Raw genomic sequence first — 115,343 nt, 5'->3', positions numbered from 1 at the left:
TTAAAAAAGAAGATGACTATACACCGGCAATCGAAATACTTAGGTTTTTTACGCCATTTGGAGTTAATTATTTTAATGATAAACGAAAAATAAATAATTATAACTGGGCAAAAGAAGTTGTTTATAAAGAAGATGTCACTTCTCTTATTCCTACTGATGAAGATGAAATCTGGATTGGTGTTTTTATTGGCAATTATGATGCAGGAGGCCACACAATAAGTCTGGAACTTGATGTTTATCCATTGATGAACGATAACGAAGACAGACTAAATAAGAAAAAGTACATAGTGCCTTTATTTTCAACAGTTAATACTATGGAAATGTCAGGTCAAAATTATGGAGGCCTTTTTGCTAATGATACTTTGAAAGTAAATTTTGAAATTAAGGAAGAGATACAAAATTTACAGCTTTTATACACGACAACAGGTCATGGAGGCTGGGAAAACGGAGATGAGTTTGTACCTAGGATGAATAAATTGTTTATTGATGGTCAAGAGATTTTTAAAATCATTCCCTGGCGAACTGATTGTGCAGCGTATCGATTATCTAATCCGGCTTCAGGGAATTTCTCTGATGGTTTATCTTCTAGTGATTTAAGTCGTTCTAATTGGTGTCCGGGAACATTAACCTTTCCCTATATTATTCCGTTGAAAAAGCTGCTAAAGGGCAGTCATGTGATAGAGGTAGTTATAGAACAAGGTCCAAATGAAGGTCCCAGTACAAACCATTGGAATGTTTCAGGAGTTCTGGTTGGTCAATTGAAAAATTAATTGTTTTAAAAAAATGCTTTTGTTGTTATTTTTATTGATTCAGCAATTTAATTACTGTAAATGAGAGGTAGAATAAAAACATTAAAAATCTTTAAATTTACAATAAATAATGATTTTAAAATTTAATTCTTTAATGCTGTTATTAGTTTTAGCTAGTGTTTCCTGCACTTCAACAAAGAAATTAAAAGTAAGCAGCATAACTAATGGCTTTATAACAAATCAGCCAATAACCAATAACAGCCATGCTGCAACATTAGTAGAACTTAACCCAAATCAACTGATGGCTGCTTGGTTTGGAGGAAAACATGAAGGAGCCAAAGATGTAGGGATTTATTTTTCAATTTATAAAGAAAAAAAATGGTCAGCACCGCAAAATCTAATCAAACCTGTAATAATAAGAGGAGATACTTTGCCTTGCTGGAATCCGGTACTTTTTAAGAGTAAAAGTGGAAATTTATATTTATTCTATAAAGTCGGAAGAAATCCACGAGAATGGTTTGGCGCCATGATCATTTCAAATGATAACGGAAACACCTGGAGCGCTCCCGAATATCTTCCCGATAGTATTCTTGGTCCCATCAAAAACAAGCCAATAGAAAAAACTCCGGGAGTTATTTTATGCGGAAGCAGTATAGAAAGTATTGGAGACAATAAATGGAGAGTCCACGTAGAAAAGTACACCGAAGCAGCTAAGTCTTGGGAGAAAATAGCCATTGAAAACAATAAGGAATTTGAAATTATTCAGCCAACATTTCTTGTTCATTCTCCAAATGAGATTCAGATGCTGTCCCGAAGCAGACACAATAAAATAATTTCAAGCTGGTCTGAGGATAATGGAAATACCTGGGAAAGAACAGATAGTATACATGTTGTAAATTCTAATTCAGGAATTGATGCTGTTACTTTAGCTAAAAAATCATTTTTATTAGTAAATAATCCATTGCCACAAGGGAAAGATTGGTTCAATGGGCGAAATGTATTGGATGTAGAATATTCAAAAGATGGGGTAAAATGGCAAAAGTTATTTGATCTAGAAAACCAGACTGAAGGAGAATTCAGTTATCCGGCCATTATTCAAACCAGTGAGGGTAAAATTCATATTTTGTATACTTTTAACAGAAGATATATTAAGCATGTAACATTTGAGCTGGAAAAATAAGTTTGCTATTAAAATAATTGAGTCATATAGTTAAGCAACATGAATTTAAAATTCAAGTGTCTAAAAACAAGATTTTTAATTTTTTGATACATAAGAACAAGGTTGAATAAGATGACAGTTTCAGTAATATTTAAATAATTTTGATAACTAAATCAATAAAATCAGCACTTCCGAAATGGAGGCTAACAATATAACTCAATAAAATAATTCTAAGCTTGTACAACTTATCAAAGTAAAAATTGAAAAATAAACAGAAAATAAAATTATGCAAAAATACTGTCTTACTGTAGATTTAAAAGATGATCCCAATTTAATTAACCAATATATAGCACTGCATCAGGAAATTTGGCCGGAAATTACTCAAAGCATTAAAGATGCTGGAATTATTAATCTTGAAATCTATAATGTTGGAAATCGCTTATTTATGATTATAGAAACAGATTCCGATTTTTCTTTTGAAAAAAAATCAAAATTGGACACTGCAAATTTAAAAGTTCAGGAATGGGAAACGTTGATGTGGAAATTTCAAAAAGCCTTACCAGATTCAAAACCAGGAGAAAAATGGATATTGATGGCTAAAATTTTTGAACTTAATTAATTTTGAAATTTATAAAAAAGAAATGATGTTATTTTTAAGAAACTTAAAATTTAAAGTCTTTTTCATTGGAGTACTATTTTTTAATATTACTAGCAGTGCGCAGGAGGGAATTAATGCCGAAATTTTTTACAAACACGATAAATATCTTTCTTCTGATAAAATGGAAGGTCGTTTTCCAGGTACAAAAGGGAATAATGATGCAGCTTCTTACATTAAAAAATATTTTAAAAAGTTTGGGTTAAAAAAATTTAACCAAAATTACTATCAACCTTTTAACCTATTTGTAAAAGAAGGAATTAATAAAGTGAACTCAGATAGTGTTACAACTCAAAATGTTGTCGGATATATCGAAGGATCAGATGAGAAACTTAAAAATGAATTTATAGTAATAGGAGCTCATTATGATCACTGGGGATGGGGAGGGCAAAACTCAGGCAGTAAAAAGAAAGAAGCTTTCGCTATTCATAACGGAGCAGATGATAATGCTTCCGGAGTTTCGGCATTGCTGTGTATACTGCAGGAATTATCAAGAGCTACTGTGAAACCCAAAAGGAGTATCATTTTTATTTCTTTTAGTGGTGAAGAGGAAGGATTGCTTGGTTCTAAATATTTTGTTTCGCATTTGCCGGTTAAAAAGGACGTTGTAAAAGTAATGCTCAACATGGATATGGTTGGAAGACTAAATGAGGAGAAGCAAATTTATATGGGAGGAGCTGGAACTTTTCCAAATGGAGTAGAATTGATGATGAAATTAGGCGAAGGCAGTACTCTTAATCCAGTTATACACGCTGGTGATGTTGGAGGATCTGATCATGTTTCATTTTATAAATCTTCGATAGCTGCAGTGGGATTTCATACAGGAGGCCATCCGCAATATCATACACCTGAAGATGATATTGATTTAATAAATATAAAGGGAGGTGCTTTGGTATCTCAATATATTTACAATGCTTTAGTGACAATTGCAAATGATCCGCAGCAACTATATTTTATTAATCAGGATAAAATAAATTAAGTTAATATTCACTATCAATATATATATATATATATATATTGATTTTGTGAAATAGAAATAAAAAGAATTTATCTTAATTTTTTCTTCATCATATATGCGACAGAATTTTTTTGTGGCTTTGTCGCATCTGTGCAAGTTATTATCTTAGATTCAAAAAATATTAAATGAATACCAAAGGTCATTGTTATCCGAAAGCTATTCTTCAGGCGGTCTATTTCAAATTAAGGTTTACATTGAGTTATAGGGATGTTGTGGAAATACTGAAAATGCGTGGAATATATTTCTAACATAATTCAATTTTTTAAGTTAATAAATATAGAATTATGTCGCTCTTTAGTCAAGTCGTTAACCTGTTTTACATGTTGTAAATCAGTTGTTTAATTGCTTTTATATGGCAAAATTGGGGCACTTTTTACTCCAGTTGCAAAATGCCACGAAACTGCCATATAAATTTGGAGTACTTTTGAAAATTTTGATAGTTGCAGGAAAAATAAAAAAGCCTGCAAATTCAAAAATTTGCAGGCTTTTAAAGGATTTCGAGACATTTTGTATGTTTTGTCAACTTTGTAAAGTTGGCTTTAAACCGTCCCAGTGGAATCGCCGGGAATCGAACATAAGCTCAAAACCCGCTTTATTACTGGTGTTTTACTTTGAAAAAGATCTGGTGTGCCACGATTTTGCCAGAAATTCTAAGGGTCTCGGAATCTTTATAATTTTATATTTTCCTGCACTAACAGATGACTTTATAAGAACGGCATAATTCATAATGATTGCTACAAAAGTAAACATTATTTTGGAATTATAAACTTACCGATAAGTGGTTTGTGTATTAAAATCAAATTTGAGATTTGTAGTATTCAATGTGTTGTGCCTACTTCAGAATAAATCCTAGAATAGGTTCTCCGACATATAGATATAACTTGTGCTATATAATTTTGATTGCAGGTTTATGCGATAAAAACCTTATTACTCTTTATAAGGCTTTATTGTTATTTCTACTTCACTTCGATATCCAGGATGGTAGGATGGGATGTAATTTATGTACCCCATTTTCTGTAACTCTTTAAAGTATTTATGGTAGGTTGGTAGGGTACGGATATGTGAAAGCGACATTATTTTACTGCGACTTACTTTGATTGTCTTTGTGTGACCCTGTCTATATCCGAGACAAAGAATTGCACTCAAAAGTGCAAAGTGCCAAACATTAAGGCTTTGATCCTCTTCCAAAATTGAGAGGTAATTATAAAGCTTTTTCAGTTTCATATTATTTTATATCGTTGAACAGATTCATTAAATCTGATTTGTTATAATAATATGATCCTAAAACTTTTTTGAAGCGCACTTTTTTCGTTATCCTGAGATTCTGTAACGATGCAGCAGACATATCCATCAATTTTCTGACAACGTGACTTTTAAGCCATTCTGGATTTAAGTTGTTGTTTTCTTTATTTTGGTTGGTCTCTATAATTTGTTTGAACTGCTCCACTAGCAATAGACCAAATTGTTTTAAATCATCTTTAGTTATATTGTCGTTCATTTTTGTGCCTACTATCTTTTAATATTAAGTAATGATCTAAGATATAATGCAATCTTTTTCGTTGCTTTGAAGTGGTACTTTGAGGTACTGGTAGGCATTCAAAGGCTTGTGGAGAATATTAAAATGCTTAAAAAGAATCTGTCTTTGCTTTATAAATTAAGTTTTTTGAATCGCCCTCACTCTGTTTCCTCACTCTTTTTTGTCACCTTAAAATTTAGAAATTAATTTATTCTGAAAAAAGAACAATACATTACTGCGTCACAAAATGGCAGACAAATAAATTATCTTTGACAAAAAAAATTGAAGTCATTATGTCAAAGCTAATCTATTTTAAGAGGTATTTATACATCATAGACCGTCTAAGAAGCCGTCCTAGCAATTTTACAGAATTGCAGGAATATGTAATTCGTAAACTTGAAAATGAGGATATCGACACCAATTTTGAATATGCCATTCGTACTTTTGAGCGTGACAAAAAAGATATTTTGACCCTTTTTGGAATTTCCATAGAATACAACCGAAAAGACAAAACTTATAACATTGACGAGGAAGAAATTGAAGACCAGTCGGTAACCCGAATGATAGATGCTTTTTCTATCCATCACGCACTGCAGGAGGGAAATAAATTATCGCCAAGCGTTTTTTTGGAGAAACGGAAATCATTGGGAACAGAACACATACACGGAATTATTCACGCCATTCAGAATGCTTATATCCTAAAATTTACCCACAAAAAACATTGGGAAGACTCCATTACCCAACGAGAGGTAAAACCCATAGCCATCAAGGAATCACAGCAAAGATGGTACTTGATTGCCTTGGACAAAAAAGACGAAAAAATCAAAACATTTGGATTAGACAGAATATCCAGTTTGATCATAACCGATACAAAATTCAAACCTATTCCATACAATGTAGAAAAAGCCTTCCAACACGCTTTCGGAGTGGAAACCTACGAAGCTGAAGTGAAAATTGTTTTGGAATTTTCGTGGCAACAAGGCAATTATATAAAAAGTTTTCCATTGCACGAATCCCAACGTATTTTAGAAGATAATGCGGACAGGGTTTTGATTGAGATCTACATTCATCCTACCAACGACATTATTATGGAACTCTTGAAGCACGGATCCAATGTAAAAGTAGTTTCTCCAATTTCGCTTCAAAACGAGATGAAGAGCAGGATTTTAGGAATGGCAAAATTATATCAATAATGGAGTCCTTTACTGCAATAGATTTTGAAACCGCACAAGGTTATCGCTGGAGTATCTGTCAGGTTGGTTTGGTTCGGGTAGAGAATGGAATCATTACTAAAGAAATTAATTTATTGGTTAAACCTCCCGATAATTATTATTGGAGCCGTTTTACAGACATTCACGGCATTTCCGCCAAAGACACGATAGACATACCTACATTCGACAAAATTTGGCATCAAATTGCACCTTACATCGAAAATCAGAGCGTAGTGGCACACAACGGCTTTGGTTTTGATTTTCCGGTTTTAAACAAAACTTTGAAATATTATGGGATTGAAGTACCGGAATACAATAAATTTTGCACGTATAAAATTTATAAGTCCAATTTGGCTAACTTGTGCGAAAAATACGCAATAGAACTAAATCATCACGATGCGTTGAGCGATGCTAGGGCTTGTGGGGAGTTGTATTTAATGAAATTAAAAAAGGAGAGATAATGGATAATAAATTAACAATTAAAAAATATTTGAAAAAAGGTAAATTCGTGATTCCTAATTATCAAAGAGGGTTTAAATGGGGAGAACCAAACAATGATCATTTAAAGGAGTGTTCAGTAGGCTTTTTTTGTGACAGTTTAATAAAAGCGTTTAAAAGGAATGATGAAGAGTATTTTATTGAAGCAATCACAGCTGTTGAAGATGACAATAGAATTATTTTAGTTGATGGGCAACAAAGAACAACTACTCTGTTTTTAATTTTCATTGCATTAGAACAAATTGAATATTTGAAATCAATCCAATTTAAATTAGTTTATGATGTGCGAAAAGATTCAGATAATTTCTTGAATAACCTGCTTTTGGGAGATTCTGAAAAAACTATCATTGAAGATGAAAATACTCAGGATATTCACTATTTTACGACAGCTTTAAAAAAAATTAGAGAAAAATTCAAAAAATTAGAGGAAGAAAGAAAGATTGGAGATTTTGTAAAATTCTTAAATGATAAAGTTTGGTTGTTATACAATGTGATTGAAGAAACAAAGGCGATTACAACTTTTATTTCTTTAAACGGATTAAAAGCTGTAATGAAGGATGAAGAATTAATCAAATCAGACTTGTTAATTAAATCCTCCCGCTATAATAAACCAGAGAGTAACTCTAAAGAAGAATTAATTGGTTTTGAATGGAAAATCAATGAAGACAGAAGTAGATTGGCACATAACTGGGATAAATGGTTATATTGGTGGAATCGGGAAGATGTGAAAAAATATTTTGGCACAGAAAATAGACATCCATTGTATTTTTTATTGGTTACATATTGGAATAGTGAAAATTCAGATGAAAATAAGAAATTTGATTTTGATAATTTTAAATCAAAATTTATAAAGGATAACGTTAGCGCAAAAAACACTTTCGAAAAATTGCGAAAACTACAGAAGTCTTTTGAAGATACATACAACAATCCAATCTCTTTTAATTACTTAGGGATTGCTTTAAAAACAACAACTGAAAAAGAAAAGACAATTGCTTATTTTTTAAATGAAAAAGATGAAAAAAAGCGAGAAGAGTATACCTTATTTGTTTTGGTTAATTCAACACATCTTGAAAGTATTAATAAGACAAAAGAAAAAGACCAAGATGTCGAAATAAGGATTCTAAAGGCTAAAGGAGCTATTAATTTAGTTAATGAGAAGTTTGTATATAATAGTGCCGGAAATGAATTTGCTTTTAGGTTTTTATTACTACTAAATGTTATTGAAGATAATAAATTAAATAGAAAATTTAATTTTAATATATGGAATGAACGATCATTAGAACATATTCATCCTAAATCTAAAGCATATTATAAAGATGGAGGGAATTTCAAAGATGGAAATAATAACGATTTAGGTTCGTCTAAACCTAATGGTAAAGAGTGGCTAAATCGTGACGAAATCAATGAAAATGGTTCTGAACACTGCATAGGTAATTTGGTTCTTCTTTACGGAAAAAACAACTCTTCTTTTGGAGCTAAAACATTTGAGGAAAAAAAACAAACTTACTTTGAAACAAGTAGCGATTTGAAATTTGAAAGTAGAGGTTTATTACATACTTTTTCAATATTTGCATCAAGCGAATGGAATGCAGAAAGAATTGCAGGAAATAAAATAAAAATTATTAAAAATCTTGAAAATATTTACAATGGGTTCTATTAAAAATGGCGAGTATTCTATAAAGGAATTGTTTTGTACAGATTATAGAAAAATTATAATTCCTGATTTTCAAAGAGATTATTGTTGGGGAAATAAACATTATGGGGAGAAAAAAGACATTAACATAGTTGCGGGTTTTATAGACACTTTATTGGAAGAAAAAAATAAAGGAAAAACAATATTAGGAAAAATTGACGTTTACGAGAATCCAAAAAACCATATTTATCTTACGGATGGTCAACAACGGCTTACGACAATTTATCTATTAATTGGAATGTTATACAGAAAAGCCAGTGCAGAACAAAAAATAGAATTGAAAAAATGTTTACTTTCTGAATTTGAAGAAAAAGATGATAAAGAGCCTTATTTACAATATTCGATAAGGGAAAGCAGTGTTTTTTTCTTGAGAGATTTGGTAAATGAGTTCTTTATTGGAAATACAGATTTGCAAGTAAAAGATATTGAAAAACAACCGTGGCATTTTGATGAATATTCTTTAGATCCAACTATTCAAAGTTTCAAAGAAGCATTAAATACAATTGAAGATAAATTAAAAAACAGGAAAGAAAATGAGATTGATATTTTTTCCAAATTTATATTGGAAGACATAAAGATTCAATATCACGATGTAAGTGACAGAAAACACGGAGAAGAAAGATTTGTAATTATCAATACAACCGGTAAAGGATTGACTACAACGGAAAATATTAAACCAATTTTTTTAGGAACGGTTGAAAATGTTTGTTTTGCAGAACAATGGGAAGAGCGTGAAACCTTTTTTTGGAAAAACAGAATAAAAGAGAAAGAATCTACTGCGGATAATGGCGTGAACGATTTTATGACTTGGTGTTTTCAGATTATCGAAATACAAGAAGAAATAGATTTAGTCAAAATAACTAAAAGGATTTTGAAAGACAATGAAAATGAAAAGATATTGTTTAAAATTAATGATTTATTTGAAGCATATAAAAAACTTTTAGGATTAATTGAATCTTCAAAAATTCAAAAGCAATTGAATTTTATTAATGGAGGAGCTGTGTATAATATTCGTTTGTTGACTAAGGATAGAATAAATGAAATTATCTTGCCCTTGCTTTTATTTATAACAGAAATTAGCGATGAAAAAACTGATGTTTACCAGTTTTTGCGTAGGCTTCGCAAAAATTATTTTGATAAAAAATGGGAAGAAAGAAAACAAAATTATACTGACTGGAGATACATAATACAACTAATAGATAAATCAAAAAACATTGAAGATTTATTGAGCTTTAAGGACGTTTTTAACTTTAAAGATATTCCGAATGTTCCTAACAATATAAAAAATTGGTTTAACATAGAAGAGCAATTAAAAGCGAATCTGAAGATTCTAAATGAAGAATTGATTGAAAAAATAGAAGATCACCAAGATTTTATGGGAGATTTGAGTTTTTTCTTGTTTAAAGTTCATAAAATAGAAACAGAAATCAGTTGTGCCGATATAAGAAAGTACTTCGATAATTATAAAGACACAATCGATCGAATTAGAAAAAAGTATATTGAAGAAAAACCAATTTTAACAAATTACCTCAGATTACTTTTAATAATGAATAATTGTAATGAAGTCGGGCATATTCGGAGGGCTTCATGGGAATTTGAAGGGGTTTTATTTTCACTAATCAATAACAGAAACCATTTAAATACAGAGGATTTTAAAGAATTATGTTCTTTAGATAATAATGAGAGAATATTAATTGATTTTTGTAAGAATAAAATTTTTGGTAAAGCTGAAAATGATGAAATTTTTAAATTAGACGAATTCTCTACTGAAAAATTTATTAAAGGTTGGTTAATCCTAAAAGTTGTTAATGCAGAAAATGAAAATGTTTGCCTTGCTTTTTATGATGGTAATGAAACGGGGGTCTCTGCTTACGTAGATAAAAATTCAAATCGTTTGATTACAACTGAGGATTTTTCATGGGGCAATTCAATTTGCGGATTTGGAGTAAGAAGTGGCTTTGGCTCTGGAAATTATGTTCATTATACCAATAATGACTTTTGGCTTAATCCAAAAATAATTGATACTCCGTTTTCGGAAATTGCTTTTGATAAAAAAAACAGAACAAAAGAGCAGATTAAAAAAAACAATGAAAAAATTTCTGAGCTAATTGAAATTATATATAATCGGCATGAATTATCAAAAAATGACACTGAAAAAAAAGTTTATAACGATATTGGTTCACTTAATTTGCGTTAAATCCGATATTGTTGAATTATTAAAAAAATAGAAATATTACTACTTTTAAAATTAAGGAGATTTAAATTAAATCCTAAAACGACACACTCCGGCAGTGTGTCGTTTTATTTTTGGGCATAAACTAATATTATGATCCATACTATTGAAGAATTAATTATCGTGATTAACAATTTTGAAATAAAAATCAGGCAATATGAAATCAATCTTGCCTGTTTTTATCAAAGTTATGATGAGAGGGAGAGATTAGAACAAAGGAAAAAAGTTCTTAAAAAACAAATTGAACATTACATTCAAGAGTTTAAAGAAAAAACAAAAAACAATCATTTGGAAACCCGATTATATGCCAATCGGTTGGCTGTTTTAGAAAAAAAGTTTCAAATACAGCCAAGAATTATGAGCGCAAATTTGTTTTGTTTGAATGTTCTGAAAGAAAGACATTCTATTATAGAAAAGGATAAAAGTTTTTTCTCAAAAATAAACCAAAATCAAGAGGTCAAAATATGTGAAGATGAATTGCAAATGATCGAAATTCAATCGCAAAATTTACTAAAAGAGTTTTTTGAAAGTATGAATACATTTCCAGAGTACATCGACAAAGAAATGAAACTTCAATTCAGCACATTGCTATGCTATTATGGCTGGGGTTTTGCTGAAAAGAAAATAGCTTTGGATAAAAGACAAATTGAATTAGAAAATCGCCTTAAACTGCTTGAAAAAAAATCAAACGGCATTTGGGCATTGTTTAATTATAAGCTAGTTAAAAATAGTAAGACTGAAATAAAGAAAATAAAAAAAGAGCTACTGGAAATCAAATTAGAGAACTCAAAAAACATCGATTATTATTTAAATAAAAATATAAGTTATAAATCCTCCAAGGACATATGACTGTAGTGTTTCGTTTTAGATTACAAACTAATACCATTACCACTAAAATTGGATTTTAGCACTGTCCTGTTTTGGCAGAGCCAACACTTTTCTTTGTCAAACAAAGGGGAAGCCGAAAACCAAAATAGAGTAAGCACAATATAAATCAAACTTATGGCATTATTTTTAATCACGGTAAAACAAAATCATTATACAAACGGAATCCGTCTGGAAAAAGGAATGACTGTTGAGGTTGCATCCAAATATTCCAATCCGATAACGATCAATGGAGGTCACGAAGTTGTTGATGCTTTTATGCGAAAATATGGAATCGACATCAAAAAAAATTGTGGCTTATCATCCTCTTATCTGGATTTGAAAAAAATAAGTTAGGAAATTATGGGCTGTCTAAATAGACAGCTTTTTTGCATATGGAAGAAGAGGCATTGTGTTATAAATAATGTAAATTCCAATCTTCCAGAATTAGACCCAGCTAGGATTTATTCGATTCAGGTCAGGCTTTACGGATTTCCGTAATGAAGTTTAGGCTTTAATTAGGTTATTTGATGTAATCTTTTGTCTGAGAAGCCTAAAAATTTCGAATAAGAAAATGAAAATTAACAGCTGTTAATACAAATAAAAATCATTTTTTACGGGAGAGAAACATTCTGGGAAGTTTTATAATAATCCTAATATTTATGTTGAAAACTTAGAAGAATTTGTGTTAAAAAAAGAGGTAAATTGCAAAACCAGCTTAAAAAAATATACAAATGGCAGATTCAGTTTTAGCTATCCAGAAAGGATTCGAATTTCAGGCAAAGTTCTTTTGGTATAAGGCCTGTTCTTTATATCGTCCAGGTTCAACAGCTGTAGAAATAACTTATGAAGCTGAGAGCGTTCCCGGATTTGATGATGTAACCATTTCATTTGATCCACCGCGATTAAGCACGTATGGCTACAGCGTCAGCAGAGAATGTTACCAGGTAAAGTTTCATGTAGACCATTCTAGGGCATTCGACGTAGATGCTCTTACTGATCCCACCTTTATTGGAGCTGTTTCTGAATCACTGCTTCAGAAACTGTATAAAAACTTTCAGGCTTCTGAGGAAGATTATGCTACAACTAATTATTATATCATAAATACGTGGGGAGTGGATCGAAATGATGATTTAAATTACCTGCTAAACAATGAAGGAGCGATAATCTTTAAAAGGCTGTTTGACGGTACCACAGACCGATCAAAAATGGGTAAAATCAGAAAAAAATGGAAGGAACATCTTGGCCTGTCAGATGATGAATTAAAGAAGGTGCTCAGGCAGCTGAGAATTTGCGCCAATTCACCTTCTGGAGAATTTTTTGATGAAACTTTAAGTTATGGACTGTCAGCGGTAAATCTTAAACCTCTTTATGATGATAAGCGTACTAATCCGTATTCGTCATTAATTGTCCGGTTGCATGAAGAAAAATCAAACAGGCTCCATAAAGACAATTTATATGCGATATTGGAACAGGAAGATTTGTGGGTTACCACTACTACCAATAAAAAGGCCGAAGCATCTGCAGGAATACGAACTTTTAGAAAAGGTGCGGAAAATCTGGGTTTGGAAACAGATAAATTTTTATGTTTATTGAAACATTTTGAATCACGATATATTCTGGATGAGTCATTGTGGCAGGGAGAAGTGCTGCCTGCTGTGCAGGCATTTTCGCAGGAACTAATTAATTTAGAAAAACCGATTATTTTGCATTTGGATACTCATATATCAACCGCATTTGCAATTGGTTATTACATAGGAAACAAGTCAGGCACTGAGATAACAATTGTGCAAAAATCTCCGAAAGGACGTGCTTTGTGGAAACCTAAACTAACAGCTTCGGGAGAAGAGACAGAGCAGTGGGACTTTTCAGAGATTTCTGTTAATTCTGACGGAGATGATTTAGCCCTCTCGATCAGCATTACCAATGACATATCGGTTGAAGTGGATCTGTTTATCCGTTCGCAATTAACTACTGTTGTTTCCGTATTGCATGCCAAAGCAATTTCTGGCTGCGGTTTTAGTGCCATTAAGGATGCTGATCATATACTGCAGTATATCGTATATTTAAATAGAAAAATTCGTGCATGGAGGATTGCCAATGGAACCCAGAAAAAAATCCACATCTTTATCTCAGCGCCTAATTCATTTAATTTCTTTCTTGGCCAGCATGGTTCGGGTTATGGCAGGATTTCTCTTTATGAATATGATTTTGAAGGTATTCGTACTGGAACTTATGTGCAATCTCTTAATTTACCTTAAATAATACATGGGAAATATAAACAGTTACTTTACAGATTTTTTGAGCGGTATCAGGTTAACGCAGACTCAGAAAGATGATGCCAAACGAGGACATACCACTTTGCGAAACAGGCTGCTGGCAGACGATGATTTAAAAGATATCATCGTTACAACATTTCTTCAGGGAAGCTACAGAAGATCAACAGCTGTACGTCCAAACGGAGAAAAGAGAGCAGATGTTGATGTGATTGTTGTTACTACCCTTGACCAGAGTAATACATCACCAGAAGAAGCATTAGAGAAATTCGAACCGTTTGCAGAGAAGCATTACAAAGGAAAATGGGTTAAGCAGGGCAGGTCTATAGGGATTTCGCTGTCATATGTCGACTTAGATATTGTGGTTACTTCTGCACCCTCTGAGGTTGACAAGAGCGGTCTTCGCTCAAAGAGCGTGACTACAGATTTAACCTTAGAAGATTTAATGACAACTTCTTATGACTGGAGACTTTCGAAGGGATGGAATGAGCCTGACATGATGAAGGCGGTCAATTACTTGTCTGAGTCTGTACGTGCGGAAGCCGAATGGAAACTGCAGCCACTTTGGATACCGGATCGTGATGCTGATATTTGGGAGGAAACACATCCACTGGAGCAGATCAGATGGACACGTGATAAAAACAAATCAACAAACGGTTATTACGTTAACATAGTTAAGGCATTTAAGTGGTGGAGAACACTAAGGATTACGGATTTGAAATATCCTAAAGGCTATCCAATTGAGCATATGCTGGGTGACTGCTGTCCTGACGGTGTCACAAGTATGGCAGAGGGAGTTATGCTTACGTTTGAAAATTTTGTTGATACGTTCTCTACAAACAGGTCATTGGGAATTGTACCGGAGTTTCCTGACAGAGGCGTTCCTTCGCATAACGTCTGGCATAGAATCACTTCTGACGATTTCAAAACGTTTTACGACCATATGAAAAATTATGCGGAGAAAGCGAGGGAGGCATACGATGAAAAGTCCTTGAGGAAAGCCACAGAGAAATGGCAGGAAATATTTGGTCCAAAATTTCCATTAGCACCCGATGACGATGATGATGGGGGTACTAAAAATTCAGGTCCAACCAGCTTTACCCCGAGATCTGGAATAACGGAACCGGAATCATCAAGATTTGCTTAAATGGAAGAACCATCTGAAATTATTGTGCAGGGCAGGCGATTTTGTGACAGCATTGATTCTTACACTTTACTTGAGGACCTGACATGGTCAGCCTCTGAAAAAAAATGGGTGCTTAAGTTCGCGCTTTCCGGAAATTTTCCACCGACCGATAAAGTGCCGGCTGAAACAGTTTGGTATGCGCTGATATCAAAAAACTATCCTTACGGATCATTGAATATTTATCCCGCAGCTAAAGGAGGCATAGAATCCACTTTTCCTCACATGAATCTTAATCGAGATACGGGGAAATCATGGCGGTCAGGAGATATCTGTATTAAAACACAATACGGAGCATGGAAGAGTTCGTATTTTAACAAGGAGCCTTTTGATGCGTACCGTCTGCAATGGTGCATCAAAAGGAGCTTATTGTGGATCAAGGCAGCAGCTGAAGGCACCCTCCAGGCTGAGGGTGATCCTTTTGAATTTCCGCATATCCCACTGGAGAGTAAAATTATTACACGCTGGATTTTTGCTGAAAGTCCTGAGATGTTTCAAAATTGGCAGACTTCGGGACATACGGGGATTCTTGAATTTTATAAACCTGCGATTAATACTAATTTAGCAGTAGTTTTGAATTATAGTGATGATAATGGATCTAATCTTAGATATGAATGGGGAAGCCTGCTTGCTAATGCAAAAGATAACAGAGAGCCCGCATTTTGGTTCAGGGTTCCTGAAATACCGGTTATTGAACCCTGGCAGATTCCATTGACGTGGGGTGAGCTTTTTACATTATTTGAAAGGAAGGGCTGGCCATTAAGATCATTTCTGGTAGATAAGTTGGTTAGCGGCAAACTTCTTGACAAAACAAAATATCTTTCTATCGGATTTCCAGTAGCACCATTTTTCGGACAGCAGCCTGAAAGGATGCATTGGTATGCATTGCGGCTTCCTGGTTCACAAAAATCGCTCACTGGGTACAGAGTAAATACCGGAGAGTGGAGAAAAGCACAGTTTTCAAGAATTTATGCAGGCCATCAGTCTATTAAATGGCTGAATTCAGAAAACTGGATAAAGGATCAGATAACTGCTCGCGGATCGGCTGATGAACAGTTAGCGGATTTTAAAATATGTGTTATAGGTGCAGGTGCAGTCGGCTCGTATCTGACTGAATTGTTGGTAAGAATGGGCTGCAGCAGGTTGATAATAGTGGATGATGACGGTGCTTCGGCGGGTAATTTTTCAAGACATACCCTTGATATGAAGTCCGTGGCAAGGTATAAATCAGATGAAGTTGCCATGAAAGCAAACCAGATTTTTCCATTTATAAAAGCGCAGTCAAGTATATATACAATTGAAAAAGTTCTTGACAAAGAACCTGAATTTCTGAACCAGTTTGATCTCGTCTTGGACTGTACAGCGGAAGATGGTGTGTTAAGACTCTTATCGGAACACTGCACAGGGGAGAAGCAAATTGTATTTTCTGTTTCACTTGGAATTGAAGCGCAGAGTCTGCTGGCATTTATGAAGCGCAGTCCGCTACAGAATCTGTTTTCAGAGTTTAAGGATAAAACCAAAAACTGGTCATTAGACCAAAAACAGAAATTTCCAAATCCGCAGTTTCCCCTGGAGGGCATAGGCTGCTGGCATCCAGTTTTTCCAGCAAGAATTGATGACATTCAAAGCCTTGCTGCCTGCACTATTCGCCAGCTGGAAATGTTTTTAAAATCAAATGACCAGTCAAAATTAGTCATAATGGAGCGTGATGATAATTATAACATATCAATTGAAAGTGTAATATGATTTTTATATTAAAAAGCACTGGGATAAAAGTTGTAATAGAAAGTCATCACATTAAAAAAATGGAAAGGCTTATCAAGACGGCGGGACTAAATGAAACTGGAGGTATAATCCTTGGCAGTTATCCGGATTTTACGACGGCAGAAGTAAGTGAAATTCTAGGACCGCCTTCAGACAGCAGAGCTGGCAGATATTGGTTTGAAAGAGGGATAAAAGGTTTAAAATCAATTTTGAATGCAGCATGGAACCAGAACCAGTACTACCTCGGGGAATGGCATTTTCATCCAAATGGAACCGTGGAGCCAAGTCCGCAGGATTTTCAGCAGATGAAGAAAATATCAAAAAGTGAGAAATACTACTGCCCCGAGCCGTTAATGATTATTATTGCCGGAAATTTTCAAAATTACATACTTGGTGTGTATATCACAGACAGAAAATTAAACAAGACTTTTCAGCTTGCAGAATATACAGAGGAAGTTAAATGATTGAACTATGAACACGGAATTGATTATAGATAATAATGAAGATAAGGACAAAGATGGTTTTCCAATAAACAGTAAAGGTGCTCATATAGCTTTGCGTGATGGAGCAGGAAATGTTTTCATTCCACTTTACTGCAATTTTTTCATTAAAGTTCCGGAAAATGCTGGAATAAAATTTGATCCAAATAATAAGCTCGAGGTTAACTCAGCAGTTGATGCGCTTATTAATATTCTGGCAAAGAATGGCACTTAAAAGAGCGAAATGCCAAACATTAAGTCTAGGATCCTGCTCTATAATGCAAATGTGTTTTAAAAGTTTTTGCAGTCTCATATTAGTGTTCGTCATTTAAAAGATTCATTAAATCTGATTTATTGTAATAATATGACCCTAAAATTTTTTTGAAGCGAACTTTACCCGTTATTCGGAGGTTCAGTAACGATGCAGCAGACATATCCATTATTTTCCTCACAATACGGCTTTTAAGCCATTCTCGATTTAAGCCACCTTTTTCTCTATAATTTGTTTGAACTGCTCCACTAGCAATAGACTAAATTGCTTTAAATCATCTTTAGTTATATTATCGTTCATTTTTGTGCCTCCTATTCTTTGATGTTAAGTAATAATAAGTTATGTTCCTATCTTTCTCGTTGCTTAAAAGTGGTGTTTTAGGACGTTGTTAGTCACTCAAAGTCCGTGCATAGTACATTAAAATGCTAAAGAATTGTGATGGCCGAAATTCTAATCAGACGCTATGGACAGTTTGTCAAAAAGAGGTCTGTTACTCACATCACAATCAAATTATCAGCTTTCGAATTGTAAAATAGTTATGGGAACCGATAGCGTTCTTAGTTAAAAAAAAAGTCAATTTAGTTGCATTTGATAGAGATACCAAAGTGAAGAGATAAGGAATATTTTGAAACTTCTAAAAAACAATTTAAAACAATAAATAAAAGTTTAATTTGATTGTTTTGCAAATGTAGTAATACAGACATAACTTATATTAGAAGTCAAGAATTATTGGGTTTGAAAGAGATGTAAATGATAAAAGGAAATAGTTATTTTTGTAATCTAAACAATTACAATGATAACAAGTATAGAACAAGCATTACTAAGTTGCAATCCAGATAAGTTTGCTAATATTTGTAGATTATACCTAGGTTATAGATATCCAATTGTAAATCCGACTGGTTTAGTTGTAGGAAAAGAAAAATCAAAGAAAGGAACTCCAGATAATTTTATTTCGGATAATGATTCTTATATATTTAGTGAAATCACAACCATTGATAAAAATCAATTAGTTCCAAAACTAAAAAAGGATATTGAACATTGCTTTAATCAAAATGATGTTTCTTCAGACAAAATAATTAGAATTATTTTAATCTGTAATCAAGAAATTACAACTAAAATTCAGGAAGAACTGAATGAACACAAAAACTCAATAAATAAATTCACTAAGCTAGAAGTGATTGGTTTAGATGCTTTTGCAACTATTATTTTTAGAGACTTTCCTTCTTTGTCTAGAGAATTAGGATTGAATATAGATACAGGTCAAATTTTAGAAATGAGTGAATTTATAATTCAGTATGAAAAATCAAAATTTGCTACACCATTATCAAATGCCTTTTTTAATAGAGAATCAGAATTGGATAAAAGCATAGAACTTCTAAAGCAACATGATTTTTTACTAATTACTGGACAAGCAGGAGTTGGAAAAACCAAATTTTCAATTCAGTTAGTTTCAAATTATTTGAAAAGTAATCCAGGATATATTGTAAAATATATTAGAAACAATAATCAACTAATTTGGGATGATTTAAAAATACAAATCACAAAAGACAACAAATATATAATTGTTGTTGATGATGCTAATAAACTCAAAAGTAATTTAACATCAATTATAAATTTTAAAAATGAATTCAATTCTGGTGACATTAAAATTATAATGACTGTTAGAAATTATTTGAAACAAGAAATTGAATATCAGCTCAAAGAAAATGGTTTAATTGAATTAGCAAATTTTGAGAAATCTGAATTAGCAAAAATCTTGCAATCCCCTGAATTTAATATTAATGATTATTATACTGATAGAATACATTCAATTTCAAAAGGAAATCCAAGAATTGCCCTAATGGGAGCCATCGCTGGATTAAATAAAGAAATCGAAAAACTTACTAAAGCATCATTAATATTAGAAGAATATTTTTCTTCTGCTAATAATAGTATAAAAGACGATTTAGTTTTATTAAAGACTGCTGGAATACTAACACTATTTAGATCTATTGATATTTCTAATTCAGGTGTTATCAATGAAATTTCAAATCATTTTGACATTAACAAAAATGAATTAGTAGAAAAATTAAGCTTACTAGTAAAAAATGAAATTGCTGACGAATACAAAAAAACGTATAAAATTGCTGACCAAATTCTTGGAGAATATATTTTCTATTTGATTTTCATTAAAGAGCAACATATTTCATTTAAACAACTATTGAATTTACACTTTGATGACCGCAAAATTTCATTGATGTCTCTTTTAAATCCAATAATTAGCAATTATGGTTTTCATGAAATAAAAGATTTGATATTGTATGATGTTAACCAAAAATGGAATTCTATTCAAGAAGACCGAGATAGATCAATAAAATTTTTAGAAAGCTTTTGGTTTTATTTAGAAACTGAAACAATAGTATTTATAAACAAAATTATAAGTTCAGAAACGGATTTTGAAATAGATACTCTCAAGTTTGAAATTTACAAAGACAATTCTATTGAATCGTATGATGATAAAATAATCAATCTTTTAGTAAATTTCCAAAACCTACCGGATAAGTTTGAAGTGGCTTTGACTTTATTATTAAAGTACGGACTATCAAGTCAACTGCTCTTTACAAAAGTACTAAAAGTTTTTACACAATCATTTACCTATAAAAGGTTTAGCTATGAATATGGTTATAAAATTCAAATAAAACTTTTTGAGTTTTTATATTCAAAGGTTAATGAAAATAGTGTTTTTTATTCTAAAATTATTCTCTTTATAGCGAATAAATATTTAATTGAGAGTTACGAGTGTAATTATAGTGGAAACGGAAGACAATTCTACTTTAATCAAGAATACATTGTACTAACTGTAGAACAAAAGAATTTTAGAACTAAACTTTTTAAGTTCATTTTTGAGTGTTATAAAAATACCGAATTAAAAAATAGTGTATATGACTTCTTTGATAAACATAGGTATTCACATCGCCATCAAAATGAAAAAAGAATAATCAATTTTGAGAAAAAACTAATACTTCCGTTTTTTGAAGAAAATTTCAATAGTGGAGAATTTAGAGAATCTTCAATTGTACATAATTATATAAGGAAACTTGGTTATTTAAAAATTAAGGTGAAAAAAGAAGTGAAAAATCTTATTAGTTCGAAAGAATTCAAATTATGGTTATTATTAGATGAAAAATTTGAAAGAAATGAAAAGATAATTAATAATTTTTCAGATTATACTTTTGATGATTATATAGATTTACTGCAGTCAGTGAATATAATTTTCGAGAATAAGAGTGGGGATCATTCTTGTTTTGAGACAATAAGTTATCCCGTTTCAGAAATATTAGGAAATCTTGCCAAAAAAGATTTTAAACTATTTATTAAAATACTAGAAAATGTATTTCAGTATGAATATTCAAAAAAATTATACTTTGCAAAAATAATATCAAATATAGATTTTGATAAAGATAAAGTCGAAATACTAACATTAGTATTCAAAAACAATATAAATAGTGAGATTAATTTATTAGAGCTTTTTACGATAATCCCAAGTGAGTATGTAAAAATAGATGACTACAATTATCTTATAGAAATACTACAAAAAGATGATTTCAAAAATATTTGGTTCATTGATGATATAATAAAAAGGCTTTCAGATTTACAATTGAATGCTGAAATTGAAATTGAAAAGTTACTCGATATAATAATTCGAAAAACTGAATTAAATGATAACCTCTATATGTATGGTCACTTTTTTGAAATCATTAATGACCAATACCAATCCTCTTTCATAAAATACTTAAAAAAAATTGAAAGAATTTATTTGTATTTAGATAACTCCAGAAGACATTTCGATTATAGCTTGGAAGTATTAAAGATGATTTTATCACAAAACCCTAATTTTATAATTGATTTATTGAAATATAATTTTGACGATAAAGACTATTTATCTCGAAGAGATTTTGATCAAAATGATTTCAAGAAACTTTGGGATTTGGACAATTATGGAATTGTTTTTGAAAATATGATTAATTATTTAGTGAATTTCAAAAGTATTTTTCTTCATCGTGCTTCAGAATTTTCAACTGCATTTAGAGGAGATAGCCAGAAAGAAATTGATTTTTTACGTAATCAATTATTGAAAACTGAAAATAAAAAAATGATTGAATTAATTTTCAATATTGTTACCAGTATCTATAGAGATAAAATGTTAGATTTTCTCAAAATAATTTTAGATAAAGATTGTGATGCAGAACTTTTCAAAAGACTCGATTTTTATACTTCTGCTGGAATTACAATGGGTAGTAGGTTACCAAATATGCAATTTGAATTATCTCAATTAGAAAAAGTAAGAGATTTTCTTGTAGAACAAAATAAAATAAACTACTACGAATTTATAGAAATCATTAATCGAAATATTATGTATTCTAAAATGAGTATTGAAAGCGAAAGAAAAAGTGAATTTGTTAGTGAATGGGATTAATTGTAGGTTTGTTAAATAGATTAAACCCATAAAGTAAAAACATAAGACATTCTCAATTATGAAAATCCAATATTGTTCCGACCTACATCTCGAATTCCCTGACAACAAACAATACATTCTGGATAATCCAATTGAGTCAATTGCTGACATACTTATTTTAGCTGGAGACATTGTACCTTTTAAAATAATGGAAGACCATCAAGATTTCTTCAACTACATTTCAAGAAATTTCGAAACGACTTTTTGGATACCAGGAAATCACGAGTATTACTATGACAGGATTGATAATGATGTAGTTTTAGATACAAAAATTAGGGAGAATATCTTTTTAGTAAACAATTGCATTAAAGAAGTTACCGGAGTTAATTTGATTTTTTCAACATTATGGTCAAATATTTCTCAAGCCAAGTATTGGACAATTCAACAAGCAATATCCGATTTTAAAGTAATCAAGTATAATGATCGATTATTCAATGTTGATGATTACAACCTGCTACACCAAGAGAGTCTCGAATTTCTACAAAAAGCATTTGCAATAAAATCAGATAATAAAACAATTGTTGTAACACACCACGCGCCAACTTTCGTAAATTATCCAGAAAAATATGCTAATAGTAAAATCAATGAGGCTTTTGCAACCAACCTAACAGACTTAATTGAAGAGAACGATATTGATTATTGGATTTATGGCCATCATCATTCTAACGTTGGTAATTTCCAAATCGGAAATACTAAATTAGTAACTAACCAATTGGGATATATAAAGTACAATGAGAATATTGGTTTCAATTCCAAAACTTATCTTAAAGTATAAATAAGTTTATTTTTATACATAGTTCAATGTATTATATACATTAATAAATTGATATTTAATATAATAAACCTATATTTGCACAATAAACCTATCTAGTTTATTATAACAATTATTAGTTTATTATGGAAAAATTAAAAGAATATATCCATCAAATACTAGGGAAAGACCTTGAAATAAAAGAGTTGTCAAAAGAGTACACTAATAAATTACCGTTCCTTTTCAGGAACAATTTTAATTTTTATGTAACTCATTTACATAATCACGAATTAATTTTAGTAAAGGTAAATAAAGAAGATGCTTTTAATGCTGCACAATTAAGACAACAAGTGATAGCAATCCAAAAGGTATTAGACAAAAGAATTATTATTGTTACCGAAGACATCACGGCTATAAATCGAAAAAGACTTATTGACCAAAAAATTAGTTTCATCGTTCCCGGAAAACAAATGTTTCTCGCAGAATTACTTATAGATATTCAAGATTTCAATAAGGAGAAAGCATATCAAAAAGAATTTCTGTTGCTACCTTCCGCTCAATTAATTTTGCTATATCAAATACTGCACAGAGAAGATAATTTAAGTCAATATACCTTCAAAGAATTAGCAGAAAAATTCCAGTACACTCAAATGGGGATAACAAAAGCGATAGAAAATTTAAAACGATTAGCTATTGCTGAGGTTGTTGGAACCAAAGAAAAAAATATTGTATTCGAAACTGATATCCCAAAACTTTGGAAAAGCATTGAAAAACATATTATAAATCCAGTGCTAAAAACAGTTTATGTAGATGAAAAACCATCAATAAAAATGCATTGTTCTAACGCTACAGCATTAGAAGAATATAGCGATATGAATCCTAGTAAATTGGAATATTTTGCTATAGAAAAAAACAAATTCTATGAGTTAGAAAAAACAAACCAATTAATAAATCTAAACAAAGAAAGCGGAAACTACGCTTTAGAAGTTTGGAAATACAATCCAGAATTAATCACAAAAGGAATAACAAAGAAAAATAATGTAGATCCATTATCTCTATACATAAGTTTGAAAGATGGATTTATTGACGAAAGAACGGATATGGCATTAGACCAAATAATAGAAAAATGCATATGGTAAGAGGTTTAGAAATATTTAGACAACATTTTAAAGATTTCACAGATAATTATATCATCATAGGAGGAACTGCTTGTGACATCATCATTGACAGTGTTGGTTTAACGCCGAGAGCAACAAAAGACATTGATATTATTTTAGTAATCGAAGCATTAAGTCCGAAATTTGTAGCACATTTTTGGGAATTTATAGGACAAGGAAATTATGAAGTCAAGGAAAAAAGTGAGGAAGATCGAAAATACTATCGTTTCATAAAACCACAAGTAGAAGAATTTCCTTTTCAAATTGAATTGTTTTCACGAATACCCGATTTATTAGATTTGGAGGAGGGAACACATTTAACTCCAATTCCAGTTGATACAGAAATTCCGAGTTTATCAGCTATACTAATGGATGATGATTATTACAATTTTACTATTCAACACAGCCAATTTGATAACGGAATACATTTGGCAAATACAGAAGCTTTGATAGGCTTAAAAGCTAAAGCATTTCTAGACTATAAAGCCCGAAAAGAAAACGGAGAAAAAATTGATGAAAAGCAATTGCGTAAGCATAAAATGGATGTTTTCAGATTGTTATTATTACTAACTCCCGAAGATAGTTTTATCATTGCAGATAGTATTAAATCGGACATAATAATTTTTACAGAAACCGTAAAGGATGACTTACCTGATAAACAAATTTTTAAAGAAATGGGGGCAGGAAATATTGATGTAAAAGAGTTGTTTGGTGTGTTAGTTAGGGCTTTTGATATTTAATAATTGAGTTATACGCTTAAGTAATTTTATAAAGAACTCATTATTAGTTTATTATTTTTATAGTGCTGTTTTAATGTCAATCTTTATAGTTGTTTATAATATTAGATGAAAAAACCAGCTTCAATTAACTGATTATCAAGCAATAACTAAGTGTATAACTCAATTTAATAAAATAAACCAAGTAAAATAAAAGCATTTATCAAAAATACATATAAAGAATTTCAGACGCATTGAAAACTTAACAGTCAATTTTAATGGCAAAATAAATATTAACATAGTAGAAAATGGAAGTTGCAAGTCAGCACAAAAGATTTGTTAAGTTCAAAAAATAACATTTTAGACATATCAATAATGCGAATCGTTTTAAATAATAGCACTAGAAATAATTGTGAAAATATTATTGAAGGTTGTATTGCGTTCTGTATAATTACTGTTTGTTCATATTGTTCACGTTATATTTATGTTCACGAAAACGTGAACGCTTGATATTCGTGAACAGGTACATAATTATTTAGCTGTATGAACAACATTTGTACAACTATTTATTTTATACTGATTATGAAATTCCTCTATTGTTAAATTTCCAAGAGCGGAATGTCTTCTACAGCTATTATAGAAATTTTTGATATAGTCAATGATTGATTTTTTTGCTTTTTTTATCGTGGTGTATTTGTTTTGATAAATTAATTCTGTTTTTAATGTCTTGAAAAAACTCTCAGCAACTGCATTGTCATAGCAGTTGCCTTTTCTGCTCATGCTTTGGGCTATCTGCTCTCTTTTTGTCAATAGGTAAACAAAGTCTTTGCAGGCATATTGGATTCCTCGGTCTGAATGAAATATCAATTTCTGGTTACGATCTAAAGGGCGATTCAGCATGGCTTGTTTGAACGCGACAATTGTGGTGTCCCTTGCTTTCATGGTTTCACTTAACGACCAGCCTATTACTTTGCGGTCAAATAGATCCATAACCGCAGTAAGGTAAGTCCAGCCTTCTTTAGTCCCGATATATGTGATGTCAGATACCCATACCTGATTTTGGTTACTCACTTTAAACTTCTGGTTTAACAGATTCTCCGCTACAGGATATTTAGGAGAAGAGATTGTAGTTCTTTTGAATTTTAGTTTTGGGATCTTTTGTAAATGATTCTCCAGCATTATCTTTCCAACAAAAGACCGGCATGTTTTTATGCCTATTGTTGACAATTCTTTAGTGATTCTTACGCTTCCATACCTGCCCATACTCCAATGATAAATTCTTGAAATCTCGGATGTTACAAAAACTTTGCGTTCCGCTCTGCTCGTAGGGAGGCCTTTTAGCCATTTATAGTAACAGCTAGGGTCCACCTTGAAAATTTTGCACATCTTTATAATTGGGAACACATCAGTGTTTTCTTTAATAAATTGATATTGTACCCGTCTTTTCTGCAGAAGATGCCCAGCACTTTTTTCCAGAATATCGCGCTCCAGCTTGATATTCTTAATTTCCTTTTTTAACCTTAATAATTCTTTTCGGTTTGTATGTGAATCAGATGTTTTTTGTAGGGTGAGTTTTCCATCCGTGTAAAGTTTCTTCCAATGCTGGAGGCTGTGTTTACTGATACCGAGCTCTTGTGCTACGCGAAGTACGCTCTTGTACTCCCTGCTGATGGTGACGGCACAGATTTTAAATTCCAAGGGCCATCTTTTTCTTGTTTGTTCCATTATTAAAAAGATTTTTAATGTCAAAGATAGAACGCCTTAAGTTTTTGTGGCAAAAAAGGTATCAACTCCAATGGCAAAGTGCCACAATTTTGCCATAAAAATTTGGAGCACTTTTGAAAATTTTGATAATTGAAGGGGAAATAAAAAATCCTGCAAATTCAAAAAATTGCAGGATTTTAAAGGATTTCGGGACATTTTGTGTGTTTTTGACAACTTTGAAAAGCTGGCTATAAACCGTCCCAGTGGAATCGCCGGGAATCGAACCCGGGTCCAAACAAGCAACTAAAGAGCTTTCTACACGCTTATTTCCTGAATAGATTTTCGACGCTGAGTTAGGTCAGGAACAACCGCTCTTTGCTTAGCTTCTTTAATTTCGAAATCCGCCCAAAGCTTGCAGAAATCTAGGTTTATCTTTACGATTTACCTTAATCGACCGCTATAAACCAAAGCTTTCGAGGTAAATCCTGCTTTCCTACCTTGTAGGACGAGGCTAATCTTACTATAATTCAGATTATGCAGCAAGAGCGTAGTTTCCTTCGCCGTGTAAAAAGTTTGAGACCTTTTATTTACGAGAATTGTCCCAGTTCTCGACGTGCTTACTTTTCAATTCGACTTGCTGTCAAAACCAGTCGACCCCATTTTTTAGATTCTTGGCTGAAAAGAATTTCTTTTGCAAAGATAGTTTAATTTATTGGCAATGTCAATGATAATATAAAACCAAAAATTAATTTCACTTTGTAAGGTCAGACAGTTGTAACCTGTTTTCTGTCGACTAATAGCTGCTGTTTACTCAACATCCTTAACCTTAAACGGATAATCACCAAATATCACAGAAAGTTTACGAACCGCATATGTACTTCGGTTGAATTTATTGGATAATGCTATTATGGTTACGTTCTCATCTTTTAAAGTAATATAGGATGAGGTAAAACCATGCCACCAGCCATTATGGAAATAGAAGTTTTTACCGGTTTCCCAGTTAATCATCCTAATACCCAATCCGTAATTTTTAGTTCCTTTATGCTCGTTACTGTATCCAGTGTATACTTGTGCAAGCAGTTCGGGTTCTAAGAAAGACGGGGAATTCCTCGCTCTGTCAAATTTTAATAAATCTCTCGGAGTAGAATAGATGTTTTTATCACCGTATATTTTGTCTAGATAATCAATACCGATTTCGACTCTATTGGCTTTGTAGGATGGCGCTACATTATGTTTGTCTTTATCAAAATCCAATACAAATGTATGAGTCATTCCTAATGGTTTAAAAATAATCTGTGCCATAGCATCTCTGTACGAAAGCTTGGTTACTTTTTCAATAATCAAAGCCAGCATTGCATAATTAGTATTGCAATAGGCAAATCGGGTACCGGTTTTTTGCTCCAATTTAATGTTTTTGGTACCCATAATAGTCAAAATGTCCTGATTGGTTAAGGTATTATGTCTATCCCAGACATTTTTATCACGATCTGTAAAATAAGCATAACTGCGCATACCGCTTCTATGACAGAGCAGCATTCTTACAGTAACTTCAGGATATGGAAATTCCGGTAAAAAGTCGGTCACCTTTTGATCTAGGTCAATTCTTTTGGCATTGACTAATTTTAATACAGCCGTAGCGGTAAGCACTTTACTAACGGATGCAATATGGATCGAAGTGGTGTCAGTTATTGGTGTTTTGTCTCTTAAATTAGAATAACCTTCATATTTTTCATAAATAATCTGGCCGTTTTTGGCCACAAGAAAACTGCCGTTCATGCTGTTGTTTGGCCAGTTTTTTCTATAAAAAGATTCTATATAGCGTTTTTTTTCAGCAATATAATCTGCAGTAAGAGGTGTTTCCTTACCCATTGGTTTCATTTTGGGTAAAACGTTTTTGGGAAGGTCAGCATCTTTTATTTCTATTGTATCTTTCTTTTTAGATACGGAATCATTTTTACAGGAAGCCAGTACCGCTATTGGCAGCAGTAAATAGAGTATATTTGCCTTTTTTGTTAAATTCATTTTCGAAGTACTAGAAAAGCAAATATATATAATCCTGTGGTTTGTTATTGTTTTTTTTTATTTAAGAGTTATGTTAATTAATAATTCTTTAAGAAATGTATTTATATATTTAATTAATCGTCATAGGATTAAGTTTCTCTACATGAGAAAATGTTTTATAAAAAAATTGTAAATTAAAAAACATTGTTATATTTGTAACAAATAATACGTATAAAGTTATATTTTTTCAATCTAAAAAAATCAAAGCATGAAATTCGGAATTATCAAAGAAAGAAAAAATCCGCCAGACCGCAGAGTTGTCTTTTCTCCAAATGAACTAACTAAAATTAAGCAATTGTATCCGAGCTGTACAGTTAAAGTAGAAAGTTCAGACATTCGAATTTTTACTGATTTAGATTATCAAAGCATGGGAATTGAAGTAGTTAATGATATAAGTGACTGTGATGTTCTTTTTGGTGTAAAAGAAGTTCCAGTGAACGATTTGATTCCTAACAAATCGTATTTCTTTTTTTCGCATACCATTAAGAAACAGCCTCATAATAGAATGTTATTGCAGACTGTTTTAGAAAAAAATATTGATTTGTATGATCATGAAACTATTATTGATGCGCATAACAGGAGATTAATTGGCTTTGGCCGATATGCGGGAATAGTGGGAACTTACAATGCTTTTCGTGCTTTTGGGTTAAAATTTGAACTGTTCAAAATGCCAAAAGCAGAAACGCTTTCAGGAAAAGATGCTTTAGTTGCACATTTAAAAAGACAGGTTCTGCCGCCTTTAAAAATTGTTGTAACAGGAACTGGAAAAGTAGGAAATGGAGCCAAAGAAATTTTAGATGCAATGAAGGTTAAAGAAGTTTCGGCGGAGAATTATTTGACTAAGAATTATACGCAGGCTGTTTATACACAGATTGACGTTTTGGATTATAATAAAAGAAAAGACGGTCAGGTTCTTGATTTTACTGATTTTCATAATAATCCGACTGAGTATGTTTCCGATTTTGAGAAATTTACAAAGGTGTCAGATATTTATATTTCAGGTCATTTTTATGCCAATGAAGCACCTGTAATATTGACCCGCGAAATGCTGCAGGCTAGCGATTGTAAAATAAAAATAGTAGCAGACATTTCCTGTGATGTCAATGGTCCTATTGCTTGTACACTGCGGTCTTCGACTATTGCAGAGCCTTTGTACGGTTATCTGCCAAGCGAAAATAAAGAAGTAGATGTTTTTCATCCAGCTGCAATTGTTGTAATGGCTGTGGACAATCTTCCTTGCGAATTGCCAAAAGATGCCAGTATTGGTTTTGGCGAAATGTTTTCGGAACATGTTGTTCCCGCTTTTTTCAACGGAGACAAAGACGGTATTCTTAAAAGAGCCAAAATGACCGAAAACGGTAAGCTTACCGAGCGTTTCAGCTATCTGCAGGATTATGTTGATGGGAAATAATTTTTCTAAGTTTTGAGTTATAAATTATGAGTTATAAATTTTAAAATAACTCATAATTTATAATTAAATTCAAACCATATCTTCAGGTTTCACCCATTGGTCAAATTCTTCAGGAGTTACATAGCCTAAACGAACCGCTTCTTGTTTGAGTGTAGTTCCATTTTTATGAGCAGTCTGTGCAATTTCTGCCGATTTATAGTAGCCGATTTTAGTATTCAAAGCCGTAACAAGCATCAGTGAATTATTAACCAATTCTTCAATTCGTTTGTAATTGGGTTCAATTCCCTGTGCGCAATGAATGTCAAAGGAGTGGCAGGCATCACCAAGTAATTCTGCCGATTGCAGAAAGTTGGCAGCCATCATTGGTTTAAAAACATTCAGTTCATAGTGTCCCTGCATCCCGCCAACAGTAATTGCCGTGTCATTTCCAATCACCTGTGCACACACCATAGTCAGAGCTTCGCATTGAGTTGGATTAACTTTTCCGGGCATTATAGAGGAACCGGGTTCATTTTCGGGAATATGTATTTCGCTAATGCCAGAACGCGGTCCAGACGCCAGCATCCGAATATCATTAGCAATTTTATTCAAAGAAACGGCCAATTGCTTTAGAGCACCGTGAGTTTCTACAATAGCATCATGAGCGGCCAAAGCTTCAAATTTATTAGATGCGGTCACAAATGGATGTCCGGTAAAATGTGAAATATATTCTGCTGCTTTTACGTCATAGCCTTTCGGTGTGTTCAAGCCAGTTCCTACAGCAGTACCGCCTAGAGCAATTTCAGATAAATGCTGTAATGTATTTTTGACAGCCTTTAATCCAAAATCCAGCTGCGCAGCATAACCCGAAATTTCCTGACCCAAAGTTAAGGGAGTAGCATCCATCAAATGGGTTCGTCCAATTTTTACAACCGATTTAAATTCGATTGCCTTTTTTTGAAGAGTATCTCTTAGTTTTTCAACATTTGGAATCGTGTTTTCTACTACCATTTTATAGGCAGCAATATGCATTGCAGTTGGAAAAGTGTCATTAGATGATTGTGATTTATTGACATCATCATTAGCTTTGATAAAAGGCTCGTCTTCTGTAATACTGCGCTTTTTTAAAACTTGGGCACGATTAGCAATAACTTCATTCACATTCATATTGCTTTGTGTTCCTGAACCAGTCTGCCAGATCACCAAAGGAAATTCATCAAAGAGTTTCCCTTCTAAAATTTCATCACATACTAAAGCTATGTAATCTCTTTTTTCTTCAGATAAAACCCCCAGTTCACAATTCGCATAAGCGGCAGCTTTTTTTAGATAAGCAAAACCTTCAATAATCGGTTTTGGCATCGAAGCAGATGGACCAATTTTAAAATTGTTTAAAGAGCGCTCGGTTTGTGCTCCCCAATATCTGTCAAAAGGAACTTCAACTTCTCCCATAGTGTCTTTCTCAATTCGATATTTCATTTTTGCTTTTTTTTATGGTAAAATATATCTAATAAAATTACGTCTTTTTTTAATTTTTTCTTCCCATGATTAATATAAAAAGGTAATGACAGTAGGAAGCTTTATTAATAAGCCTCTAACTGTAATTACTTTTAATAAGAGATTCAATCTTTTTTTTTACTTTTTTTAAATATATGTAAGATTATTTATGAGAAAGAATCTCTATTTTTTGAAAGAATAATCGTTTATTTATAAAAAATTAAGGATGGTTTTAACATTATTATACTGTTTATTTTATAATTTTTTTAAATTTATTGAATGTTTCTTATTGTACAAATTTTTGTTGTATTAAATTGATTATCAGAATCATTGTAGCTATGGAAGATAAAAAAAGGGTAATTGCATGGGCAAAAAACTATTTAAGAGGTGAAGATATTTCTAATACTGTCCCTTTTGAGGATTTGTACCAAAGTTTAATACAGTATGAGCAATATGGATATGCTACTGAAATATTACTAAAAAAGATAGCTGATAATGAGGATCAAGGTGCTGAAATAAAGCTGTCAAAATATCAGGATTTAGCTGATAATATTTATAAAGACAGTACGCTGTCTTCTTATTTTAAATTTGATAAGGCAATAAATGTGCTCAAATCTTTTTGTGATTTAGAACATACAAAAAATTCGAAAACGCTTGGCATTGCTGGTGCAATATACAGAAGCAAGTGGAAGTTTGATCACCAGTTTCATAACTTACTGCAATCGAGAGCTTATTATAAAAAGGGATATCTGATATGGAAAAACAAAATGCACAAATCCATTCAAATCGAAACAGATTGTATAAATACGGCGGTAAATTATGCTAATCTTAATGAGCTAATTGTAATTGAAAATTTAGAACAGCTTTCTGAAACCTGCGAAATTACAAGTGAAACCATTACAAGATTTGAAACGGCTCAAAATACTAGAAATGAAATAATACAGGCTTATTTGGAAGATGCTGATGAAGTAATTTTTAAAGAAGGAATTGAAGCTAAAGAAAAATTATATACCGCCTTGGCTGAAGCTTTTTTTGGTCTGCGAATGTACAATAAAGCACTCTATTTTATTAAACTGCATATTCAAGACAAGAAAGAAAGCTGGCAGATTAAATCTTTTAGCAAGCAGATTTATAACTTGGCTAATTATCAAAGAACAGAGAAATGTCAAAAATCTACGAATAAAGATCCCTTTCAGGAAAAGGAAATTATAGAGGAAGGGCAAAACAGCTGTTTGATTGCTTTAAATCTTCAGGCAGATGATAATAATGATGAAAAGAGCATAAAACAAAAACCGCAGAATAAAGTAGGAATAGGGCTTTCGGGAGGCGGATTTAGAGCTTCATTATTTCATATTGGTGTCTTGGCAGCTTTGGCCGAAAAGGATAAACTGAAAGACATTGAAGTGATTTCCTGTGTTTCTGGTGGATCTATTATTGGTGCTTTTTATTATTTAAAAGTTAAGCAATTATTTGAAAGCAAAACAGATGAAGACATTCTTCAGGCCGATTATATCCAAATTGTAAAGGAAATTGAAACAGAATTTCTGGATGCCGTTCAAAAGAATATTCGGATGCGTCTGCTGACTAACTTTTCTAAAAATTTAAAGATGTGGAAGGGAAGTTCGTATTCACGGTCTAATAGATTGGGGGAGCTTTATGAAGAGTATTTTTATAATCCCTTGTTATCCAAGAAAGATTCCTCACCAATTTTTATGAATGATTTATTCATTCTTCCATTTGGAAAGGAATCATTCAAATTAAATGATGATAATTGGAAAAGAATAAATAAAGTGCCTCAGTTAATTCTAAATGCTACCGCTGTGAATACAGGACACAACTGGCAGTTTACAGCTTCCTGGATGGGAGAACCGCCAACCTATATTTCAGATGAGTTTGATGTAAAACCGCGTTTAAGAAGAATGTATTATGAAAATGCGCCTGAGCAGTATCAAAATTTTAGATTGGGTTATGCAGTAGCAGCTTCATCCTGTGTTCCGGTTTTGTTTCAGCCTTTAGTTTTGAAAGGATTGTATAAGAATTTTGATCTCGAATTAATTGACGGCGGGGTACATGATAATCAAGGTATAGCATCTATCCTGGAACAGGAATGCAATGAAATTATTGTAAGCGACGCCAGTGCTCAAATGCCTGATAATGCAATTCATACCGGAAATGCAATGTCACTCTTTTTTAGGGTAGATACTATTTTGCAGGAACGTCTGCGCGAGATTCAGCTGCTGGATTTAAAATCACGAAAATATACCTCAATTGTAAACAAGCTTTCGATTGTTCATTTAAAAAATGGACTGGAGCAGCTTCCTGTGAGCTGGATTGACTGCACCGATGTAAATCGAGGCATTTTGTATGATAAGGAAATTGAGGATGAAAATGCACTGCTAAAATATGGCATGATGAAGAAAATTCAGAAAGGACTCAGTGAAGTGAGAACTGATTTGGATTCTTTCAATGATCTTGAGGCCTATGCTTTGATGTACAGCGGCTACAAACAGATGATGCACGAAAAAGGTGCAGCGATTATGAAAAATGAAAATTGGAATTTTCTGAAAGTAGCAGACAGCTGTACTTTTCCAGCTAAAGAAATGCCGCTTGTAAGACAATTGAAGGTAAGTAGTTATGTGCCTTTCAAGATTGTCAGGATGTCAAAAATCCTAACTTTTGCAGTGTTAGGAATCGGCAGTATCGTATTAATTTTTATCTTATTTGGTTTAATTTGTAATTGGAGCAATCCTAAACCTTTTTATCAAATTGATATCTCCTATAATTTTATCGGAGTAACGCTAATTGTTTTTTTAACAGGTTTCTTATCTAAATTTTTATCCAAAGCAATCAATATCGAAAGTATAGCTAAAAAGAAAGCGGTCCTGCTATTATTAATTACAGCAGGCTGGTTATTTTTTAATATCTATATCAGTATTTTTAACCCTTGGTATAACAAGTTAGGAAAATTAAAGTAAATGTTTTTTTACTTTAATTAAGTCTTAGTTCAGCAATTTTTCAAACCTTCAATCAATAAATCAATGTCTTCGATAGTATTAAAATGGCTGAAAGAAATTCGGATATTTGGTTTTTTTAAATCATTTGGCGACAGCATTTCAGCCAATACGTGCGAAGGTCTGATACTTCCGGACTGGCATGCACTTCCTCTTGAAACGGCAATGCCTTTCATATCCAAATGGAATAAAATCATAGATGTTTTGCTTTCATCCAAAGGTAAAGTTACATTAAGCAGATTGTAAAAAGTATTTTCTCCGTTGATTTTAAAATCAGGAAAATTTACTTTTAGTTTTTCAATGGTATATGCTTTTAGTGAGGCAATATAAACGCTGTCGGTTTCTAGGTTTTGATTGGAAAGTTCTAAGGCTTTTGCCATTCCTGCAATCTGATGTATGGCTTCGGTTCCCGGTCTGACGCCTTTTTCCTGTTCGCCTCCAAAAAACAAAGGCTGTAACCCCGCATTTTTGCGTATAAAAGCGAATCCGGTTCCTTTTGGGCCATGAAATTTATGAGCGCTGGCCACTATAAAATCAATAGGTGTCTTTTGCAGATCAATTTTGGATTTTCCAATAGATTGCACGGTATCTGAATGAAACAATGCATTATGCTCCTGACAAATCTGGCTTACTCTGTCAAGATCCAAAATAGTTCCAGTTTCATTGTTTACATGCATTAATGAAACCAAAGTCTTTTTTTCTTCAGATAATAATTCAGCTAAATGTGTCAAATCCAGTTCGCCATTGGGCTTTACTTTTACATAATCCACCTGAATTGCGTATTCGTTTTGAAGTGCCATCGCTGTATGAAGCACCGCGTGATGTTCTATTTTGCTGGTTATGATTCGCTTGGTTTTTAAATCTTTTACAGCCGAACGCATTATCCAATTGTTAGCTTCGGTACCGCAGGAAGTGAAAATGATTTCAGATGCTGTAGCGTTTATGTGCTTGGCTATTGATTTTCTAGAGAGTTCAAGTATACTTTTGGCATTGCGTCCCAAACTGTGAGTAGAGGAGGGATTGCCATAATCTTCGGTTAGTATTTTTGTCATTTCCGCAATCACTTCGGGATAAAGTGCCGTGGTAGATGCATTATCGAGATATACTTTTTTCATGCTATTTAGATTTTGAATCCTCAAAAATTGCTTTGGATTTATTTTTTTTGCCAAATAATAGTTTCTTATTAAAAATAACAATGGAGATTAGAATAAGAGAATAGGAAATCATCTGGAGTACACTTACTTCTTCCTTAAAGTAAAAGACAGCCAATGTAAAATTGATTATAGGATTCGTATACATCAGAATTCCTACTGTAGAAGAGTCGAGTCCTTTTAAAGCATAAAGATTTAAGAAAAGCGGAATAATCGTAAAAAGCACAACAATGCAAAATAAGCACACATAAAACACAGGTTCAGTGGGAACTGCTCCGCTGTATGCTGGATAAAACGGCAAAATAAGTAATGCAATAAAAAGCAGCTGTATGTTTAGAATTAAAAACTTATCGATTTCACTATTCTTGCGCTGACTAACCAAATAGAGCGCATAAGTAGATGCCACAAGTAAACTGTAAAGAATATCCTGGAAATGATTTAGCGACAACAAAATACAGCTTATAGTACTGATGCACACCGCTATCCATTTCCATTTGTTTAATTTTTCTTTTAGCAGAAAAAATGCAAAAACGGTAGTCAAAATGGGACAGATCAAGTAGGCCAATGAACCTGCTTTGACATTTACGTGATTAATCACATATATAAAAATCAGCCAATTTGAAGCTAAAATTATACCGCCTACTAAAGTTAGCAGGGTTATCTTCTGCTTTTTTTCTTTTGGCATTGCACTAAAATCAGCCCAATTTTTTTTGATATTTTTTCTTCTGAAAATAAGATTGATGGCTGTCAATGTAACTACACTGAAAAATACACGATAGAATAGTATGTCGAGCGATGGATAGCTGGCGATTGGTTTTAAAGCCAAACTGAAAAATCCCCAGATAAAAAATGCAGTGAAAGCGGCTAAATAATAATTGTATTTTTTCATGAAAAGTAAAATTCGGTACAAAGATAGGAATTCTGCAATCAAAGAAATGAGTGTGACTGCAAATTGACAGTAAACGCCAATAAGAATACTGATAAAAAGTGACGCTTAATCGGATGTTTTTTGGCTTGTAAAGTTTATGAAATAAATTAAATAGTATATTTTTGTTGAAAATAAGAAAATGATGAAACGATTTCTAGGAATTTTATGCTGTGTAATTGCTTTTAGCTCTTGTGATGACGGCGATTTAATAGTTGAGACAATTAATTTTGATCAAGTGACTACCAGTAGCTGCTCTGCGAATAATCTGCTTTTTAAAATGAAAGAAAGCGAAATTTTAATCTTAAATATTCCTAAAAATTCCTTTGATGAAAATGCAACACCTCCAGACAATCCCAAGGAATTAGTAATTAATACAACAAATCAAGTAGTTTATAACTTTTATGATGGTAAAGTGGCTACTAATAATGTTTGTGATTTAATCCCGCCATCGAGTCCTAATGTAGAAACACAATGGAAAGCTTCTGATGGTATTATTGAAATTACAACGGTAGCCGTTAAAACAACTGTGGATGAAAATAATAATAGTACAAAAATAACAGGTTATAAAAACACTATAGTTTTTAAGAACATTACTTTTACTAAAGAAAATGGTACAGAACAGTTTTACAAGACTTTCAGTTTTGGTGATTATCTCCAGTCAATTACTCCACTGAAATTAGACTTTAAACAAGTATTGTCTGCTTGTCCTGAAACCGATGATGTTACACGTTATGTCTATAAAACTAGTGACAGCGACGAATCGATTAGTCTTAATATAGATAAAAAATTGCTAAAAAACGAAGATACTCCTGAAGGAAAACCGAGAATAGGAAATATAGGAATAGATATAAATAAACTGGTTTATCGGTTTTATGGTGGTTTTGTGGATAATACTTATTTTTGTAAAGATGAGGATCCCGCTGAACCAGAAATTAAAGAGGAATGGCTAGGAGCGGGCGGTACTGTTGAAGTTACTACAGTTACGGTAGGTAATGATTTTAAGCATACTATTGTTCTTAAAAACGTGAATCTCGAAAAAGGGAATAATAGCTTTAGTTTGGGTAAGATTTATCAATTAGGATCACTAACTGTTGTGCCGTAAAAGAACAAAGAAAAAAATCCATAAAAAAAAAACGTCAATAATTCTTGACGTTTTTTTATGTTTAAAATTGATGCTACTTACTTGTTTTGTTTAAAATAAACTTCGGTAGCGCCTTGACCGTATTTTTGATAGTTTGCTTCCTGAAAGACAATATTATCATAGCGTCCAAGAAGAAAATCCAGTTCGGCTTTGAGAATGCCTTCGCCTACACCATGAATAAACACAATTTTTGGAATGCGGTTTCGAATGGCGAATTCAATGTGTCGCTGGGCGGTTTCTGCCTGCAGTGTCAGAATATCATAATTAGACATGCCCCTTTTATTGGGAACCAGTTTCTCTATATGCAGATCAAATTCCGGGACTGGCAGTTCATTTCTGTCTTTTTTCTCTTTTACAAAACTGCGGGGTTTTGGGATTTCCTTTTCTTTCTTGATCTCATTGATATTAATCCCTTTGATGCCCTGCATTAAATTGTCTGATTCGCCTATTTTAATCAGCTCATTGGAACCATAATTCATCACAAAACCATCTGTCGTTTCTATCGTTACTACTTTGTCTTTGACAGATAAAACTATACCGTCGACAGCATCATCCAGCACCGATACTTTATCTCCTTTATTGAACATCGTCTTCGTTATTATCTTGATTTTTACTTGGAGTTTTACTGCTTAATCGCATCATTCCCATCATGAAAATGACTATCGCTACGACCATTACATACATATTTTTGTCGGCACTTGTCTGTTCGTAGAAAGCAATGCCAATGGCTAAAACCATTATCAGAATTACAAATTTTTTCATCATTTCATTTTCAGGCTTCAAAAATACTAAACTTTAGCAGAGTATTAGTGAAAGCTGCTGGGATTTTCAAAATTCGTTTTTTATTCTCGTTAGAATGTCTTTGCGAGGAACGAAGCAATCCCATTTTGTATAGTTTTTAGTTATTAATTAACTTTTCTATTTTGTTGTGTAAATTTTCTTTAATCCATTTATTCATTTCTTCTTTGTTCTTTGCTTGGCATTTTGTCCAAGGACTTTCTTCGTTGAGAATTAATTTTTCGCTTTTTAAATCATATAAAGTGTGATATAGATTTCCTCTTTCCATAATTAAAAAATCATTTTTTATAAAAATTTTCACATTGTTTAAATTTTTTGGACCTTCATCGTAATTGAAAGCAATAGGTTTAAAATTACATTCGGTAGTTTTTTTGTCACTTTCAAATTTAAATTTACAATCTTCAACTAATCTTAAATCTATTTTGTCGCTTTTATCCCAATCTTGTTTTCGCCACTTAAGAATCTGCCATTCTGTATCGTCAAAGCCTGCCATTGAAAAATATAAGACATAAACATCATCTTTATATTCAATACATTGCTGAAATAAATAATCTTTAAAAATTGATCGTAATATTTTTACTTTTATATCAGCATATTTATCAAACCCACTTTTATTTAAAGCCTCTTTTCCAGCTTCCTTATATTTGTCGGCAATTTTTAAATTATCATCTAGTATTCCTTCTTTTTTTAATTCATCAAGTTCCAATTTTTCAACTATATCAAAATAATAATCGACACTTCGATATTCTAAATTTTGTGAAAATGAATTAGATGATAAAAATGCTAAAAAGAATATTGTGATAGTCTGTTTCATTTGTTTTGAGTTTTTTTAATTGAAAAGTATAATGTAATTACGCAATCTGGTTTAATTTGATTAAAAATTGTTTTGATAGTGAGATTCGCTATCGCCTATTTTCGTTTCACGCGGGTGCTTCATTTCTCGAAATGACTCTGCAAATGTTTTTACTACCGAAAAACCCTGGCCCTGATAGTAGTGAAAATCCTTGCTGGCTATGGTTCAGCCAGCAAGATTGTAAAGGATAGCAAGAAATAGCTTCTAATTTTACTTATTCCAGTCAATTTTTCGGGAAAAGTACATTACCGCTGCCAATATGCTGAATAAACCTATGCTTCCTACTAATAAAGCGTAGTTTTCTAATTGGATAATGACGTAGATAAATGTGTAGAGCCCTGTGAGCGAACCGGCAATAAACAGCGGAAATCTGCTGCCTTTTAGAATCGAAATTGAATACAGCGATATCAGCGTAATAACGGCAGTGGCTGCTATTAAATAGGCTTTCATGAAACTGCTGTGCTCGGTGATGGAGATAAGCAGGGTGTAAAATAAAATAAGCGCCAGACCAATCATAGAATATTGGAAAATATGAATTCGGATTTTACTGATTGACTGAATCAGGAAGAAAATAAGAAATGTTAATCCAATTACAAGAAAGCCATATTTTGAAGCTCTTTCGTTCTGCTGGTATTGGTTTACCGGTATTACAAAATCTACTCCAAATGCATAGGTTCCTAAATCCGGCAGATTTTCGAAGAACTGCTGTGAAAAAGCTCTGTTAATGTGCAGTACTTTCCAGTTGGCGGTGAATCCATTGGCATCGATTTTTTTGGTTTTATCATCTGGAAGAAAATTGCCTGTGAAGCTTGGCGAGCTCCAGTTGGACTGCATGCTTAACTGTGTGGTTTTGCCAATAGGCATCATTTTTATCTGCTTGCTGCCATTGTAAGTGATGTCGAAACCAAAGTTTGTTTTGTCTGTTTTTAAAATAGCTTTCAGGTCAATAAAACCGGTTTCTAAGGCTTGTGTAGAATCGTTTAGATTACTGCTGTAAACGGGTTCGAAAGTGAATTTGGTGCCGCCAAGATTGATTTTTACTTCGTCCTTGATACTTTTCAGATTAGTTGTTTTGATTAAAATGGTGGCTTTGTTCCACTGAATGGCTTCGGCAGGAATGTTTTTGCTGCTAAAATCAGGCTGAATATACTGTCCTTCAAAATTCATTTTAGAGCTATAAACCGCCGATTCATAATTGTTCCTGTTCAGAACTTTGGTAGTTACATTGGATTTGGCTTTTAAATCCTCTGGAAAGAAATAGGCGTATTTGGTAATTGCTTTCTGCTGTTTTACCGTCTCATTTGTTTTTTGGTTGATAGACAATGTTTCTTCAAAAACAGTATAAGGAATTTTTAGTATCGGACCATAAAAATAGACGCTTTCGCCCCATTTATCATTGATTTCTGCGATGACTTCTTCCTGACGTAAAGAGCGTTCGGTTATTAGGCTTTTTACAAATTCCAGCGGAATAAGCAATACAAAAGTAAGTATGCCAACCATAATCATCTTGGCTGTGTTAGATTGGAAAAAGGGAGTTGGGGCTGGGTTTTGATTTTCTGGTGTTTCCATGTTTTTTGTTGTTAAAGTTTTTTGATTAAAAAGGTGAATTAGCGCAAGCCAAATAAATTATTATTCCGAAGTACAAGAATGCTATTGGTATATTGCTCAGCAGCATTAAGATTTTTGTTCCAATATATTTCCGCTGCTGTGGTTGTATGTAAAAATGATAGAGCAGGTTGGTGAGCATAATAATGTTAAGAATTGATGCCAGTACAATGAAGATAAAACCAATTATCAGAATAAAAGAAGTGTCCTGCAGTGTTAGAAAAAGAATAAAAAACAAAGTGCCAATTGTAAAACAGCCAATTGCGAGTTCGGTAGCAGCACGGCCATCAAATGGCTCTTCTTGTGTTAAGGTAGTTTCCATAATTATTTATTGATTTATAGTTGAATAGATTTTTTTTAAGAAATAAAGCAGATAAATATAACCTCCATAATAAAGGGAGAACAGCAGTGAATGCGGAGATAATGACGAGGTTAAAATATCGTTAAATAATTCAATCGGGTTACTCAAAATATCCCAGCTATTGTATCGTAGAATTCTGCCCAGATAAATTCCGAGACCTGATAAAAAACAAATTATTGGCATTATTAAATTTGTGATAAGGGCAGAAACATAGGTTTTTAAAATGAATTCAAATTTTATCAGTGAAATAATGCCTACTGTAAACCCGATTACAGCATAGGAGCTTATGACAATCAAATCAAACCAAAATAAACGAGTACCTGATTGGGTTAGGTGAATTAAATCGGTTAGTATGTAAAAAGAATTTGGCAGAAATAGAAGCCAGATAAATAGGATTGAAAATGATTTTATTCTGCTTTTTTGATTTAAAATTTGAATATTTAAATAGCTTATTAAAAAGTAAGGGACGAAGGCAAGAAACAGGTTCCATACTAAATAATACAAAAAGGCAGTATTGGTTAGTTTGACTCTAATTACAAGCAAAAACAAATTGTAAATTGTAAATAACGCCAAAATACTATTGATTTTGCGGTTGCTGTTGAAAAGTTTAATTATGAGCTGCATACTTTCTAATTTTAATTGTTTTGTTTTAATAACTAAATATAAAGTACTTTGAATTTCAAAGTAAGTAAATAAAAAAATAGGTTATCGTTTCTGAATCAGTTTTTCAAGGGCACTGATGTGATCTTGAAAAGCCATGCGTCCGTCTTTTGTGGCCTTATAACTGGTGTTCGGTTTTTTGCCAATGAATTGTTTTTCAATAGCAATGTAATTTTCTTGTTCTAAAGCTTTGGTGTGGCTGGCAAGATTTCCGTCAGTCACTCCTAATAATTCTTTCAAAGTACTAAAATCGGCAGATTCATTGACCATCAAAACAGACATGATTCCCAGCCGGATGCGATGATCAAACGCTTTATTGATATTTTGAATAATATTTTTCAAATCTTAGTATGTATCTAGTATTGTTGTAACTATTTTGGAACTTTCAAGGTCAGAAGGAGCGACTACATTTTCATCCAGCGGAATTTTCGTTCCATATCTTTCTGCCAATATCGCTTGAACCCGAAGATCTTTTAAATTAAAATCTTTCATTTTTTTAAGCGGACACAATTCGATTCCAGCTCCGTTTTTATATATTTTCCAGATTAATTCAGAGCAATATTGTTTATCATCAGACCATTCAAAATATAAATCGTAGTCTTTGTTGTTTAGCGTTTTTCCGTACGCTCTCATTTTTTGCAGTGTCTGCTCATTAAGTAATGCTGAAGCATTTTTTAATCGGGTAACTACAAAACGGTTTTCCTTTCCGTGGGTAATCCATTCTTCGAGAGGAGTATATTTTACAGGCTGTACAGCTTCAAAAACATATTTTTTTCCTTTCTCAATAAAAACAATGCCGCAATGAGAGAATTTTGAATTGGTTGCTATCCGGACTGCTTCGCATTGCTTGGATTGTGAAGTTTGAAAAATCATGTCACCTTCTTGAATTTTATTCAATATATTCTCGGGCCTTTTGCCAAAGAGAATATTCCCAAACATAGAATTGGCAATAAACAAAGCGCAGCCAAAACTCATTAGGAAGGTAATAATGGCGAATAGATACTTTGTTTTTTTCATTTCTGTGTTTTTTACTGCTTTACTATTTTTTATCTGTATAAAAATTCTGAATACTGCCTTCTAATTCCGGTCGTACTTAAAATACATCATGCTTCCGTAAATGATATGGCAGACTCCAAAACCCAAGGCCCAAAATTCCAGTGCATATCCTGAAAATTCAGTTGATAAGAGTCCTAAAATGATGATTGTAATGCCCAGATAACGAACATCTCTTAAGGTATATTTACTTGCATTTACACAGGCTAATCCATAAAAAATAAGTGTTACAGGACCAATCAGCCCATAAACCTGATGACGAAGCAATAACAAACAGAAAACTCCTCCAGTTACCAGCGGAATCAGGAAGTTGATTAATAATCTTTTGGATGTACTGTTCCAGATGGTTTCCTGTTCTTTTTTAGCTTTTCTAATAGTTAACAAGAAAGCAGTTCCTATCGATAAAACTAATATAAGTAGGGCCGTTAACAAAATCCATTTGAATGTTGTACTTTCTAAAGTAATGATTCGGTTATCGTTATTTTGGATTAATTCATAGCCAATATACGCACCTATCAAAGCATACACGCCAGCCAGTATACCACCCAAACCGCTCAAAGAGATAAACTGTGAGGATTTATTCATCATGTTTTTGATGTCGCTGATATCTTGTAAATATTTATCTTCCATATGTAAAGTACTTTGAATTACAAAGTAAATAATAAAATTCATGAAATGCAATACTAATTTTAATTATTTTTATGAAATGAAAATGACAGACGAATACATATACCGCCAGCCCGAAAAGTATCAAGCGATATTACTGCATTTAATCAGTGTTTTTAAACGGGAGATTCCAGATTTAGAAATGCATTTTAAATGGGGGATGCCTTATCTATATTATAAAAAAAGAATGTTCTGCTACCTTATTGCCAACTCCAAAAAAGGTTTTGTTGATGCGGGTTTTGCCAGAGGTTTTGAATTAAAAAGAAATCAGGAGATTCTTATCGGCGAAAAAAGAAATACCGTTAAGTCGCTTCGTTATTATGATTTGGAAGAAATTGACAATGACGTTTTGATAGATGTTATACAGGAAGTAGTTGCTCTGTATACATAAAAAAAATCCCCCGAAGGAGATTTTTATTATTTGTTGATAAGAGTATTTTACAATCTAAAGATACCACCAAAAGAAACAATAGTTTCCCCATACCAAAAATGGTGCTGCGCATGATCGTCAGTATAAGTAGTTCTTACGTCGGTCATATTGATATAGCCACCTTTTATCTCGGTTTGCATGTAAAAATGCTTAAAGAAAGTGAAGTTTAAACCTGCATCTGCCGAGAATCCGTAACCCGAAATATGGAATTCATCATGTCTTTCTTTGCCTAAAACCGTAGCATCAGTTCTAGGAACTAATAGTCCTATACCAACTCCCTGCGTGAAGTTTAATTGAAAAACATCTGTGTTTTTAATGCCAAAAATTGAAGAGATATCTGTGTAATAAGCGGTTTCTGCAAAGACATAGTTTAGTCCGTTGGTATGTTCAAACTTTAAAAATTTACCGTCAGTTAAATCTATTGGCTCATTAGTATAAGATCCGTTAAATACAGAACCGGCTTCGCTCGAAGGCAGATTAATATTTCCATTAATCATTGCGGTTTGGTTTTGTGTCATCACATATTTCATATGATCGATTCCAAGAGAAACATTGAACTTATCATGAAAAAAATAGCCGGCTTTCCAGTTGGTCTGCGATGTTGTTAGTTTTCCCGGCGTGATGTAATCAATATTCCATCCTTTCGGTAAATCATGTGCTTGGGCATTTTCTACTGTGAAATCGTATCCTGCTCCTTCAAAATGGATATCCGAAGTAGTATAATAACTTCTATTTCCTCCCATGTGGAAAAAGAATTTTCCTTTATTGTGTGCGGTATATCTTTCTGTCATTGGAGTATTATCTTGTGCAAAAGCACTAACAGTAAAGAAAAGAACTAAAATAGCAGCATGTAAATTTTTTGTTTTCAATGTATTTAAATTTGATTTACAATTTATATTAAAATAATTAAAATCTATCTTATACTAAAAATCTCCCGAAGGAGATTTTGATTTTATATTAAAGTATTTTATAATCTAAAAATACCTCCAACAGCAATAATTCTTTGGAAAAAGAAGAAATCCTGCGAAGCTTTATCATCGTTACTTTTAGTAGTTCTAATATCCTGCATATTGATGTATCCGCCTTTTAGCTCACCTTGAATATAGAAATATTTGAAGAAAGTAAAGTTAATTCCCGCTTTTGCAGATAAGCCATAACCAGAAATATGAAAATCATCATGACGTTCTTTTCCTAAAACGGTAGCATTTGTTTTAGGGTATAAAACTCCTGCACCCAAACCTTCAGTTAAATTAATCTGAACTTTATCTGTATTAGGCAAACCAAACCATTTTGAAATATCGTCATGTCTTGAAAATTCTGTATTAACGTAGTTCAAACCATCTGTGTGTTCGTACATTAAAAAAGCAGGATTGCCTTCCTGAGTAGTACCTTCCGCAAAACCGCCTTCTTCAGCACCATTTTGAGACATATCTACAGGTGTATTATTATAATCTCCGTTGTAGTAAGATCCAGACTGATCAGCAGGTAAATTAATATAACCAGTTACGTTAGCCGTTTGAGTCTGTGTCATTACATACTTCATGTGATCCCAGCCAATAGCAATACTGTAGTGGTCATTAATAAAATATCCCATTCTGAAATTAGTCTGTGGAATTGTCATTCTGGCTGGATTAACATAATCGATGTGCCAGCCTTTTGGTTTGTCGTGAGCATCCATATTATCAACTGTAAAGTTGTAATCTTTTCCTCTGAAGTTCACATCAGAGTCAGTATAGCTCTCTCTGTTACCTCCCCATGAAATGAAGAATTTCCCTTTATTATGTGCAGTATATCGTTCTTTTTTTACAGAGTCATTCTGTGCGAATGTATTCAATGAAATAAATAAAATTAAGAACGCAGTTTTTAAAAATGTTTTCAATGTATTGGTATTCTGTGTTAATTAAAATTGATTAATGGTTTTTCTAATGGCAACCAATTTATTCATCAATGGCTCAAAGTAATCTAAATGCAGCATATTAGCTCCGTCACTTTTGGCGTTAGCAGGATCAAAATGCGTTTCGATGAAAATACCATCAACACCAACAGCAATACCAGCTTTGGCAACGGTTTCAATCATATCAGGTCTTCCGCCGGTAACTCCTGCAGTTTGATTAGGCTGTTGTAAAGAATGTGTAACATCAAGAACTGTAGTAGCATATTGCTGCATAGTTGGAATACCACGGTAATCTACAATCATGTCTTGGTAACCAAACATTGTGCCGCGATCAGTAACCATTACGCTTTGATTATTACAGTCCAATACTTTTTGTACAGCATGTTTCATGCTTTCAGGGCTCATGAACTGTCCTTTTTTCAAGTTTACTACTTTTCCAGTTTTTGCAGCTGCCACAACTAAATCAGTCTGACGAACTAAGAATGCTGGAATCTGCAAAACATCTACATATTGGGCAGCCATTGCAGCATCTTCATTAGTATGAATGTCCGTAACAGTTGGCACTCCAAAAGTTTTAGATACTTTTTCTAAAATTTTAAGCGCTTTCTCGTCACCAATACCAGAGAAACTGTCAATTCTGGAACGGTTTGCTTTTTTGAAAGATCCCTTAAAAACATAAGGAATTTGTAATTTATCAGTAATGCCAACCAATCGCTCAGCAATTCTCAAAGCCATTTCTTCTCCTTCAATAGCACATGGTCCAGCCAATAAAAAGAAGTTACCGCTCTCAGTATGTTTAATTTGAGGTATATTTTGTATATTCATAGTATGTTTTTTTGAAAGTGCAAAGATAGCCTGAATTTGCGGTTTCCGAATTAGATTTTTCAATTATTTTTAAAAGTACTAAAGCTATAATCGGGAGCTGATTCCAGCCATTCGTTACAAGTCCTCCTTCAAAAAACTTTTTTTCCAAAGTAATAAAAGGAGCTTCCTGCCGGTCGCTCTTTTATTCCTAGAAAAAATAGTTTTTTTCAGTCTGGGCTTTCCACTGCTGTCTGGGCTAGGAGAGTAGTGATATAATTATAATTTTTTTAAACTAAGACCTACAGGAATCATCAATTGTCCTCTTTCGTAAATATTTAAATACAAAATGACTGGTTTTTTTAATCCGTCCCATTTCAATTCATATACATCAAGAAATCCGGCTCCCATATCACTATTTTTTGTTGGAAAAGGACAGCAGTTTTCTAATTTAGTGAAAGTTATTTTTTCGCCTTTTGGTCCAGCCAAAGCATTCAAGAAGTATTTTTGGTTAATGCTGTCGTTTTTTGTTCCTCTGTAAAAGATGTTTATTGGGTAATCTTTGTTGTAACCATATTTTTTGTCTTTGCTGTAAGCTGTAATTACAAAGGCATTGTTTTTTACAACAGGTACCGGCGCAGAATTGTCTACATTTTTTAATGAAGATTTAATGCTTCCGCATGAAGTTATTATAAGCAGCAGAGCAATAAAAAGAACTGTTTTTTTCATATTTTTAGAGTTAATTATTTTTTTAATTTTAATGGTTTGAATTATAATTTCAAAATTAATCAAATTGTAATTATCATTTCATTCAATGCAGTACTTTATATTCGATATTATTTTCAGAAATGTAACAATTCTCACATTAGGATAGCTTTATCCTATTTATCTTTGTTTAAAAATAAACTCTATGAATATTATTTATCAAACGTGGCCATGGTATGTTTCGGGCTTTTTAATAGGAATGGTGATGCTTGCACTAATCTATTTTGGAAAGAATTTTGGTATGTCTACCAATCTGCAGTCTTTGTGTTCTATGACTGGCTTAGGAAAGCGTATTTCTTATTTTGATTTTGACTGGAAAGCAAATCGCTGGAATTTTGTAGTGGTGCTTGGCGCAATGGCAGGAGGTTTTGTGGCAGTTCATTTTATGAGTGATTCTTCAAATGCAGCAATCAATCCAGAAACAATTGCACAGCTTTCTCAACTTGGAATTGATGCTCCGAATGGCAAGTTAATGCCAGAAGCTTTATTTGGTGATCAAATCTGGCAGTCGCCTAAAAGCATTCTGATACTTCTTGGCGGAGGAATTTTAATTGGATTCGGAACTCGTTATGCCGGTGGATGCACGTCTGGACATGCGATTTCGGGCTTGAGTAACCTTCAGTTGCCTTCGTTGAAAGCAGTGATAGGATTCTTTATTGGCGGATTAATTATGGCACATTTTTTATTACCCTTATTATTTTAGATTATGAATGTATTAAAATATTTTCTAGTAGGATTTCTTTTTGGGATTGTGCTGACCAAGTCAGAAGCGGTTTCCTGGTACCGTATTTACGAAATGTTTCATTTTCAGTCTTTCCATATGTATGGAATCATTGGAGTGGCTGTTGCAACAGGAATACTAGGTGTTCAGATTATAAAAAGAAGAAATATCAAGGATATCAAAGGTTTGCCGATTGAAATTCACGAAAAAGACAGAGGAACTGCCCGATATTTAATTGGCGGCATTTCCTTTGGTCTCGGCTGGGCGCTTGTAGGTTCGTGTCCAGGACCAATTTTTATATTGATTGGAGCAGGTTTTTTGCCTGTAATCTTTGTACTTATTGGAGCTTTGATAGGAACAATTATTTATGGTGCTTTAAAAAGTAAACTGCCACATTAGATACAGAACATTATTGGGATGAAATTATAAGCTGCATCAATAATAAAGCCTATTTAAGATTGTACTTCTCAAATAGGCTTAACGAAAAAAACATTTTTTGGAAATGGTTTTTGTTTAAATTATTTCTGCACTTAGACCAGCTTCTAATAGTCCTGTGCATTGTATTTTTAGTTTTTCATATTCACCGGTCTTTACAGTACATTTTCCGTTAAAATGAACGATTAATGAACATTGTTCTGCTTGAATTAGTGTGTGGTCACAAACACGGACTAAAGTATCAATAACATGATCAAAAGTATTTACATCATCATTGTACACTATGATTTCGTTGTTCATAGAAGTAACTTCCTTTTCTCTTGTTTTTTCTTTTACTTTTTCTATTGTACTCATGTTTTTAGATTTTGTACATTATTAATTTATAAAGAATTGTATTAATTGATGTATTTTAACGATACCCAATTATTTCTCTGAAACTTTTTTACATAAGTTAATCCTTTTTCTACGCAGGAAGCATCAATATAAGGAATATCTTCTTCATAGAATCCGCTGAATAATATAGTTCCTTTCGGATTTAAACAGTCTACGTAGCTCTGCATATCGTTAAGCAGAATATTTCTATTGATGTTAGCTATGATTAAATCGTATTTTTTGTCTTTTAACAATGCTGCATCTCCTTCGTAAACGGTAATATGTTTGCAATTATTGCGTTCGGCATTTTCAATTGAGTTTAAATAGCACCAATTGTCAATATCGATCGCATCGATAGGCTGAGCTCCTTTCATTTCGGCAAGTATAGCCAAAATAGCTGTTCCACAGCCCATATCTAGTGTTTTCATTCCAGTAACATCTGTTTCCAGTAAATGCTGGATCATCATGTGAGTTGTTTCATGATGACCAGTTCCAAAACTCATTTTCGGTTCAATAACAATGTCATATTCGGCATTTGTTTTTGGGTGAAATGGAGCGCGGACATGACAATTTCCATCTACATCTATTGGGTCAAAGTTTTTTTCCCATTCTTCGTTCCAGTTTATCTGTTCGATTTCTTCGTAGCTATAATCGATTTTAAATTCTTCTGAATGTAATATATTAATGTCTTCAAGAATCATTTCGTCCCAGAGATCTTTTTGTACAAAAGCAGAAATTCCAGTTTCCGTTTCGGTAAAACTTTCAAAAGCTTTTTCTCCTAATTCGGCAATTAATATTTCCGATCCTGGTTCTTTTGGTTCGATTGTAAAATGATATCCTATGTATATGTTTGACATGCTTAATTTTTTTGCAAAGGTAACAATATAGTGTGCATTCCTTTTTTGAATTTTAAAATATTTTAACGTATTTGTTTATTGACTTGATTTTCTTCGTGCAAATGAAGTTTCTCTGCCTGCAAGAGGGATAGAAGCAAACTACCAAAGTAGTGCGGATAGCCCGACCGCAGCCCGATAAAAGGGCGAATAGGCGTAATATAAATTCGGCCCTTTTGTCGGGTTGGGGTCTTGCCCAAATGGTTAATAAAAAAAGGCTGTTCCAAAATAGTTTTGAAATAGCCTTTAGTATTTAATAATTCAATTTTGGAAAATTGAAAATAGTATTAGATTGACGTTACAATTGTAATGAAATCTTTTGCGTTAAGAGCAGCTCCGCCAATAAGACCACCGTCTACGTCTGGTTTAGAGAAAATTTCTTTTGCATTATCTGGTTTTACGCTTCCTCCGTAAAGGATTGTAACATCTTCAGCGATGTCGCTGTCAAATGCTTTGCGAACTGTTTCTCTGATGAATTGGTGCATTTCCTGCGCTTGTTCCGGTGAAGCAGTTTCTCCGGTTCCAATAGCCCAAACTGGCTCATAAGCCAAGACAACTTTTGCCCAGTCTTTAGCTTCGATATGAAATAAACCATCTTTCAATTGGTTCTCAACGATGTTGAAATGGTTTCCAGATTGACGGTCTTTTAGCTCTTCACCAAAACAGAAAATTACAGTTAAATCATGTTTCAAAGCTGTATTTACTTTGCTAGCTATAATTGCATCAGTTTCATTAAAAATGGCTCTGCGTTCAGAGTGACCTAAAATTACGTTTTTAACGCCAACGCTTGTAATCATTTCAGCAGAAATTTCGCCTGTAAAAGCACCGCTTTCTGCTTGGTGTAAATTTTGTGCAGCAACAGCTATATTAGAGTGTTTTAAGTTGTCTACTGCTGAAGCTAAGTTTATAAAGGTAGGTGCAACAATTACTTGTGCAACAGTTTCAGCAGGAATTTGAGTTAATAATTCGTTTAATAACTCTTTTGTTTGTGCAGCATTTTTATGCATTTTCCAGTTTCCTGCAACAATCTTCTTTCTCATTTTTGTAGTATTTATGGTTTTTGTGTAAATAATTTATTTATATTTTTTTTAGCGTTTCGTCAATTTGTGCAAAGTCGGTTTCTATGGCACGGTACACAACGATTTTTCCTTTTTTGTCAATGATAATGTATCTCGGAATCCAATCTAAGTCAATTGCAGATCCAAAAGAACCTTTCATACCGTCATTTGCCATAAAATGAGATCCTTTTATCTGATGTTTTTCGATACCTTCTTTCCATTTGTCAGCAGTTTTATCCATAGAGATAAATACATACGAAACATTTGTATTATTGGCTTGAAGTTCTTTTAATTTTGGCATTGCTTTTACACAATCCCCGCACCAGGAGGCCCAGATTTCTATTACAGTAGTTTTTCCTTTTTGTTTTTTTAGTATATCTTGAAATTTTATTTGACTTCCGTCAGAAGCCAGTAAAGTTTCAGAAAGTGCTTTTTCAGAGAATTCTGTTTTTTGAGCTTTTTGGGCTTGAGAGCACGAAAATGTTACAAAAGCAATAATTAAAAGAGTGATTTTTTTCATTTAAATTAAGTTTTCACAAAGTTAACCAAACAATTGTAAATTAGATAAGCGTATTTTATAATTTTATGATAAAAAACATCACAGACTGCTACAATATCGTTATAGTTAATATTTTCTTTTTGTTGAATTAGTCTATTATGAAAAGTCGAAAAAAAAACCTTGCAGAAAATGAGATTTCCGCAAGGTTATGGGTCGTTTTAAAATAATAATTAGAAAACTAAATCTTCGGTATCATTATAGTGCACTTTTTGTTTTACCGTTCCTTTTTCAAGAATGACAAAACTTGGATTAGCTCTTTCAATTGTCTTCAGCGGAATGGCATCACAGAAATAAAAATCGAAAGTAATTCCGTATTGTTTTTTGATAGCTGTTATTTCATCAGGTGACGAAGCTGTCATGCCAATTACTTTGTATCCTTTTGCAGCAGCTTTTTTGTTTATTAGTTCTATTTTGGCCAGACCATCAGTATTGGCTTTCGTCAAATCATAAGCAACTACCATTAGTAATTTTGGCTCTTGAAGCAGTTCCTCTTTGTAGTCAGAGCCATCTTTTTCCATAATAAAATCATGAATTGGAGGAACGTACCCTTCAGTAATTACTTTGTCTTTTCGGTCTACAAAAACAGCACCAGCTGGAATATTAGCTAAATCTTTTTCACCAAATTCTTTATCGACTCCGTTTACTTTATAGATGAAAATCATTTCGACTACCGATTTTGGAGCACCTTCGGGAATTTCCATTCCTTTTTGAATGTTATTTCCAACTTTGTAAGCACGAAAATCTTTCAACGGTAAGTGATTAATAACCCAATAACCCATAAAACCACATAGTAAAACAGTCAGTATTGCTAAACTATTTTGAATTTTATCAGAGAAAAGAGGTTTTACCAATTTCATATTAATAAAGAGAATCAATATGAAGAACAGTAAAATAACGTCTTTTGTAAAGGACTGCCAAGGAGTTAGGTGTAAGGCATCTCCAAAACAGCCACAGTCTTTAACCACATCGAAATAGGCAGAATAAAAAGTAAGGAAAGTAAATTTAACAATAAGAAGCAGTAAAAGCCAGATCGTTAGTTTTGATTTGTAACCAATAAGAAGCATTACTCCCAAAACTACTTCTAAGATTACTATAAATAAAGCTATAGCCAAAGAAAACGGAACAAAGAAAGGCATGTTGAAAACAGGCTCGCTAAAGTATTCTGCTAGTTTATAAGAGAAACCAACTGGATCATTTAGTTTGATTAAACCTGAGATTATAAACAATACTCCGACAAAAATTCGGGAGAATTGGGTGATGATGTTTTTCATTTTGGGGCTTATTTTTAGTTGTATATAATGTTTCGTTAGATTTCCTTGTTGCTTAAAATTAAGGCAAAAACCGAATAATTAATCATGTCCTGATAATTGGCATCAATTCCTTCGGACACTATTGTTTTTCCTTTATTGTCTTCAATTTGCTTTACACGGAGCAGTTTTTGCAAAATCAAATCCGTTAATGAACTTATCCGCATTTCGCGCCATGCTTCTCCATAATCATGGTTTTTGTTTTCCATTAATTCTTTGGTCAGCGCAACTTTTGCATCATATAATTGGATTGCTTTTTGAGTGTCCAGATCGGGCTGATCGACCACGCCTAATTCCAATTGAATTAACGCCATAATCGAATAATTTATAATACCAATAAATTCGCCGGTTTCACCTTCGTCTACTTTTCGGATTTCATTTTCCTGTAGACTTCTTATTCTTTGCGCTTTTATGAAGATCTGATCGGTTAGGGAAGGGAGCCTTAAAATACGCCAGGCACTTCCGTAATCTTTCATTTTATTGATAAATAGTGTGCGGCAAACGTTGATCACGCCGTCATATTCTTGCGAAGTTTTCTTCATTATTGGTGTATATTTGTATAAAATTGTGTCAAAAATAAGCATAAAGTTTTAAGCTGCAAAGTTACTGAGTTTCTAAGTTCTTAAGTAATTAGAATAGTTAGACTTGGATTTTTCAACAATAAACAATAAACTTAGCCACTAAGTAACTCTGAAATTTAAAAGAAATGAACTGTAAAGGCCAGCTTATCGATCTGTCGACTCCAAAAGTAATGGGGATTTTGAATATAACTCCAAATTCTTTTTTTGATGGAGGAAAATATAAAAACGAAGAAGAACTGCTGGAAAGGGTAAGTAAAATGCTCGATGAAGGTGCTTCTTTTATTGATGTAGGTGCTTATTCAAGCAAACCGAATGCAGAGTTTGTCTCGGAAGAAGAGGAGATTTCGAGAATAATTCCTGTGGTGAATCTGCTGCAGAAACATTTTCCAGATATAATATTGTCCATAGATACTTTTCGTGCTGGAGTGGCTAAGGCCTGTATCGAAAACGGAGCGGCCATCATCAATGATATTTCAGCTGGAAAACTAGATGATAAAATGCTGGAAACCATTGCGAAATTTCAGGTTCCGTATATCATGATGCATATGAAAGGAACACCTCAGACGATGCAGACATTTACCCAATATGATGATATTATCAAGGAAATGCTGTTTTATTTTTCGGAGCGTATTGCTGCTGCGAGAGCTTTGGGAATTAATGATTTAGTTGTAGATCCCGGCTTTGGCTTTGCCAAAACATTGGAACAAAATTATGATGTGATGAAAAAAATGGAATTGTTTCAGATGCTTGAATTACCTTTATTGACAGGGATTTCTAGAAAATCTATGATTTATAAAGAACTAGGCACAAATGCCGAAATGGCTTTGAATGGCACCACAGTTTTGAATACAGTTGCTTTGTCCAAAGGAGCAAAGATATTGAGAGTTCATGATGTGAAAGAAGCAATGGAATGTATAAGATTATATAGTAAATTAAGTTAAAGATGATGAAGTATATATTAGGAATAGCTGCGCTGCTCTTTTTTTCCTGCGGTAATAAAGAAGATATTCTGCTTCCAAAGGCAGATCGGACTATTGTAAAAGAAGTAATGGATTTGTCTCCTATTTACATTTTTTTCAGAGTGAACGGCAAAGATACTTTGGCTGAAGTAAACAGGAAAAACAGTATTAGTACAACGAATTGGATTTTGAACATTGATAAACGTCTGCCATTGCGATTGGTAATTCCGGAAGTAATGAAACTGCAGGAAAAAAGAAGGGGAGATAGCGCACATAAAAATGAAGCTGCCCAAAATTATTATTCGTATGCAGACAGCATTGGTAAGAATCTGGCTTTTATTCCTTTTACAAATGTGCATTACAAAATGGTGAAACCAAAAGCTGAAGTAATCGTCTTTTTTGATAAAAGCAATAAAATTTGGGTTAATGGTTTGATGATTAAGAATGATAAATTCAAAAATTTTATAAATGAATTTATTGATAAAAAGTCAGAGAATTATCAATTTTGTTTTTCAGAGGACTTAAGTTTCGGAAATTATATTCAGTATGAAATTTATCTTCAAAGTTTAAAAATTAATAATGGACAAGAATTTATTAATTAGATATTAATTTTCCACTTTGTGCATTTTTTTCATTTTGTCTAGAACATCTTTTTTTGAATATTCTCCTTTCTGAGAAAAATAATTTCCTTCTTTGTCTATTATTAAAAAACCTCCATTTAATCCTTGAAAGGTGAAAAATTTATCTCTTAAAAAGTGATCTTTGTCAGTTTCCCATTTCAGTTTATCACCATGATAATAATATAAATCTTTAGCATTAGGATTTATTATATAAAACTGACTAACACTGTCTTTTTTTTTAAATGCTTTTGAAATGTTATTTTCCATAATGTCCCAAGGAACTTGGGCTCCTTCTCTATATGGAATTGGATCATTGTCTATGTAATTGATAAGGATATAATTATTTTTTTTAAAAGTTGTTTTTGGTTTTAAGGTGATAAGATATTTTTTTATAGACTCAAAAAGGAAATAATTTAATTTTCCATAAGTTTCAATTTCTATTAAATATGTTTTTATTGAAGTTTCATTTTCATAAGACAAAGCATAATTTTCTGAGTTTTTTTGACTAATAAATTTCTCCTGTGATATCTCGTCTAAATTATAGTCGTAAAAGAGTTCTTTTTTAATTTGACAAAATGAAAAATTTGAGATTAAGAGAGAGATGAGAAGTAAAAGTTTAATCTTCATATTTGCATATTAAATTAGTTTATTAATAAAACAAATGTAAGAATAATATATTGTAAATGTATATTCATTGTTTTTTTTGAAAATCCGTTAGATGAAATTTTTTGCTGCATGTTTGAGAGGTATTTTGTTTGTGAATTTCAAGATACTGTCTTTCAGTTTATATTAATATCTGGTTAACTTATTTACGCAATAATTACATCCAACGGGTTTTGTTATAATATTTCTAGAAACTAGTAACCTCCACCGCCACCGCCTCCGGAAGTTCCAGCTTTGATCAGTGTTCCGCTGATTTCGCCCGTTGGAAAAGCATCAGTATGTAGATTTACATAGTAATGATTGGCCATCAGTTCCGTAATTTGGGCATCATTTATATCAAATGTTAGTTTTATTGGAGAAGTCCCAACAACTGCATCGGGGAAAGGAAAAACTATAGCGCCGTCTGCAGCGTGGATATGACCATGCTTAGGTGTGATTCCTGTAAAAGTTACAGTAATTTCAAATGTCTTAGCTGTCTGATTGTATTTAAGCTCAGCATTTCCTGATGCCATTGAGCCTGTACCAGATACTGGTGTTAATGCAGCATTAAAAGTTACAATAACAGGAGTTGGAGTCGGAGTTGGGGAGTCGTCACTATTGGAACAAGAAATTCCAATGAAAAACAATAATAAAACTGCTGTAAAACAAAGTAAAGATTTCATAATTATGTATTTTTTAGGATTAAAAAAAGGTTAAAAAAATACAATTATTAAATTTTATTAAGATTTAATAAAAATATGATAAATTTACGATTTATATTTTTAATTAAATCTCTTTTTGATGTAAAATATTGATTATAAGGATTGTTTGTTTAATGAAAAAATGATGTGAATTCAAGACTGATGCAGTATTTTGAATAAAAAAGCAATGAATGTGAGTTTTACTGATGATGATAAGGTTCATTTCTCAAAATGGTAAATCCTCTGTACAATTGTTCAATAAAAAATAAACGAACCATCTGATGGGAAAATGTCATTAGCGAAAGCGAGATTTTGCCATTTGCTTTTGCATAAACCGTATCCGAAAAACCATAAGGTCCGCCAATTACAAATACCAGTGTTTTGATACCGGAATTCATTTTTTTCTGCAGTTCGGCTGAAAAAGCTACACTGTTAAAGGTTTTTCCGTTTTCGTCCAGCAAAATAAGCTGATCTGTCGGAGTTATTTTTGACAAAATGAGTTCACCTTCTTTTTCTTTCTGCTGGCTTTCAGATAAGTTTTTAACGTTTTTAATATCGGGAATAATCTCTAAATCAAACTTGATATAGAAAGACAATCTTTTGGTATAATCATCAATTAAGGTTTGCAATGATTTATTGTCGGTTTTGCCTATAGCGATAAGTTTGATGTTCATATCCGTTTTTTTGAGATGGCGAAGTTACAAAAAAGCAGTTTGTGTTTAGATTTATGATAAATTCTTCTCAGGAATACTTTTGATGTTTTCTTTATTGACTTATTTCAATTTTAAATCTGAATTTTTTGCTTGTCAGAACTTTTTATTCCCGAAAATTATTTCTTTTGCGTAAGAAAAATATTTATTTATAAAATAATTTCATCAATTTTTGTATAATCTAGTAAGTCCATAGGATTATTATTAAATTTATAAAAAAATGCTTGAAATGTATTTAATTTCTATGGTTATAGTCGGATATAAAATGATTTTGGCAGCAAATTGCTTTTATAGGCGATAATACTCATTCCGAAATGATGCTTTTTTGACACTAAAGCAATGAATTTGAATGATTGAAGAGGCTGTCGAGAAGCTGTTTGATGCATATTGTTGAGGAGTTTTTTCTATTTTTGCCAAAAAAAATTTCAATTTTATGGATTTTCAGATAGGTTTAATTATTGCCGGATTGGTTGTAGGTTTTATTGTAGGTATGACAGGAGTAGGAGGAGGGTCCTTGATGACGCCTATTTTATTGTATTTTAATATACCGCCGTCTACAGCGGTTGGAACAGACTTATTATATGCAGCGATTACCAAATCTGGAGGTGTTTTGGTTCATAATAAAAAGAAGAATATTAACTGGACTATCACTGGCTGGCTTTCTCTTGGAAGTGTGCCTGCGGCTTTAGTGACATTATGGATTCTGCACAGCCTGAATGCTGATACGACAGCTTTAAATAATATTATAAAATACAGCTTGGGATGGGCTTTGCTATTTACTTCGGTAGCAATTTTGTTCAAAAAGAAATTGTTGATTTTGTCTCAAAAGCATGCCGGCGATAAATTTCATAGCGAAAGCAGAACACAAAATTTATTGACCATCGCCATTGGTGTTTTATTGGGAGCAACAGTAACGCTGACTTCTATTGGAGCAGGAGCATTAGGAACAGTTACATTGTTTTTCTTATACCCGCTTTTGCCAACACCTCGTTTGGTTGGTACCGAAATTGCTCACGCTGTGCCTTTGACTCTAGTTGCTGGATTGGGACATGCCTCAATGGGAAATTTAGATTTGGCATTACTTGGCCAATTATTGATGGGATCGCTTCCTGGAATTTATTTAGGAAGTATGTTAAGCGGAAAAATGCCGGATGTATTACTTAGAAATGCGATTGCAGTTATGCTGTTTTTTGTTGGATTTAAGCTGATCAGCTAGTAATTTTTTAAGGTCTATATATTTTTAAAGAGCAGTAACATTGGACTTTTCGTCTAAAGTTACTGCTCTCTTTTTATAGTTGTTTTTTTAAGCACGCACTGGTTTCTACATTTTCATATTGACCGTAATTTGGGATAATTTCGTAACCCGATCTGCGATACAAAGCAATTGCTTTTGGATTGTTTATTCCTGTTTCCAGAACACAGCTGGAGTAATTATTTTCGCCTGCCCAAAGTTCTAGTTCTTTCAAAACCGCGCTTGCAGTTCCTTTTCCCCGAAAATCTGGATGGACAAACATCCTTTTTATTTCGACGGTATCAGTATCAAATTCCTTGAAAGCACCGCATCCAATAGCAATATCATCATGATAGCAGACTACAACATTATTGATTTTATCCAATTTATCAAACTGGGCATAAAAAGCATGATCTTCACCGTCCAATTTTGCCAAAAATTCATCAAGTAAAACGACTAGTTTTCTAAAGTCTTTGTTTTCGGCTGTTGTTCTTTGTATACTGGTCATTATTTCTTTTTTTATATTGGAGTAAATTTATTATTCTTTTTGTTATTCCCCCCTTTTTTAAATAATTTAAAACTGTTTTGTAAGATTTTAGTTTTCTCTGCATCTAAACTGTAAACAATGATAAATATTACTAGACTATGAAACAGTTATCTCTTAACCGCCTTATCGTTTTTATTTTCTTAATTCTTGCTTCCACTTCTTTTGCGCAAACCTCAGTTAAGGTTTCAGCAATCAGTAAAAAAGGAAATCCTATTATCTTTCTTCCTCACATTGGCTGTTCATCAGAAATGTGGGACGGTATTGTTAAAAACTATGCTGAAAATTATGCATGTTATCTTGCAGATTTTGCAGGATTTAATGGCTTAAAACCTATTGATAATTTATATACAGATAATTATGTAAATGATTTGAGAATATTTATCAAAAAAGAAAAGCTGAAAAATATTACTTTAGTTGGTCAAAATTATGGTGCATTTGTAGCGGTAACATTAGCTTCGGATAAAAGCTTGGACATAAAAGCCATCATTGCTTCTGATTTTTACCCTAAACTGAGTATGGTGCTGGATCCAGCAATAACAGCTGAGAAATTGGAAGCAATGCAAAATAGTATCCGTAAAGGATTAATCGAAATGAATGCTGATGCTTTTGCCGCAAGTCAGAAACAGACTGCCGAAATGATGAATTTTAATAATACGGCAGATGTTGACCGTTTTGTTCAATGGCAGCAGAAATCAGACAGAAAGACATTGGCGGAAACACTTTGCGAACAACTGCGTGGAAATTTAATTCCCGACTTGAAAGATAATAAAATTCCAATGCTGGTTTTTACCACTTGGTATTTTGCAAAAAAATATAAAAACATGCCAATTTCGGAAGCGGATAAAAAAATAAAAGAAATGTACGGTGATACGCCAAATATTACTCATGCCGTTACAGAAGAAGCAAAGGATTTTATAGCAAATGACCAGCCTGCATGGTTTATTATTGAAATGGATAAATTCTTAAAACAGCATATTGTTGGAAAATAAAAAGGAAATATTCGATCAGCTTTTTACCGAATATAGAGACTGGATTTTCCGTTTGTGTTATAGCTATACCAGAAGTGAAACACAGGCAGAAGATTTGATGCAGGAATGTTTTTCTAAAGTTTGGATAAATCTCACATCATTTCAGCATCGTTCGGATTATAGTACATGGATTTACAGGATTGCAGCTAATACCTGCCTTATGCTGCTCCGTAAGGAAAAGAACAATCCCGTAAAATATCATGAAACGATAAAGGATAATTGTATTGAAGAAAAATATGATGATAATGAAGACCAGTCGGCTGTTTTGTACAAAGCTATTGCCCAGCTCAATGAAATAGACCGTATTATTATTTCGATGGTACTAGAGGATGTTTCTCAAAAACAGATTGGCGAGGTATTGGGAATTACCGAAAATAATGTAAATGTAAAAGTGTTTCGAATCAAGAAACAGCTCAAAGAATTATTATCAAAAAACAACTGATATGGAAAAGGATTTTGAAGAACTAAAAACGCTGTTTCAACAGAAGAAAGCTTCAATGACCTTTTCTCAAAAGGTTGTTGATCAAAAAGCAAAGGATGATATTGCATTGCTGAAAAAAAATCATCTTAAAACAATAATTACGTTCATAATAACTGCATTAGCAATTATTTATATTGACAAAATAAATGCTCAAAAATTAAACACCTCTGATTATGGATTTTGGATTTTAATCGGTTGTTCATTGTACTATGCATTAAGCAAAACATATCTGCTGTATCGATTGAATAAAATAAAACCGACGCAAAGCGTTTTGCAAACCATCGTGCAATTAGAAGAATATAAAAAACTGAATATTTGGATGCACACTTACGGAGAGGTTTTGTATGTTCTGGTATTAGGTTTTGGCGTGTATTTGTATTTAAGGCCAGTTTTGGATAAATTTCTGCTGGACAAAACAGGCCGTACTGTTCTTTGTTTTTGGTGGGTTTGGGGAGCTTTTATCGTCTGGATGATAATTTACACCTTCGTTATCAAGCGTAGACGAATGAAAAAAGATGTTGATATTCTGGAAAAACATATTCAGTCTATTAAATCAGAGATATAATTGAATAGTATTCTTTTTTCAAGAATTTAAATAGAAAACCTTATGAGAAAAATCACAAAACTGATTTTATTGACCAGCTGTATATTTTTTGATAGTGCTGTAAATGCTCAAGTCAATTCAGAAGTCAAAATATTTGCTCCCGAAATTATTTCTAATAATAAAGTCTTTGGATTAACCATTTCGCCAGATGGCAATCATGTCTATTTTGTAAATTCCTCCGGAGGAAGAAAAAAGCTCCAGATTATGCAGAGTGAAATGATCAATGGAAAATGGCAGACACCAAAAGCTGCTTTTTTTTCTGATCAGAAATTTAGAGAAATTGACCCAGTTATTTCTTCCGATGGAAACAGTATTCTGTATAACAGCCGAAAAAGCTTCCATAAAAATGGTAATGATGATAAGGATCTAGACATTTGGATGGTAAAACGAAATAATGGAAGGTGGGGAAAACCTTTTCCCCTCACTGCAATAAACAGCGACGAAAATGAAACTTATGCAACTATGGCTGCCAATGGAAATATTTATTTTGGTTTGCGAAGTAATAAAAAAGGATATGGAGGAAATGATATTTATGTTTCCCGCCTGATAAACGGAAAATACCAGAAACCTGAAAATCTGGGTTATCCGATAAATTCAAAAAGCGATGAAGGGAACAGTTATATTGCGACTGATGAGAGTTATATGATTTTTTCGTCAGATGGCAATACATCGGGTTTTGGACAGGCCGATCTTTACATCAGTTTTAACCAAAATGGTACCTGGTCAGTCCCTGTGAATCTTGGAGCAGAAATCAATTCGGATCAGAACGATTTTTGTCCATTCATTTTCAATGATGCTACGCTGCTATTTGCCCGTTCACAAAAAACTGGTGATATTTTGGTAGAAAATATTTATTCTGCAACAATAAATCTTCCATTTCTCAAAGCATTAGCATCAGTTCAGCCAAAAGTTGTTTTTGACAATGCATTTTCAGATGGTGATGTATATGGAATCACTTTTTCGCCTGATGGCAGTTATGCATATACAACCAGAAGCAGTACAGATAGAAGTATCTGCGAAACTTATCGTTTAGATATTGGTTCGGATGGCAGTTTTAGCAATCCTTTAAAAATGAATATCTGGCAGATAACATCCAATGTTGCCAATCCTGTAATCAGCCATGATGGTACATTTGCACTGCTCCGCATTTCGGAAACTGGTAAAGATCCTGACTTATACATATCTAAAAAAGATGTTCAGGGAAATTGGCAGAAACCTGTTCTTTTGCCTGAAAACATAAACACTGCTATCGATCAGTATTATCCTGAGTTGACAGCAGATAATCACCTTTATTATTCCAGTAATGGTGATGTGTACTATGCTGAGTATAAAGATGGACAATGGAAAAATCCAATAGCAGTATCAGAGCTTAACACCAGTAATTTTTCCGAAAGTAATGTGGCTGTCAGCCGTGATGGAAAATGGCTGGTTTTCCTCTCTAACCGTACAGGCGTTTATGGTGCTTATGATTTATTTCTCTCTCGAAAAACAGAAGCAGGCTGGTCAAAACCTATCAATCTAGGTCCAAAAATAAATACTAATGCGATGGAATACCAGCCTCGTTTTTCTTTAGACAATAAAACGCTGTATTTTACCCGATCGGTTTTTACAGAAGGAAAAAGGCAAGGCAGAGATGAAGTACTGCAAGTTGAAGTAGGAAAAATACTGGATACTCTATTAATACCGATGTAATTAAAATATTTATATATGTTTTTATTACGTAATACTTTCATAGTCAATGTTTTGTTTGATTTTATAAAATCCTAAGGATTAAGTGATTCCTAAAACGGAATAGTTATGTGGGACTTGATAGTACATCATTTGAATTCAAATAGATACAATTTTAATTACAAACCTTTTTCACTTGAAAAACAAGCAAATTCTGTTTGTTTCTGATTGGTGCTACGCCAGATGCTGGTAATTTCCGCCATAATAGATAACGCTATTTCTTCGGGAGTCTGGCTTCCAATAGGTAATCCAACTGGTCCATGAATTTTATCAAAAGCTTCATCATCAATAAATAGATCGGTATCAAGAATAGCGTTCAGTAATTTTTCCCTGCGGTGTGCGGGGCCAAGAAGACCAATGTATTTTACTTTTGAGGTAATCATAGTCAGCAGGAAACGCAGGTCTTTAGAAAAATTATGGCTCATCACCACAACTGCAGTGTTTTTGCAGAATAGATTTGGATCCAGATCTTCCGGTTTCATCGTTAAGACCGATTTTGCGAATGGAAAATCACTGCCATTCACAGTACTGTATTCAGAGCCTATAACGATAACTTCCCAGCCTAAGAACGATGCCATTTGGCTTAATTTTTCCGCATCATGTTCGATTCCAAAAATACACAATCGGTTTAGTGGCTGAATTTGCTGTTTGAAAACTAGATTATTGGAGACTTTGTCGTAATTGGAATGATAAATCTTAATGTCTTTGAATTCAAAAGAAGTTCCAAAATTGGGCTGGTTTATTTCTTCAGCCAGAAAAGAGCTGGACAATGAAAACGGCTGTCTTTGTTCAATTGCCTGTTCAATTTGCTGAAGGAGTTCATCGTCAAGCTGGAACATTTCTATCAAAATATAAATGCTTCCTTCACAGCCCAACCGGAAACGCCCGTCGTATTTGAAAACTTTCGGACAATCCGAAGCAAACACACTAATGGACTGCCGTATCACTTCCTGTTCGACACAGCCTCCGCTTAATGCTCCGGTTATATTTTCGTATTCATCAATAAGCATTTGAGTACCTTCCTTTCGATAAGAAGAACCTTCTGTATGAACAATCGTAGCCAGAACTGTTCGTATATTCTTTTGGCGGGCTCTTTTGCAAGACTCTATTATTTTCAAAAATTCGTGCGTCATGATGCTATGATTTAAGCTTTTCTGGAATACTTAATTATTCCCGAAAAGATTTTTATAGTTTAACTGAATGTATTCCAAAATCTCGCTTGATGAAGGTTTTGGATTGCCGGTCATATCTTCCAGAACATCTGCTATCAGGTGATGCAGGTCGTTTACATGTAATTCACCCGCTTTCAAATTCCATTCTAATGGTTTTACCGTCGGAATATCATCTTTGCGGGCATATTCGAGTTCCAGCAATGACGAAAAATCAGGTGCTGCTTTGTCTCTTTCGGTAAGAGAGCCCTCGAGGTTAAAACAATTTTGAACAGTTTTGATAATGGACGAATGGTCAAATGGCGTATAACCGTCTGGTCTTGCGATAAGTCCTTTTTTGATGTATGGATTAATGACCACACAAGGCACACGTACCCCAAAACGGTTGAAAAGAAATCCATCCTGACCCGCACGTTCATCCGTATAAGGGTTCTTCGCACCTGTAGGAGGAGGGACGTGATCATAAGTACCGCCATGCTCATCATAAGTGATAATAAACATGGTACTGTCAAAAACCGGTGACGATTTTATCATATTGTATAGATCGGCGATAAGTTTTTCGCCAGCCCGAATATCCGTTGGCGGATGCTGATCGTTTTGCTCTTCTCCGCCATAATTAGGTTCTAAGAAAGAATAACTTGGCAGATTACCCTGTTTACATTTGGCTTCAAAATCAGATAATGTTCCAAAATTGTTGTTGAATTTTGAATCGTGCAATTGCGTCATGATTAGCCTTGTGAGTGAAAAATGATTGTCTCCAAATTCACCGTCCTTATCTTTGGAATTAGCGAAATCATTATTACCGAAAATTCCCCAGCTAAGATCTTGTCTGCCTCCATCTATCGCGTCCTGTATCTGGTTAAAGATCGTTTTTGCATCACATTGAGCAGTCGGATTGTTATTGACATGTCCTGTCGAAGTTGCAGCATGTACAAAATCACGGTTAGGAATTGTCTGGCTCGGAACAGAACAATGATAATGATCGCAGACTGCAAAGCTTTTTGCCAGCTGGCTCAATACCGGAGTCTGTTCGGGCGTATAACATTTCATTATATCGCGGGGATTAGTCGGGTCATCACCAAAACTGAAAGCACCGTACAGCATGGCATTTTGATAATTTTGAACAAAACCCATATTAATCGCCGGCGGTGCATATTGCTGGGCTACATTGTATTTTGAAAACAATTGATGGTTGGTGTCTTTGAAACCTTCTCCCGGATCAGGATTTGGAAGCGTAAAATCGGCAGGATTCGGAATAAGTTCTCCTCTGTGTTTTTTAGGCTGACCGTTTTTTTCGACCATTACTTTTTCGATGAAAGGAATACCATCAGAATCTATATTATTAAGCGGATTCCATAAGTCTTTTGTCAGTCCTTCAAACTGCTGGTTATGAGGTGGTTTTTCGTCACTATACAACCAACCTAATAGATTGTCAAAAGACCGGTTTTCCAGCATAAGTACCACAATGTGCTTAATTGTATTTTGTAGTTTCTCTTTGTTTGGCTGTAGATATTGGCTCATCTTACTGAATTGATTTACATTAGTTTTGGTAATAGGGCTGGTTCACTGTGTCGCTTTGATTAAGTTTTGCGCATCGACTCTTGAATGTCCAGGAGGAGCTACTATAAGATCTGTTTTAGATAATGCTGCCCATAACGTATTGTCCTGAAATGCAATAGTACCGCCTCCGCGTTTTTCCTGAGATACCATACGATTGATATCACCAACACAAACCCAGTCAGAGTCCACACTAACAGCCCATTTGGCATGATCGTGTGTTTCCGGCCAGTTCCATGGCACTCCAAGCGGACTCAGGTCAATATATTTAACATCGAAAGTTTTGTGAATACCATCACTGTCTAATGTTGGAGGGATTTTTCCTCTGATCCAGGTTTCGACATCAATGTCTGTTCCAAGTGCTGGACCAACTAAATCGTTCCAAAAATCTTTATTCCATTTTTGATTTTTTGCAATGACCTTGAAATCAAATCCTCCTCGGGATTTATACGCCAATACATCCGAATCTCCAGTAGGATTTGGGTTTAAGGGCTGACTGAGAATATACAGCGGATCGTTTTTATCTAATGATTCAGGCAGCTGTGGTAAATATACCTGTGGTACCTGATGGTTTGCCATTTGTGCAGCAATTTGGCCAGCTGTTTCAATATCTAAAGAAATACAGAGAAAAGTCTGTCCGTATTCAGGTGTCGGCATTGATGTGGCTTTGGCGTCTGCATATTTTGGCCATGAATGAAGCAGCCATAAAGCTGTTTTTGTATCGGTATCAAAAGCTAAAACACCTTTGGTATGTCCAAATGTACTGCTGTCAGTTCTATTGGCATCGGCAGGCATTTCGTCATTGTAAAGGATCCATCCGGTAGTCGGAGATGGGTTATCGAAGACTGCTTTTAGTGTAAGATCCAGTGCTCCTTTTCCGTCTGTAAGCAGGTTAGGGGATTGCACAACCTTTTTTATATTAGGGTCATAATAAATATATTCATAACCTGTAGCGGTAGGTTCGTCTGCGGTTTTACCAAGTTTTGGAACTTTATAAGCAAACCACCAGTCAACAGGGCAGCCGCTTTCATCTAATGCAGAAATTGTATTAGCCATTTAATATTTTTTAAAGTTTTTAATAGTACTAAGTAGTATACCGATTCAAATTTTTGATGACTTGAATCGGTATTTTAACTATGAATTAATAATTTCTGCTGTAAATTATTTGTTAGGAGCTATATCACCGCGTCGGATAGGAACCTGAACAGCTTTGTACTGGGAAGCAAAACTTCCTTTCTCTGCCGCTTCTTTAGCAGTGAAAAAGTTTTCCAATGCAATAGCTACCTGAAATGAGAAATCCGTAGAATATACTGTTTGATTCATAGAAGTACCGCAGTCGATATTTTGGAACCATTTCATCCACTCATGTCCGCCGCCGCCTACTGGAGGAGCCTGACCGCCATCTGGTGCTGCATTAGGCGGAACAAGTGAAGTAACCGCAGGGTATTGCGCCGCATTATGACATGACATACAGGAAACCGTATTTAAATCGGCAGGACCGTCTAGTCTTCCGTTCCATCCAAGGTGCTGAGGCGGAAGGTTTGGACTTTCGAAAATAACTGTTTCTTTCAGGTCTTTGTTAACCTCTGTTTTAATTGGCGGATATGGTGATGTTTTGTTGATTTTGTTTTGAGGATCATTCCCCCAAGTTAGTCCAACAGGTACAAGATTCATTAATTTATTTTTCTTATTCAGCTTTCCGTTGTAGCAGAAAGTTCCAAATACCCAGCCTGTTCCTTCAGGATTAGTTGCGCTTCTGTCTGCTCTTGGGTCACGAACGGAAATATCCATCTGCAAAAGATGTACATCAGAAACGACTCTTGTGCTTGATTTCCAGAAGTTTTCAGTAATATATGCTTTCCATGTCAATGGATTTACAAGATAATCTACGAAGTCGGTTCCTTTTGGCGCATCAGTAAATAATAATTTTACGAAAACAGTTCCTGTTGGAAATCCGCCGTTATCATAACGTTTATCCAATACTTTAAGATTTGGATGCTGCGGATCTTTCCACATTTTACCCATTGCATAAGCTGCCTTATCATTAATTAATGTAATCGCATATACAGAATAGTCACCATCAATACCTTTAAGTCCAGGTCCTAATTGAAGAGGTCCCAGAGGTGCTTCCTTAATAAGACCATGAAAACCTTCGGTACCTCCATTTGGAGGATAAGCCCCTTCGCCTTCAACGCTTGGATGAAGCCACGGAATGTGATACCAGTCGCGAATTTTATTTTCGTAAGGATTCCAGTCTTCTGTATTTCCTTCAAAACCATAATCACGAACGGCTTCAATGTATTTTAAAGGATCTTTTTTGAAATCGATATCAAGAAATTTAGGCATTTCCTCAGGCATTTCTGTCGGGAAATCTGTTTTTAGACGAAATATAGGCTGGTCAGCATATTTTTCCCTGTATTCCTTAGGAGTTACCATATAACCAAAATCAGGAAATCCGTTTTCTTCATAATTTTGTTTTTCTAATGCAGTCAGTACAGTAGTGTTTTTTTCAATAACTGGAGTTTCTTCTTTTTTGTGGCACGAAGCAAGAAGAATAGAACTCGCAATAATAAGCGGTTTTAGCTGTTTCATTGGTAGATAATTTGGTTAATGTATTTATGAATGTTTGTTTTATATACTGTTTTGTTATTCGCCCAGATCTTTTTCGGTGATTTCACAAGCTCTGCGTACTTCCTGGACAGTTGCAGGTGCATCTAATCTGAAAAGAGGGGATAGTTTGCGATCTTTTCTTGAAGCACGTATCGCATCTTTTATGGCGAAGAAAACGCTGTTGGCAAGCACTAGGGGAGGTTCACCAACTTCTTTTGCCGAAAAGATTTGATTAGGATCGTCAGGAATACTTTCTACAGATTCTTCATTTCTAGGGAAAAGAAACGTATTCATTTCTAACGGAATGGTAGTAACAGCTGGAATCTTGTAACGCCAGGTGTTGGTTGAATTTAATCTTCCTTTATTAGCTCCTTCTGTTTCTGATACTAATTTTTCAGTAAGCAGGTAGCCGATGCCTTGAACAAAAGCTCCTTCAACTTGTCCTATATCGATGGCAGGATTCATGCTCCATCCCATATCATAAATAATATCTGAACTAATAATTTTGACTTCTCCAGTAAGAATATCAACTTCGGTAACAGAACATGCAGCCGAATAAGTAAAGCCGACAAATGAATCAACGCCACCGCCAAGCTTAGCATCTTTTACACGTTCTACACCTGGAATATTAGGCTGATCGGCTTCGGTTTTGAATGTCATGGCTGGTATTTGAACTTCACCGCCTTTTATTTTCGTATTAAAAGAAGCAATAAGATTTACTCTTTGTGAAGCTGCTAAATTGATGAGGTGCTGCCAAATCATTAATTCATTTCCTTCGCTGATTTTGATTTTTTTAGCCCAGCCTTTATTTTCTCCTGCACCATAGTTCCAAAAGTCGATGTTCTTGCTTTTGCACCAGTCTTCACCGTTTTCTTTTAGCATTTGATAACCAAATTCCATAAGTCGGGCGCGCATTTCTTCGCAGGTTTGTTTTACAGCTTCACAGGAATAAGGTGTTCCGGTAGAACCTCCTGTACTTGTCGGGTTTGGAGTTACGCTCGTATTTACATTATCAATGAATATCATTTCCATTGGTATTCCCAGAACATAAGCAGCGACCTGCTGTGCCTGAGTAACCAAGCCTTGTCCGATTTCGACACCTCCCTGATGGATGACAACAGTTCCGTCACTTGGATTTATAACCACGATAGCGGCAGATTGTTCTAATGCAAGTAAATTGTATCCTGATCCATATTTTACAGGTATCATAGAAATACCTCTTTTATGCCATTTATTTTCTTTGTTGAATTTTTGAACTTCCTGATATTTAGCTTCGAAATTGGAAACCTTTTTAGCGTATGCCCATACTTGCTTCATGTAGCAGTAAGTAAGCGCCTGCCCGAATGGAGTAACATCACCACGATCGTATAGATTTTTTTCACGTAAATCTTCCGGTCTCATGTTTAATGATATAGCAGCGTCATCGATGGCATTTTCGACTATGTTTTTGCCTTGTACATCACCAAAAGCACGCATTGCAGTACTAGGAGCTGTATTGGTTCGGCATACATCAATCTGACTTTCGAAATTTTTGATTTTATAAGCATTATCTGTTCGAAGCTGAATACAGTTGGATACGATAAAGGAGCAGTCATAGAAAGCACCGCCATCTCCCCACATTTTTAATTGGAATCCTTGAATAATTCCTTTGTTATTTTCGTTATGCAGACCAGCATCAACAGCAATCTGGTATTCACCATAATACGCATGACGTTTTCCTATCATTGCTGTATCTTCATCACGGGGAACCGCAAGACGAACAGGTCTTTTAGTTGCTTTTGCTGCAACTGCTGTTGGTCCGGCAATAAAACGGGTCTGTTCCGTTTTTCCTCCAAAACCTCCACCAACAGGCGGTACTTCAACTTCGATTTGATGATGATACATTCCTAATGCGGAAGCAACCGTATCATGCATTCCTCCAGGACTCTGTACGGATGGCTGTACTTTCATACGGTGCTCATCCATAGGAGTTACAATACAGGCTTGCGGTTCCATATAAAAATGCGCCTGCCCGCCACAAAGCTGTGAAGAACTGACTACTGTACAAGGCACGCTGTCAACAGTGACTTCCTGAGTATTTATTTTTTGATCACGCAAAAGAACTTTAGGTGCGATGGAATCATCATTTGTGGCCCAGTCAAATTGACTTCCGGGACGGGTTATCTTCCAAATATGAGAAGCAAAAGAAGCAGAAACTGGCGCATCAGGGAAGATACTTCCTTTTTTTATAGCATCAAATAAATCTATAATAGGTTCGCTCCATTGTTCTGTCCAAGGACTTCCAGGTTTAGAATATTGAACACATTCTGCAGATACGAAAGCAGCAATCTTAATAGCTTCCTGTTCAGTTGGAGCAAGAATCATAGCAATAGACTGCCCCACATAGCTGACTAATTGTTCTGCAAAAAGTGGCTGGTCACTTCCCATTCCCTGATAGTTACGGCCACCGTTTTTAATATTTTCAGCGGTGATAATATCTGTAAAGAATGGGAATTTTTCTTTTAGGAAAGCTCGCAATTCTGGTATTGTGATTGTATTTTTATTGTCTGGATTTACAAAAGAGTAATTCATCAGCGCGCTCTGGCTTTGTACAAATGCGCCATTTAAAGTCAGTGGCGGTACTGCCAATTCGTGAGTGTAATTGGTCTGTCCAGATGTCTGGTACATTGCTGTAACTTTGATATAAGGCTGTGCTACCGGAGCTTTATAATCCTGTGTTTTATAAGTTTGGATTCCCTCGCTTACTGGCCAGTTGCCCCATTTGACTTCTGCTGCTGAAATTAGGTTTTCAGGTACAGAAACTCCTTTTACAACCAAGGCGTTTATAATGGCTTTGTAGAAAAAAGAAACAGTTAATTGTGTGCGGTATTCCAGAGTAAAGTCTTCGTTTGGAACTTCTTCCATTCTTTTTTTCTGAGCATCAAGTTCTGAAATAACTTCTTTCGCTAGTATTTTTGAAAGCTTTTCTGCATCCGCTAAGCTCAGTTTTTTATCCTTCATTGCTTTCTCGGTTTCAGTTGCTCTCCATGGATAAGGAGCAATTCCGCCAAATGCCAGAATAGCTGATTTTACCACGCAGTCATCATTAATACTGAAATTAATAGCTGAATTCACAATACTATGAGCATTCACTTCACGAAGGGCTACTTTCTGTGCAAGCACAACGTCATTCGTGTCTTTCAAAGGAATTGTGTAGGAAGTAAGCACAATTTCATCGGCTAATTTTGGATCTTTTATAATAGCTTCAACAAGTGCTTCGGCTGTTTTTGTATGCTCTTTGAAACTGCCATTTTTATCTAATGCTAAATAGCTGATTTTTGTTTCTACAGCAAATAGCGCAGTAAAGAGATCCGAAGGAAACGGTTCTCCGGTATGAATTGGAATATGCTTAAGTACTAGCATTGTGTTACCGCCAATTGTTGCTGCATTACGAACAATGCGCCCAGCAGTACGGCGCGCCATATAGTCTAATGATTCTAAAATTGAAATATCAGATATAGCAGTTTTTCTATTAATCTGTTTTAGTTTATCAATGCCTTTAGACAGAATTTCAATCAGTTCGCTGTAAGTAGTGCTCGCCGCTATTTTGAGATAATTATCTGTTAATTCATAGCTGGTATTCAGTTCTGGAATAAATCGAATATCAGCATATAAAGTAGTGTCTAGATACTCGTTTTTATAAATCCCATAAGAAGTGTTTGCATGTACGAGTCTCACATTTTTTTTGTTTTTCAAAATGTCTGCAAGTTCTAACAGCGATTTTGGAGTCAGCCAGCGGTCTGTAGAAACTCCTGATGCTGGCTGCTGGGCAGCATTAGGAAAAGGAATCTCAACATTGGCAGGAAGCTGGGCTTTAGTAACAGGATCAAGTTTACAAGGCATTCTGTTTTTTTCGTCAGCCGCACTCCAATCCGAAGCAAAAGTTTTCATACCGGTAAGAATGGAGCGGTAACCAGTGCAGCGGCATAAATTACCGTCAAAAGCCTCTTCAATTTCTTTTTTAGTTGCTTCAGGTTTGTTATGTATGAATTCAGACATATTCATTACAAATCCCACACTGCAGTAACCGCATTGGCTTCCGTTGTTTAAAGCCAGTTGGTATGCCACCGGATTCATACCTAAATGTGACTGTTCTGAAGGATATTCTGAAACTTCGTCTATAATTTTTATTTCTGCAGAACTTATACCATTGTTAAGACTCTGAGAGATTTTTTCCTGCACAGCAATCAGTTTTTCACCTGCTTCTTTCATTGCTGCATCCAATACTGGAGAATCGTCTTCATCAATAGGAACATTAGCACGGGTAGAACTGGATTTTTGTAATAGAAATTTTGGATCGGGTTTACGGGCGGCACCAGTGCCTTCAATTGTAGTAACAGAAAGCCCGCCTATGGCGCATACAGGTCTAAGGCAGGAGTTTATAGCCAAATGTTTAGGTGTTTTTTCTTTATCATCCCACTCAGATACTATTACAGTGCAGCCGCCGCAACCTCCCTGACCGCATGGCTTTTTAGGACCGGAAAGACTCACTTCAGGAGATCGCAGATAATCAATTAAAAGTAAATCGGGTGAAGGATTTTCTATAGTGACTGGTTTACCGTTTAGAAAGAAATTAACTGAATTTTTCATAATTAGTATTTGAGGTTTTTATTGGCTTTAGGAACTAATAGAAATAGCATTCTTGTATGAATTTATTTGATATTATATTGCTAATCAAAGGTGATAAAAAGATTTATGGATTTTAAAAAAAATAGTATTAACCTTAATTATTAAGTTATAAAGAGGGGAATTAAGGTTATAAGTGTGGAATCGGTGCTTTTTTAAGATAAATTCAGAATTTTAGATTTTATCTTTTATTGCGAACAATATTGGAGTTCATATTGTTATTGCAGTCAGTTATTTATCTATGAAATTGGCACTGACGATTTACCAATGGGAAGATTCATTGGGCAAATAAAATACCATTTATAATTAGGATCAATGATTATATCACAGCCCGAGGAGTACGGTATAATTAGAACTGAATTATTATTTTTTTGGAATAAAATGGTTGCGTATGCCACCAGTAAGTTAAGTAACGTACCGCTCTTCGTTACTTTTTTTGTAGATGCGTGTTTAAAATTGTCTCTATAAAATGATTTTTCATTGTATCAGAGCAAAGCGAACTGGCGAAGTAATCGGGGTAAGAGGTAATGTGATTTTATTTTTTCTGCTTCAGTAAAGTTAATAGTTGATGATTGAAAGATCCTGTCTCGTTAACAAGAATTTCAAAAAAAGTCTTATCAAAAGTTCCAACCGTTTTGATTGCTTCTTTGATGATTTTTATACCATTTTCTGTTAGTTTCACTGCTTTATTGGTTCATTTTTTGTATAAGAAGACAAAACAATTTGTGTTACGAAGTGTATTTCAATTTGTTATTGAGCTTTCTTTTTACTGTTATTTTTAGTACGCATTTTGTTTCTGTTTTGATCTTTTTTTTCGTGCTGCTGATGTGCTTCGGCAATTGAATGTGATGTTCTTATGCTCTCGTCTTTTTTGGCGAGTTCACTAAGTCTATGGTAATATTTTTGAACAATAATCATTTCTTCTTCAGTCATGCTTTCAATATCGACGAGACTATTGCTGGAATATTCATTGGATGCTACCAGTTCGTTTAATTTCAATTGTATTGCAAGGGAGTCTTTGTTTTGGGCTTTCTGAATTAAAAAAACCATCAAAAAAGTAATAATTGTTGTGCCGGTATTAATTACTAACTGCCAGGTTTCAGAATAATCAAAAAAAGGTCCCGAGATTGCCCAAATTAGAACAATTAAAAAAGCGGTTATAAATGCTGGTGTACTGCCGGCTGCTTTTGAAACTTTTGAGGCAAATTTTTCAAAAGCACTACTTTGAGTCTGTTTTTTATTTTTCATTTTGATTAACTTTTTATTTATTGAAATTTTATTTCAATAATGAAAGTTAACATCGTAATTAAAATAGTTTATTATACAAATTTTAAAAAAGCTTATATAATTTGCATTGTCTTTTTTCTATAATATACTGTTGAAAATGACGTTTTAAGCGAAAAATATTTAATAAGGAAATTAAATTGTAAGTTAGAGATAAAAGACACAGAAAGTTTTAATTCTATTTCCTTTTAATTTTGTCCAGTTTTATTTTAATTACGAGAGTTGAGTCTGGAGAAACATTCGGAGGATAACTTTTTCGTTTCACGAGGTATGGCGGAGCAACAAGTTCTCGAACCTCACCCATACGCATCCCTCTTAATCCTTCATCTATTGCTACAGTAGCTTGGTTGCCGCCTATCAGAACCTTAACCGACGAAGTAGAATTATAATTTGAGTATAATACAGTTCCGTTTCTATAACTCGTGGTTTCATATATAAATACTTCATCACCTGATTTTGCTTTAATTCCGCTTCCTTTTTCTAGAATACGATATTGCAGTCCTGATTTTGTTGTAATGACACTTTTTGAACAGCTGATTAATATCAAGAACAAAAATATTGGTATGATTGATTTCATTTGTTTATTTTTTTTAAAATTTCTTTCTCAAATTTTATTAAGTTTCTTAGCTTGATTAACCCGCTTTTGGCATATAATAATTCAACTTCAATGAGAGTAAATATAAAAAAAAATATCTGTAGATCTATTGAAAATATTATAAAACAAAACAGCGTTTAAACTTTTTTAAATTAAGTTTAAACGCTGTTTTACAATTATATAGTAAGTTGGATTTATCGAATCGTTTTCACAAACTCTCCAATTTTTGAACTTCCGTTTTCTTTCAAATGCGTGATAAAAGCACTTCCGATAATTGCGCCTTTAGCATACTGTGTGGCCTGATTAAAAGTCTCGGCATTACTGATTCCAAAACCAACAATCTGCGGGTTTTTTAAATTCATCTCACCAATGCGTTTGAAATATGCTTCCTGTGTGTTTCCGAAACCAGATTGTGAACCCGTAACACTAGCTGAACTTACCATGTAAATAAAGCCATCAGATACACTGTCAATGAATCGAATACGTTCTTCTGATGTTTGCGGCGTGATTAAAAATACATTGATTAATCCGTATTTGTCAAAAGTTGCTTTGTATTCGTCAGCATATACATCTACGGGCAGATCAGGAATGATTAAGCCATCGATTCCAATTTCTGCACATTTTTGGCAGAAAGCTTCTACTCCGTATTGCAGCATCGGGTTAAAATATCCCATAATTACCAGCGGAATATTTACACTTTTGCGGATGTCTTTCAGTTGATCAAAGAGAATTTGAGTAGTCATCCCATTTTGCAAAGCCGTTGTCGAACTCGCCTGAATAGTTGGACCGTCGGCCAAAGGGTCACTGAATGGTAACCCGATTTCTATCATGTCGATACCGCTTTTTTCTAAATCCTGAATGATCTGTACCGTATCGTTCAAGCTAGGATATCCAGCTGAAAAATAGATGGAAAGTATCTTTTTATCTTCTTGTAATTTTTGACTAATTCTGTTCATTTTTAAAGTATTTTATCTTGGGATTTTCAAAATCCTATAGTTGTGTTTTATATGTTTATTGTTTTACTTGTCCATTCGGTATTTTGATTTTCAACAAGCAGCAGTCCTGCACCAGAACTTTCCATTTCAGCAATTAATTCTCCTTTATTGTTCCAGAATGCGGAACGCCCGCCGGAAGGATATCCGTATGAATCTCCTCCAAAATTTGCCATCAATACATTCATTTGGTATTTCGAAGCGTAATGCTGTAAAGATTCATGCGCTTGCGGAATACCATTTGGCGAAAAGAAAATACTGGCAATATAAGTGGAACTGTTTCTTTTACTCGCGTTTTCTGCATGTTTTGGATTATCGATGTCAGCACATATTGCACATGAAATGCGTTCGTCTTTAATTTCAAGCATTGGATTGTAATCGAATGAAGGCTGGTAATGAATTTCTTCGCCTGTATGCAGAAATTGTTTGGTGTATATAGAAACAGTATTCTCAGGTGCAATACAGAATTCACCCAAAAATAAATTTGATTCTATTTGTATTGGAGCTCCTGCAATTATTGTGATGCTATTTTCGGAAGCCATTTTTTTCAAACCATCCAATCGGGAATCATTTTCTGTAAAAGCCAATCGGGATGCATCTTCTCTTTCATAACCTGTAATGGACAATTCCGGAAACACAATCAGCTGTGCACCATTTGCCACCGCCAATTTTATAAGTTGATAATGATCCAAAAGATTGGCATCGATATCTCTTCGTTTCGGCTTGGTTTGTGAAGCTGCTAAAATCATTTTTCAGTTGTTATAAATTCATTCCAAATTAAATAGCTGCACTATAAGCCCAGGCATTTTGATTCGATTGCAAATGTACTTCTACACGTTTGTAATGCAGACCTTCATACAAATCGGTTTGACGAAGTTCCAGTTGTGTTACTTCGTACAGGGTTCCGCTAATGGTGTCGTTTTGATCGTTGGTTTCTTTAATAATAGGGTAGTGTACTATTCCAAACTCCTCTTCGATTTGAATTTCATTTAGTTCATAACCCACCAATGTTTCCGGCGTTCCCTCAAGAATACGCCCAAAAAGGTCTTGTTGCACATCAACATCTTGTAAAGTACCGTAAGCGAATAATTTTTGCATAGAATCTATTTTAAAATGTTAAAAAACTAAATTTGAATTTATCTCGAATGCGCGTTAGGGATGGCAGTGGAGCTCTCCCGATTTTTCATCGGGAAGCGGGAACGTACAGCCCGACCCTTGGGGAACGCCAAAATTATTATGCTACAATTTGAAATAATCAATATAGTTGTCCAAATCTTTGTCACCGCGGCCAGAAAGACTGATTACAACAACATCAGTTGGTTTGAATTTTTTCTGGTCTAAAACGGCAAAAGCATGTGCACTTTCGATTGCAGGAATAATTCCTTCCAATTTGGTAAGCTGTAAACCTGCATTCATGGCTTCATCATCGGTTACTGAAAAGAATTCTCCACGGCCGGTTTGTGCCAAATGAGCGTGCATAGGACCAACTCCAGGGTAATCAAGTCCCGCAGAAATCGAATACGGTTCAGTAATCTGACCGTCTGGAGTCTGCATCAATAAGGTTTTGCAGCCGTGAATAACGCCCACTTTTCCTAGTTTACTTGTTGCCGCGCTGTGACCGCTGTTTACACCTTTTCCGGCAGCTTCAACAGCAATAATTCCAACTTCTGGTTCATGTAAAAAGTGATAATAAGTTCCGGCAGCGTTGCTTCCTCCACCGATACAGGCGACAACATAATCTGGGTTTTCACGGCCTTCTTTTTCTTTTAACTGCCATTTGATTTCCTCGGAAATGATACTTTGGAAACGGGTTACCATGTCTGGATAAGGATGTGGCCCAATGGCAGATCCAATGATGTAATGAGTGTCTACAGGGTTGTTAATCCAATCGCGGATGGCTTCGTTTGTTGCGTCTTTCAGTGTTCGTGATCCAGAAAGTGCAGGACGGACTTCGGCACCCAGCATTTTCATACGGGCAACATTCGGAGCTTGACGCGCAATGTCGATTTCGCCCATGTACACGATGCAGTCCATACCCATTAAGGCACAAACAGTAGCGGTTGCCACTCCATGCTGACCTGCACCTGTTTCGGCAATGATTCGTTTTTTACCTAAACGTTTTGCAACTAATATCTGTCCAATAGTGTTGTTTACTTTATGAGCACCTGTATGATTTAAGTCTTCTCTTTTTAGATAGATTTTGGTGTTGTATTTTTCAGAAAGTCTTTTTGCAAAATACAAAGGGCTTGGACGTCCTACGTAATCTTTTAGTAATTGATTAAACTCAGCTTTAAACTCTGGTTCGGCTGTGATTTCTAAATATTTCTGGCGTAATTCTTCTACATTTGGATATAACATTTCGGGAATGTAGGCACCTCCAAATTCTCCGTAATATCCTTTTTCGTTGACGTTGTATGACATTTTTATTTTTTTTATTTGTTTTCGCGTAGGGACAATTCGCGAATTGTCCGTACAAGATTGATGTTTTTTAATCCTGGTTCAATTTCAAATTTACTGTTTACGTCGATGGCATAAATAGGTAAATCGGTTTTCAAAATTGCTGCTACCGAATCCAATTCTTCAATCCCAATGCCTCCGCTAAGGAAGAATGGTTTTGACGATGGATAGTTTTCCAATATTTTCCAGTCGAAAGTAGTTCCGTTACCTCCTGGCAGTTTTCCTTTGGTATCAAAAAGGAAATAATCACAAACGGATTCGTAAGGCTCCAGAACACTGAAATCAAAATTCTCGTCTGCTGAAAAGACTTTGATAATTTCGACGGAAGCACCAAATTTAGTTTTTATTTCCGAACAAAATGCAACCGATTCCTGACCGTGTAATTGAATGGCCTGCAAATCATATTTGATTACTTTTTCTTCGATTCCCTGAATACTTTCATTTACAAAAACTCCCGTTTTCTTAATTGATTTTGGCAAATCGGGCATTTCTCCGTCAAAATATCGAGCCGATTTTTGCCAAAATATAAATCCCATATAATCGGGCAGGAGCAAACCTACTTCGAGCATATTATCGGGATATTTCATACCGCAGATTTTGAGTTTCATTCGTTTAATGCTTTAAGCAATAAGCTTTAGGCTTTATGCTAATTAATGATTTTTTAAAGCTTACAGCTGACTAATAAATTCCGTTGCCGCTTTTCCTGCATCATCGGTCTTCATGAAGTTTTCTCCGATCAAGAATCCTTTGTAACCATAAGGTTTCAGTTCATTGATGGCTTCTATTGATGAAATACCGCTTTCTGAGACTTTTACAAAATCATTAGGGATTTTTGAAGCCAGTTCTTTGCTGAAATCAAGGCTAACTTCAAAAGTTTTTAGGTTTCGGTTGTTCACCCCAATCATGTCCAAAGTCGGCATAATCGATTTTTCCAATTCTTCGATGTTGTGTACTTCCAACAATACTTCCAATCCTAAACCTTTGGCAAATTCGGATAATGACTTTATTTCTTCACGTGTTAAAACCGCAGCGATCAGTAAAATCAAATCGGCTCCGTGGGCTTTGGCTTCCAAGATTTGGTATTCGTCAACAATGAATTCTTTTCGCAACAGCGGAATATTTACAGATGCTCTCGCCAATAATAAATCATCCAAAGAACCGCCAAAATATTTTCCATCCGTAAGAACAGAAATCCCGCAAGCACCGGCACTTTCGTAGCCCTTAACCACTTCTTCAACAGTGAAGTTCTGGTTGATAATTGATTTAGATGGTGAACGGCGTTTGTGTTCGGCGATGATTCCTGTGTTGCTGTTTCTTAGATTTTGGCTTAAAGAAATGGTTTGTTTGCCAAAGAAAACCGAAGCTTCCAATTGCGAAACCGGAATGATGGATTTCTTTAAAACTACTTCTCTTTTTTTGTCGATTATGATTCTATCTAGTATGTTCATTTTATTTAATAGATTTTCTTTTAATTATCAGCATTTCATTTCCGCCTTTCTGAAATTCATAGTCAGAAGATTCAATTTTCACATCAAAATCAGATTCAAAATGACTAATGACACCTTCTAAAACCTCTGATCTTACTGCATTTAAATTCAATATTGGAAATATTCGTATTTCCTTGCTAATGCGTAGCATTTCGGTAATTGACTGAATATGGAAATCCAATCCTAGTTGTGAATAAAGAAGCAAAAAATGGGAACTTAAACCCAAATCAAATTCTTGTGTATTATATTTTGTTGAATTGGGCAACTCGTGATACACATATCTTTGCTGTTCTTTTCCCAATTCAAAATCATTGATAAAGTTAGACATCGCTCCCATACGAATCTGTTCTAATTCATCAACGTTTTTGATGTTTTTCCAAACGAATTTTTCCTGATTCGTTCTCATTTGTTCCATAACGGTTTCTTTGGTTTCGTCAATTCGTTGCTTTAATTTCGCTTTTGTGAATTGATAAATCGGGTCTAATGAAACAACTGTTTTATCAAGTTTTGTCATTTCCGAATTGAAACTTGCAGGACCATCTCCAAAACTGATAATTCGGTTATCCAAATCAGAATCCGTCAGTTTGAAAATTTTAGTATATTCCTCTAAAGTCCGTCCCCACGGAACTACATTTTTTAATTCAAAAGCCATGATTTAGTCCTTGCTTAATTCTTGTATTTTTTTTAAAGCCGAAAGTCCTTTTCCGGAAAGCAGACTTTCTTTGGCCTGATCAAATCCCTGTAAAGGTGTACATCCGGTAACGGTCGCAATCGCAATTCCGGCGTTAGCACAAACCACGTTGTTTTGAGCTTCGTTTCCTTTTCCGGAGATGATATTCATAAACATTTCTGCCGATTCTTCGATGGTTTTTCCGCCTTCAATTTCGCTTTGCGCTAAAAGACGAACACCAAAATCAGTAGGATTCAGCATTCTATCTTGAGTGCTGGTAATGATTTTTGTAGGTCCTGTCAAAGACACTTCGTCATAACCGTCAAGCGAATGTAAAATGGTAAAATTCACATCGGTATTTTGGTATAAATAACTGTACATTCTGGCCAATTCGAGGTTGAAAACTCCAACTAACTGATTTTGCGGGAATGATGGATTTACCATTGGGCCGAGCATATTGAAAAAGGTTTTAACGCCCAATTCTTTTCGGATTGGCCCCACGTTTTTCATTGCAGGGTGAAACAAAGGTGCGTGCAAAATAGCAATACCGGCCTGATCCACGCATTTTTCGATAAACTGAGCATCATTACTGAATTTAACGCCCAATTTTTCCATCACGTTACTCGAACCCGAAATGGAGGAAACTCCATAATTACCGTGCTTGGCAACTTTTATTCCTGCACCTGCCGAAACAAAAGAAGCCAAAGTAGAAATGTTGAAAGTGTCTTTTCCGTCACCGCCCGTTCCACACAAATCGATGGTGTTATAATTGGATAAATCAACCCGAATGCACAATTCCAAAAGTGCTTCCCTGAATCCCGCCAATTCCTCAATGCTGATGCTTCGCATCATATAAACGGTCAGGAATGCCGAAATCTGACTTGGATTGTAACTTCCGCTGGAAATATTTACCAAAACATCTTTGGCTTCTTCTTTGGTCAGAATTTCGTGGTTGATTAATCTGTTTAATATGTTTTTCATTGGTATTAGTCTTAAAGTCCCAAGTCGAAAGTTTTAAAGTCTTTGACTTCTAATTTTTTGTATTGTTTCTGTTTTAAATATTTTTATTGGCGCATTGACTTTATGACTTTCGACATTAAGACTTTACGACTGTCTTTTTCAGTGTTCATTTCCTTGATAAATCCACATTGGTTCGGTGTTTCCGGCACGTTCAAAACCATTCTTTTTATAAAATTCGACTGCTTTTCCGTCTGCGGTGAGCATTTGCATGTGGAAGTGGCTGTATTTCTCCTGCATTTTTTCAACAATCATTTTACCAATTCCTTTTCCCTGATATTCAGGAAGCACTAATAAATGCGGATAATAAACCGTCAAGTGTCCGTCAGAAATGGCATTCCCAAGTCCGATTAGTTTTTTGTCTTCCCAAGCGGTAATCAGCGTTTCGGAATTCAATAAACCATTGTACAGCTGTGTTGGTTTCTCTGCTGAACTCCATTCATTTGCTTTGTACAAGACCAATATGTCATCGAGATTTATGTCTCTTGTTTCGGAAATTGTTATGTTCATTTTTTTAAAGTTGATAAGATTCTAAGATTTTTGTTCTAACGTCTAATTTCTAATCTCTGCCTTCTTTTCAGACATGTATTTCAAATAGTCTACAATATTCTGAGATTCCTGTTTTGTGATTCCAAGTGTTGGCATTTTTACTTTGTTTCTGAAAGAAGCCGGATTTACGATATAATCGACCAATTCATTTTCTTTCCAATACTCGGTTACGCTTTTTGGATAATTTAATTCAGGTCCCATTTCGCCTCCAATTCCGTTTATCGCGTGACAGGTAATACAGTGTTTTTGATACAATCCAAAACCTTTCATTGCCGTTTTATCATCTTTTGGTTGCAAGGCTTCGATGTTTTTGTTCTTCGATTCCAAATGAAATTTAATCACATTATAAGGCCATTTGTATTCCTGATTATCCGCAGAAACTGATGTGTAAACCAAATAAAAAGGATCAGCATTCATTTCGTTTCCGTTTTTGAGAATCTTTTCCCAATTGGAACCTTTTGGTGCGTCCACATCTTTGAACGCCAAAAATGATTTTGTTTTCAAAAATAATTCAAGGGGCATTTCGGGTTTGTATCCGTCAATGCATTCAAAAACAATCAGTGTGTTTTTAATATCAACTTTTGATAAATCAACTTCTTTTTTTAGAAGAAGCAAAGCATCTACAGCCTGATATTTCTTCGTTTTGTGATAAACAGGATCATTGATGACAGTGACAACAGTATCTTTTCCGAGTTTGTTTTTTGTCTGCAAAGCAACTAGATCCAAAACCATTTCAGGTTGGACAGTAACGGTTTGCTCTGTTTTATGTTCCTTTTGTTTGTCACAGGAAAGGAAGCAAAAAATAAGACAAGAGAGGATAAGATGGGTTTTGACTGTTTTCATTGAATTTTTTATTTACGTTTCGTAGTAGAGACGTTGCACTGCAACGTCTCTACAATGCGGTTACGATTTCAACCAATTTTCCAAAATCTTTTTTCCGTTTGGCGTCAACACGCTTTCAGGGTGAAATTGCACGCCTCGAACATCGTATGTTTTGTGGCGCAAAGACATCACCTGACCGTTTTCGTCAAAAGAAGTGGCTTCCAAAACATCAGGTAAATTGGCGTCAACAACCCACGAATGGTATCGTCCTACTTCGAATTCGTTTTCCAATCCTTCGAATAAAAGTTCATCGTTTACCGATTTTTTTACCAAGGTGGCAACACCGTGATATACTTTGTCCAAGTTGGATAATGTTCCGCCAAAAACTTCCCCAATAGCCTGTTGTCCAAGGCATACACCAAGGATACTTTTCGTAGGGGCATATTTTGCAATAACCGCTTTTAATAATCCCGCTTCATCTGGAATTCCAGGACCCGGCGAAAGCAATATTTTTTCGAAACTTGAAATTTCATCAATATCGAATTCATCGTTTCTGTAAACGGTAACTTCGCAATCTAAATCTTCCAGATAATGCACCAAGTTGTAAGTGAAACTATCGTAATTGTCTATGACTAGTATTTTTTTCATTTTGTCTAAATATTAACTTTGTAATTCAACATTAATTCATTTCCGCTTTTTCCTCGAATTCCCCAATTGTGCATTGGAGTTTCAAATATTGTTATTTCAACATCCATGGCCGAAATTTGTAATTCTTTTTCAAATTTCTCAAAAATAAGCTGATACAACTTTTTCTTGGCTTCGATGCTTCTTCCTTCAAAAGCATTTATTTCTATAATTGTATGTTTTGATGTTCTTCCTTCAAAATAGAAAAAACTGTCTTCATCGATATAAATAAAACGATGTGCCTTTTTTTCTTTCGGAAACTGAAAAGCTTCAAACATACATTCGCTTAGAATTTTGGATATTTTTTCTCTTATCGGATGAAGCTCTTTTTTGATTCCAAATATTTTTATCTGTCCCATCTTTCAGAATTTTAAATTGTTTCGGCCAAATCCAATGCTTTGTTTAAAGCAAGTAATTTATTGTAAACTTCCTGCATTTCACTTTCTTCGTCTGAACTGGCGACAATTCCGGCACCTGCTTGACAATGCAGTTGGTGATTTTTGGAAAGGAAAGTTCGGATCATAATTGCGTGGTTAAAATTGCCTTCAAAATCCATAAAACCAATGGCACCTCCATAGAAATTGCGATTTGTTTTTTCGTAATCTTCGATTAATTGCATCGCTCTGTGTTTTGGCGCTCCGCTTAAGGTTCCAGCTGGGAAAGTATCGGCTACAACTTGCATCGTTGTTGCTTTTTCGTGTAAATGTCCGGTCACTTTTGAAACCAAATGGATAACATGGGAGAAAAACTGAACTTCTCTGTATTTTTCCACATTAACGTTGTGTCCGTGACGGCTTAAATCGTTTCGGGCCAAATCAACAAGCATTACGTGTTCGCTGTTTTCTTTTTTGTCTTCGGATAATTTTTTTGCTAAATCAGCATCTTTTTCATCATCACCTGTTCTTCTGAAAGTTCCTGCGATTGGATGGATTTCAGCTTTGCGGTTTTTTACGATAATCTGGGCTTCGGGAGAAGAGCCAAATATTTTGAAATCACCATAATCGAAAAAGAATAGGTAAGGGGATGGGTTGATACTTCTTAAAGCTCTGTAGACATTGAATTCGTCACCTTTGAATCCTTGGGTAAATCTTCTGGATAAAACCAATTGGAATACATCGCCACGGAAACAATGCTTTTTGGCCAGAGCCACATTTTGTTTAAACTCTTCGTCTGTTAAATTCGAAAAACCTTCACCCTCTCTTGAAAATTTATAGGAAGCTATGTTTTGGGACTGCAACAGTTGTTCGATTTCTGAAATATTGTTTCTTCCGTCAAGGCTGTGGCAGAAAATGTATGCTTCGTTTTTGAAGTGATTGATGGCAATGATATTTTGGTACACCGCATAAAACACATCAGGAATGGTGTTGCTGTTTTCTTTTTTGGCAATGGTCACTTTTTCAAAATAACGAACAGCGTCATACGAAATGTAACCAAACAATCCGTTATTGATGAATTTGAAATTATTTTTATCAGACTGAAATTGCCCTGAAAACTGCTGAATAACTTCAGGAATATTGGTATGTGCATCAATGGCAATTGTTTCAGATGTTCCATCAGGAAAGTTTTTGAAAATGGTTTCGTTTTCAATTTTAATCGAAGCAATCGGATTACAGCAGATATACGAAAAACTGTTGTCGTTTCCGTGATAATCACTGCTTTCCAAAAGCAGGCTGTTTGGGAATTTATCCCTGATTTTGAAATAAATACTTACTGGCGTTATAGTGTCGGCCAGAATTTGTTTATGGTTAGTCTGCAGTTTATAGTTTTTCATTCTTTATGTGCTTTGGTACAATGAATTTTTTATTTTTTCTTTTTGGTATTTCTTTCCTTCAGTTTGGAACTAAAAAAAAGGCTTGTCGTGATGACAAGCCTTTTATATTTATAGTTTAAATAATACTATAGGAGCTTAGTTCACGACGTTTGACGTAAATTGTTCCACCACCAAGTATTGTTTGTTATAGTTATCATATTCTGTTTTTGTTGTTTGCAAATATATAAATGATATTTGTTCTGACAAAGATTACGAAGTAAAAAAAAAGATATTTTTTTTAGATTTTTGTTAAATTGTAGCTATTAATAGACTAGAACTATGTTTAGTTCGAAATCATCGTAAATTGTTTTATCTCCCAAATCATCAAAATAGCTTCCTGAACCGTATTTAATGTCATATTTGGTCCGGTTGATATTTAAGGTGGCTGTAGCTTTGTTTTTTCCTGCAACAACCAAATCAAATTGTATGGAGTTTGTTATTCCTTTGATCGTTAAATCTCCAGTAACGAGATAGGTGTTGTTTCCTTTGCTGGCTATACTTTTAAAAACTAATGTAGAAGTTGTGTAAGCAGCTGTACTAAAAAAATCTTCTGATTTTAAATGTCCTTCCAGTTTTTGTTTTGAAGAACCTGTTTGGTCATCATTCGACAAGGTAGTCATATCAGCCGTAAAACTTCCTCCCGCTAATTTTTTATCTTTAAATACAAGATAGCCATCTTTAAACTTGATGCTTCCTGCATGTTCACCAGTTATTTTTTTTCCTATCCAATGGATGCTGCTTTTTGAAACATCAATTTTAGATGTTTGTGCATTTCCTTCGTAAACAGAAAAAAGAAGAAGTAAAACAATGCTAAGTGATTTTAAGTTTCTCATAAGTCTCTAAATTAAATTAATAAAAACGAAATCGATTGAAATGTAATAATGCTGTAGCGCAGATTATATATCTTCCTATAAAGTTACTTTAAAATTATGTAAATCAGTTATTTTCGGTCTTTTATTTTGTAGTTCTATTTTTAACTTTCTAAATATCTATAAAAGTGGTTTAAAATATTATTTTAGAATTTGTTTGAAAACAAAAAAGCCCGATATAATATCAGGCTTTAGAGGTTTTAAAAAGAATTTCTTATTTTATGCTCACTATCGGATTTGTGTTTTTGGCTCTAAAATCGGGTGAATTTTTAACGTCGGATTGTATGAACAGCGCAGAGCTATTGGATTTTGTAAGTTCCAATGAAAAGGTATCACTATTATACCAAGCGCTCAGTTCCGGGTTGTAGTTTGTACTTTCGCTTAAAACCACTCCGGCACATCTGTTTACCTGTATGTTTTGAATATTTATTTTTGCCAAATTAGCTGGAAATGCGCCTATTTTATTTTCGAGTAAAACACAGCTGCTAAAACCATCAATTATACTGTTGTTAAGATTAAAACAGCTTTTTTCTTTGATATATACCGCTTCTCTGACCAATCCTTGATTGTTATCCTCGGTATTTATCATTGTCATATTGTTTGCCGTGATTTTGGTTAATTTTTTGGTTACATCTGCATTTTCTATTTTGTCGTATGAATCAATTTCAAAACAGCGGGAACCTGATATATCGGATGAATATGGATTGCGGATAGCAATACTATTCGAAATAGTACATTGGACACCTTGTGTAAAATCAAAATCATCATCGGTTGCACGATACGAAATCAAATGATTGAAATTAACATCACCTCCATAAGATTCAAATGAATCATCATTTGAAAAACTAATTTGGATAAAGTCAAACTTGGTGCCGTTTCCTACGCCTCCCAATGACAATCCATTCAGTTCCTTAAGTGCATTGATTTTGTGGCCTGAATATTCGATTCGTACATATTTTAGAATACCCGAATTGCTATTTGGATTTTCTCCTCCATAAAAACTAACAGCAGGATCCAGATTAAAGTCTAAAAAACTAACGCCTCCAATTTTATTAATTGGAGCTTCTCCTAATATAATAATGCCTCCCCAGTCGCCCGGTTTTCTCATTAGATTAGAATTATTTGAAGTAAATACAATTGGTTCTGCAGCAGTTCCTTCAGCTATAATTTTACAGCCTTTTGTAATTACAAGTGTTCCGCATGATTCTTTATCACCTCTAATAACTGTTCCAGGCTCTATCGTTAAAACTGCTTTGTTGGTTACGTACACAGTTCCAATTAACTTGTAAGTATTGTTTTTTGTTAATTTTAAATCTGTGTCTATAATGCCTGTTATAATTTGATTTGCATCTTTATAAATAGTAGAGGCTGGAGTAAAATTTGTCCAATTGCTGAACCAGTTGGTGTCACCAGTAATTCCTTTTGTTTGCTGTGCATTTAGTGGAATAATCGAAAATAATATAATAACGATTAAAAGTAGTTTTGCTTTCATAGCAGTAATGGTTGTTGGTTTTTTTTGATTTATAGTTTTATTTTTCAAAATTACCATTACAATGTTTTAGCGATATTTTCTTAGTGTTATGGATTCGTGATTTTTAAGTTAAAACATTTTTTTTAAATGCTAATTAAGAATCTGTATTTCTCTCTTTAGCCCTGATCGCAGTGGAAATCCTTTTTATTTTTTCTTTAAAAATAAAAAGATTGAAATGAAGAGCAGGAGTAATGTTTTTGAAGAGTACCAATTTTTCTGCTCCTAAAAATAAATAAGAGGACTGGTATGATTGCTGAAAGTGAAGATTTGGTTTTAATTTATCAAAAAAAAAATACCCCCAGCAAAAAATGCTGAGGGTACTTTCCACAATTAAATTCTAAAATTAAAAGTTCAAGTTTACTGTTAATTCAAATTCGTCATAAATAGCTTTGTCACCAATGCTTTCGAAGAATGATTTAGAATTGTATTTAATGTCATATTTAGTTCTGTCTACATTGAATGCAGTAGTAGCAGTGTTTCCTTTTACAGTGATGTCAAAAGTAACTGGTTTAGTGATTCCTTTGATAGTTAAATCAGCAGTTACTGTGTACACGTTATTTCCTTTTGAAGCAATAGTTTTGAAAACTAAAGTTGAAGTTGGGAATTTATCAGTTCCAAAAAAGTCATCAGCTTTTAAGTGACCGTTTAATTTTCCTTGGTATTCACCTGTAAGATCTGTAGCAGTCAATGAATTCATGTCTACAACAAAAGTTCCTCCTGTTAATACATTTTTCTTGAATACTAAAGCACCGCTTTTGAATCCTACAGTTCCACTGTGCTGTCCTGTTACTTTTTTCCCAACCCAGTTGATGTTACTTTTTGCTATATCAATTTTTTTTGTTTGTGCAGTTACTGCTAATGTAGACAATGCTACTACGAATGCTAATGCAATAGTTTTTAAATTTTTCATAATTTTAAAATTTGTTAAATGGATTTAATTTGAATTAGTAATTATTATTAATGTTATAAAGTGATAAATAATTCTTCTTGAGATTTTCTAACTTTTTTGTAGAATTGGGTTGCATCTTCCTCGTGACGGTATCCAACTGTTGCGATAAGAGAAGCATTTAGATTTAGTTTGTCTAAGCCTAATATTTCGTTTACCTGTGCAGGTACGAAGCCTTCCATTGGAGTAACGTCAATTTTTAGTTCGGCAGCAGCATTTAGTAAGTTTCCTAAAGCTAAATAGGTTTGTTTTGATGTCCAGATGTTTTTAACAGATGGTTCCAAAGTTGAGATTTTAGATTTCATAAAATCGCCATATCCTGCTAATGATTCAAGCGGAGTTTCTCTTTCGGCACTAATTGTATTTAAAAATGAATCTATAGCCTCATCTCCAATATTGGTGTCATTTGCAAAAATGAATAAATGAGAAGCGTCTACTATTTGTGATTGTCCCCAAGCAGCAGGCTGTAATTTTGCTCTTAATTCTGGATTTTCAACAATGATTACTTTGTAAGGCTGTAAGCCGTATGAAGAAGAACTCAATCGAATAGCTTCTTTTAATGTATTTAGGTCTTCTGCTGAAACTTTTTTTGTGGCATCAAATTTCTTTGTTGCGTATCTCCAATTCTGATTATTTAAAAAATTGCTCATGATTTATAATTGTTTATTTAGTTCTGTATTTTTCTAGTAAAGTATTTAATTGTTCTAATTCTTCGTTATTTAAATTTTTAGCAAAAAACTCTTCATGCTCTTGTACTTTAGGATCTAATTCTGCTAATAAATCTAGTCCTTTGGCGGTTATTAAGACTTCAATTTTTCGTCTATTATCCGGACACACATTCCGGGTTACTAAGTCTTTTAATAATAACTTGTCTACTAATCGCGTTGTGTTACTAGTTTTTGCCAGCATTCGTTCCTGTATTATGCACATATTGGCAGGACAGCCTTTTTGTCCTCTTAGTATTCGTAATACATTAAATTGTTCACTGGAGATATCATAAGGTTTTATAATATCATTGAAGCGTTCTGTGATTACGTTTACAGTGTACATTATGTTCAAAACAATTTGTTTTGATTTACTATATTCAACCGTGCTTTTTAATTCATCTTCAATCTTCATGGCGTCATAATGTTTATTTGTTGATACAAATGTAACACTAATTATATTTGTATATACAAATGTTTAGTTAATTTTTTGTTAAGAAAAATAACGTTGTAGGTTATATACTGATTCAAATACTAATTAATAGGGGAGTAATGCTTGTAAAATAAGGGATTACTATCTGTTTTGTCGTTTTATTGAAATCAAAACTTATAGAGATGGGAATATTAAACTTTTATATGATGTTTAATTTAAAGAGTCATTAATTTTAATTCATTTTCAAGTCTGTCTAAGTTTTCTTCATTTTTATCAACCACATATGGCTTTAATTTATTTCGTTCCTCGTTTGTATCAAAAAGCATTTTGAAAATAATTTTTGTTTTATCATCAGCTATTTCTTCAAATGTTGCTAGTATTTGAAATAATGGTTTAGAATGACGTTTCCATGCTATTAATGATGGCTCTTCAATTTTAATAAATTCACATTCATTAGGATAATTTCCCTTGTCAGGGCCATGCATGGTGAAACTCCATTTTCCGCCAATTCGGAAATCAAATTCATTAAAAGTGTTTGTGAAACCAGCCGGGCCCCACCAATTCTTTAAATGTTCAGGTTCTGTCCAGGCACGGTAAACCAGTTTTCTGGATGCATTTACAATCCTTGAGTTTACTATTTCATTATCTGGGGTTGCTGTTATAATTTCTGTCTCCATTGTTATTGCTTTTTGGATTGCCTTACATCTTATTTAAAATTTGCATTGAAAAGAACTTTGGTATTCTTTTAATGATTCTCAGCGATTTGTTTTAGCGTTTGTAAAATTGGATTTTCTTCATCCGGGCTATTTTCCTGAACTGCATTCGGTCTATTGTCTTCTTGTATTATTTCGAGTACTGTAGCTTCATTGCTGTCTGTCAAAATGTAAATCATTTCAAAATAATTTTCAGGTTTGTCTTCTAGGTCAGGTCTTGGTGCGAATAGTGAATATCGCAATTTGTCGGTTGGCGTAAATTCTAAAACGGTTCCATAATTGTTCAAATATTTTTCCTTCCCATTCGTTTATAAATTTAATTGGACTGTCTACTTCCCAGGTTGTTTGTAATTTGCTGCCAAATTGCCATAATTTTACAAATTCAGGTTTTGTTAGAGTGTCCCAAACTTTTTGTTTGGCAGTATTAATTTTAATTTTAGAAATATTAACAGCCATATTATTTTTTTTTAAAGATTCTTTTGTCTTTGAATTTCAAATTTAATAAAATAATCGTTTGGGAATGCTTTGATAATATGCCAAATTTAATTTCGAGGTGTCATCTTTTTCCATAAATAAAGCTTTGACAGCATGTCAAAGCTTTATTGTGTTAACAAGTGATTTGTTTTATAACTTAAGTGTCAATCCAATTGCGGGTGATAAACCAGAAACATTTCCACCGGCAATCTCGACATATACACCCCATTTATCATTCCAAAACCAGCGTCCGCCAACCTGAAGCCCAAGATTAATATTACTTTCGTCGTGATCGTTGTCGCCCATGTAAACGGAGTATCCAAGATTTGCACCGCCATAAACATCCCATGCAGGATCTGAAATTTCAAATACATTATCGAAATAATAGTTTGCTTTAACGCCTAGATTCAGCCAATCTAAATCAAAGTTGGTTCCAATGCCAGGAGCAATAGTAATATCTTTATGGACAGGAATTTCATAATTAATACCTAAGAGTCCAAAGTTTAATTCTTCTCTGGCTTGTCCGTAAACATTTGAAAGGCTAAACGATAATGCAAAAACAAATAATAAAGTTATTTTTTTCATGATATTTTTTTATTAAGGTTATAAACAAATTTAAATATATTTTTTATAACATATTGTCAGTGAGTGATTTTTGTGGTAATTATGTAAATTTTGGATGTTTAAATGATACTATTTCACTAGAAGTAAGTAGGTCTAGATAATGGTTGGTGTTTTTAAATTATAATCTGTCTGAAAAGAATTTCACATTATCAATTAGATTTATTAAGCCTCTATGGAAAAGAAATTAAGTTGTGATATAGTCAATGTTTTTTTGAATTAAAAAAAGTACATAAACAATAGCTCAAGCAGATTCATTTCTTGCACAATGACAATTCAAAATAGCATGTCATGTTTTGAAAATGTCATGTTGTCATATTGTTTTCGGCCAATTTTATTATAAACTGACAATTTACTCGGTTTTTTATATTGGCACAGTGATTGCTTTTGAGTCTTCGAGTTATAAAACTAAGTATATAATAAAAATTAAATATATTAAAAATGGGTAAAATAATCGGAATTGATTTAGGTACTACAAACTCTTGTGTTTCTGTAATGGAAGGTAATGAAGCAGTTGTTATTCCTAATGCAGAAGGAAAAAGAACTACACCATCTATCATCGCTTTTGTTGAAGGTGGAGAAATTAAAGTGGGTGATCCTGCTAAAAGACAAGCAGTAACTAATCCAACTAAGACTATTGCTTCTGTTAAACGTTTTATGGGACACACTTTTGCTGAAGTTACTGAAGAAGCAAAAAGAGTTCCTTATTCTGTAGTGAAAGGAGACAACAATACACCGCGTGTTGATATTGACGGTCGTTTATACACTGCACAGGAATTGTCTGCAATGACTCTTCAAAAAATGAAAAAAACTGCTGAAGACTATTTAGGTCAAACAGTTACTGAAGCAGTTATTACTGTTCCTGCTTACTTTAATGATGCACAGCGTCAAGCTACAAAAGAAGCTGGTGAAATCGCTGGTCTTAAAGTTATGCGTATCATCAACGAGCCAACTGCAGCTGCACTTGCTTATGGATTAGATAAAAAAGGAACTGATCAAAAAATTGCTGTTTACGATTTAGGTGGAGGTACTTTTGATATCTCTGTTCTTGAATTAGGAGACGGTGTATTCGAAGTATTGTCTACAGATGGAGATACTCACTTAGGAGGAGATGATTTTGACCACGAAATTATTGACTGGTTAGCTGACGAATTTAAAGCTGAAGAAGGTATTGATTTGCGTCTTGACCCAATGTCATTACAACGTATTAAAGAAGCTGCTGAGAAAGCTAAAATTGAATTGTCTTCTGGTGCTGAAACTGAAATCAACTTACCTTACGTAACTGCTACTGCTTCTGGACCAAAACACTTAGTGAAAAAATTATCAAGAGCTAAATTTGAGCAATTAACTGATTCATTAGTTAAACGTTCTATGGCACCAGTTGCTAAAGCGTTGAAAAATGCAGGTTTATCTGTATCTGATATCGACGAAGTTATCTTGGTTGGAGGTTCTACTCGTATCCCAAAAATCGTTGAAGAAGTTGAAAAATTCTTCGGTAAAAAAGCATCTAAAGGAGTTAACCCTGATGAAGTTGTTGCAATTGGAGCTGCTATTCAAGGTGGAGTTCTTTCTGGAGATGTAAAAGATGTATTGTTACTTGACGTTACTCCATTATCTTTAGGTATCGAAACTATGGGTGGTGTAATGACTGTTCTTATCGAAGCTAACACTACTATCCCAACTAAAAAATCTCAAGTATTCTCTACTGCTTCTGATTCTCAGCCATCTGTTGAGCTTCACGTATTGCAAGGAGCTAGAGCAATGGCTGCTGATAACAAAACTATTGGTCGTTTCCACTTAGATGGTATCCCGCCAGCACCAAGAGGAGTTCCACAAATTGAAGTTGCTTTTGATATTGATGCTAATGGTATCATCAAAGTAACTGCTACTGATAAAGGAACTGGTAAATCTCACGATATTCGTATCGAAGCTTCTTCTGGATTAACTTCTGAAGAAATCGAAAGAATGAAACAAGATGCTGAAGCTAACGCTGAGTCTGACAAAATCGCTAGAGAAAGAGCTGAGAAATTAAACGAAGCTGACAGTACTATTTTCCAAACTGAAAGTCAATTGAAAGAATTGGGAGATAAAATTTCAGATACAAACAAAACAGCTATCGAGTATGCTTTAACAGAATTGAGAATGGCTCACCAATCTCAAGATCTTGAGGCTATCCAAAAAGGATTAGACAATGTGAACGTAGCTTGGAAAACAGCTACTGAAGCAATGTATGCTCAAGGAGAACAAGGTCAAGCTGCTGCTGAGCCACAAGCTCAATCGCAAGGAGACAATGTTGAAGACGTTGAATTCGAAGAAGTAAAATAATTTACTCTTTAAATAATATAAAAACCGAGTCAGAAATGGCTCGGTTTTTTTGTTGAACAAATTTAGTGTATTATTGTTCTATTACAACTTCACCCAGCATCATTGAAGTAGCTTTTATTTTGATAGCAATTTCAGGATTATTTTTAACCTTAAATTCTACAGTATTATAGCCAATATAAGAGAATAGTAAAATATCTCTTTTTTTTGCACTTATTGAAAATTTTCCATCCAAGTCAGTATGTGTTATAATTTTGGTTCCTTTAATCATAACATTTACTCCAGGCAGTGGGAGTTTGTTTTCATCGTAAACTATGCCATGATATGGTATTTCCTCTTGAACTTCAACATTCTTTTCGTTTGTTTCTTGTTTTTCAACTTGTTCCGTTTTAATGGATTCTTGAGCTTTTACAATTGGACTGCCAAGTCCAAAAAAGGCAAATATTGAAGCAGTTATCAGCCAAAAAGTGTTTTTTTCTTTGGGAATACTAATAAGACGATTCACTTGGTTGTTATTAAATCTTCCGCATATTTTGGAATTTTGATTATAGTATTTCAAAATTTCTTTGTCAGAGCAGGATGTAAAATCAATAACATCTTTTTGGCAATTGGCACAAAATCTGCCTTTTTCTGTTACTGACATTTCAAGCCAATTTTCGTGGCAGGGTTTTGGAATCGAAATTTTTATTTTGTGAGTCATTTGCAGAATAAATTTTAAAGCAGATTTATATTCATAAATGTAGCTATTATTTTCAAACCTTTCAATCAAAATGCTAATTGCTATTTCCTTTTCGGAATGTTTTTCGTAATATTACTACACAAAATAGTTTATGAGAAAGATAAAGTATAAGAAAGGCAAACGATTACAGCCTTATACACTTGAGTATACCGGTCTGCACAAAAACAAAGAGATTGAAATGCAGTTGTTTGTATATAACGATTGTATGGTTTCTGAATTCGAGAACGGAACTATTAGTAATTTAGAAAAACACATTGATTTAAATAAAACGAATTGGCTGAATATTCATGGTTTAAATGATGTTGGCTTGCTTAAAGAAGTGGCTGATTATTTTAAAATCGACAATTTTATGCTGGCCGATATTTTAAACACTTCCAAAAGAACCAAAGTGGAAGAGGAGAAAGATGTATTGTTCTTTAACATAAAATCGATGCTGCCAAAAGAGGATTCGGATGAAATTAGGGTTGAGCAGATTAGTTTTTTATTGAAAAAAGGAATTCTGTTGTCTTTTCAGGAAAAGCGGAGTGATTTTTTTACCCACATCCGTGAACGAATTCGAACCAATTCTGGAATAGTCCGTACCAAACGAGCCGATTATTTGCTGTATATTTTATTGGATGCAATTATTGGGAATTTTTACATAACGATTGAAAATGAAGAGGATAAAATAGAAGAATTAATTGATCTTACCAAAAACAGTGCAGATCCTATTATTTTAGAAAAAATAGAAAAGCACAGAGATAATTTTAATTTTCTGAAACGCTCTATTATTCCGTTACGGGATTCTTTGTACGATATTAAAAGTATTCAGGAAGACGATGTATTTAATGAAATTGATTCAGAAAATTTTACTTTCTTTTCCAGATTACATCAAAAATGTTTAGAGCTTTTGGAGCAGATAGAATCGGATATGGGATCATTGGAAAGTGCATCTAATTTCTTCTTTGCAGCACAAACGCATAAGATGAATGAGATAATGAAAACGCTTACCATTATTTCGGTCATATTTATCCCTTTAACATTTATTGTGGGAGTCTATGGGATGAATTTTGATAATATGCCGGAACTGCGCGAGCCTAATGGTTATTTTTTTGTAATTGGTTTTATGGTTTTGACAGTAGTGGGCATGGTAATTTATTTTAAAAGACGAAAATGGTTTTAATTTCTTTAATTTTATATTTTAAACTGATTTTGGTCATATTTATAAGGAAATTAAACTTCTAATTTTGCAACAAATATAAAGGTTAAAAATAAAATTTATAATATGAAGAAGGCTATATATATCGCAACTATTGAAGAGAATTGCGGCAAGACAATAATTACTTTAGGGTTATTGAGAATGCTTTTGGGGAAGACTGCAAAAGTGGGTTATTTTAGACCAGTTATTGAAGATTATGAAGAGGGGAAAAAAGATACTCATATCGAGATGGTACTTTCTCATTTCGATTTGGATATTAAATATGAAGATGCTTATGCAATTACAAAAAGTAAATTAATCAAGAAAAAAAATAACGGGAAATTAGGTGATGTTGTTGATTTAATTATTGAAAAATATAAAAAACTGGAAGACCGTTTTGATTTTATTTTGGTAGAGGGTACCAGTTTTACAGGCGAAGGGACAGTTATTGAGCTGGATATGAATGTGCTCATTGCCAAAAATCTTGGAGTCCCAACTATTATTGTAGGTTCTGGAAAAGGAAAAACTCTGGAGGAATTAGTTGATAATCTGAATTTAGCTTATAATTCATTTAAAATAAAAGAAGTTGAAGTTTTGGCAGTTATTGCCAATAAAGTACAGCCTCAGAATCTGGAATTGGTTTCAACGGCTTTGCAGAAAAGTTTACCGCCTTCAGTTCTTATCAACTCCATCCCAATAATTGGCAGTTTGAGTAATCCTACAATACAGGAAATTATTGAAGCATTGGATGCCAAAGTATTGTTTGGTCAAGAGTATTTAAACAATCAGATTGGTAATTATAGCATTGGAGCGATGCAGTTGCGAAATTACTTGCTGCATCTTAAAGACAATGCACTTGTTATCGTTCCAGGAGACAGAGCCGATATTATTCTTGGAGCATTGCAGGCAAATGAATCTGCAAATTACCCTACAGTTTCGGGGATTGTTTTGACAGGAAATATAATACCCGAAGACAGTATTTTGAAATTGATAGAAGGACTTTCATCTATAGTACCAATTATAACAGTAGAAAGAGGTACTTATCATATTGCCAATGAAATAGGGAATATTAAGCCGAAAATTTATGCTAAAAATATTCAAAAAATAGAAACTTCGATAAATACATTTGACAAATATGTTGATTTAGATACACTAATCGATAAATTTAATGCTTTCAAATCAGAAGGAATGACACCAAAAATGTTCCAATACAACATGGTGAAAAGAGCCAAAGCAAATAGAAAGCATATCGTTCTGCCTGAAGGAAGTGATGAAAGAATTATTATTGCGGCCTCTCGTCTGTTAGCAATGGATGTTGTTGATATTTCTATTATTGGAAATAAAAAACAAATAGAAAATAAAGTGGCAGAATTAGGTTTAGATTTTGATTTTGCCAAAGTGCCGATTATCAATCCAATCGAGTCTGAAAATTATGATGATTATGTAAATACGTATTATGAATTGCGTAAAGCCAAAAATGTAACTCCAGGTATGGCAAGGGATTTAATGGAGGATGTCTCTTATTTTGGAACCATGATGGTATACAAAGGCCATGCTGACGGAATGGTTTCAGGTGCTGCACATACGACACAGCACACTATTTTACCAGCGTTGCAGTTTATTAAAACCAAACCAAATTCTTCAGTAGTATCTTCAGTATTTTTCATGTGTCTGGAAGATCGTGTTTCTGTTTTTGGAGACTGTGCAATCAATCCAAATCCTACTGCTGAACAATTGGCAGAAATTGCAATTTCGTCCGCAGATTCAAGTATCGGTTTTGGAATTGAACCAAAAATTGCGATGTTGTCATATTCATCAGGTTCGTCTGGAAAAGGTGATGAAGTGGATAAAGTTAGAACTGCAACTGAAATAGTGAAGCAAAAACGTCCAGATCTCAAAATAGAAGGGCCAATTCAGTACGATGCCGCTGTCGATTTAGAAGTTGGACAAAGCAAAATGCCAAATTCTGAAGTAGCAGGTCATGCCAGTGTATTGATTTTTCCTGATTTGAACACAGGAAATAATACCTACAAAGCAGTACAAAGAGAAACAGGAGCATTAGCTATCGGTCCAATGCTACAGGGATTAAATAAACCTGTAAATGATTTAAGCCGTGGCTGTACAATAGACGATATAATTAACACTGTTGTGATTACGGCAATTCAGGCACAAGGATTATAATTAATTAAAAAATATTTTGAGTTTTTAAAAATAGCTCAGTAACTTAGTGGCTTAGTGCCTTACCAACTTAAAAAAAAAATGAAAGTAGTAATAATAAACTCAGGGAGTTCTTCTATAAAATATCAGCTAATTGAAATGCCTTCTGGCGAAGTGGTCTGTTCAGGAATGATTGACAGAATTGGTCTGGAAACTTCTAATTTTAGTTATGTAACCAAAACTGATAAAGTAGAAGAAATTCTGCCAATCGCTAATCATAAAATTGGGCTCAATAAAATCGCTCAATTGCTGATGGATGATAAGAAAGGAGTTATAAAAAGCACTAAAGAGATTATAGCTGTAGGGCATCGAGTGGTGCATGGTGGCAGCTCATTTTCGGATACAACTTTGATTACTCCCGAAGTTAAAGAAGAAATAAGAAAGTTATGCGATATAGCTCCTCTGCATAATCCTGCTCATTTAGAAGGAATTATTGTTGCCGAAGAAATTTTTGCAGATGCCAAACAAGTTGCTGTTTTTGATACTGCTTTTCATCAGGCTATGCCTGAAGTGGCTTATAAATATGCGATTCCTACTCATTTCTTAAAAGAGAATAAACTTAGAGTGTACGGATTTCATGGAACATCTCATAAATATGTTTCAGAAAAAGCAATTCAATATCTAAAATCAGAAAATAAACCGTTCAAAAATATTATTACTGTGCATTTGGGTAATGGCTGTAGTATTACTGCTGTGAAAGATGGGAAATGTATTGATACCTCGATGGGTTTTACACCAATTAGTGGATTGATTATGGGAACTCGAAGTGGGGATATTGACTCATCTGTATTGTTTTATATGATGAAAGCATTGAATTATACTGTAGATGAAGTTAGTACTTTATTGCAAAAACAAAGCGGAATGCTTGGATTGACGGGATATAGCGATTTAAGAGATATTGAATCCAATGCCGAGCAGGGAAATAAGGATTGCCAATTGGCTTTGGCAATGAATGCCTACCGAATAAAAAAATATATTGGTTCCTATACTGCAGCTCTAAACGGCTTAGATGCAATTGTTTTTACTGCAGGAATTGGTGAAAATTCAGCCAATATGAGAAAGCTGGTTTGTACCGATATGGACTTTTTTGGTATCCAATTGAACGATGCCGAAAACGAAATTCGTTCTAAAGAGATCAGGGAAATTAATTTACCAGAATCAAAAACAAAAGTTTTGGTTGTTCCTACGAATGAGGAAATCGAAATTGCTAATCAGGTATATAGTTTGCTTTTAAAGTAAAAGATAATAAATGTTTCAACAAAGAGCTTCTGTTTACAGAGGCTTTTTTTGTGTTTTTAATTGAAGAAATGTAATTATATTTGATAAAAACTTTAACATTTTGAAAACTAAATTATTCTGTATATTCTTTTTTTGTTTCCTGTCAATACAGCTTACTGCCCAGGAACTGCTTCCTTTTGTTGAAAATTACAGCAAATCGGATTATCAGGGTGATAACCAGATTTGGAATGCTGTGCAGGGAAAAGACAATGTAATGTATTTTGCCAACAATAATTATTTACTTAGGTATGATGGTGTAAAATGGGAGAAATATAAACTGCCTAATAAAACAATAATCCGATCTATAATGGTCGAAGGAGATAAAATTTATTCGGGTTCTTATCAGGAGTTCGGCTACTGGTACCGAAAAGATGCCAAGATGCATTATGTTTCTATTTCCAAAGGAAGGAAAGTCTTTGATGAAAAGAATAATAATGACGAAATATGGAAGATATTTAAGTTTAATAATAAAATTTATTTTCAATCCTTTAATGGTCTTTTTGCATATGACGGAAAAGTGATTAAAGAAATAAAGTTCCCTTTTTTGGTTTCCTATTGTTTTGTTGTTGACAATGAATTGTTGATTGCATCTGTAGAAAAAGGAATTTACAGACTAAATAATGTAGAGATTGAAAAAGTAGAAGGCTTATCACTTTTAGAAAACAATGTGATACATGCTATTCAGAAGCATCAGGGAAAAACCTATTTTTTTACCAAAAAGCATGGAGTTTATGTTTTAGATAATAATATTCTGAGTCCTTGGAAAAATGAATTAAATGAAATTTTAAAATCTGCCAATATTAATGTTGCTCAATTCATCAAAAACAACAAACTGATTATTGGTACCGCAAATAATGGTGTTTATATCCTGGACTTGACAGACGGTACTCATAAAAACATCAATAGGAATAATGTTTTGATGAATAATTCTATTTTGAGTATTGGGCAGGACAAGGAAAATGATTTGTGGCTGGGTCTTGATAACGGAATCGCTCACATCGAAGTAAATTCCCCGATTTCGATATTTTATGACAGTTCAGGTATTTTAGGTTCGGTTTATTCAGTAGCGAGTACGCCGCAGGGGTATTTGATGGCTTCTAATCATGGTGTTTTTAAGTATGAAAGGAAAAAGCTTTCTTTAATTCCCAGTACGCAAGGACAGGCTTGGGTTATTAGTAAAATAGACAATCAGTATCTTATCGGACATAATGAAGGAACATATATTTATAAAAATGGTGTATTCAGCAAACTAAGTACAATAAACGGCGGATGGAATCTAGCTAAAAGTGCTATTAATAATTCCTATCTGCAGGCTACTTACAGCGGTGTTGTTATTTATAATGATGCCAATAATCTACAGGAAAAGCAAGCTATAAAAGGATTGCTGAGACCAATTAAATATCTTGCCCAAAACAGGAAGAATGAAATTTGGGCAGCAGATATTAATAGAGGTTTATATCGTATTTTATACAATGATGCCTATGAAACCATAAAACCCGATAATGTAACTCAGCGCAGTAAAATAAGCAATGACTTTGGGGTTAAAATATTTGAGTTTAGAAATGAAATCCTCTTTTTGATAAATAATTCCTGGTATACATTTAATTCTCTCACTAATCAATTGGAAGCTAATCAATTGTTTAATGATAATTTCAAAAATGTTTCCAATATTGTTTCTATCGATGAAAACCATTTTATGGTACTTCAGGATGGGCTTTTGTATCATATTTATGCTAAAGGATCTAAGTTCATCAGAAACAGTATTCAGGAGAAATATTATAAAGGAAAAATCATCAATGACAATCTTAAGATTTTTAAAGATAAAAATAACTATCTGCTGAATCTCGATGACGGTTTTATTTCTTTGGATTTAAAGGATAATACTAATGAAAAAGCTAATGTAAAGATTGAAGCTTTTAATGATGGTGTTTTAGTCGAAAACAATTCTAAAATTAAACACAATTCAGAGTTGAGAATTGATGTGATATCAGGGGTTTACGGAGCTTCGAAACCGGATTTGTTTTACAGGCTAAACGGCACAAAGGAATATGTGCCAATAAAAGAAGGATTGGTGCTTTTGAACAATCTTACCAGTGGTTCTCATGAAGTGACGATTTATAATAATGACGGACTGCGCTATAATAAAGCTGCTGATTTTCAATTTTCGGTAGCCAATGCCTGGTATTATTCATTTTGGATGATTTGTGTCTATCTTATTGTGGTTGGACTCATTTTATATCTTTATTACAAATGGAATAAGATGAAATACATTCAGAAGCTTAAACTGCAGAAAGAAGAGTTAAAGCATCAAAGAGAAATTCTTGAAATGGAATTGAAAGCCGAGAATGAGTTAAACAGACAGGAATATGAAAAACACATTCTGGAACTGGAACTTCAGTCCAAATCTTCAGAAGTAGCAGGTAAATCACTTTCTATTGCTAAGCAGAGTGAAATGATTGAAAACATACAAAATATATTAGACTCCGAATCAGATTTCAATAAGCTAAAAAGCGAAATTAAAAAAGCGATAAAGATTAATGCTGTTAATAAGCATGAATGGGAGGTCTTTGAGACTAATCTAAATCAGATAAATAATGAGTTCATTATTGCTCTTTCGAAACAATATCCAAATTTGACTTCTAAGGATATTAAACTCTGTGTTTACCTTAAAATGAATCTTTCCTCTAAGGAAATTGCTCCTATGATGAATATTTCTTTTCGAGGAGTAGAACTGCATCGCTACCGTTTAAGGAAGAAACTTGGACTTTCTCAAGAAGAAATACTTTCTAAATTTTTATTATCTATATAAATATCAGTGTTTTTTTATTAATAATATATTTATTTTGCATAATTTTTGCATTAAAACAATACATCATTGCTACATCATTGTTCTTTGACGTACTTTCTGGTAGGTTTGTTAACACCTTTAAAACAAGGCTTTATGAAAATAAAAACATGTTTTGATGTATTCATGTAGTAGTGTCACTTCTTCTACTACAACGTTGTAATTAGTTAATTTAGCTGAACTAACTTAAAACGTTTAACAAACCTATGAGAAATTTTATTTTTAGCTTTTTAGCACTCATTCTGCTTCCAGCATATATGTCTGGTCAAGTAATCAAAGGAAAAGTAGTAGATCAGACCGGACTTGGAGTTCCTGGAGCATTTGTTGTCTCGGGAAATGCTTCAACCGATACTGATTTTGATGGTGGTTTTAGTATCAATGCCAAAGAAGGCGATATACTAAAAATTAGTTTAGTGGGTTTTGAGTCTGTATCAGTGGCAGCAAAACTGACGCTAATGACTATTACAATGAAAGAATCCGAAGACACTGCTCTTAAAGAAGTAGTAGTTATTGGATATGGTACAAGAAAGAAGGTAGATAATACGACTGCTATTTCTTCTATAAAAGCGGAGGAGATTACTAGAACTAAAGTAATGAATGCTTCGCAGGCTATTCAGGGAAAAGCCGCTGGAGTTCAGGTAATCAGTTCAGATGCACCGGGAAGTATGCCTTCGGTTGTAATCCGTGGATTAGGTACTGCATTGGGAGGAAAAAACCCTTTGTATATTGTAGATGGAATGCCAACAGAGAATACCAATAATATTAATACAAATGACATTACTTCGTATGAAATTTTAAAAGATGCATCAGCATTGGCGATTTATGGGACTCGAGCTGCAAATGGTGTGATTATTATTACTACTAAAAAGGGCAAGGGTGATAAAATTTCTGTAGAAATTGAAAGTTTTGCTGGAATTAGAGAGCCTTTGAAGAAAGTAAAAATGGCAGGAAGTAATAAATACTCACATTATTCAAATGTCGCTTTACAGTCCACCAAATTTTCTCAGGATCAGCCAGTGAATACAGATTGGTTTGATGAGATTACCAGAACAGGGACTTATACTCAAAATAATGCTTCCATATCTGGTTCTACGGAGAATATTAAATATTTTTTCAGTTTAGGTAATTATTCTGAAAAAGGTATTCTGCTTGGCTTAGATTACGATAGAGTCACTTTCAGAAATAATAATGAATTTAAACTTTCTAAAAAGTTGACTATTAATCAAAATTTTAGTTTGAGTTCTACTAAATCGGTCCCAAAACCATTGAGTGCGTTTACAAATGCTTATAAACAATCTCCTATTGTCCCAGTTTATTTTCCAAATGGCCAGTATGGCGTTTCATGGGTTGGAGCTGACGGGTTTGCAAGTACATCTGGTTCATCATTCAATAATGTTGGAAATCCTGTCGCTCAACTGAATTATTTTGATGAAAAGCAAAAAAGCGTTTTGTTACAAGGCGGATTGAAATTAGATTATGAAATAATTAAATCCTTGAAATTTACTTCTCAGTTTAATGGGGAGTATTATAACTGGAAAAATTATAATTATGAGGATACTAAGGCAATCTGGGAATCAAGTAATAATCCTGGGCAATTAAGCACAATTATTTATCCGGCTGATAAAAATATTAATTTCTTAACAAAAGGACGAGAAGAATATTTTAATTGGAATTTATCAAACTATTTGACTTATAATAAGGTTTTTGCTGACATTCATGATGTTGAGGTAACAGCTGGAATTGAGACATCAGTTAAAGGATCTAGAGAGAAATTAACTATAGGGAGAAGAAATGTGAATCCTAATGCTAATTATTGGTCTTTAAAAGATGTGAATTACGCAGGAGATGATATAACTAATTATAGAGATGAAACATTTAATGAATTAAGATTGGCTTCTTACTTTGGACGTTTTCAATACAAATTGAAAGATAGATATCTACTTACAGGTACAATCAGACGTGATGGATCTTCAAATTTCGGAAAAGATTATCGTTGGGGTAATTTTCCTGCTTTTGGTTTAGGATGGATTATTACCAAAGAAAGTTTTATGGCAGATATAAAAGCAATTAATGTGTTAAAATTAAGAGGAGGCTGGGGTAGATTAGGAAATCAAAATGTACCGCTTAACAATCAATCGTATGCATCCGGATTAAGCAGTTATTTAGGAGGTTCAATTTTAAATGAAGGAACAACCATTAATTCTCAGATTGACCCAAGCTTATCTTGGGAGGTAACAGAAGAAACTTCTATTGGTCTTGACTTTGAATTATTAGATAGCAGATTAAAAGGAACATTTGATGTATATGATAAAAATACCAATAATGTTATTTTATATACTAAGCCCATTACTACAAGTGGAATCACTTATGAATCTGCAGGACATGTCGGCGAAGTTTCGAACAAAGGGTATGAAATTTCTTTGCGCTGGGATGATAAAATAAATGATGATTTATCGTATTGGGTCGGTGGAAATTATTCAAACAATAAGAATGAATTAACAGGGACAAAAAAAGTCTTTTTATCAATTCAGGATGGTGGTAATTTAGGAAATGGACAAAACACCAAGATTTTAGATGATACCTCTGTTGGGCAGCCTTTAGGTAGTTTTTATATGTATGAGTATGCAGGTATAGATGCAGCAAATGGTAAAATGCTGTACTATAATGCAGCTGGAGCTAAAGTTACTCAGGATGCTTTGAATTTAAACACTGATAGAATATATGTAGGTTCTATTATGCCGACATCTACATATGGAGTTACATTAGGGGTAAACTATAAAAACTTTGACCTGTCAGTGGATGGTTATGGTACTGCTGGAGCAAAGGTATATAATGGAAAAAAAGCACAGCGTTTTAGCGGAGAAAATATCGAAGATTCATTAGCAACAGATTTTTGGACTGTTAATAATACCTCAGCAACAAATCCTGGACCGTTCAATCAAGTTCCTGTTGCATCTACTTATTATCTGGAATCAGGTGATTTTTTTAGAATTAACAATATAACTTTAGGATACAAACTGCCAATAAAAGAAGATGGCTGGGTTAGTTCCTGCAGATTATATGTAAATGCAATTAATCCTTTTATCACCCAAAAATTTTCTGGTTTCTCTCCTGAATTAGTAGGTGACGGGGAACCTACTAAAACACAAGGAGTTGAGTTGGATGCTTATCCTACTTTGAGATCGTTTGTTATTGGTGCTAATTTAAAATTTTAATACAATGAAAAAGATATATATAGCAGCGTTTGTATTTTCAACATTCTTTTTTGCAGGTTGTGCAGACGATTATTTAGATGTAGACCAAACCGAGTCTATTTCTACAAAAGATACAGAATTGTTTAATAATGATGCAGGTGCCACTACGTTTGTTACAGCAATTTATAATAAGTTTTTAAATTGGGATATGACTTCATTCGGATGGATAGGTCTTTCAAGTATTACTTCTGATGATGCTGATAAAGGATCGTCTCCAGGTGATACAGGTACTGATAAAGATGTACTGGATGCATTAACATATGACGCATCAAATCCTTCTGCAGAAAGTACTTTTACTGCTAATTATGCTGGAATAAACAGATGTAATCAGGCTTTAAATATAATTCCTCAATTGGATAAGGCAGATCCAGTTCTGCGTACCAGATTAATTGGAGAAGCTAAATTCTTAAGAGCTTTTATGTATTTTACTTTGGTTAAATGTTATGGAGGCGTACCTATTATAGATCATTTGCCGAATCCATCATCTGAAGCAGATAGAATTATGCTGTCAACGCGAAAATCATCTGCTGAAGTTTATGCGTATATCGAAAATGACCTTAATGATGCAATTGCTGCTTTACCATTAAAATCACAATATTCATCTTCTGAAAAAGCCAGAGCTTCAAAAGGTGCTGCTTATGCTTTACTGGCAAAAGTCAATTTATATCAAAAAAATTGGCAAAAAGTAATAGACAACTGTAATTTAGTTACCGGCTATTCTATTGTTCCGGATTATGCTTCAATGTTTCAATTGGCAGGAGAAAATGGCCCTGAGTCAATTTTTGAAATTAATGGAGTTGGGGCTGTACCAATTAAAGGAATTGAAGGATATTCCAATACACAAGGTGCGAGAGGTGCCGGTGGATGGGGCTGGGGTTTTAATACTCCTTCAGAAAGTTTGGTAAATGCATATGAAGCAGGAGATAAAAGAAAAAATGCTACAATCATTTTCGCAGGGACTACATTATACGATGGAAGATTCGTACCATTAACGGTTGAAAATCCAAGATATAATTATAAAGCATACTCATCTACTTTTACTGATGCTTGGGAAACTGATACCAATATTAAATACTTAAGATATGCTGAAGTTTTATTAATGAAAGCTGAAGCTCTTAATGAATTAGGACAAACTTATGAGGCTATACCGTTGTTAAATCAAATTAGAAATAGAGCAGGATTAGCAAATACGGTTTTTAGTTCTCAGTCAGATATCAGAATGGCAATATGGAGAGAAAGAAGAGTAGAAATGGCTTTTGAGCACGATAGATTTTTTGACTTGGTACGTACAGGGCAGGCTAAAGCAGCTTTTGCTGCTGATATCAGTCCTAGTTTTCCTAATGGCAAAACCTTTACCGAAGGGAAAAATGAACTGTTTCCAATTCCAGCAACATTTATTAGACAAGCAGGCGGATTATCTCAGCAAAATCCTGGTTATAATTAATTTAAAAAAAAGTAAAATGAAAAAAAATAAATATATTTTCTTGTTTGCTTCGGTTATAGCCATGCAATTTTTTGTAAGCTGTAACGAGGAAAGTATTGATAAGGTAAATGATCCAATTCCTTACGAGCCAATTGGAGGTTATGACAGCTCTGATGAAATTGCTGCTGAAAATCTAGTTTCCAAATTTAGCTTCGAAAACAATTTGACTGACAGTAAAGGTAATATCAGCAATCCATTGGAAACAAATATTGGTTATGCTGAAGGGGCAAAAGGAAATGCATACATGGGGTCAAGTTCCCAAGACCGTTATTTTGTTGGTAATGCCAGTACCGCAATTACTTCCTTAAATAGTTTTACGTTTTCTTTTTGGATGAATACAGCCAATACAGTCGATCCCGCTACACCAGGTCAGGGAAAAGGTGCTCAGGGTATTTTTACAGTAGTTCGTCCAACTGAGTTTTGGGGAGGATTAAACGTATTTTTAGAAAACCCGGACGGAGCTCATCCAGATCGTATTCGTTTGAAATTCAGTTTAGAGAACGGAAGAGATGGTGTTGCGTGGAGAGGACAGGGAGCTATTGTCAATATCGATAATAGTTTAAACAAATGGATACATGTTGTTTTTTCTTATGATGCAGCAAAAAGTACAATATCTGCATACATAAACGGTGAGTTAGCAAGTAATTTAGGCAGTTTCCCGTATGCACCTGCCGAGGGAGTAAATGGAACAGCTGTTTTGTATGCTGATAATCCTGGAAGTATTGATAATATGAATGGTGCTCCGAAGTACGGTGATTTTCAAATGGTTGGAACCAACGGGAAAATTGTTTTTGGGACACATCAATTTGAAACGACGCCACCTCAGAATAATGGAGGTCAGCAAGATTGGGCGACTAGTTACGCTGGACTATTAGATGAGTTCAGAATTTACAATATTGCTCTTATTCCAAGCGATGTTCGCTTTTTATACAAATTAGAAAAAGATAATAGATAAGAATTCATTTTACACACCTGATTCTGTTCAGAAATCAGGTGTGTATTTTTTTAGCCATTAAATTTTATAAAAATGAAAAGTCATTTATTCGTATTGATTTTTTTGAATTTCTTTAATTCATGCTCATCATCAACTCCATCGGAAGGGAATACTGGAGGTACGCCTTTGCCTACGACTCCAACAGCACCAATAACTGCTTTGACAGATGAACAAGCAATGGATCAGGTTCAAAAAGATGCTATAAAGTACTTTTGGGATTATGCAGAATCCAATTCAAAATTGGGAAGAGAACGTTATCATACTGATAATCCTGGATTCGAAGCTAATAAAGTAACCACTGGAGGTTCAGGTTTTGGACTAATGTCTTTGATAGTTGGAATAGAAAGAGGATTTATTCCAAGAGCCGAAGCCGTTACCCGAATGACTACAGCAATGGATTTTCTCGAAAAAGCCGATCGTTTTCACGGAGCATGGTCGCATTGGATAGATGGATCTACAGGGAAAGCTATTTCTTTTGGGAATAAAGATGACGGCGGCGATATTGTTGAAACTGCTTTTTTGTGCCAAGGATTGATTGCCGTACGGGAATATTTCAAAAATGGTAGCATTCAGGAAAAAGCATTGTCTTCAAAAGCTGATAATCTTTGGAAAGGTGTAGAATGGAGCTGGTACACAAACAGCGAAAATGCAATGTACTGGCATTGGTCTCCTACTTATCAATGGGAAATGAAATTCAAATTAGAAGGATACAACGAGTGTTTAATCGCTTATATTTTGGGAGCCGCTTCAACAACTCATCCAATTCCTGCAGCAGCTTATCACGAAGGCTGGACAAGAAACGGAACAATAGCAACCGGAAAAACACAATACGGAATTCCATTGGTTTTCAAATATAATACTGTCAGCGGAAATGCAGGACCATTGTTTTGGGCGCAGTATTCGTATTTAGGATTAGACCCTTCGCAATTGTCTGATAAATATGCTAATTATTGGGAATTAACTCAAAATCAGGCAAAAATCATTTACAGCCACTGCGTCGCAAATCCAAAAAATTGGAACGGTTACTCTGAAAAATGCTGGGGACTTACGGCCAGTTATTCTCGAAATCCAGACGGAACAACAGGTTATTCAGCTCATGATACCGATAATGATTTGGGAGTAATTACGCCGACAGCAGCATTGTCTTCTTTTCCATATACTCCAAAAGAGAGCATGAAATTTTTGCATTATCTATACGATGAAAAGAAAAGTACTTATGTTGGAATTGCTGGACCTTATGACGCATTCTCCCCGCAGTATAATTGGGTTACACCTCGTTATCTCGCAATAGATCAAGGAACAATAGCGCCAATGATTGAGAACTACCGCACAGGTATAATATGGAAGTTATTTATGAATGCACCAGAGGTAAAACAAGGCTTGACAAATCTTGGATTTCATTCTGGTAAATATGGATTTTAGATGCAGATGAAATTTCAAATAACGCTGCTGTTATTGTTGTTTTCACTGCTGGGTTTTTCGCAGAGCGAAACTACAGGAAAGATAAAAACAGTAATTGAAATAAAGTATGAGCTAGGATTTGTACTGCATAAACCGGCCAATATAAAAGATAAGAAGCCATTAATAGTTTTTATTTCCGGAGACGGTGAAAAAGGAACTGACATTGAAAAAGTCAAAATTCACGGGCCTTTAAAGTATTTGAAAACTCATGAATTGGATGCTTATGTTTTAGCACCGCAATGCAAAGAAGATGAAAATTGGAATATCGAATCGATTTATCAACTGATTGAAAAAATCCAGAAAGAAAATAATATTGATTCAGATAGAATCTATGTTACAGGCTTAAGTTCTGGAAGCTGGGCAGCTTGGAATCTTGCGCTTTCATATCCTGATAAATTTGCAGCAATTGTACCAATTTCAGGATTTGTAGATCTGATTCAGCTTGAAGGAGTTTGTAAAATTGCGAATATTCCAACTAGGATTTTTCATGGCCTGCTTGACGATGTTGTAAAAGTAGATTATGCCATTTCGGTTTACAAAGAGTTAAAAAAATGCAGTGCCAAAGATGTTCAACTGACCATTTTTGATGATGCCGGTCACGATAGCTGGACAAGAGTTTACGACAGTCCGGAGATTTACAACTGGATGTTTAAACAGATAAAAAATAAATAAATAAAAATTTCAGAATGAAAAATACATTAGTCGTACTTTTTTTAGGATGTGCTGTTTTGGGTTATGCCCAAAAAAAGAGCACCAAAAATGCGGTAAAAATTAAACCTAAAACCGAATTCGTTGCCGAGCTGTTATCCAAAATGACTTTGGAAGAAAAGCTGGGACAATTGAATCTGCCAACATCGGGAGATATTACAACTGGACAGGCAAACAGTTCTAATGTTGCAAAAAATATCGCAGAAGGAAAAGTGGGCGGTCTGTTCAATATAAAATCGGTACAGAAAATTAAAGAAGTACAGAAGATAGCTGTTGAAAAAAGCCGTTTAAAAATTCCGCTGCTTTTTGGTATGGATGTTATTCACGGTTACGAAACTACTTTCCCGATTCCGCTTGGACTTTCTTGTACTTGGGATATGAATTTAATTGAAAGAAGTGCTGAAATTGCCGCTCAGGAAGCAAGTGCCGACGGAATCAACTGGACTTTTTCTCCTATGGTAGATATTTCCCGCGATCCGCGCTGGGGAAGGATTTCTGAAGGTTCTGGGGAAGATCCATATTTGGGAAGCCAAATTGCCAAAGCGATGGTAAATGGATATCAGCAGCATGACCTTTCGAAGAATAATACAATATTGGCATGTGTTAAACATTTTGCTTTGTATGGTGCGCCAGAAGCGGGTCGTGACTACAATACAGTTGATATGAGCCATATCAGAATGTTCAATGATTATTTTCCGCCTTATAAAGCGGCAGTCGATGCCGGAGTAGGATCGGTTATGGCTTCTTTCAATGAAGTTGACGGAATTCCCGCCACTGGAAATAAATGGCTGATGACAGATGTTTTGCGAAAACAATGGGGTTTCAAAGGTTTTGTCGTGACTGATTTTACAGGTATTCCCGAAATGATTGCACATGGCATGGGCGATCTGCAGACTGTAACAGCTATGTCCTTGAATGCCGGAGTTGAGATGGATATGGTTGGTGAAGGATTCTTGACAACTTTGAAAAAATCATTAGATGAAAAGAAAGTTACTATTGAGCAGATCGATAATGCGGTAACTCTTATTTTGAATGCCAAATATGATTTAGGATTATTCGAAGATCCTTATAGATATTGTGATGAAAAAAGAGCAAAAACTGAAATTTTTACCGCTTCCAGCAGAGATGAAGCCAGAAAAACAGCTTCGCAGTCATTGGTTTTGCTAAAAAATCAAAATCAGTTATTGCCTCTGAAAAAATCGGGAACTATTGCACTTATTGGACCATTGGCGGATGCTAAAAACAATATGTCAGGAACTTGGAGCGTGGCTACAAATGGAGAAAAATGTATTTCATTATTGGCAGGAATTCAGGAAGTAGCAGGTAAATCGACAAAAGTACTGTATGCCAAAGGAAGCAATCTGGATTATGATGAAACTTTTGAGACAAATGCCACAATGTTTGGCAAAACCTTAAACAGAGACAAACGCTCTAAAGAAGAAATGCTGGCCGAAGCTTTGAAAGTTGCCAATCAAGCCGACGTTATTGTTGCCGCACTTGGCGAATCTGCAGAGATGAGCGGAGAGAGCAGTAGCCGTACCAATCTGGAAATCCCGCAGGCGCAGAAAGATTTATTAAACGAATTATTGAAAACAGGAAAACCTGTAGTGCTAGTATTATTTGACGGCCGTCCATTGGTTTTAAATGATGAAAATGCTAAAGTTCCTGCAATTTTAAATGTTTGGTTTGCCGGCAGCGAAGCGGGTTACGCCATCGCCGATGTTTTGTTTGGTGATGTAAATCCTTCAGGAAAACTGACGACAACTTTTCCAAGAAGTGTTGGTCAGGTGCCGATTTATTATGCTCATAAAAATACAGGAAGACCTTTGTCTAACACAGAAGGTAAATTCGAGAAATTCAGATCTAATTATTTGGACGAAAGAAATGAACCTTTATTTCCTTTTGGCTACGGATTGAGTTACACCAATTTTGAATATTCAAACCCGAAAATTTCATCGGATAAAATGAATGCTGATGGAAAAGTAACTGTTAGTATAGAAGTTGCCAACACCGGAAATTATGATGGAAAAGAAACAGTACAATTGTATATTAAAGATGTTGTTGGATCTGTAACCAGACCCGTTAGAGAACTTAAAGGATTCCAGAAAATAACGCTTAAAAAGGGAGAAAAACAAACAGTAACATTTGATATCACTATAGAAGATTTAAAATTCTATAACTCAGATTTAAAATTTGTTGCTGAATCAGGTCAGTTTGAAGTTTTTATTGGAGGAAACTCAAACGCAGATAAAAAAGTTAAGTTCAATTTGGTCGATTAAATTTGGTTAGTTAGTAGTTTGATTTGCCCTTCGTTTTGGTTAGACGAAGGGCTTTTTTTCAATTATAACAAACTGGATTGTTTCAGATTATTTTTTTTCGCGTGAGGGATTGAAGTGGAGCTCTTTTTTCTTTTCAATTGCCTCGGGTTTAAACCCGAGGCAATTGAAAAGAAAAAAAGCGGGAACAGAAAGCCCGACCCGTAGTTTTTTATGGAGGGACAAGCCCAAAATAAAGTCATTAATATAAATAGAACAAAAATGGATAAATTGTATTCGATAATGCTTTTGCTTTTTTTGATTGGTTTTACAGCCAGTACAGAAGCTCAAAATAATACTGTTGGCGGAAAAACAGACTGGTTTGATCCTAATAAACCAGCCACAACGTATTGTAATCCAATAAACATTGGTTACAATTACACCACTCAAAATCACAATGGCATTCCCGAATCCCGCCGTTCAAGTGCCGATCCTGTGATTATTACTTACAAAGGAGATTATTATCTGTTTGCTACCAATCAGGCTGGTTTTTTTTGGAGCAAAGACATGTCAGACTGGAAATTCGTTTATGGTAGTTTTCAGCGAAATCCAGGTGATGATGACCAGTGTGCGCCTGCGGCTTGGGTTGTAAACGACACTTTATTTTATGTAGGTTCAACATGGAAAAAAGATCACCCGATCTGGAAAACAGCCGATCCAAAATCAGGACGATGGACAAGACATGTAAACACCGCAATGCTGCCAACATGGGATCCTGCTATTTTTCAGGATGATGACAAAAAAGTGTATATGTATTACGGTTCAAGCGGAAAACTGCCTCTGGTTGGTGTTGAGGTTGATTATAATACCTGGCTTCCAAAAGGAAATCAGGAGGATTATGCAAAACTTTATACAGCAACCGAAGTGGAGGATATCCAGAAACCGTATGGACAGGCAAAAGCAGTTGTGGGTTTAGATCCGGCGTCAAATGGCTGGGAGCGCTTTGGCCCGAATAATGATATGGAACCGGCACCTTGGGGAAATTTTATTGAAGGCGCGTGGATGACCAAACACAATGGAAAATATTATATGCAGTATGGCGCTCCGGCTACCGAATTTAAAGGGTATGCTAATGGTGTTCATGTGGGAGATAATCCTTTAGGACCATTTATTTATCAAAAACATAATCCGATGTCGTATAAACCTGGAGGTTTTGTAATTGGTGCCGGACACGGAAATACATTTGCCGATAATTATGGTAATTACTGGAATACGGGAACTTGTAAAATTTCAATTAAAGACCGTTTCGAACGAAGAATTGATATGTTTCCTGCTGGATTTGACAAAGATGATGTTATGTATTCTATTACTTCTTATGGTGATTTTCCAATTGTACTACCTACAGGACAGCGTGACCAGACCAAAGGAGCTTCTTCTGGCTGGATGCTGCTATCGTATAAAAAACCGGTGACAGTTTCATCTTCCGAGGAATGTAAAGATGTCGAAACACACAGAATGGATAATGGAGGCAAAAAAGTTTTTGAAAAAATCTGTTACGACGCTTCGAATGTAACCGATGAAAATATTCAGACCTATTGGTCGGCAACTACAAATGAAGCAGGTGAGTGGTTACAGCTTGATTTAGGCAGAAATATGGAAATTATGGCACTGCAGATCAATTATGCCGATCATAAAGCAACTCAGTACAATAAAGCTATGGATATTTATTATCAGTATAAAATCTATATGTCAGATGATGCGCAAAACTGGACACTAGTAATTGATAAATCAAAAAACGATAAAGACATTCCTCACGATTATGTAGAATTAACAAAATCAATTAAAGCCCGTTATATCAAAATGGTCAATATTCATAATGCTTCAGGACTGTTTGCAGTTTCCGATTTTAGAGTTTTCGGAAATGGACTGTTAGAAAAACCCAAGCCTGTTTCTGATTTTAAAGTAGAAAGAAATAAAACTGATTCCCGCAACGCTATCATTTCATGGAAAAAACAGACTGATGCTGTCGGTTATACTATTTATTACGGAATCGCTCCAGATAAATTATACAATAATATAATGGTTTATGGATACAGCTCTTATGATTTTAGAGGTTTAGATAAAGGGACGCGTTATTATTTCTCGATTGAAGCTTTTAATGAAAATGGTATTGGATTAAAAAATAAGATTATTGAGATAAAATAAATTTAGGTTTTGAGAAAAGTCATCGGATAAATTCCTTTTGGTTGTTTAATTTCGTTTCTTTGTCTTACCCCAAAAAAGGGTCTTAATAACCGATAAAGGAACATTACCTATGAAAAAAACAATTCTTTTAACTGCTTTAGTTTTAAACGGATTGACCTCATTTGCACAATCAAATGATGAAAAAAACATTAAACTATTTTATAAAAAAGCCTTAACCGAATCAAAATGTTATTCTTGGCTGGAATATTTATCTAATGATATTGGAAGCCGTTTGTCAGGATCTGCCAATGCAGCACTGGCTGTTGAATACACAAAATCGCAATTGGAGGGATTAGGTCTTGACAAGGTTTATCTACAGGAAGTAATGGTGCCTCATTGGGTGCGAGGAGAAAAGGAAACCGCATATATTTTAGATAATAAAACCAAAACTACGGTGCCGATCTGCGCTCTAGGCAGTTCCATTGCCACTGCAAAAACCGGCCTTACTGCAGAGGTTATTGAGGTGCAGGGAATTAAGGATTTAGAAGCATTAGGTGATAAAATAAAAGGAAAAATAGTGTTTTTTAACAGACCTATGAATCCTGAAAATATTGAAACGTTTATCTCTTATGGAGCTTGTGTAGATCAAAGATTTGCTGGCGCAAAAGAAGCTGCAAAATTTGGTGCTGTTGGTGCTATTGTTCGTTCAATGAATTTGCGTTTAGATGATTTCCCGCATACTGGAGCACAAAGTTATGGTGATTTGCCAAAAGATAAATACATCCCGACTGCAGCTATCAGTACAAACGGAGCTGAATTATTGAGTGAATCACTAAAAAATAATCCAGCATTAAAGTTTTATTTCAAACAATCCTGCGAAACATTACCTGATGTTTTGTCTCATAATGTAATTGGTGAAATAACTGGTACAGAACATCCTGAGAATATTATGGTAGTAGGAGGCCATCTTGATTCATGGGATTTAGCTGATGGTTCTCATGATGACGGCGCAGGAGTAGTACAGAGTATGGAAGTAATTCGTACTCTTAAAAACCTAAATTACAAGCCAAAAAACACCATTCGTGTAGTGTTGTTTATGAATGAAGAGAATGGGGGTAAAGGCGGTGCTAAATATG

Annotated in this window: 104 protein-coding genes and 1 other RNA gene (2 of these 105 running past the window's edge); 46 read left to right on the top strand and 59 right to left on the bottom strand. The window is 34.1% G+C overall.

Going from position 1 to position 115,343, the window contains the following annotated elements:
- The 5 genes from C8P67_RS09675 to C8P67_RS21955 form a co-directional block, all read left to right on the top strand.
- On the top strand, nt 1-770 hold the final stretch of the coding sequence (locus tag C8P67_RS09675) for a PNGase F N-terminal domain-containing protein (RefSeq protein WP_115812742.1). Its footprint begins 922 nt before the window's first position; 770 of the gene's 1,692 nt are visible here — the last part of the coding sequence; its start codon lies off the left edge, out of view; its stop codon occupies nt 768-770.
- A 133-nt stretch (nt 771-903) separates the two neighbouring features.
- Entirely contained in the window at nt 904-1,929 is a 1,026-nt protein-coding gene (locus C8P67_RS09670; RefSeq protein WP_245980414.1) for a sialidase family protein, read from the top strand.
- A 265-nt stretch (nt 1,930-2,194) separates the two neighbouring features.
- Complete coding sequence (locus C8P67_RS09665) at nt 2,195-2,527, top strand: L-rhamnose mutarotase (RefSeq protein ID WP_115812738.1); 333 nt, start codon at nt 2,195-2,197, stop codon at nt 2,525-2,527.
- Between the two features lie 22 nt (nt 2,528-2,549).
- A complete protein-coding gene (locus tag C8P67_RS09660; RefSeq protein ID WP_245980413.1) occupies nt 2,550-3,542 on the top strand; it encodes a M20/M25/M40 family metallo-hydrolase in 993 nt (330 codons plus the stop codon).
- Nucleotides 3,543-3,933: 391 nt separating this feature from the next.
- Nucleotides 3,934-4,302, top strand: coding sequence for a hypothetical protein (locus tag C8P67_RS21955; RefSeq protein WP_147298217.1), 369 nt, complete (start codon nt 3,934-3,936; stop codon nt 4,300-4,302).
- Nucleotides 4,303-4,806: 504 nt separating this feature from the next.
- Here C8P67_RS21955 and C8P67_RS09645 read toward each other — a convergent pair.
- Complete coding sequence (locus tag C8P67_RS09645) at nt 4,807-5,079, bottom strand: DNA-binding protein (RefSeq protein WP_115812734.1); 273 nt, start codon at nt 5,077-5,079, stop codon at nt 4,807-4,809.
- A 311-nt stretch (nt 5,080-5,390) separates the two neighbouring features.
- On the opposite strand from C8P67_RS09645, the gene C8P67_RS09640 reads away from it, so the two are divergent.
- The 15 genes from C8P67_RS09640 to C8P67_RS09565 all read left to right on the top strand — a co-directional run bounded on the left by C8P67_RS09640 (nt 5,391) and on the right by C8P67_RS09565 (nt 24,712).
- Nucleotides 5,391-6,290, top strand: coding sequence for a helix-turn-helix transcriptional regulator (locus C8P67_RS09640; RefSeq protein WP_077370424.1), 900 nt, complete (start codon nt 5,391-5,393; stop codon nt 6,288-6,290).
- On the top strand, nt 6,290-6,769 hold the full coding sequence (locus C8P67_RS09635) for a 3'-5' exonuclease (protein WP_115812732.1): 480 nt from the start codon (nt 6,290-6,292) through the stop codon (nt 6,767-6,769). Before C8P67_RS09640 ends, C8P67_RS09635 begins: the two co-directional genes overlap by 1 nt.
- A complete protein-coding gene (locus tag C8P67_RS09630; RefSeq protein WP_115812730.1) occupies nt 6,769-8,466 on the top strand; it encodes a DUF262 domain-containing protein in 1,698 nt (565 codons plus the stop codon). Before C8P67_RS09635 ends, C8P67_RS09630 begins: the two co-directional genes overlap by 1 nt.
- Complete coding sequence (locus C8P67_RS09625; RefSeq protein WP_115812728.1) at nt 8,453-10,696, top strand: DUF262 domain-containing protein; 2,244 nt, start codon at nt 8,453-8,455, stop codon at nt 10,694-10,696. Before C8P67_RS09630 ends, C8P67_RS09625 begins: the two co-directional genes overlap by 14 nt.
- 129 nt (nt 10,697-10,825) lie before the next feature.
- Complete coding sequence (locus C8P67_RS09620; protein ID WP_115812726.1) at nt 10,826-11,581, top strand: hypothetical protein; 756 nt, start codon at nt 10,826-10,828, stop codon at nt 11,579-11,581.
- Nucleotides 11,582-11,734: 153 nt separating this feature from the next.
- Nucleotides 11,735-11,953 (top strand): DUF6140 family protein, encoded by a 219-nt coding sequence (locus C8P67_RS09615; RefSeq protein ID WP_115812724.1) that lies wholly within the window; start codon nt 11,735-11,737, stop codon nt 11,951-11,953.
- Nucleotides 11,954-12,330: 377 nt separating this feature from the next.
- Nucleotides 12,331-13,857 carry an SAVED domain-containing protein gene (locus tag C8P67_RS09610; RefSeq protein ID WP_115812722.1) on the top strand — a complete coding sequence of 509 codons (1,527 nt, stop codon included), beginning with the start codon at nt 12,331-12,333 and terminating at the stop codon, nt 13,855-13,857.
- 7 nt (nt 13,858-13,864) lie between these two features.
- A complete protein-coding gene (locus C8P67_RS09605; RefSeq protein WP_115812720.1) occupies nt 13,865-15,019 on the top strand; it encodes an SMODS domain-containing nucleotidyltransferase in 1,155 nt (384 codons plus the stop codon).
- Complete coding sequence (locus C8P67_RS09600; protein ID WP_115812718.1) at nt 15,020-16,801, top strand: HesA/MoeB/ThiF family protein; 1,782 nt, start codon at nt 15,020-15,022, stop codon at nt 16,799-16,801.
- A gap of 59 nt (nt 16,802-16,860) precedes the next feature.
- Nucleotides 16,861-17,283, top strand: coding sequence for a Mov34/MPN/PAD-1 family protein (locus C8P67_RS09595; RefSeq protein ID WP_170141439.1), 423 nt, complete (start codon nt 16,861-16,863; stop codon nt 17,281-17,283).
- A gap of 7 nt (nt 17,284-17,290) precedes the next feature.
- Nucleotides 17,291-17,533 carry a hypothetical protein gene (locus C8P67_RS09590; RefSeq protein WP_115812714.1) on the top strand — a complete coding sequence of 81 codons (243 nt, stop codon included), beginning with the start codon at nt 17,291-17,293 and terminating at the stop codon, nt 17,531-17,533.
- A gap of 829 nt (nt 17,534-18,362) precedes the next feature.
- Nucleotides 18,363-22,025: an nSTAND3 domain-containing NTPase gene (locus C8P67_RS09580; protein ID WP_115812712.1), complete on the top strand. Its 3,663-nt coding sequence runs from the start codon at nt 18,363-18,365 to the stop codon at nt 22,023-22,025.
- A 58-nt stretch (nt 22,026-22,083) separates the two neighbouring features.
- Complete coding sequence (locus C8P67_RS09575) at nt 22,084-22,839, top strand: metallophosphoesterase (protein WP_115812710.1); 756 nt, start codon at nt 22,084-22,086, stop codon at nt 22,837-22,839.
- 122 nt (nt 22,840-22,961) lie between these two features.
- Nucleotides 22,962-23,954, top strand: a complete 993-nt coding sequence (locus C8P67_RS09570; protein WP_115812708.1) for a MarR family transcriptional regulator — start codon at nt 22,962-22,964, stop codon at nt 23,952-23,954.
- Nucleotides 23,942-24,712, top strand: a complete 771-nt coding sequence (locus C8P67_RS09565) for a hypothetical protein (protein ID WP_245980412.1) — start codon at nt 23,942-23,944, stop codon at nt 24,710-24,712. Before C8P67_RS09570 ends, C8P67_RS09565 begins: the two co-directional genes overlap by 13 nt.
- A 507-nt stretch (nt 24,713-25,219) precedes the next feature.
- Here C8P67_RS09565 and C8P67_RS09560 read toward each other — a convergent pair.
- The 3 genes from C8P67_RS09560 to C8P67_RS09550 form a co-directional block, all read right to left on the bottom strand.
- Entirely contained in the window at nt 25,220-26,413 is a 1,194-nt protein-coding gene (locus C8P67_RS09560) for an IS3 family transposase (protein ID WP_115812704.1), read from the bottom strand.
- A gap of 240 nt (nt 26,414-26,653) precedes the next feature.
- Nucleotides 26,654-27,050, bottom strand: a transfer-messenger RNA (tmRNA) gene (gene ssrA / locus C8P67_RS09555).
- A gap of 149 nt (nt 27,051-27,199) precedes the next feature.
- Entirely contained in the window at nt 27,200-28,414 is a 1,215-nt protein-coding gene (locus C8P67_RS09550) for a serine hydrolase domain-containing protein (RefSeq protein WP_115812702.1), read from the bottom strand.
- Nucleotides 28,415-28,661: 247 nt separating this feature from the next.
- On the opposite strand from C8P67_RS09550, the gene C8P67_RS09545 reads away from it, so the two are divergent.
- Entirely contained in the window at nt 28,662-29,864 is a 1,203-nt protein-coding gene (locus tag C8P67_RS09545; protein WP_115812700.1) for an NAD(P)-dependent oxidoreductase, read from the top strand.
- 69 nt (nt 29,865-29,933) lie between these two features.
- Here C8P67_RS09545 and fumC read toward each other — a convergent pair whose 3' ends face one another.
- Nucleotides 29,934-31,319 (bottom strand): class II fumarate hydratase, encoded by a 1,386-nt coding sequence (fumC, locus tag C8P67_RS09540; protein WP_115812698.1) that lies wholly within the window; start codon nt 31,317-31,319, stop codon nt 29,934-29,936.
- Between the two features lie 356 nt (nt 31,320-31,675).
- Between fumC and C8P67_RS09535 the strand changes: the two genes are divergently transcribed.
- A complete protein-coding gene (locus tag C8P67_RS09535) occupies nt 31,676-34,312 on the top strand; it encodes a patatin-like phospholipase family protein (protein ID WP_115812696.1) in 2,637 nt (878 codons plus the stop codon).
- 29 nt (nt 34,313-34,341) lie between these two features.
- Here the strand turns inward: C8P67_RS09535 and C8P67_RS09530 are convergent, their stop codons facing one another.
- Entirely contained in the window at nt 34,342-35,463 is a 1,122-nt protein-coding gene (locus C8P67_RS09530) for a cysteine desulfurase family protein (RefSeq protein ID WP_115812694.1), read from the bottom strand.
- A 1-nt stretch (nt 35,464) separates the two neighbouring features.
- On the bottom strand, nt 35,465-36,388 hold the full coding sequence (locus C8P67_RS09525) for an EamA family transporter (RefSeq protein ID WP_115812692.1): 924 nt from the start codon (nt 36,386-36,388) through the stop codon (nt 35,465-35,467).
- Between the two features lie 178 nt (nt 36,389-36,566).
- On the opposite strand from C8P67_RS09525, the gene C8P67_RS09520 reads away from it, so the two are divergent.
- A complete protein-coding gene (locus tag C8P67_RS09520) occupies nt 36,567-37,529 on the top strand; it encodes a hypothetical protein (protein ID WP_147298216.1) in 963 nt (320 codons plus the stop codon).
- Nucleotides 37,530-37,606: 77 nt separating this feature from the next.
- On the opposite strand, the gene C8P67_RS09515 is transcribed toward C8P67_RS09520, so the two are convergent.
- The 9 genes from C8P67_RS09515 to C8P67_RS09475 form a co-directional block, all read right to left on the bottom strand.
- Nucleotides 37,607-38,155 (bottom strand): Smr/MutS family protein, encoded by a 549-nt coding sequence (locus C8P67_RS09515; protein WP_115812688.1) that lies wholly within the window; start codon nt 38,153-38,155, stop codon nt 37,607-37,609.
- A complete protein-coding gene (locus C8P67_RS09510; RefSeq protein ID WP_115812686.1) occupies nt 38,145-38,330 on the bottom strand; it encodes a hypothetical protein in 186 nt (61 codons plus the stop codon). Before C8P67_RS09510 ends, C8P67_RS09515 begins: the two co-directional genes overlap by 11 nt.
- A gap of 136 nt (nt 38,331-38,466) precedes the next feature.
- The gene (locus C8P67_RS09505) at nt 38,467-39,180 is read right to left on the bottom strand and encodes a hypothetical protein (RefSeq protein ID WP_115812684.1); all 714 of its coding nucleotides are present in this window, start codon (nt 39,178-39,180) and stop codon (nt 38,467-38,469) included.
- 249 nt (nt 39,181-39,429) lie between these two features.
- Nucleotides 39,430-40,788 carry a cell envelope integrity protein CreD gene (gene creD / locus C8P67_RS09500; protein ID WP_115812682.1) on the bottom strand — a complete coding sequence of 453 codons (1,359 nt, stop codon included), beginning with the start codon at nt 40,786-40,788 and terminating at the stop codon, nt 39,430-39,432.
- Nucleotides 40,789-40,813: 25 nt separating this feature from the next.
- Nucleotides 40,814-41,146: a hypothetical protein gene (locus C8P67_RS09495; RefSeq protein WP_115812680.1), complete on the bottom strand. Its 333-nt coding sequence runs from the start codon at nt 41,144-41,146 to the stop codon at nt 40,814-40,816.
- Nucleotides 41,147-41,152: 6 nt separating this feature from the next.
- Nucleotides 41,153-41,809, bottom strand: a complete 657-nt coding sequence (locus C8P67_RS09490; protein ID WP_115812678.1) for a DUF1361 domain-containing protein — start codon at nt 41,807-41,809, stop codon at nt 41,153-41,155.
- A gap of 81 nt (nt 41,810-41,890) precedes the next feature.
- Nucleotides 41,891-42,187 (bottom strand): winged helix-turn-helix domain-containing protein, encoded by a 297-nt coding sequence (locus C8P67_RS09485; protein WP_115812676.1) that lies wholly within the window; start codon nt 42,185-42,187, stop codon nt 41,891-41,893.
- 3 nt (nt 42,188-42,190) lie between these two features.
- A complete protein-coding gene (locus C8P67_RS09480; protein ID WP_115812674.1) occupies nt 42,191-42,862 on the bottom strand; it encodes a YiiX family permuted papain-like enzyme in 672 nt (223 codons plus the stop codon).
- Between the two features lie 60 nt (nt 42,863-42,922).
- On the bottom strand, nt 42,923-43,528 hold the full coding sequence (locus tag C8P67_RS09475) for a hypothetical protein (RefSeq protein ID WP_115812800.1): 606 nt from the start codon (nt 43,526-43,528) through the stop codon (nt 42,923-42,925).
- A 40-nt stretch (nt 43,529-43,568) separates the two neighbouring features.
- Here C8P67_RS09475 and C8P67_RS09470 point away from each other — a divergent pair, with 40 nt between their 5' ends.
- Nucleotides 43,569-43,955, top strand: a complete 387-nt coding sequence (locus C8P67_RS09470) for a DUF1801 domain-containing protein (RefSeq protein WP_115812673.1) — start codon at nt 43,569-43,571, stop codon at nt 43,953-43,955.
- Between the two features lie 47 nt (nt 43,956-44,002).
- Here the strand turns inward: C8P67_RS09470 and C8P67_RS09465 are convergent, their stop codons facing one another.
- The 4 genes from C8P67_RS09465 to C8P67_RS09450 form a co-directional block, all read right to left on the bottom strand.
- Nucleotides 44,003-44,863: a hypothetical protein gene (locus C8P67_RS09465; RefSeq protein WP_115812671.1), complete on the bottom strand. Its 861-nt coding sequence runs from the start codon at nt 44,861-44,863 to the stop codon at nt 44,003-44,005.
- Between the two features lie 98 nt (nt 44,864-44,961).
- Entirely contained in the window at nt 44,962-45,873 is a 912-nt protein-coding gene (locus tag C8P67_RS09460) for a hypothetical protein (protein WP_115812670.1), read from the bottom strand.
- A gap of 21 nt (nt 45,874-45,894) precedes the next feature.
- Nucleotides 45,895-46,713 (bottom strand): 3-deoxy-8-phosphooctulonate synthase, encoded by an 819-nt coding sequence (gene kdsA / locus C8P67_RS09455; protein WP_115812668.1) that lies wholly within the window; start codon nt 46,711-46,713, stop codon nt 45,895-45,897.
- 255 nt (nt 46,714-46,968) lie between these two features.
- Nucleotides 46,969-47,418, bottom strand: a complete 450-nt coding sequence (locus C8P67_RS09450) for a 2-dehydro-3-deoxyphosphooctonate aldolase (RefSeq protein WP_115812798.1) — start codon at nt 47,416-47,418, stop codon at nt 46,969-46,971.
- 181 nt (nt 47,419-47,599) lie between these two features.
- On the opposite strand from C8P67_RS09450, the gene C8P67_RS09445 reads away from it, so the two are divergent.
- Together C8P67_RS09445 and C8P67_RS09440 are read left to right on the top strand one after the other, a co-directional pair.
- Nucleotides 47,600-48,157, top strand: a complete 558-nt coding sequence (locus tag C8P67_RS09445; protein ID WP_115812666.1) for a YeeE/YedE family protein — start codon at nt 47,600-47,602, stop codon at nt 48,155-48,157.
- 3 nt (nt 48,158-48,160) lie between these two features.
- Nucleotides 48,161-48,574, top strand: a complete 414-nt coding sequence (locus C8P67_RS09440; protein WP_115812665.1) for a DUF6691 family protein — start codon at nt 48,161-48,163, stop codon at nt 48,572-48,574.
- Nucleotides 48,575-48,688: 114 nt separating this feature from the next.
- On the opposite strand, the gene C8P67_RS09435 is transcribed toward C8P67_RS09440, so the two are convergent.
- From C8P67_RS09435 to C8P67_RS09410, 6 genes are all read right to left on the bottom strand, one after another.
- Entirely contained in the window at nt 48,689-48,964 is a 276-nt protein-coding gene (locus C8P67_RS09435) for an ATP-dependent Clp protease adaptor ClpS (protein ID WP_115812663.1), read from the bottom strand.
- A gap of 41 nt (nt 48,965-49,005) precedes the next feature.
- Nucleotides 49,006-49,839 carry a 50S ribosomal protein L11 methyltransferase gene (gene prmA / locus C8P67_RS09430; RefSeq protein WP_115812661.1) on the bottom strand — a complete coding sequence of 278 codons (834 nt, stop codon included), beginning with the start codon at nt 49,837-49,839 and terminating at the stop codon, nt 49,006-49,008.
- 323 nt (nt 49,840-50,162) lie between these two features.
- Nucleotides 50,163-50,915: a triose-phosphate isomerase gene (gene tpiA, locus C8P67_RS09425; RefSeq protein WP_115812659.1), complete on the bottom strand. Its 753-nt coding sequence runs from the start codon at nt 50,913-50,915 to the stop codon at nt 50,163-50,165.
- Between the two features lie 37 nt (nt 50,916-50,952).
- Nucleotides 50,953-51,453: a TlpA family protein disulfide reductase gene (locus tag C8P67_RS09420; protein ID WP_115812657.1), complete on the bottom strand. Its 501-nt coding sequence runs from the start codon at nt 51,451-51,453 to the stop codon at nt 50,953-50,955.
- A gap of 209 nt (nt 51,454-51,662) precedes the next feature.
- On the bottom strand, nt 51,663-52,763 hold the full coding sequence (locus C8P67_RS09415; RefSeq protein WP_115812655.1) for a BT_3928 family protein: 1,101 nt from the start codon (nt 52,761-52,763) through the stop codon (nt 51,663-51,665).
- Between the two features lie 35 nt (nt 52,764-52,798).
- Nucleotides 52,799-53,341: a DUF1599 domain-containing protein gene (locus C8P67_RS09410; protein ID WP_115812796.1), complete on the bottom strand. Its 543-nt coding sequence runs from the start codon at nt 53,339-53,341 to the stop codon at nt 52,799-52,801.
- Nucleotides 53,342-53,505: 164 nt separating this feature from the next.
- Here C8P67_RS09410 and folP point away from each other — a divergent pair, with 164 nt between their 5' ends.
- The gene (folP, locus tag C8P67_RS09405; protein ID WP_245980411.1) at nt 53,506-54,321 is read left to right on the top strand and encodes a dihydropteroate synthase; all 816 of its coding nucleotides are present in this window, start codon (nt 53,506-53,508) and stop codon (nt 54,319-54,321) included.
- A gap of 2 nt (nt 54,322-54,323) precedes the next feature.
- The gene (locus C8P67_RS09400; RefSeq protein ID WP_245980410.1) at nt 54,324-54,941 is read left to right on the top strand and encodes a hypothetical protein; all 618 of its coding nucleotides are present in this window, start codon (nt 54,324-54,326) and stop codon (nt 54,939-54,941) included.
- A gap of 3 nt (nt 54,942-54,944) precedes the next feature.
- Here C8P67_RS09400 and C8P67_RS09395 read toward each other — a convergent pair whose 3' ends face one another.
- From C8P67_RS09395 to rlmH, 3 genes are all read right to left on the bottom strand, one after another.
- Nucleotides 54,945-55,586 (bottom strand): hypothetical protein, encoded by a 642-nt coding sequence (locus C8P67_RS09395; protein ID WP_115812653.1) that lies wholly within the window; start codon nt 55,584-55,586, stop codon nt 54,945-54,947.
- Nucleotides 55,587-55,816: 230 nt separating this feature from the next.
- On the bottom strand, nt 55,817-56,284 hold the full coding sequence (locus C8P67_RS09390) for a CHRD domain-containing protein (protein WP_115812651.1): 468 nt from the start codon (nt 56,282-56,284) through the stop codon (nt 55,817-55,819).
- 218 nt (nt 56,285-56,502) lie between these two features.
- Nucleotides 56,503-56,976, bottom strand: a complete 474-nt coding sequence (gene rlmH / locus C8P67_RS09385) for a 23S rRNA (pseudouridine(1915)-N(3))-methyltransferase RlmH (RefSeq protein ID WP_115812649.1) — start codon at nt 56,974-56,976, stop codon at nt 56,503-56,505.
- A gap of 469 nt (nt 56,977-57,445) precedes the next feature.
- Between rlmH and C8P67_RS09380 the strand changes: the two genes are divergently transcribed.
- Complete coding sequence (locus C8P67_RS09380) at nt 57,446-58,228, top strand: sulfite exporter TauE/SafE family protein (RefSeq protein ID WP_115812647.1); 783 nt, start codon at nt 57,446-57,448, stop codon at nt 58,226-58,228.
- A gap of 73 nt (nt 58,229-58,301) precedes the next feature.
- On the opposite strand, the gene C8P67_RS09375 is transcribed toward C8P67_RS09380, so the two are convergent.
- The gene (locus tag C8P67_RS09375; protein WP_115812645.1) at nt 58,302-58,751 is read right to left on the bottom strand and encodes a GNAT family N-acetyltransferase; all 450 of its coding nucleotides are present in this window, start codon (nt 58,749-58,751) and stop codon (nt 58,302-58,304) included.
- Nucleotides 58,752-58,888: 137 nt separating this feature from the next.
- Between C8P67_RS09375 and C8P67_RS09370 the strand changes: the two genes are divergently transcribed.
- Genes C8P67_RS09370 through C8P67_RS09355 form a run of 4 tightly spaced genes read left to right on the top strand, consistent with a single transcriptional unit; the run spans nt 58,889 to nt 62,595 of the window.
- Complete coding sequence (locus tag C8P67_RS09370; RefSeq protein ID WP_115812643.1) at nt 58,889-59,779, top strand: alpha/beta fold hydrolase; 891 nt, start codon at nt 58,889-58,891, stop codon at nt 59,777-59,779.
- On the top strand, nt 59,769-60,260 hold the full coding sequence (locus C8P67_RS09365) for an RNA polymerase sigma factor (protein WP_170141438.1): 492 nt from the start codon (nt 59,769-59,771) through the stop codon (nt 60,258-60,260). The genes C8P67_RS09370 and C8P67_RS09365 overlap by 11 nt, the downstream gene beginning before the upstream one ends.
- Nucleotide 60,261: 1 nt before the next feature.
- Complete coding sequence (locus tag C8P67_RS09360; protein WP_115812639.1) at nt 60,262-60,864, top strand: hypothetical protein; 603 nt, start codon at nt 60,262-60,264, stop codon at nt 60,862-60,864.
- 42 nt (nt 60,865-60,906) lie between these two features.
- Nucleotides 60,907-62,595: a TolB-like translocation protein gene (locus C8P67_RS09355; RefSeq protein WP_115812637.1), complete on the top strand. Its 1,689-nt coding sequence runs from the start codon at nt 60,907-60,909 to the stop codon at nt 62,593-62,595.
- 155 nt (nt 62,596-62,750) lie between these two features.
- Here C8P67_RS09355 and C8P67_RS09350 read toward each other — a convergent pair whose 3' ends face one another.
- From C8P67_RS09350 to C8P67_RS09210, 28 genes are all read right to left on the bottom strand, one after another.
- Entirely contained in the window at nt 62,751-63,764 is a 1,014-nt protein-coding gene (locus tag C8P67_RS09350; protein ID WP_115812635.1) for an XdhC family protein, read from the bottom strand.
- 30 nt (nt 63,765-63,794) lie between these two features.
- Nucleotides 63,795-65,321, bottom strand: coding sequence for an alkaline phosphatase family protein (locus C8P67_RS09345; protein WP_115812633.1), 1,527 nt, complete (start codon nt 65,319-65,321; stop codon nt 63,795-63,797).
- 42 nt (nt 65,322-65,363) lie between these two features.
- Nucleotides 65,364-66,413, bottom strand: coding sequence for a deoxyribonuclease II family protein (locus C8P67_RS09340; protein WP_115812631.1), 1,050 nt, complete (start codon nt 66,411-66,413; stop codon nt 65,364-65,366).
- A 105-nt stretch (nt 66,414-66,518) separates the two neighbouring features.
- Nucleotides 66,519-67,949: a hypothetical protein gene (locus C8P67_RS09335; RefSeq protein ID WP_115812629.1), complete on the bottom strand. Its 1,431-nt coding sequence runs from the start codon at nt 67,947-67,949 to the stop codon at nt 66,519-66,521.
- Nucleotides 67,950-68,003: 54 nt separating this feature from the next.
- Nucleotides 68,004-72,596: a molybdopterin cofactor-binding domain-containing protein gene (locus tag C8P67_RS09330; RefSeq protein ID WP_115812627.1), complete on the bottom strand. Its 4,593-nt coding sequence runs from the start codon at nt 72,594-72,596 to the stop codon at nt 68,004-68,006.
- A 786-nt stretch (nt 72,597-73,382) separates the two neighbouring features.
- A complete protein-coding gene (locus tag C8P67_RS09325; protein WP_115812625.1) occupies nt 73,383-73,880 on the bottom strand; it encodes a low affinity iron permease family protein in 498 nt (165 codons plus the stop codon).
- A 214-nt stretch (nt 73,881-74,094) separates the two neighbouring features.
- Nucleotides 74,095-74,493 carry an FKBP-type peptidyl-prolyl cis-trans isomerase gene (locus C8P67_RS09320; protein WP_115812623.1) on the bottom strand — a complete coding sequence of 133 codons (399 nt, stop codon included), beginning with the start codon at nt 74,491-74,493 and terminating at the stop codon, nt 74,095-74,097.
- A 212-nt stretch (nt 74,494-74,705) separates the two neighbouring features.
- Entirely contained in the window at nt 74,706-75,467 is a 762-nt protein-coding gene (gene trpA, locus C8P67_RS09315; RefSeq protein ID WP_115812621.1) for a tryptophan synthase subunit alpha, read from the bottom strand.
- A 47-nt stretch (nt 75,468-75,514) separates the two neighbouring features.
- Entirely contained in the window at nt 75,515-76,252 is a 738-nt protein-coding gene (locus C8P67_RS09310; protein ID WP_115812619.1) for a carbon-nitrogen hydrolase family protein, read from the bottom strand.
- 28 nt (nt 76,253-76,280) lie between these two features.
- Entirely contained in the window at nt 76,281-76,601 is a 321-nt protein-coding gene (locus C8P67_RS09305; RefSeq protein ID WP_115812617.1) for a gamma-glutamylcyclotransferase family protein, read from the bottom strand.
- Between the two features lie 141 nt (nt 76,602-76,742).
- Nucleotides 76,743-77,924, bottom strand: a complete 1,182-nt coding sequence (gene trpB, locus C8P67_RS09300) for a tryptophan synthase subunit beta (protein ID WP_115812615.1) — start codon at nt 77,922-77,924, stop codon at nt 76,743-76,745.
- 11 nt (nt 77,925-77,935) lie between these two features.
- Nucleotides 77,936-78,568 carry a phosphoribosylanthranilate isomerase gene (locus C8P67_RS09295; protein WP_115812613.1) on the bottom strand — a complete coding sequence of 211 codons (633 nt, stop codon included), beginning with the start codon at nt 78,566-78,568 and terminating at the stop codon, nt 77,936-77,938.
- 60 nt (nt 78,569-78,628) lie between these two features.
- Nucleotides 78,629-79,408, bottom strand: a complete 780-nt coding sequence (gene trpC, locus C8P67_RS09290) for an indole-3-glycerol phosphate synthase TrpC (protein ID WP_115812612.1) — start codon at nt 79,406-79,408, stop codon at nt 78,629-78,631.
- A gap of 1 nt (nt 79,409) precedes the next feature.
- The gene (locus tag C8P67_RS09285; RefSeq protein ID WP_115812610.1) at nt 79,410-80,099 is read right to left on the bottom strand and encodes an SAM-dependent methyltransferase; all 690 of its coding nucleotides are present in this window, start codon (nt 80,097-80,099) and stop codon (nt 79,410-79,412) included.
- Between the two features lie 3 nt (nt 80,100-80,102).
- On the bottom strand, nt 80,103-81,098 hold the full coding sequence (gene trpD, locus C8P67_RS09280) for an anthranilate phosphoribosyltransferase (protein ID WP_115812608.1): 996 nt from the start codon (nt 81,096-81,098) through the stop codon (nt 80,103-80,105).
- Nucleotides 81,099-81,236: 138 nt separating this feature from the next.
- Complete coding sequence (locus C8P67_RS09275; protein WP_115812606.1) at nt 81,237-81,644, bottom strand: GNAT family N-acetyltransferase; 408 nt, start codon at nt 81,642-81,644, stop codon at nt 81,237-81,239.
- Nucleotides 81,645-81,686: 42 nt separating this feature from the next.
- Nucleotides 81,687-82,526 (bottom strand): c-type cytochrome, encoded by an 840-nt coding sequence (locus C8P67_RS09270; protein WP_115812604.1) that lies wholly within the window; start codon nt 82,524-82,526, stop codon nt 81,687-81,689.
- A gap of 60 nt (nt 82,527-82,586) precedes the next feature.
- Nucleotides 82,587-83,153, bottom strand: coding sequence for an anthranilate synthase component II (locus C8P67_RS09265; RefSeq protein ID WP_115812602.1), 567 nt, complete (start codon nt 83,151-83,153; stop codon nt 82,587-82,589).
- 5 nt (nt 83,154-83,158) lie between these two features.
- Entirely contained in the window at nt 83,159-83,548 is a 390-nt protein-coding gene (locus tag C8P67_RS09260; protein ID WP_115812600.1) for a tautomerase family protein, read from the bottom strand.
- Between the two features lie 11 nt (nt 83,549-83,559).
- Nucleotides 83,560-84,960: an anthranilate synthase component I family protein gene (locus C8P67_RS09255; protein ID WP_115812598.1), complete on the bottom strand. Its 1,401-nt coding sequence runs from the start codon at nt 84,958-84,960 to the stop codon at nt 83,560-83,562.
- Nucleotides 84,961-85,262: 302 nt separating this feature from the next.
- On the bottom strand, nt 85,263-85,832 hold the full coding sequence (locus tag C8P67_RS09250) for a YceI family protein (RefSeq protein ID WP_115812596.1): 570 nt from the start codon (nt 85,830-85,832) through the stop codon (nt 85,263-85,265).
- Between the two features lie 250 nt (nt 85,833-86,082).
- A complete protein-coding gene (locus C8P67_RS09245; RefSeq protein ID WP_115812790.1) occupies nt 86,083-87,360 on the bottom strand; it encodes a hypothetical protein in 1,278 nt (425 codons plus the stop codon).
- Nucleotides 87,361-87,742: 382 nt separating this feature from the next.
- On the bottom strand, nt 87,743-88,309 hold the full coding sequence (locus C8P67_RS09235; protein ID WP_115812592.1) for a YceI family protein: 567 nt from the start codon (nt 88,307-88,309) through the stop codon (nt 87,743-87,745).
- Between the two features lie 53 nt (nt 88,310-88,362).
- Entirely contained in the window at nt 88,363-88,995 is a 633-nt protein-coding gene (locus C8P67_RS09230; protein ID WP_115812590.1) for an NAD(P)H-dependent oxidoreductase, read from the bottom strand.
- A 13-nt stretch (nt 88,996-89,008) separates the two neighbouring features.
- Entirely contained in the window at nt 89,009-89,464 is a 456-nt protein-coding gene (locus C8P67_RS09225; protein ID WP_115812588.1) for a MarR family winged helix-turn-helix transcriptional regulator, read from the bottom strand.
- Between the two features lie 233 nt (nt 89,465-89,697).
- On the bottom strand, nt 89,698-90,159 hold the full coding sequence (locus C8P67_RS09220) for an SRPBCC family protein (RefSeq protein ID WP_115812586.1): 462 nt from the start codon (nt 90,157-90,159) through the stop codon (nt 89,698-89,700).
- 68 nt (nt 90,160-90,227) lie between these two features.
- On the bottom strand, nt 90,228-90,482 hold the full coding sequence (locus C8P67_RS22275) for a hypothetical protein (RefSeq protein WP_211319900.1): 255 nt from the start codon (nt 90,480-90,482) through the stop codon (nt 90,228-90,230).
- A gap of 337 nt (nt 90,483-90,819) precedes the next feature.
- On the bottom strand, nt 90,820-91,254 hold the full coding sequence (locus C8P67_RS09210) for a hypothetical protein (RefSeq protein WP_115812584.1): 435 nt from the start codon (nt 91,252-91,254) through the stop codon (nt 90,820-90,822).
- Nucleotides 91,255-91,731: 477 nt separating this feature from the next.
- On the opposite strand from C8P67_RS09210, the gene dnaK reads away from it, so the two are divergent.
- Nucleotides 91,732-93,615 (top strand): molecular chaperone DnaK, encoded by a 1,884-nt coding sequence (gene dnaK / locus C8P67_RS09205; protein WP_115812582.1) that lies wholly within the window; start codon nt 91,732-91,734, stop codon nt 93,613-93,615.
- A 70-nt stretch (nt 93,616-93,685) separates the two neighbouring features.
- Here the strand turns inward: dnaK and C8P67_RS09200 are convergent, their stop codons facing one another.
- Nucleotides 93,686-94,312: a carboxypeptidase-like regulatory domain-containing protein gene (locus tag C8P67_RS09200; RefSeq protein ID WP_147298215.1), complete on the bottom strand. Its 627-nt coding sequence runs from the start codon at nt 94,310-94,312 to the stop codon at nt 93,686-93,688.
- A gap of 130 nt (nt 94,313-94,442) precedes the next feature.
- On the opposite strand from C8P67_RS09200, the gene corA reads away from it, so the two are divergent.
- The 12 genes from corA to C8P67_RS09140 all read left to right on the top strand — a co-directional run.
- Nucleotides 94,443-95,513: a magnesium/cobalt transporter CorA gene (corA, locus tag C8P67_RS09195; protein ID WP_115812578.1), complete on the top strand. Its 1,071-nt coding sequence runs from the start codon at nt 94,443-94,445 to the stop codon at nt 95,511-95,513.
- 102 nt (nt 95,514-95,615) lie between these two features.
- Entirely contained in the window at nt 95,616-97,709 is a 2,094-nt protein-coding gene (pta, locus tag C8P67_RS09190) for a phosphate acetyltransferase (protein ID WP_115812576.1), read from the top strand.
- 78 nt (nt 97,710-97,787) lie between these two features.
- Complete coding sequence (locus C8P67_RS09185) at nt 97,788-98,984, top strand: acetate/propionate family kinase (protein ID WP_115812788.1); 1,197 nt, start codon at nt 97,788-97,790, stop codon at nt 98,982-98,984.
- A gap of 100 nt (nt 98,985-99,084) precedes the next feature.
- On the top strand, nt 99,085-101,832 hold the full coding sequence (locus tag C8P67_RS09180) for a helix-turn-helix and ligand-binding sensor domain-containing protein (protein WP_115812574.1): 2,748 nt from the start codon (nt 99,085-99,087) through the stop codon (nt 101,830-101,832).
- A gap of 242 nt (nt 101,833-102,074) precedes the next feature.
- Nucleotides 102,075-105,083 (top strand): SusC/RagA family TonB-linked outer membrane protein, encoded by a 3,009-nt coding sequence (locus tag C8P67_RS09175; RefSeq protein WP_115812572.1) that lies wholly within the window; start codon nt 102,075-102,077, stop codon nt 105,081-105,083.
- A gap of 4 nt (nt 105,084-105,087) precedes the next feature.
- Nucleotides 105,088-106,566: a RagB/SusD family nutrient uptake outer membrane protein gene (locus C8P67_RS09170; RefSeq protein ID WP_115812570.1), complete on the top strand. Its 1,479-nt coding sequence runs from the start codon at nt 105,088-105,090 to the stop codon at nt 106,564-106,566.
- A gap of 16 nt (nt 106,567-106,582) precedes the next feature.
- Nucleotides 106,583-107,560, top strand: coding sequence for a LamG-like jellyroll fold domain-containing protein (locus tag C8P67_RS09165; protein WP_170141437.1), 978 nt, complete (start codon nt 106,583-106,585; stop codon nt 107,558-107,560).
- A 72-nt stretch (nt 107,561-107,632) separates the two neighbouring features.
- Nucleotides 107,633-109,021 carry a glucoamylase family protein gene (locus C8P67_RS09160; RefSeq protein WP_115812566.1) on the top strand — a complete coding sequence of 463 codons (1,389 nt, stop codon included), beginning with the start codon at nt 107,633-107,635 and terminating at the stop codon, nt 109,019-109,021.
- Between the two features lie 6 nt (nt 109,022-109,027).
- Nucleotides 109,028-109,732 (top strand): carboxylesterase family protein, encoded by a 705-nt coding sequence (locus tag C8P67_RS09155; protein WP_115812786.1) that lies wholly within the window; start codon nt 109,028-109,030, stop codon nt 109,730-109,732.
- 14 nt (nt 109,733-109,746) lie between these two features.
- Nucleotides 109,747-112,047, top strand: a complete 2,301-nt coding sequence (gene bglX, locus C8P67_RS09150) for a beta-glucosidase BglX (RefSeq protein ID WP_115812564.1) — start codon at nt 109,747-109,749, stop codon at nt 112,045-112,047.
- Between the two features lie 258 nt (nt 112,048-112,305).
- On the top strand, nt 112,306-114,228 hold the full coding sequence (locus C8P67_RS09145; RefSeq protein ID WP_115812784.1) for a family 43 glycosylhydrolase: 1,923 nt from the start codon (nt 112,306-112,308) through the stop codon (nt 114,226-114,228).
- Between the two features lie 109 nt (nt 114,229-114,337).
- On the top strand, nt 114,338-115,343 hold the 5' portion of the coding sequence (locus C8P67_RS09140; protein ID WP_115812562.1) for a M20/M25/M40 family metallo-hydrolase. 368 nt of this gene lie beyond the right edge of the window; 1,006 of the gene's 1,374 nt are visible here — the first part of the coding sequence; the start codon lies at nt 114,338-114,340; the stop codon falls past the right edge of the window.

Source organism: Flavobacterium aquicola, from assembly GCF_003385115.1.
Classification (GTDB): domain Bacteria; phylum Bacteroidota; class Bacteroidia; order Flavobacteriales; family Flavobacteriaceae; genus Flavobacterium; species Flavobacterium aquicola.
Note: the sequence above shows the minus strand (reverse complement) of the source record. Positions and strands in the feature narration are given on the sequence as shown.

Coding starts and splice junctions, on each gene's coding strand:
- C8P67_RS09165 (WP_170141437.1), top strand. CDS start 106,583: ATGAAAAAAAATAAATATATTTTCTTGTTTGCTTCGGTTATAGCCATG.
- C8P67_RS09410 (WP_115812796.1), bottom strand. CDS start 53,341: ATGAAGAAAACTTCGCAAGAATATGACGGCGTGATCAACGTTTGCCGC.
- C8P67_RS09350 (WP_115812635.1), bottom strand. CDS start 63,764: ATGACGCACGAATTTTTGAAAATAATAGAGTCTTGCAAAAGAGCCCGC.
- trpD (WP_115812608.1), bottom strand. CDS start 81,098: ATGAAAAACATATTAAACAGATTAATCAACCACGAAATTCTGACCAAA.
- C8P67_RS09295 (WP_115812613.1), bottom strand. CDS start 78,568: ATGAAACTCAAAATCTGCGGTATGAAATATCCCGATAATATGCTCGAA.
- C8P67_RS09395 (WP_115812653.1), bottom strand. CDS start 55,586: ATGAAGATTAAACTTTTACTTCTCATCTCTCTCTTAATCTCAAATTTT.
- C8P67_RS09520 (WP_147298216.1), top strand. CDS start 36,567: ATGATGAAACGATTTCTAGGAATTTTATGCTGTGTAATTGCTTTTAGC.
- C8P67_RS09210 (WP_115812584.1), bottom strand. CDS start 91,254: ATGAAAAAAATAACTTTATTATTTGTTTTTGCATTATCGTTTAGCCTT.
- C8P67_RS09335 (WP_115812629.1), bottom strand. CDS start 67,949: ATGAAACAGCTAAAACCGCTTATTATTGCGAGTTCTATTCTTCTTGCT.
- C8P67_RS09595 (WP_170141439.1), top strand. CDS start 16,861: ATGGAAAGGCTTATCAAGACGGCGGGACTAAATGAAACTGGAGGTATA.
- C8P67_RS09470 (WP_115812673.1), top strand. CDS start 43,569: ATGAAATGCAATACTAATTTTAATTATTTTTATGAAATGAAAATGACA.
- C8P67_RS09160 (WP_115812566.1), top strand. CDS start 107,633: ATGAAAAGTCATTTATTCGTATTGATTTTTTTGAATTTCTTTAATTCA.
- C8P67_RS09575 (WP_115812710.1), top strand. CDS start 22,084: ATGAAAATCCAATATTGTTCCGACCTACATCTCGAATTCCCTGACAAC.
- dnaK (WP_115812582.1), top strand. CDS start 91,732: ATGGGTAAAATAATCGGAATTGATTTAGGTACTACAAACTCTTGTGTT.
- C8P67_RS09260 (WP_115812600.1), bottom strand. CDS start 83,548: ATGGGACAGATAAAAATATTTGGAATCAAAAAAGAGCTTCATCCGATA.
- C8P67_RS09400 (WP_245980410.1), top strand. CDS start 54,324: ATGATGAAGTATATATTAGGAATAGCTGCGCTGCTCTTTTTTTCCTGC.
- C8P67_RS09435 (WP_115812663.1), bottom strand. CDS start 48,964: ATGAGTACAATAGAAAAAGTAAAAGAAAAAACAAGAGAAAAGGAAGTT.
- C8P67_RS09535 (WP_115812696.1), top strand. CDS start 31,676: ATGGAAGATAAAAAAAGGGTAATTGCATGGGCAAAAAACTATTTAAGA.
- C8P67_RS09325 (WP_115812625.1), bottom strand. CDS start 73,880: ATGAAAAATAAAAAACAGACTCAAAGTAGTGCTTTTGAAAAATTTGCC.
- C8P67_RS09545 (WP_115812700.1), top strand. CDS start 28,662: ATGAAATTCGGAATTATCAAAGAAAGAAAAAATCCGCCAGACCGCAGA.
- C8P67_RS09330 (WP_115812627.1), bottom strand. CDS start 72,596: ATGAAAAATTCAGTTAATTTCTTTCTAAACGGTAAACCAGTCACTATA.
- C8P67_RS09200 (WP_147298215.1), bottom strand. CDS start 94,312: ATGACTCACAAAATAAAAATTTCGATTCCAAAACCCTGCCACGAAAAT.
- C8P67_RS09375 (WP_115812645.1), bottom strand. CDS start 58,751: ATGACCAGTATACAAAGAACAACAGCCGAAAACAAAGACTTTAGAAAA.
- C8P67_RS09580 (WP_115812712.1), top strand. CDS start 18,363: ATGATAACAAGTATAGAACAAGCATTACTAAGTTGCAATCCAGATAAG.
- C8P67_RS09390 (WP_115812651.1), bottom strand. CDS start 56,284: ATGAAATCTTTACTTTGTTTTACAGCAGTTTTATTATTGTTTTTCATT.
- corA (WP_115812578.1), top strand. CDS start 94,443: ATGAGAAAGATAAAGTATAAGAAAGGCAAACGATTACAGCCTTATACA.
- C8P67_RS09220 (WP_115812586.1), bottom strand. CDS start 90,159: ATGGAGACAGAAATTATAACAGCAACCCCAGATAATGAAATAGTAAAC.
- C8P67_RS09270 (WP_115812604.1), bottom strand. CDS start 82,526: ATGAAAACAGTCAAAACCCATCTTATCCTCTCTTGTCTTATTTTTTGC.
- C8P67_RS09565 (WP_245980412.1), top strand. CDS start 23,942: ATGCATATGGTAAGAGGTTTAGAAATATTTAGACAACATTTTAAAGAT.
- C8P67_RS09340 (WP_115812631.1), bottom strand. CDS start 66,413: ATGGCTAATACAATTTCTGCATTAGATGAAAGCGGCTGCCCTGTTGAC.
- pta (WP_115812576.1), top strand. CDS start 95,616: ATGAAGAAGGCTATATATATCGCAACTATTGAAGAGAATTGCGGCAAG.
- C8P67_RS09175 (WP_115812572.1), top strand. CDS start 102,075: ATGAGAAATTTTATTTTTAGCTTTTTAGCACTCATTCTGCTTCCAGCA.
- rlmH (WP_115812649.1), bottom strand. CDS start 56,976: ATGAACATCAAACTTATCGCTATAGGCAAAACCGACAATAAATCATTG.
- C8P67_RS09305 (WP_115812617.1), bottom strand. CDS start 76,601: ATGCAAAAATTATTCGCTTACGGTACTTTACAAGATGTTGATGTGCAA.
- C8P67_RS09495 (WP_115812680.1), bottom strand. CDS start 41,146: ATGGAAACTACCTTAACACAAGAAGAGCCATTTGATGGCCGTGCTGCT.
- creD (WP_115812682.1), bottom strand. CDS start 40,788: ATGGAAACACCAGAAAATCAAAACCCAGCCCCAACTCCCTTTTTCCAA.
- C8P67_RS09235 (WP_115812592.1), bottom strand. CDS start 88,309: ATGAAAAATTTAAAAACTATTGCATTAGCATTCGTAGTAGCATTGTCT.
- C8P67_RS09440 (WP_115812665.1), top strand. CDS start 48,161: ATGAATGTATTAAAATATTTTCTAGTAGGATTTCTTTTTGGGATTGTG.
- C8P67_RS09360 (WP_115812639.1), top strand. CDS start 60,262: ATGGAAAAGGATTTTGAAGAACTAAAAACGCTGTTTCAACAGAAGAAA.
- C8P67_RS09525 (WP_115812692.1), bottom strand. CDS start 36,388: ATGAAAAAATACAATTATTATTTAGCCGCTTTCACTGCATTTTTTATC.
- C8P67_RS09640 (WP_077370424.1), top strand. CDS start 5,391: ATGTCAAAGCTAATCTATTTTAAGAGGTATTTATACATCATAGACCGT.
- C8P67_RS09250 (WP_115812596.1), bottom strand. CDS start 85,832: ATGAGAAACTTAAAATCACTTAGCATTGTTTTACTTCTTCTTTTTTCT.
- C8P67_RS09530 (WP_115812694.1), bottom strand. CDS start 35,463: ATGAAAAAAGTATATCTCGATAATGCATCTACCACGGCACTTTATCCC.
- C8P67_RS09275 (WP_115812606.1), bottom strand. CDS start 81,644: ATGAACATAACAATTTCCGAAACAAGAGACATAAATCTCGATGACATA.
- C8P67_RS09510 (WP_115812686.1), bottom strand. CDS start 38,330: ATGAAAAAATTTGTAATTCTGATAATGGTTTTAGCCATTGGCATTGCT.
- fumC (WP_115812698.1), bottom strand. CDS start 31,319: ATGAAATATCGAATTGAGAAAGACACTATGGGAGAAGTTGAAGTTCCT.
- C8P67_RS09320 (WP_115812623.1), bottom strand. CDS start 74,493: ATGAAATCAATCATACCAATATTTTTGTTCTTGATATTAATCAGCTGT.
- C8P67_RS09645 (WP_115812734.1), bottom strand. CDS start 5,079: ATGAACGACAATATAACTAAAGATGATTTAAAACAATTTGGTCTATTG.
- C8P67_RS09445 (WP_115812666.1), top strand. CDS start 47,600: ATGAATATTATTTATCAAACGTGGCCATGGTATGTTTCGGGCTTTTTA.
- C8P67_RS09420 (WP_115812657.1), bottom strand. CDS start 51,453: ATGAAAAAAATCACTCTTTTAATTATTGCTTTTGTAACATTTTCGTGC.
- C8P67_RS09550 (WP_115812702.1), bottom strand. CDS start 28,414: ATGAATTTAACAAAAAAGGCAAATATACTCTATTTACTGCTGCCAATA.
- folP (WP_245980411.1), top strand. CDS start 53,506: ATGAACTGTAAAGGCCAGCTTATCGATCTGTCGACTCCAAAAGTAATG.
- C8P67_RS09415 (WP_115812655.1), bottom strand. CDS start 52,763: ATGAAAAACATCATCACCCAATTCTCCCGAATTTTTGTCGGAGTATTG.
- C8P67_RS09170 (WP_115812570.1), top strand. CDS start 105,088: ATGAAAAAGATATATATAGCAGCGTTTGTATTTTCAACATTCTTTTTT.
- C8P67_RS09475 (WP_115812800.1), bottom strand. CDS start 43,528: ATGGAAGATAAATATTTACAAGATATCAGCGACATCAAAAACATGATG.
- C8P67_RS09245 (WP_115812790.1), bottom strand. CDS start 87,360: ATGAAAGCAAAACTACTTTTAATCGTTATTATATTATTTTCGATTATT.
- C8P67_RS09155 (WP_115812786.1), top strand. CDS start 109,028: ATGAAATTTCAAATAACGCTGCTGTTATTGTTGTTTTCACTGCTGGGT.
- C8P67_RS09285 (WP_115812610.1), bottom strand. CDS start 80,099: ATGGCTTTTGAATTAAAAAATGTAGTTCCGTGGGGACGGACTTTAGAG.
- prmA (WP_115812661.1), bottom strand. CDS start 49,839: ATGTCAAACATATACATAGGATATCATTTTACAATCGAACCAAAAGAA.
- trpB (WP_115812615.1), bottom strand. CDS start 77,924: ATGTCATACAACGTCAACGAAAAAGGATATTACGGAGAATTTGGAGGT.
- C8P67_RS09345 (WP_115812633.1), bottom strand. CDS start 65,321: ATGAGCCAATATCTACAGCCAAACAAAGAGAAACTACAAAATACAATT.
- C8P67_RS09625 (WP_115812728.1), top strand. CDS start 8,453: ATGGGTTCTATTAAAAATGGCGAGTATTCTATAAAGGAATTGTTTTGT.
- C8P67_RS21955 (WP_147298217.1), top strand. CDS start 3,934: ATGGCAAAATTGGGGCACTTTTTACTCCAGTTGCAAAATGCCACGAAA.
- C8P67_RS09605 (WP_115812720.1), top strand. CDS start 13,865: ATGGGAAATATAAACAGTTACTTTACAGATTTTTTGAGCGGTATCAGG.
- C8P67_RS09560 (WP_115812704.1), bottom strand. CDS start 26,413: ATGGAACAAACAAGAAAAAGATGGCCCTTGGAATTTAAAATCTGTGCC.
- C8P67_RS09610 (WP_115812722.1), top strand. CDS start 12,331: ATGGCAGATTCAGTTTTAGCTATCCAGAAAGGATTCGAATTTCAGGCA.
- C8P67_RS09615 (WP_115812724.1), top strand. CDS start 11,735: ATGGCATTATTTTTAATCACGGTAAAACAAAATCATTATACAAACGGA.
- C8P67_RS09480 (WP_115812674.1), bottom strand. CDS start 42,862: ATGAAAAAAACAAAGTATCTATTCGCCATTATTACCTTCCTAATGAGT.
- C8P67_RS09600 (WP_115812718.1), top strand. CDS start 15,020: ATGGAAGAACCATCTGAAATTATTGTGCAGGGCAGGCGATTTTGTGAC.
- C8P67_RS09185 (WP_115812788.1), top strand. CDS start 97,788: ATGAAAGTAGTAATAATAAACTCAGGGAGTTCTTCTATAAAATATCAG.
- C8P67_RS09230 (WP_115812590.1), bottom strand. CDS start 88,995: ATGAGCAATTTTTTAAATAATCAGAATTGGAGATACGCAACAAAGAAA.
- C8P67_RS09310 (WP_115812619.1), bottom strand. CDS start 76,252: ATGATTTTAGCAGCTTCACAAACCAAGCCGAAACGAAGAGATATCGAT.
- C8P67_RS09570 (WP_115812708.1), top strand. CDS start 22,962: ATGGAAAAATTAAAAGAATATATCCATCAAATACTAGGGAAAGACCTT.
- C8P67_RS09490 (WP_115812678.1), bottom strand. CDS start 41,809: ATGCAGCTCATAATTAAACTTTTCAACAGCAACCGCAAAATCAATAGT.
- C8P67_RS09630 (WP_115812730.1), top strand. CDS start 6,769: ATGGATAATAAATTAACAATTAAAAAATATTTGAAAAAAGGTAAATTC.
- C8P67_RS09355 (WP_115812637.1), top strand. CDS start 60,907: ATGAGAAAAATCACAAAACTGATTTTATTGACCAGCTGTATATTTTTT.
- trpA (WP_115812621.1), bottom strand. CDS start 75,467: ATGAACAGAATTAGTCAAAAATTACAAGAAGATAAAAAGATACTTTCC.
- C8P67_RS09505 (WP_115812684.1), bottom strand. CDS start 39,180: ATGAAACAGACTATCACAATATTCTTTTTAGCATTTTTATCATCTAAT.
- C8P67_RS09660 (WP_245980413.1), top strand. CDS start 2,550: ATGATGTTATTTTTAAGAAACTTAAAATTTAAAGTCTTTTTCATTGGA.
- tpiA (WP_115812659.1), bottom strand. CDS start 50,915: ATGAGAAAGAAGATTGTTGCAGGAAACTGGAAAATGCATAAAAATGCT.
- C8P67_RS09255 (WP_115812598.1), bottom strand. CDS start 84,960: ATGAAAAACTATAAACTGCAGACTAACCATAAACAAATTCTGGCCGAC.
- C8P67_RS09145 (WP_115812784.1), top strand. CDS start 112,306: ATGGATAAATTGTATTCGATAATGCTTTTGCTTTTTTTGATTGGTTTT.
- C8P67_RS09515 (WP_115812688.1), bottom strand. CDS start 38,155: ATGTTCAATAAAGGAGATAAAGTATCGGTGCTGGATGATGCTGTCGAC.
- C8P67_RS09635 (WP_115812732.1), top strand. CDS start 6,290: ATGGAGTCCTTTACTGCAATAGATTTTGAAACCGCACAAGGTTATCGC.
- kdsA (WP_115812668.1), bottom strand. CDS start 46,713: ATGAATATACAAAATATACCTCAAATTAAACATACTGAGAGCGGTAAC.
- C8P67_RS09225 (WP_115812588.1), bottom strand. CDS start 89,464: ATGAAGATTGAAGATGAATTAAAAAGCACGGTTGAATATAGTAAATCA.
- C8P67_RS09380 (WP_115812647.1), top strand. CDS start 57,446: ATGGATTTTCAGATAGGTTTAATTATTGCCGGATTGGTTGTAGGTTTT.
- trpC (WP_115812612.1), bottom strand. CDS start 79,408: ATGAACATACTAGATAGAATCATAATCGACAAAAAAAGAGAAGTAGTT.
- C8P67_RS09670 (WP_245980414.1), top strand. CDS start 904: ATGCTGTTATTAGTTTTAGCTAGTGTTTCCTGCACTTCAACAAAGAAA.
- C8P67_RS09450 (WP_115812798.1), bottom strand. CDS start 47,418: ATGAAAAAAACAGTTCTTTTTATTGCTCTGCTGCTTATAATAACTTCA.
- bglX (WP_115812564.1), top strand. CDS start 109,747: ATGAAAAATACATTAGTCGTACTTTTTTTAGGATGTGCTGTTTTGGGT.
- C8P67_RS09665 (WP_115812738.1), top strand. CDS start 2,195: ATGCAAAAATACTGTCTTACTGTAGATTTAAAAGATGATCCCAATTTA.
- C8P67_RS09620 (WP_115812726.1), top strand. CDS start 10,826: ATGATCCATACTATTGAAGAATTAATTATCGTGATTAACAATTTTGAA.
- C8P67_RS09590 (WP_115812714.1), top strand. CDS start 17,291: ATGAACACGGAATTGATTATAGATAATAATGAAGATAAGGACAAAGAT.
- C8P67_RS09265 (WP_115812602.1), bottom strand. CDS start 83,153: ATGAAAAAAATACTAGTCATAGACAATTACGATAGTTTCACTTACAAC.
- C8P67_RS09370 (WP_115812643.1), top strand. CDS start 58,889: ATGAAACAGTTATCTCTTAACCGCCTTATCGTTTTTATTTTCTTAATT.